107 protein-coding genes, 2 tRNA genes, 1 other RNA gene and 1 pseudogene (2 of these 111 only partly in view) are annotated in these 113,600 nt (G+C 60.9%); 60 read left to right on the top strand and 51 right to left on the bottom strand.

All coding sequences use genetic code 11. From position 1 onward, the window contains the following. Window positions 1–1,484 carry the 5' end (the start) of a DUF2339 domain-containing protein gene (locus AACY25_RS14265; protein ID WP_339525369.1) on the bottom strand. The gene continues 2,125 nt to the left of window position 1, outside the view, so only the first 1,484 of its 3,609 coding nucleotides appear in the window; its start codon is at window positions 1,482–1,484; the stop codon falls past the left edge of the window. Window positions 1,485–1,807: 323 nt separating this feature from the next. Between AACY25_RS14265 and AACY25_RS14260 the strand changes: the two genes are divergently transcribed. Next, window positions 1,808–2,203, top strand: coding sequence for a YkgJ family cysteine cluster protein (locus tag AACY25_RS14260; protein ID WP_296129555.1), 396 nt, complete (start codon window positions 1,808–1,810; stop codon window positions 2,201–2,203). A 61-nt stretch (window positions 2,204–2,264) separates the two neighbouring features. Continuing rightward, window positions 2,265–3,671 (top strand): NAD(P)/FAD-dependent oxidoreductase, encoded by a 1,407-nt coding sequence (locus AACY25_RS14255; protein WP_339525367.1) that lies wholly within the window; start codon window positions 2,265–2,267, stop codon window positions 3,669–3,671. Window positions 3,672–3,771: 100 nt separating this feature from the next. On the opposite strand, the gene AACY25_RS14250 is transcribed toward AACY25_RS14255, so the two are convergent. Continuing rightward, on the bottom strand, window positions 3,772–5,031 hold the full coding sequence (locus AACY25_RS14250) for a M23 family metallopeptidase (RefSeq protein ID WP_339525365.1): 1,260 nt from the start codon (window positions 5,029–5,031) through the stop codon (window positions 3,772–3,774). 564 nt (window positions 5,032–5,595) lie between these two features. Between AACY25_RS14250 and AACY25_RS14245 the strand changes: the two genes are divergently transcribed. Beyond that, window positions 5,596–6,660: an AI-2E family transporter gene (locus AACY25_RS14245; protein WP_339525363.1), complete on the top strand. Its 1,065-nt coding sequence runs from the start codon at window positions 5,596–5,598 to the stop codon at window positions 6,658–6,660. 309 nt (window positions 6,661–6,969) lie between these two features. Here the strand turns inward: AACY25_RS14245 and typA are convergent, their stop codons facing one another. Continuing rightward, complete coding sequence (typA, locus tag AACY25_RS14240; RefSeq protein WP_339525361.1) at window positions 6,970–8,790, bottom strand: translational GTPase TypA; 1,821 nt, start codon at window positions 8,788–8,790, stop codon at window positions 6,970–6,972. 156 nt (window positions 8,791–8,946) lie between these two features. Next, window positions 8,947–10,401, bottom strand: coding sequence for a tRNA uracil 4-sulfurtransferase ThiI (thiI, locus tag AACY25_RS14235; RefSeq protein WP_339525360.1), 1,455 nt, complete (start codon window positions 10,399–10,401; stop codon window positions 8,947–8,949). A 326-nt stretch (window positions 10,402–10,727) separates the two neighbouring features. Here thiI and glnA point away from each other — a divergent pair, with 326 nt between their 5' ends. The 5 genes from glnA to ntrC all read left to right on the top strand — a co-directional run bounded on the left by glnA (window position 10,728) and on the right by ntrC (window position 16,213). Next, a complete protein-coding gene (gene glnA, locus AACY25_RS14230) occupies window positions 10,728–12,134 on the top strand; it encodes a glutamate--ammonia ligase (protein WP_339525359.1) in 1,407 nt (468 codons plus the stop codon). Between the two features lie 174 nt (window positions 12,135–12,308). Further along, complete coding sequence (locus AACY25_RS14225) at window positions 12,309–12,869, top strand: DUF4124 domain-containing protein (protein WP_339525357.1); 561 nt, start codon at window positions 12,309–12,311, stop codon at window positions 12,867–12,869. 3 nt (window positions 12,870–12,872) lie between these two features. Then, window positions 12,873–13,490 carry a DUF4124 domain-containing protein gene (locus AACY25_RS14220; RefSeq protein ID WP_339525356.1) on the top strand — a complete coding sequence of 206 codons (618 nt, stop codon included), beginning with the start codon at window positions 12,873–12,875 and terminating at the stop codon, window positions 13,488–13,490. A 207-nt stretch (window positions 13,491–13,697) separates the two neighbouring features. Beyond that, window positions 13,698–14,783 (top strand): nitrogen regulation protein NR(II), encoded by a 1,086-nt coding sequence (gene glnL, locus AACY25_RS14215; RefSeq protein ID WP_445262154.1) that lies wholly within the window; start codon window positions 13,698–13,700, stop codon window positions 14,781–14,783. Further along, window positions 14,780–16,213 carry a nitrogen regulation protein NR(I) gene (gene ntrC, locus AACY25_RS14210; RefSeq protein ID WP_339525355.1) on the top strand — a complete coding sequence of 478 codons (1,434 nt, stop codon included), beginning with the start codon at window positions 14,780–14,782 and terminating at the stop codon, window positions 16,211–16,213. The genes glnL and ntrC overlap by 4 nt, the downstream gene beginning before the upstream one ends. Before the next feature lie 288 nt (window positions 16,214–16,501). On the opposite strand, the gene AACY25_RS14205 is transcribed toward ntrC, so the two are convergent. Then, a complete protein-coding gene (locus tag AACY25_RS14205; protein WP_339525354.1) occupies window positions 16,502–16,933 on the bottom strand; it encodes a hypothetical protein in 432 nt (143 codons plus the stop codon). On the opposite strand from AACY25_RS14205, the gene trmL reads away from it, so the two are divergent. Further along, window positions 16,932–17,393, top strand: coding sequence for a tRNA (uridine(34)/cytosine(34)/5-carboxymethylaminomethyluridine(34)-2'-O)-methyltransferase TrmL (gene trmL, locus AACY25_RS14200; RefSeq protein WP_339411658.1), 462 nt, complete (start codon window positions 16,932–16,934; stop codon window positions 17,391–17,393). The two genes, AACY25_RS14205 and trmL, sit on opposite strands and share 2 nt — an antisense overlap. 184 nt (window positions 17,394–17,577) lie before the next feature. On the opposite strand, the gene secB is transcribed toward trmL, so the two are convergent. From secB to AACY25_RS14185, 3 genes are read right to left on the bottom strand one after another with little or no spacing between them, the layout of a single operon-like run. After that, a complete protein-coding gene (gene secB, locus AACY25_RS14195; protein ID WP_275962187.1) occupies window positions 17,578–18,063 on the bottom strand; it encodes a protein-export chaperone SecB in 486 nt (161 codons plus the stop codon). Between the two features lie 41 nt (window positions 18,064–18,104). After that, on the bottom strand, window positions 18,105–18,359 hold the full coding sequence (gene grxC, locus AACY25_RS14190; RefSeq protein WP_339525353.1) for a glutaredoxin 3: 255 nt from the start codon (window positions 18,357–18,359) through the stop codon (window positions 18,105–18,107). Window position 18,360: 1 nt separating this feature from the next. Continuing rightward, on the bottom strand, window positions 18,361–18,774 hold the full coding sequence (locus AACY25_RS14185) for a rhodanese-like domain-containing protein (RefSeq protein WP_339525351.1): 414 nt from the start codon (window positions 18,772–18,774) through the stop codon (window positions 18,361–18,363). Window positions 18,775–18,919: 145 nt separating this feature from the next. Between AACY25_RS14185 and gpmI the strand changes: the two genes are divergently transcribed. The 3 genes from gpmI (at window position 18,920) to AACY25_RS14170 (ending at window position 23,191) form a co-directional block, all read left to right on the top strand. Then, window positions 18,920–20,455, top strand: a complete 1,536-nt coding sequence (gpmI, locus tag AACY25_RS14180) for a 2,3-bisphosphoglycerate-independent phosphoglycerate mutase (protein WP_339525349.1) — start codon at window positions 18,920–18,922, stop codon at window positions 20,453–20,455. Between the two features lie 160 nt (window positions 20,456–20,615). After that, a complete protein-coding gene (locus AACY25_RS14175; RefSeq protein WP_339525347.1) occupies window positions 20,616–21,857 on the top strand; it encodes a murein hydrolase activator EnvC family protein in 1,242 nt (413 codons plus the stop codon). Between the two features lie 38 nt (window positions 21,858–21,895). Then, window positions 21,896–23,191: a S41 family peptidase gene (locus AACY25_RS14170; RefSeq protein WP_339525346.1), complete on the top strand. Its 1,296-nt coding sequence runs from the start codon at window positions 21,896–21,898 to the stop codon at window positions 23,189–23,191. A gap of 125 nt (window positions 23,192–23,316) precedes the next feature. Here the strand turns inward: AACY25_RS14170 and AACY25_RS14165 are convergent, their stop codons facing one another. The 8 genes from AACY25_RS14165 to hisB form a co-directional block, all read right to left on the bottom strand. Further along, a complete protein-coding gene (locus tag AACY25_RS14165) occupies window positions 23,317–24,072 on the bottom strand; it encodes a substrate-binding periplasmic protein (protein ID WP_339525345.1) in 756 nt (251 codons plus the stop codon). Window positions 24,073–24,209: 137 nt separating this feature from the next. After that, on the bottom strand, window positions 24,210–24,965 hold the full coding sequence (locus tag AACY25_RS14160) for a substrate-binding periplasmic protein (protein ID WP_339525344.1): 756 nt from the start codon (window positions 24,963–24,965) through the stop codon (window positions 24,210–24,212). 97 nt (window positions 24,966–25,062) lie between these two features. Next, the gene (locus AACY25_RS14155) at window positions 25,063–25,800 is read right to left on the bottom strand and encodes a substrate-binding periplasmic protein (RefSeq protein WP_339525343.1); all 738 of its coding nucleotides are present in this window, start codon (window positions 25,798–25,800) and stop codon (window positions 25,063–25,065) included. A 408-nt stretch (window positions 25,801–26,208) separates the two neighbouring features. Then, entirely contained in the window at window positions 26,209–26,979 is a 771-nt protein-coding gene (hisF, locus tag AACY25_RS14150) for an imidazole glycerol phosphate synthase subunit HisF (protein ID WP_305593146.1), read from the bottom strand. A gap of 92 nt (window positions 26,980–27,071) precedes the next feature. After that, window positions 27,072–27,815 (bottom strand): 1-(5-phosphoribosyl)-5-[(5-phosphoribosylamino)methylideneamino]imidazole-4-carboxamide isomerase, encoded by a 744-nt coding sequence (hisA, locus tag AACY25_RS14145; protein ID WP_339525342.1) that lies wholly within the window; start codon window positions 27,813–27,815, stop codon window positions 27,072–27,074. A 36-nt stretch (window positions 27,816–27,851) separates the two neighbouring features. Then, the gene (locus AACY25_RS14140) at window positions 27,852–28,112 is read right to left on the bottom strand and encodes a DUF2164 domain-containing protein (protein ID WP_339525341.1); all 261 of its coding nucleotides are present in this window, start codon (window positions 28,110–28,112) and stop codon (window positions 27,852–27,854) included. Continuing rightward, window positions 28,112–28,750 (bottom strand): imidazole glycerol phosphate synthase subunit HisH, encoded by a 639-nt coding sequence (gene hisH / locus AACY25_RS14135; RefSeq protein WP_339525339.1) that lies wholly within the window; start codon window positions 28,748–28,750, stop codon window positions 28,112–28,114. The genes AACY25_RS14140 and hisH overlap by 1 nt, the downstream gene beginning before the upstream one ends. Beyond that, window positions 28,750–29,343 carry an imidazoleglycerol-phosphate dehydratase HisB gene (gene hisB / locus AACY25_RS14130; protein ID WP_339411645.1) on the bottom strand — a complete coding sequence of 198 codons (594 nt, stop codon included), beginning with the start codon at window positions 29,341–29,343 and terminating at the stop codon, window positions 28,750–28,752. Before hisB ends, hisH begins: the two co-directional genes overlap by 1 nt. 152 nt (window positions 29,344–29,495) lie before the next feature. On the opposite strand from hisB, the gene AACY25_RS14125 reads away from it, so the two are divergent. The 22 genes from AACY25_RS14125 (at window position 29,496) to rfbD (ending at window position 53,688) form a co-directional block, all read left to right on the top strand. After that, complete coding sequence (locus tag AACY25_RS14125) at window positions 29,496–30,596, top strand: NAD(P)/FAD-dependent oxidoreductase (RefSeq protein WP_339525337.1); 1,101 nt, start codon at window positions 29,496–29,498, stop codon at window positions 30,594–30,596. A gap of 288 nt (window positions 30,597–30,884) precedes the next feature. Continuing rightward, the gene (locus tag AACY25_RS14120; protein WP_339525335.1) at window positions 30,885–33,119 is read left to right on the top strand and encodes an AsmA family protein; all 2,235 of its coding nucleotides are present in this window, start codon (window positions 30,885–30,887) and stop codon (window positions 33,117–33,119) included. Further along, window positions 33,116–34,189 (top strand): A/G-specific adenine glycosylase, encoded by a 1,074-nt coding sequence (mutY, locus tag AACY25_RS14115; RefSeq protein ID WP_339525333.1) that lies wholly within the window; start codon window positions 33,116–33,118, stop codon window positions 34,187–34,189. Before AACY25_RS14120 ends, mutY begins: the two co-directional genes overlap by 4 nt. Further along, window positions 34,186–34,458 carry an oxidative damage protection protein gene (locus tag AACY25_RS14110; protein ID WP_339525332.1) on the top strand — a complete coding sequence of 91 codons (273 nt, stop codon included), beginning with the start codon at window positions 34,186–34,188 and terminating at the stop codon, window positions 34,456–34,458. Before mutY ends, AACY25_RS14110 begins: the two co-directional genes overlap by 4 nt. A gap of 289 nt (window positions 34,459–34,747) precedes the next feature. Further along, window positions 34,748–34,823: transfer RNA gene (locus tag AACY25_RS14105), tRNA-Phe, on the top strand. A gap of 23 nt (window positions 34,824–34,846) precedes the next feature. Beyond that, on the top strand, window positions 34,847–35,173 hold the full coding sequence (locus AACY25_RS14100) for a hypothetical protein (protein ID WP_339525331.1): 327 nt from the start codon (window positions 34,847–34,849) through the stop codon (window positions 35,171–35,173). Between the two features lie 19 nt (window positions 35,174–35,192). Beyond that, window positions 35,193–36,707 carry a type I restriction-modification system subunit M gene (locus tag AACY25_RS14095; RefSeq protein WP_339525330.1) on the top strand — a complete coding sequence of 505 codons (1,515 nt, stop codon included), beginning with the start codon at window positions 35,193–35,195 and terminating at the stop codon, window positions 36,705–36,707. After that, window positions 36,697–37,911 (top strand): restriction endonuclease subunit S, encoded by a 1,215-nt coding sequence (locus AACY25_RS14090; protein ID WP_339525329.1) that lies wholly within the window; start codon window positions 36,697–36,699, stop codon window positions 37,909–37,911. Before AACY25_RS14095 ends, AACY25_RS14090 begins: the two co-directional genes overlap by 11 nt. Before the next feature lie 525 nt (window positions 37,912–38,436). Next, complete coding sequence (locus AACY25_RS14085; protein WP_339525328.1) at window positions 38,437–39,102, top strand: YecA/YgfB family protein; 666 nt, start codon at window positions 38,437–38,439, stop codon at window positions 39,100–39,102. Window positions 39,103–39,423: 321 nt separating this feature from the next. After that, window positions 39,424–41,349 (top strand): ATP-binding protein, encoded by a 1,926-nt coding sequence (locus tag AACY25_RS14080; RefSeq protein WP_339525327.1) that lies wholly within the window; start codon window positions 39,424–39,426, stop codon window positions 41,347–41,349. Next, window positions 41,346–44,621: a type I restriction endonuclease subunit R gene (locus AACY25_RS14075; RefSeq protein ID WP_339525326.1), complete on the top strand. Its 3,276-nt coding sequence runs from the start codon at window positions 41,346–41,348 to the stop codon at window positions 44,619–44,621. Before AACY25_RS14080 ends, AACY25_RS14075 begins: the two co-directional genes overlap by 4 nt. Further along, the gene (locus tag AACY25_RS14070) at window positions 44,621–45,349 is read left to right on the top strand and encodes a M48 family metallopeptidase (protein ID WP_339525325.1); all 729 of its coding nucleotides are present in this window, start codon (window positions 44,621–44,623) and stop codon (window positions 45,347–45,349) included. Before AACY25_RS14075 ends, AACY25_RS14070 begins: the two co-directional genes overlap by 1 nt. A 174-nt stretch (window positions 45,350–45,523) precedes the next feature. After that, a complete protein-coding gene (locus AACY25_RS14065) occupies window positions 45,524–46,297 on the top strand; it encodes an ABC transporter ATP-binding protein (protein ID WP_090378366.1) in 774 nt (257 codons plus the stop codon). A gap of 18 nt (window positions 46,298–46,315) precedes the next feature. Beyond that, window positions 46,316–47,068: an ABC transporter substrate-binding protein gene (locus AACY25_RS14060; protein ID WP_339411631.1), complete on the top strand. Its 753-nt coding sequence runs from the start codon at window positions 46,316–46,318 to the stop codon at window positions 47,066–47,068. Between the two features lie 50 nt (window positions 47,069–47,118). Then, complete coding sequence (locus AACY25_RS14055) at window positions 47,119–47,814, top strand: ABC transporter permease (RefSeq protein WP_339525322.1); 696 nt, start codon at window positions 47,119–47,121, stop codon at window positions 47,812–47,814. After that, on the top strand, window positions 47,811–48,581 hold the full coding sequence (locus tag AACY25_RS14050; protein WP_339525320.1) for an ABC transporter permease: 771 nt from the start codon (window positions 47,811–47,813) through the stop codon (window positions 48,579–48,581). Before AACY25_RS14055 ends, AACY25_RS14050 begins: the two co-directional genes overlap by 4 nt. A gap of 35 nt (window positions 48,582–48,616) precedes the next feature. Beyond that, window positions 48,617–49,846 (top strand): methyltransferase, encoded by a 1,230-nt coding sequence (locus tag AACY25_RS14045; RefSeq protein ID WP_339525318.1) that lies wholly within the window; start codon window positions 48,617–48,619, stop codon window positions 49,844–49,846. 293 nt (window positions 49,847–50,139) lie between these two features. Beyond that, a tRNA-Thr gene (locus AACY25_RS14040) sits at window positions 50,140–50,215 on the top strand. 134 nt (window positions 50,216–50,349) lie between these two features. After that, window positions 50,350–51,417: a dTDP-glucose 4,6-dehydratase gene (gene rfbB / locus AACY25_RS14035; RefSeq protein WP_339525317.1), complete on the top strand. Its 1,068-nt coding sequence runs from the start codon at window positions 50,350–50,352 to the stop codon at window positions 51,415–51,417. After that, window positions 51,414–52,280 carry a glucose-1-phosphate thymidylyltransferase RfbA gene (gene rfbA / locus AACY25_RS14030; protein WP_339525315.1) on the top strand — a complete coding sequence of 289 codons (867 nt, stop codon included), beginning with the start codon at window positions 51,414–51,416 and terminating at the stop codon, window positions 52,278–52,280. The genes rfbB and rfbA overlap by 4 nt, the downstream gene beginning before the upstream one ends. Window positions 52,281–52,282: 2 nt before the next feature. Next, window positions 52,283–52,828 carry a dTDP-4-dehydrorhamnose 3,5-epimerase gene (gene rfbC, locus AACY25_RS14025; protein WP_339525313.1) on the top strand — a complete coding sequence of 182 codons (546 nt, stop codon included), beginning with the start codon at window positions 52,283–52,285 and terminating at the stop codon, window positions 52,826–52,828. Further along, a complete protein-coding gene (rfbD, locus tag AACY25_RS14020) occupies window positions 52,825–53,688 on the top strand; it encodes a dTDP-4-dehydrorhamnose reductase (protein ID WP_339525311.1) in 864 nt (287 codons plus the stop codon). Before rfbC ends, rfbD begins: the two co-directional genes overlap by 4 nt. On the opposite strand, the gene AACY25_RS14015 is transcribed toward rfbD, so the two are convergent. Further along, the gene (locus tag AACY25_RS14015) at window positions 53,685–55,310 is read right to left on the bottom strand and encodes a methyl-accepting chemotaxis protein (RefSeq protein WP_339525309.1); all 1,626 of its coding nucleotides are present in this window, start codon (window positions 55,308–55,310) and stop codon (window positions 53,685–53,687) included. The genes rfbD and AACY25_RS14015 overlap by 4 nt on opposite strands. Before the next feature lie 167 nt (window positions 55,311–55,477). On the opposite strand from AACY25_RS14015, the gene AACY25_RS14010 reads away from it, so the two are divergent. The 5 genes from AACY25_RS14010 to dctM all read left to right on the top strand — a co-directional run bounded on the left by AACY25_RS14010 (window position 55,478) and on the right by dctM (window position 62,006). Next, a complete protein-coding gene (locus tag AACY25_RS14010; RefSeq protein WP_339525307.1) occupies window positions 55,478–57,292 on the top strand; it encodes a sensor histidine kinase in 1,815 nt (604 codons plus the stop codon). Beyond that, complete coding sequence (locus AACY25_RS14005) at window positions 57,289–58,683, top strand: sigma-54-dependent transcriptional regulator (RefSeq protein WP_339525306.1); 1,395 nt, start codon at window positions 57,289–57,291, stop codon at window positions 58,681–58,683. The genes AACY25_RS14010 and AACY25_RS14005 overlap by 4 nt, the downstream gene beginning before the upstream one ends. 295 nt (window positions 58,684–58,978) lie before the next feature. Continuing rightward, on the top strand, window positions 58,979–59,968 hold the full coding sequence (gene dctP / locus AACY25_RS14000; RefSeq protein WP_339525304.1) for a C4-dicarboxylate TRAP substrate-binding protein DctP: 990 nt from the start codon (window positions 58,979–58,981) through the stop codon (window positions 59,966–59,968). A 125-nt stretch (window positions 59,969–60,093) separates the two neighbouring features. Beyond that, window positions 60,094–60,726 carry a TRAP transporter small permease gene (locus AACY25_RS13995; protein ID WP_339411596.1) on the top strand — a complete coding sequence of 211 codons (633 nt, stop codon included), beginning with the start codon at window positions 60,094–60,096 and terminating at the stop codon, window positions 60,724–60,726. Beyond that, entirely contained in the window at window positions 60,723–62,006 is a 1,284-nt protein-coding gene (gene dctM, locus AACY25_RS13990; protein WP_339525303.1) for a C4-dicarboxylate TRAP transporter large permease protein DctM, read from the top strand. Before AACY25_RS13995 ends, dctM begins: the two co-directional genes overlap by 4 nt. A 185-nt stretch (window positions 62,007–62,191) precedes the next feature. Here the strand turns inward: dctM and AACY25_RS13985 are convergent, their stop codons facing one another. The 5 genes from AACY25_RS13985 to AACY25_RS13965 all read right to left on the bottom strand — a co-directional run bounded on the left by AACY25_RS13985 (window position 62,192) and on the right by AACY25_RS13965 (window position 67,299). Next, window positions 62,192–63,409 carry a 2-octaprenyl-3-methyl-6-methoxy-1,4-benzoquinol hydroxylase gene (locus tag AACY25_RS13985; protein WP_339525302.1) on the bottom strand — a complete coding sequence of 406 codons (1,218 nt, stop codon included), beginning with the start codon at window positions 63,407–63,409 and terminating at the stop codon, window positions 62,192–62,194. Window positions 63,410–63,683: 274 nt separating this feature from the next. After that, window positions 63,684–64,166 (bottom strand): DUF4442 domain-containing protein, encoded by a 483-nt coding sequence (locus tag AACY25_RS13980; protein WP_339525301.1) that lies wholly within the window; start codon window positions 64,164–64,166, stop codon window positions 63,684–63,686. A 3-nt stretch (window positions 64,167–64,169) separates the two neighbouring features. Further along, window positions 64,170–65,357, bottom strand: a complete 1,188-nt coding sequence (gene ubiH, locus AACY25_RS13975) for a 2-octaprenyl-6-methoxyphenyl hydroxylase (protein ID WP_339525300.1) — start codon at window positions 65,355–65,357, stop codon at window positions 64,170–64,172. 3 nt (window positions 65,358–65,360) lie between these two features. After that, window positions 65,361–66,695, bottom strand: coding sequence for a Xaa-Pro aminopeptidase (pepP, locus tag AACY25_RS13970; RefSeq protein ID WP_339525298.1), 1,335 nt, complete (start codon window positions 66,693–66,695; stop codon window positions 65,361–65,363). 49 nt (window positions 66,696–66,744) lie between these two features. Beyond that, window positions 66,745–67,299, bottom strand: coding sequence for a YecA/YgfB family protein (locus AACY25_RS13965; RefSeq protein ID WP_339525296.1), 555 nt, complete (start codon window positions 67,297–67,299; stop codon window positions 66,745–66,747). A 277-nt stretch (window positions 67,300–67,576) separates the two neighbouring features. Between AACY25_RS13965 and AACY25_RS13960 the strand changes: the two genes are divergently transcribed. From AACY25_RS13960 to AACY25_RS13945, 4 genes are all read left to right on the top strand, one after another. Continuing rightward, the gene (locus tag AACY25_RS13960; RefSeq protein WP_090254694.1) at window positions 67,577–67,783 is read left to right on the top strand and encodes a TIGR02449 family protein; all 207 of its coding nucleotides are present in this window, start codon (window positions 67,577–67,579) and stop codon (window positions 67,781–67,783) included. Beyond that, window positions 67,783–68,097, top strand: coding sequence for a cell division protein ZapA (locus tag AACY25_RS13955; RefSeq protein ID WP_090254691.1), 315 nt, complete (start codon window positions 67,783–67,785; stop codon window positions 68,095–68,097). The genes AACY25_RS13960 and AACY25_RS13955 overlap by 1 nt, the downstream gene beginning before the upstream one ends. A 33-nt stretch (window positions 68,098–68,130) precedes the next feature. Beyond that, window positions 68,131–68,309, top strand: a non-coding RNA gene (ssrS, locus tag AACY25_RS13950) — 6S RNA. 49 nt (window positions 68,310–68,358) lie between these two features. Then, the gene (locus AACY25_RS13945; RefSeq protein WP_339411583.1) at window positions 68,359–68,955 is read left to right on the top strand and encodes a 5-formyltetrahydrofolate cyclo-ligase; all 597 of its coding nucleotides are present in this window, start codon (window positions 68,359–68,361) and stop codon (window positions 68,953–68,955) included. Between the two features lie 50 nt (window positions 68,956–69,005). On the opposite strand, the gene AACY25_RS13940 is transcribed toward AACY25_RS13945, so the two are convergent. Continuing rightward, window positions 69,006–69,140 carry a hypothetical protein gene (locus tag AACY25_RS13940; protein ID WP_339411581.1) on the bottom strand — a complete coding sequence of 45 codons (135 nt, stop codon included), beginning with the start codon at window positions 69,138–69,140 and terminating at the stop codon, window positions 69,006–69,008. A gap of 163 nt (window positions 69,141–69,303) precedes the next feature. Between AACY25_RS13940 and AACY25_RS13935 the strand changes: the two genes are divergently transcribed. Continuing rightward, window positions 69,304–69,753: an EVE domain-containing protein gene (locus AACY25_RS13935; RefSeq protein WP_339525294.1), complete on the top strand. Its 450-nt coding sequence runs from the start codon at window positions 69,304–69,306 to the stop codon at window positions 69,751–69,753. A 28-nt stretch (window positions 69,754–69,781) separates the two neighbouring features. Here AACY25_RS13935 and AACY25_RS13930 read toward each other — a convergent pair whose 3' ends face one another. Continuing rightward, window positions 69,782–70,192 (bottom strand): flagellar basal body-associated protein FliL, encoded by a 411-nt coding sequence (locus AACY25_RS13930; RefSeq protein ID WP_339525293.1) that lies wholly within the window; start codon window positions 70,190–70,192, stop codon window positions 69,782–69,784. A 158-nt stretch (window positions 70,193–70,350) separates the two neighbouring features. Here AACY25_RS13930 and AACY25_RS13925 point away from each other — a divergent pair, with 158 nt between their 5' ends. After that, window positions 70,351–71,328: an NADPH:quinone oxidoreductase family protein gene (locus tag AACY25_RS13925; RefSeq protein ID WP_339525291.1), complete on the top strand. Its 978-nt coding sequence runs from the start codon at window positions 70,351–70,353 to the stop codon at window positions 71,326–71,328. Window positions 71,329–71,382: 54 nt separating this feature from the next. Here AACY25_RS13925 and AACY25_RS13920 read toward each other — a convergent pair whose 3' ends face one another. The 4 genes from AACY25_RS13920 to trxA form a co-directional block, all read right to left on the bottom strand. Next, a complete protein-coding gene (locus tag AACY25_RS13920; RefSeq protein ID WP_339525289.1) occupies window positions 71,383–72,351 on the bottom strand; it encodes a CDP-6-deoxy-delta-3,4-glucoseen reductase in 969 nt (322 codons plus the stop codon). Beyond that, entirely contained in the window at window positions 72,351–73,817 is a 1,467-nt protein-coding gene (ubiD, locus tag AACY25_RS13915) for a 4-hydroxy-3-polyprenylbenzoate decarboxylase (protein WP_339525287.1), read from the bottom strand. Before ubiD ends, AACY25_RS13920 begins: the two co-directional genes overlap by 1 nt. Window positions 73,818–73,952: 135 nt before the next feature. Beyond that, window positions 73,953–75,212 (bottom strand): transcription termination factor Rho, encoded by a 1,260-nt coding sequence (gene rho / locus AACY25_RS13910; RefSeq protein ID WP_298185004.1) that lies wholly within the window; start codon window positions 75,210–75,212, stop codon window positions 73,953–73,955. A 256-nt stretch (window positions 75,213–75,468) separates the two neighbouring features. After that, a complete protein-coding gene (gene trxA, locus AACY25_RS13905) occupies window positions 75,469–75,795 on the bottom strand; it encodes a thioredoxin TrxA (RefSeq protein ID WP_090241426.1) in 327 nt (108 codons plus the stop codon). Window positions 75,796–76,061: 266 nt separating this feature from the next. Here trxA and ppx point away from each other — a divergent pair, with 266 nt between their 5' ends. Further along, the gene (ppx, locus tag AACY25_RS13900) at window positions 76,062–77,564 is read left to right on the top strand and encodes an exopolyphosphatase (protein ID WP_339525286.1); all 1,503 of its coding nucleotides are present in this window, start codon (window positions 76,062–76,064) and stop codon (window positions 77,562–77,564) included. Window positions 77,565–77,588: 24 nt separating this feature from the next. Here ppx and ppk1 read toward each other — a convergent pair whose 3' ends face one another. The 3 genes from ppk1 to AACY25_RS13885 form a co-directional block, all read right to left on the bottom strand. Continuing rightward, window positions 77,589–79,793 carry a polyphosphate kinase 1 gene (gene ppk1, locus AACY25_RS13895; protein ID WP_339525284.1) on the bottom strand — a complete coding sequence of 735 codons (2,205 nt, stop codon included), beginning with the start codon at window positions 79,791–79,793 and terminating at the stop codon, window positions 77,589–77,591. Between the two features lie 18 nt (window positions 79,794–79,811). Continuing rightward, window positions 79,812–80,825 (bottom strand): porphobilinogen synthase, encoded by a 1,014-nt coding sequence (gene hemB / locus AACY25_RS13890; protein ID WP_339525282.1) that lies wholly within the window; start codon window positions 80,823–80,825, stop codon window positions 79,812–79,814. 246 nt (window positions 80,826–81,071) lie between these two features. Then, complete coding sequence (locus AACY25_RS13885) at window positions 81,072–82,307, bottom strand: sterol desaturase family protein (RefSeq protein ID WP_339411568.1); 1,236 nt, start codon at window positions 82,305–82,307, stop codon at window positions 81,072–81,074. Window positions 82,308–82,501: 194 nt separating this feature from the next. Between AACY25_RS13885 and elbB the strand changes: the two genes are divergently transcribed. From elbB to AACY25_RS13870, 3 genes are all read left to right on the top strand, one after another. Further along, window positions 82,502–83,164: an isoprenoid biosynthesis glyoxalase ElbB gene (elbB, locus tag AACY25_RS13880; protein WP_339411567.1), complete on the top strand. Its 663-nt coding sequence runs from the start codon at window positions 82,502–82,504 to the stop codon at window positions 83,162–83,164. 110 nt (window positions 83,165–83,274) lie between these two features. After that, the gene (locus AACY25_RS13875; protein WP_445262157.1) at window positions 83,275–83,772 is read left to right on the top strand and encodes a thioesterase family protein; all 498 of its coding nucleotides are present in this window, start codon (window positions 83,275–83,277) and stop codon (window positions 83,770–83,772) included. A 91-nt stretch (window positions 83,773–83,863) separates the two neighbouring features. Further along, window positions 83,864–85,987, top strand: a complete 2,124-nt coding sequence (locus tag AACY25_RS13870) for a putative bifunctional diguanylate cyclase/phosphodiesterase (RefSeq protein ID WP_339525279.1) — start codon at window positions 83,864–83,866, stop codon at window positions 85,985–85,987. On the opposite strand, the gene AACY25_RS13865 is transcribed toward AACY25_RS13870, so the two are convergent. Beyond that, the gene (locus AACY25_RS13865) at window positions 85,972–86,433 is read right to left on the bottom strand and encodes a YaiI/YqxD family protein (protein WP_339525278.1); all 462 of its coding nucleotides are present in this window, start codon (window positions 86,431–86,433) and stop codon (window positions 85,972–85,974) included. The two genes, AACY25_RS13870 and AACY25_RS13865, sit on opposite strands and share 16 nt — an antisense overlap. Before the next feature lie 63 nt (window positions 86,434–86,496). Further along, on the bottom strand, window positions 86,497–88,389 hold the full coding sequence (locus tag AACY25_RS13860; RefSeq protein ID WP_339525276.1) for a cytochrome c/FTR1 family iron permease: 1,893 nt from the start codon (window positions 88,387–88,389) through the stop codon (window positions 86,497–86,499). Between the two features lie 121 nt (window positions 88,390–88,510). Between AACY25_RS13860 and AACY25_RS13855 the strand changes: the two genes are divergently transcribed. After that, window positions 88,511–89,284, top strand: a complete 774-nt coding sequence (locus AACY25_RS13855) for an SDR family NAD(P)-dependent oxidoreductase (protein WP_339525275.1) — start codon at window positions 88,511–88,513, stop codon at window positions 89,282–89,284. 15 nt (window positions 89,285–89,299) lie between these two features. Here the strand turns inward: AACY25_RS13855 and rhtB are convergent, their stop codons facing one another. The 4 genes from rhtB to AACY25_RS13835 all read right to left on the bottom strand — a co-directional run bounded on the left by rhtB (window position 89,300) and on the right by AACY25_RS13835 (window position 93,282). Next, window positions 89,300–89,929, bottom strand: coding sequence for a homoserine/homoserine lactone efflux protein (gene rhtB, locus AACY25_RS13850; protein WP_339525273.1), 630 nt, complete (start codon window positions 89,927–89,929; stop codon window positions 89,300–89,302). A gap of 84 nt (window positions 89,930–90,013) precedes the next feature. Further along, on the bottom strand, window positions 90,014–90,781 hold the full coding sequence (locus AACY25_RS13845) for a TerC family protein (protein WP_339525272.1): 768 nt from the start codon (window positions 90,779–90,781) through the stop codon (window positions 90,014–90,016). Between the two features lie 6 nt (window positions 90,782–90,787). Continuing rightward, the gene (locus AACY25_RS13840; protein WP_445262156.1) at window positions 90,788–91,342 is read right to left on the bottom strand and encodes a mechanosensitive ion channel domain-containing protein; all 555 of its coding nucleotides are present in this window, start codon (window positions 91,340–91,342) and stop codon (window positions 90,788–90,790) included. A gap of 29 nt (window positions 91,343–91,371) precedes the next feature. Beyond that, complete coding sequence (locus tag AACY25_RS13835; RefSeq protein ID WP_339525270.1) at window positions 91,372–93,282, bottom strand: ATP-binding cassette domain-containing protein; 1,911 nt, start codon at window positions 93,280–93,282, stop codon at window positions 91,372–91,374. 50 nt (window positions 93,283–93,332) lie between these two features. Here AACY25_RS13835 and AACY25_RS13830 point away from each other — a divergent pair, with 50 nt between their 5' ends. Further along, complete coding sequence (locus AACY25_RS13830; protein WP_339525268.1) at window positions 93,333–93,797, top strand: TIGR02444 family protein; 465 nt, start codon at window positions 93,333–93,335, stop codon at window positions 93,795–93,797. Here AACY25_RS13830 and AACY25_RS13825 read toward each other — a convergent pair. Then, window positions 93,794–94,726: an AlgP family protein gene (locus AACY25_RS13825; protein WP_339525266.1), complete on the bottom strand. Its 933-nt coding sequence runs from the start codon at window positions 94,724–94,726 to the stop codon at window positions 93,794–93,796. The genes AACY25_RS13830 and AACY25_RS13825 overlap by 4 nt on opposite strands. A 112-nt stretch (window positions 94,727–94,838) precedes the next feature. Here AACY25_RS13825 and AACY25_RS13820 point away from each other — a divergent pair, with 112 nt between their 5' ends. Beyond that, complete coding sequence (locus AACY25_RS13820) at window positions 94,839–95,483, top strand: FKBP-type peptidyl-prolyl cis-trans isomerase (RefSeq protein ID WP_339525265.1); 645 nt, start codon at window positions 94,839–94,841, stop codon at window positions 95,481–95,483. Window positions 95,484–95,495: 12 nt separating this feature from the next. Here the strand turns inward: AACY25_RS13820 and rsd are convergent, their stop codons facing one another. From rsd to AACY25_RS13780, 8 genes and pseudogenes are all read right to left on the bottom strand, one after another. Beyond that, window positions 95,496–95,969: a sigma D regulator gene (gene rsd, locus AACY25_RS13815; RefSeq protein ID WP_339525264.1), complete on the bottom strand. Its 474-nt coding sequence runs from the start codon at window positions 95,967–95,969 to the stop codon at window positions 95,496–95,498. Between the two features lie 196 nt (window positions 95,970–96,165). Further along, on the bottom strand, window positions 96,166–96,729 hold the full coding sequence (locus tag AACY25_RS13810) for a DUF3833 domain-containing protein (protein WP_339525263.1): 564 nt from the start codon (window positions 96,727–96,729) through the stop codon (window positions 96,166–96,168). 14 nt (window positions 96,730–96,743) lie between these two features. Then, a complete protein-coding gene (locus AACY25_RS13805; RefSeq protein ID WP_339525262.1) occupies window positions 96,744–97,994 on the bottom strand; it encodes a heme biosynthesis HemY N-terminal domain-containing protein in 1,251 nt (416 codons plus the stop codon). Beyond that, on the bottom strand, window positions 97,991–99,196 hold the full coding sequence (locus AACY25_RS13800) for a uroporphyrinogen-III C-methyltransferase (RefSeq protein ID WP_339525706.1): 1,206 nt from the start codon (window positions 99,194–99,196) through the stop codon (window positions 97,991–97,993). Before AACY25_RS13800 ends, AACY25_RS13805 begins: the two co-directional genes overlap by 4 nt. Before the next feature lie 33 nt (window positions 99,197–99,229). Continuing rightward, a pseudogene (locus AACY25_RS13795) lies at window positions 99,230–99,970 on the bottom strand (uroporphyrinogen-III synthase); the annotation flags it as partial. 11 nt (window positions 99,971–99,981) lie between these two features. Beyond that, entirely contained in the window at window positions 99,982–100,920 is a 939-nt protein-coding gene (gene hemC / locus AACY25_RS13790; RefSeq protein WP_339525261.1) for a hydroxymethylbilane synthase, read from the bottom strand. Window positions 100,921–101,010: 90 nt separating this feature from the next. Continuing rightward, window positions 101,011–101,757, bottom strand: coding sequence for a LytR/AlgR family response regulator transcription factor (locus AACY25_RS13785; RefSeq protein ID WP_339411541.1), 747 nt, complete (start codon window positions 101,755–101,757; stop codon window positions 101,011–101,013). Next, window positions 101,754–102,836: a sensor histidine kinase gene (locus tag AACY25_RS13780; RefSeq protein WP_339525260.1), complete on the bottom strand. Its 1,083-nt coding sequence runs from the start codon at window positions 102,834–102,836 to the stop codon at window positions 101,754–101,756. The genes AACY25_RS13785 and AACY25_RS13780 overlap by 4 nt, the downstream gene beginning before the upstream one ends. 254 nt (window positions 102,837–103,090) lie before the next feature. On the opposite strand from AACY25_RS13780, the gene argH reads away from it, so the two are divergent. The 6 genes from argH (at window position 103,091) to AACY25_RS13750 (ending at window position 109,052) form a co-directional block, all read left to right on the top strand. After that, a complete protein-coding gene (gene argH, locus AACY25_RS13775; protein WP_339525259.1) occupies window positions 103,091–104,485 on the top strand; it encodes an argininosuccinate lyase in 1,395 nt (464 codons plus the stop codon). Between the two features lie 31 nt (window positions 104,486–104,516). Beyond that, window positions 104,517–104,759 carry a hypothetical protein gene (locus tag AACY25_RS13770; RefSeq protein WP_339525258.1) on the top strand — a complete coding sequence of 81 codons (243 nt, stop codon included), beginning with the start codon at window positions 104,517–104,519 and terminating at the stop codon, window positions 104,757–104,759. 6 nt (window positions 104,760–104,765) lie between these two features. Continuing rightward, the gene (locus AACY25_RS13765) at window positions 104,766–105,245 is read left to right on the top strand and encodes a GNAT family N-acetyltransferase (RefSeq protein WP_339525257.1); all 480 of its coding nucleotides are present in this window, start codon (window positions 104,766–104,768) and stop codon (window positions 105,243–105,245) included. Between the two features lie 81 nt (window positions 105,246–105,326). Next, window positions 105,327–105,596 (top strand): hypothetical protein, encoded by a 270-nt coding sequence (locus tag AACY25_RS13760; RefSeq protein WP_339525256.1) that lies wholly within the window; start codon window positions 105,327–105,329, stop codon window positions 105,594–105,596. A 177-nt stretch (window positions 105,597–105,773) separates the two neighbouring features. Next, window positions 105,774–106,019: a TIGR02647 family protein gene (locus AACY25_RS13755; protein ID WP_339411531.1), complete on the top strand. Its 246-nt coding sequence runs from the start codon at window positions 105,774–105,776 to the stop codon at window positions 106,017–106,019. Between the two features lie 177 nt (window positions 106,020–106,196). Further along, on the top strand, window positions 106,197–109,052 hold the full coding sequence (locus AACY25_RS13750; protein WP_339525255.1) for a class I adenylate cyclase: 2,856 nt from the start codon (window positions 106,197–106,199) through the stop codon (window positions 109,050–109,052). On the opposite strand, the gene AACY25_RS13745 is transcribed toward AACY25_RS13750, so the two are convergent. From AACY25_RS13745 to AACY25_RS13725, 5 genes are all read right to left on the bottom strand, one after another. Next, the gene (locus AACY25_RS13745) at window positions 109,053–109,853 is read right to left on the bottom strand and encodes a lipase family protein (protein ID WP_339525254.1); all 801 of its coding nucleotides are present in this window, start codon (window positions 109,851–109,853) and stop codon (window positions 109,053–109,055) included. A gap of 39 nt (window positions 109,854–109,892) precedes the next feature. Next, a complete protein-coding gene (rnk, locus tag AACY25_RS13740) occupies window positions 109,893–110,303 on the bottom strand; it encodes a nucleoside diphosphate kinase regulator (RefSeq protein WP_339525253.1) in 411 nt (136 codons plus the stop codon). Window positions 110,304–110,421: 118 nt separating this feature from the next. Continuing rightward, window positions 110,422–110,628 carry a DUF1289 domain-containing protein gene (locus tag AACY25_RS13735; protein ID WP_339525251.1) on the bottom strand — a complete coding sequence of 69 codons (207 nt, stop codon included), beginning with the start codon at window positions 110,626–110,628 and terminating at the stop codon, window positions 110,422–110,424. After that, on the bottom strand, window positions 110,609–110,941 hold the full coding sequence (gene cyaY, locus AACY25_RS13730) for an iron donor protein CyaY (protein ID WP_339525249.1): 333 nt from the start codon (window positions 110,939–110,941) through the stop codon (window positions 110,609–110,611). Before cyaY ends, AACY25_RS13735 begins: the two co-directional genes overlap by 20 nt. 52 nt (window positions 110,942–110,993) lie before the next feature. After that, a complete protein-coding gene (locus AACY25_RS13725) occupies window positions 110,994–112,034 on the bottom strand; it encodes an AraC family transcriptional regulator (RefSeq protein WP_339525247.1) in 1,041 nt (346 codons plus the stop codon). Window positions 112,035–112,180: 146 nt separating this feature from the next. Between AACY25_RS13725 and lptM the strand changes: the two genes are divergently transcribed. Both lptM and lysA read left to right on the top strand, forming a co-directional pair. After that, window positions 112,181–112,345 (top strand): LPS translocon maturation chaperone LptM, encoded by a 165-nt coding sequence (gene lptM, locus AACY25_RS13720; protein WP_339525245.1) that lies wholly within the window; start codon window positions 112,181–112,183, stop codon window positions 112,343–112,345. Window positions 112,346–112,354: 9 nt separating this feature from the next. Then, window positions 112,355–113,600 carry the 5' portion of a diaminopimelate decarboxylase gene (lysA, locus tag AACY25_RS13715; RefSeq protein ID WP_339525244.1) on the top strand. 8 nt of this gene lie beyond the right edge of the window, so the window shows 1,246 of its 1,254 coding nt (coding positions 1–1,246); its start codon is at window positions 112,355–112,357; the stop codon falls past the right edge of the window.

The following is a 113,600-nucleotide window of genomic DNA, read 5'->3' as shown; positions in this document are numbered from 1 at the left end:
CGCGCATCCAGACCCAACGGAATCGCCAGACTGCCGAATACCACACCGAGTGCCAGGCAGGTTTCCACCAGCAGCACAGCACGATCACCCGTGCGGCCGACCAGTAGCCGCGCCAGCAGCAGATAGAACAGCCCCAGCGCCAACGCACTGAACGCGGCGGCAAACTCGATATGCTGCACCAGCGCAAACTGCAGACCAAAACCTACCAGCGGCGGGCCGAACAGCACGGTGGCATCGATATAGTCGCCCTTGCGCGCCGCCCAGCGCAGCAGCGCATCACGATCCCCGGGCGCATCCAGCGCCTCGCGCAGCTTGCGCCGGGCAAACAGCAAGCCGATGGCCACATACATCAGGAAGAACAGAATCAGGAACGGCTCGGTGCTCCACAGCAGTTCCCGCGTATAGGAGCGGATGCCCCAGGCGAAACCGATGCCGAAAGTGCCAACAAAGCCAATCAGATTGAGCAGACGCCAGGCCTTGAACCAGGCGATGGCGAAGATTCCGGCATTGAGCAGAGCGAAATAACTGAACAGCGCGACATGATTGCCGCTACCGGTCGAGGTCAGAATCGGCGCCGCAAAACCGCCCAGGGCCGCGGCAGCCGCAAGGCCTAGGGCATTCTGCTTCACCGCCAGGATCGCCGAAAACAGCGTGACCAGCACCAGCAGGCCCAGCGCCACGCCAGAGTCCAATAAAGGATGCAGGCGCATGGCAGCGAACACCGTCAGGTACAACACGGCGATCCCGGTGCCTTGCAGCATCAGTGCGTAATTAGGATTGCGCAGGCGCAGCCACCAGCCCAGAGCCAGCAGCGCCACGGCACTGGCGGCGACACTGGCGTAACGCATCTCAACCGGCACTACCACTCCTTCAGTGGCGTAACGCAGCAGGAAGGCCAGACCGAGAAACAGCAGCACAACGCCAACACGCAGCACCGTGTTGCCACCCAGCAGCCAATCCTTCGCCGCGGTAAAGCCCCGTTCAAGCAAAGTTGGCTGACGCGGCTCGGCCGGTTTCCACGGCGTTGCAGGCGGCTGCTTGATCGGCTCGGCTGCGGGTCCAGCCGCAGCCTGCGCAGCCTGCATAGGGGCGACCGGTTCAGGCGCAGGTTCGGGCAGGACAAAATCCAGGGTCCAGTCCAGCTCGGGCTCGGCAGCCTGGGCAGCCTGGGCAGCGACAATGGGCTCAGGTTCGGGCTCGGCAACGGAACTGAGCGGCTCCGCCACGGGTGGCGCGTCAGGGGCCGGCGCTGCGCCCTGCTCCAGCTTGAGCAAGCGCTCATACAGCGCCGCTGTGCCCTGCTCGAAGCGCTGAGAAAAAGCCTTGAGCTGTGCCGCTAACGCAGCATTCTCGCGCTCCAGTCCATGCAGCTTGAGCGCCTGACCAAGGCCCAACCCCACCAAGGCACCTAACAGCGAGGCCGTCAGCGTCTCATCCGCCAACGCCCCGAGCACCAGCCCCACCAGCATGAAAATCCATTGCATGCAGCGCCTTCCTATTCAGCTAAACCCGAACATCCTGTTGCCCAGCACCCGGCGCAAACTGCGCAAACTGCGCAGCAGTATAGGAGCCTGGCGGGTGCATACCCAGAGAGACGAATGCCGCACGCATCACAGCACAGTCATAAATTGTCGGGAGCTATTTATAACGTTGTGTCGCGGAGAACCAAACAGGCTCTGCCATGGGTGGCAGCCATAAAAAATTAGCTCGAACATAACCGCACAAATTATGACCAGCCGGCAGATAGTCATTCACAAACGCCGCAAGGTCGCTATCATCGCGCGCCGCACACCTGACGCCAGCCCCGATGAAAAACAACCTGATTGCCGCCGCCGAACTCGACCGCCTTGAAACCTGGGCCAAATATACCGCCGACATGTGCCACAGCTGCATGTCCAGCTGCTGCACGCTGCCAGTTGAAGCGCGGTTGAATGACCTGATTCGTATTGGCGTGGTCGACGAATTCGAACGCAGCGAGCCGTTGAAGAACATCGCCAAGCGCCTGCAGAAAGACGGCATCGTCGAGCGCTTCCATCAGAAGTCGGGCATCTTCACCCTGACCCGCATGAGCAACAACGACTGCTACTACCTCGACCGCAAAACCCGCCTGTGCACCATTTACGACAAGCGCCCGGATACCTGCCGCAATCACCCGAAAATCGGCCCGCGCCCGGGTTATTGCGCATACAAGCCCAAAGCCTGAGCTATCCCCTCGCCACACTGGTTTATCCTAGGCGCCTCCCTTGCGAACTAGGTCAACCTAAATGTTCCCATGGCACACCCTCAGCCTGTGGATGGATCAGCTGGACAAACCGCTGACCGCCCGCCCCGCGCTGACCGAAGATCTGCATGCCGATGTGGCCATCATCGGCGCCGGCTACACCGGCCTGTGGACCGCCTATTACCTCAAGCGCCAGGCACCGCAGCTGCGCATCGTTATCCTCGAAGGCGAGATTGCCGGCTTCGGCGCTTCCGGGCGTAATGGCGGCTGGCTGATGGGCAACCTGCTCGGCCAAGGCAGCCTGCTCGCCGACCAGCCCAGTGCCGCACGCCAAAGTGCCTATAAGCTGCTGCATGGCATACCCGATGAAGTCGCCAGCGTACTGCAGCGCGAGCAGATCGCCTGCGATTACCGCAAAGCCGGCGTGCTGTATTGCGCCGCGCGCTACCCCGAGCAACTGACCAGTCTGCGCCAGTATCTGGCCGAACTGCGCGCCTTGGGCATGGATGAAAATGACTACCGCTGGCTGACGCCCTTCGATCTGGGCAAACAGCTGCAACTGGCCAATGCCTACGGCGCGATTTATACGCCGCACTGCGCGACCATTCAGCCGGCCAAGCTGGTCCGCGGCCTGGCTCGCTGCGTAGCGGCCATGGGCGTTGAGCTGTATGAACAGAGCCGCGTGACCGACTGGCAAACAGGCATGGTACGCACCGCCAGCGGCAGCGTGCGCGCTGACTGGATTGTCCCTGCCGTGGAAGGCTATGCCGCCAGCCTGCCGCCGCTGGGCAAGCATCAACTCCCAGTGCAGAGCCTGCTGGTGGCCACCGAGCCGCTGCCCAAGGAAGTCTGGGCCGATATCGGCCTGGAGCGCGGTCAGGCCTTCAGTGAGAACAGCCGCCAGGTCACCTACGGTCAGCGCAGCGCCGACGACCGCCTGGTGTTTGGCGCACGTGGCGGCTATCGCTTTGGCGGCCAACTGCGCCACGATTTCAACCTCAGTGAGGATGAGCGCGACCTGCGCCGCTACCTGTTCGGCGAACTCTTCCCGCAGCTAAAGCAGGTACGCATCACCCATGCCTGGGGCGGAAACCTGGGCATGGCGCGGCGCTTTCGCCCGCACATGCTGGTGGACCGCAGCAACGGCATCGCCCTGTCCGGCGGTTACGGTGGAGAAGGCGTGGGCGCCAGCAACCTCGGCGGACGCACCCTGGCGGACCTGATTCTCAACCAGCAAAGCGAGCTGACCTGCCAGCCCTGGGTGCTGGGCGACCAGCCGATCAACCGCCTGCCGCGCTGGGAGCCGGAGCCGCTGCGCTGGCTCGGCTACAACGCGATCATCCAGAGCTTTGTGCATGAGGACCGTGTGCTGGCCAACCCAGACACCGCGCCCTGGCGGCGCAAGTTGGCCAGCAGCCTGGCCGGCACCATGGAAAAATTTATGCACTAACGGAGCCGTTCACAAAAGGCACCCTGGCGGATATCAGCCCAAGACCAAGCAACTAGCATCTGGGTTAGTTGCAGCGATAACAGCAGATCACCTCACAGGGCTAATTCAACGGCCCCGCGTTATACAGCGCACTCCAAGCGCACTGGTAGCGCCGCGTGTTCACATTGTAGAAGTTGAAGCGATTGCATTGATTGTCGTAATTGTAAGAACCCACCGAAATGCGGAAGGCACCTAGATTAACGCCCTGCAATGAAACATAACGCCCATTGTATAAAATTGAAAAATGCAAGTGCGGCCCAGTTGAACTTCCTCCCTCGCACAGCGCGGTATTCCGGTTACTCGCATAGTTTCCCAATTTAGTATTAACCGTGATGATCTCCCCATTACTTACCCGAATATTGTCCATGTGGTAATAGTTGGTTGCCCAACCATTGGCGTGGGTGACGCGCACCTGGCAGCGCGACATAACCGTGACACGGCCATCATGCGCAGCCGCCACACTGTATGTGGCCGCTCCCCAACCCGGCCAGTCATAGGACACATCAATGGAGGAGTACGGCGAACCCGATCCCGTGTGGGAGTGAGCGCCATTTGATTGCCAGGAATACCCCTGATACCAGGGCAGCTGGAGCATATTAGTCGGGGGGAGAGCACTCGCCGCCAACACCACTTTGCCGCTCGACTCTACGGGGTTCACTTGCTCAGAAGGCGTATTAAATAGCTGAGTAAACTGTTGAGTAAAACCTTGCAGCGACGGCTTCTTCATAAGCACCACAGGTTCACTGTTCGCTTCATAAAGAAGCCCTAATAACGCGGCGCTGGCAGCATTCAGCGCCTTCACATCCTGACCTGAGCGCTGAGCGCCGGTGCGCGCCTGCCTGAGCTGATAAGCCTCAAAACCGTAAAAACGTTGCGATAGCTGCTGCAAAACATCACGCAATTGCCCGGCAAAATCACTCGCCTTGGACAACCCCGCGAAAGGGGTGCGCAACTTCTCCTGGCTGGGCGCAGACATCAACCCGCTCTTAAGCTCCATAAGCGCCAGAACCACCTTGGGATTAATACTGTAATAGCCGCTCCAGTGGGCTATCAGTTCCTGCTTGTCACGTAGCAGCGGCGCATGCACCGCTAGATAACCGGCAAGGTCAAACGCCTCTGCATCGCGTCCATATAGAAACAGCGCATTGCTAAAAAGCAGCTCATCGCCTACTGACTGCAGGCGTTTTAACTCATGTGCCGAGTAGTTATAAGCAGGATGATTTATTTCGTTGGCAATAGCGGAGGTAGTTAACACCGTAATTTCCAGCCACGAAAAAATCAAAACACCGGATACCAAACCAATATATGTGCGTCCATTCATTATGTTATCCATCCATGACATTTAATCGAAATTTTTCAGAACAACTATTAGACCCCGCCATGGACTGCATACACACGACCGTGCATTTGCCTTTTCATAGCTCAGGCAACCAGAGGCTAGCCAACAAGAAATAATTAGCAAGAAACAAAACCCGGAGAAATTAAAACAATTAGAACTAAGTAATAGATTGAAAAAGTTGTAAAGAAAACGTGCCTAAGCAACTAAATAGGCCAGCATGCAGCAACAAATTAAAGGGGCGCATCACGCTTCTGGGCGGCCCGAGTGGTTTGCCCGGCTCACGCTTGGCGTGGCATATGAAAATTTCTTATCCGTCCGCCGCCAGCCTAGGGGTCAAGATAACCGTGGCCTGCCCCTCGCTTATCCGCCGACCTCAGACCTGCTGACCCAACCTTCGTCACGCATCGCGGCTCACCTCTGCAGCCTGGATAAATGATGCCAACCCGCGCTCAGTCGAACCACCCCTCAACGGCGGGGCTTAGCGAATTAAGCAACTTTGCTCAGCGTGGGGGGGACTAACAGACATAACTCTCCAGTGAAGCGGCTATGCAGATTCCCAACGTCGAACAGAAAGCCTTCATCCTCCTCCTCGTCCTGGTGACGGTAGCCTTCTTCTGGATACTGTTGCCGTTCTATGGTGCGGTCTTCTGGGCCATGGTGCTGGCGGTGGTATTTACCCCTTTGCAGCGGCGCATGGCGCGGCGCATTGGCGGCCGGGGCAATCTTTCAGCCCTGCTGACGTTGATCGTGTGTTTGCTGGTGGCCATTCTCCCGGTGATATTTATCACCTCGGCGGTCGTTGCCGAAGGTGCCAGCCTTTATAAGAAACTGGAGTCGGGCGAGCTGGATATCGGGACCTACGTCACCAGCACTATCCGGATGCTGCCGCCGTCGATGCAAGAGCAGCTCAACCGCATCGGCGTTTCCGACCTCGACGGCCTGCGCGAACAGATTTCAACCGTGGCCATGGCCGGCAGTCAGTTTCTCGCCACCAAGGTGTTCGCCATCGGCCAGGGCACGTTTGCATTCTTCGTCAGCTTCTTCGTCATGCTCTATCTGCTGTTCTTTCTGCTGCGTGATGGCCTGGAATTGGCGCGCTCAATACGCGAAACCATTCCGCTGGGTGAAGCCACCAAACGCCGCCTGCAGATCAAATTCACCCGCGTGGTGCGCGCCACGGTAAAGGGCAATGTCGTAGTCGCCGCAGTACAGGGTGCGCTGGGCGGGCTCATATTCTGGGCGCTTGGCATCTACAGCCCGCTACTGTGGGGCGTGCTGATGGCATTTCTATCGCTGCTGCCCGCCGTCGGGGCCGGCATTATCTGGGTGCCCGTCGCGGTATACCTGATAACCAGCGGCAGCCTCTGGCAGGGAGTGACCCTCACCGTCTTCGGCGTGCTGGTGATCGGCCTGGTGGATAACATCCTGCGCCCCATCCTGGTGGGCAAGGACACCCGCATGCCCGACTACCTGATCCTGGTTTCCACCCTCGGCGGCCTGGCCCTGCTGGGCCTCAACGGTTTCGTGATCGGTCCACTGGTGGCGGCACTGTTCCTTTCCAGCTGGAACCTGTTTGAAGGAGGGAAGAGGACAGTCAAATTGCCGGACTAGCCAAGCTTCAGGCGTGATTAGCGGACTAAGGGGACAGAACAGCTGTACGGCACAGGAAGCATGGTAATACGTAGGGTGGCCTAGCCGATAACCGGGATCAGGTGAACACCATTGGCTTGAACCCGTCATGGAGGCCACCCGCAATCCGCGATGGTGGGTCACGCGGCGCCGAATCGCTTGGTGCCACCCATAACCAGTCCAGCGCCGCCCACGCTAAAGAAGCGACGTGCAAACGCCCTGATACATAGCCAAGAAAAAGCCCCCGCAGGCTCGCGCCGGCGGGGGCTTTTTAGTTAGCTAGAACTGTTATCAGTTCTTGGCTTTCTTGGCAGCGCGGGTGCGCTCGCCTTCGTCGAGGATCTTCTTGCGCAGACGGATCGACTTCGGCGTCACTTCGCACAGCTCGTCGTCCTGGATGAATTCCAGGGCCTGTTCCAAGGTGAAGCGGACAGGTGGAACCAGGGCGATGGTTTCGTCCTTACCGGAAGCACGCATGTTGTCGAGCTTCTTGCCTTTGGTTGGGTTTACGCCCATGTCGTTGTCACGGCTGTTCAGGCCAACGATCTGACCGTTGTAGATTTCCTGGCCGTGCTCGACGAACAGCTTGCCGCGCGCCTGCAGGGTTTCCAGGGAGTAGGTCAGCGCCTTGCCGGTTTCTACCGATACCAGAACACCGTTCTGACGGCCGGACATGTCGCCGGACTTCATGGTGTCGTAGCGATCGAAGATCGAGGTCAGGATGCCAGCACCGTTGGTCAGGGTCAGGAACTGGTTACGGAAACCGATCAGACCGCGAGCAGGGATGTTGTATTCCAGACGTACACGGCCTTTGCCATCCGGCACCATGTTGGTCAGGTCGCCCTTACGCAGACCCATCTCTTCCATGACCTTGCCCTGGGATTCTTCCGGGGTGTCGATGGTGACGTTTTCGAACGGTTCTTGCTTCACGCCGTCGACGGTACGGATGATTACTTCCGGACGACCAACACCCATTTCGAAGCCTTCGCGACGCATGGTTTCGATCAGTACCGAGAGGTGCAGCTCACCACGGCCGGAGACCTTGAACTTGTCAGCGCTGTCGCCTTCCTCAACACGCAGGGCCACGTTGTACAGCAGCTCTTTGTCCAGACGCTCTTTGATGTTGCGGCTGGTAACGAACTTGCCTTCTTTACCGCAGAACGGCGAATCGTTGACCTGGAAGGTCATGGATACGGTCGGCTCGTCGACGGTCAGCGGGGTCATCGCCTCGACATGGTTGATGTCGCACAGGGTGTCGGAGATGAACAGCGAGTCCATGCCGCTGACGCAGACGATGTCACCGGCGGTGGCTTCTTCAACGTCGATGCGGTGCAGGCCGTGGTGACCCATCAGCTTGAGGATACGACCGTTACGCTTCTTACCGTCGGCGTCGATAGCGATCACCGGGGTGTTCGGCTTGACGCGGCCACGGGCGATACGGCCAACGCCGATAATGCCGAGGAAGCTGTTGTAGTCCAGTGCGGAGATTTGCATCTGGAACGGACCGTCGATATCAACCTGCGGGGACGGCACGTTGTCGACGATGGACTGATACAGCGGGGTCATGTCTTCAGCCATGTCGGTGTGATCCAGACCGGCAATGCCGTTCAGGGCCGAGGCGTAGACGACTTTGAAGTCCAGCTGCTCTTCGGTAGCACCGAGGTTGTCGAACAGGTCGAAGATCTGGTCCAGAACCCAGTCCGGACGCGCGCCTGGACGGTCAACTTTGTTGATTACTACGATTGGACGCAGGCCGGCTTCGAAGGCCTTCTTGGTCACGAAACGGGTTTGTGGCATCGGGCCGTCTTGGGCGTCGACCAGCAGCAGCACGGAGTCAACCATCGACATCACGCGCTCAACTTCACCGCCGAAGTCGGCGTGGCCGGGGGTGTCTACGATGTTGATGTGGTAGCCGTTCCAGTTAATCGCGGTGTTCTTCGCGAGAATGGTAATGCCGCGCTCTTTTTCCTGGTCGTTGCTGTCCATCACGCGCTCGTCGTTGAGCTCGTTGCGCTCAAGGGTGCCGGACTGACGCAGGAGTTTGTCTACCAGGGTGGTTTTACCGTGGTCAACGTGGGCAATGATGGCGATGTTGCGTAGATTTTCGATCACGTGTGTATCTCGATCAGAGGATTCGGTGTGCCGCTTATTCTAGGCGGCGAGTATTAACTAATTGCGTTTTCTGCCAGGCGGCGTGAGCGTGTTAATCACGCCGCCTGCATGTCGGGAGGGCGATGGCGGATACTGCCGCCATTCAACCCGGGCGTTTTATGCCGGACGATAAACGCGCACATTGGCATGCCCCTCACTCAGTAAATGGTGGGCGTGCAAACGACTCATCACACCTTTATCGCAATACAACAGGTACTGGCGCGCCTCATCCAGCTCCTTGAACTTGCTGTTCAGGGCATAGAACGGCAGGGCCATGACCTCGACGCCAGACAGGGCGAGCGGCTCGTCCTCGGCGGCATCGGGGTGACGAATATCAATAATCACCTGGCCGGCCAGCGCTTCGCTGACTTCCTCGACCTGCACATCCTTGCCCAGCTCGTCGATTACCTTGTCGATCGGCAGCAGGGTGGCGCGCTCCAGTGCACGCTCAAGCAAGGCCATATCAAACTGGTTTTCTTCGTGCTCGACGCGCAGCCTCTTCGCCTTGGTGGTCGGGTTGACCGAAATCACCCCGCAATACTCAGGCATGTGCTTGGCGAATTCGGCAGTACCGATCTGGGTGGCCGTGTCGATGATGTCTTGCTTGTGGCTGGCCAGCAGCGGACGCAGCACCAGCATATCGGTGGCCGAATCGATTACCGCGAGGTTCGGCAGGGTCTGGCTCGACACCTGGGAAATCGCCTCACCGGTCACCAGCGCATCAATCTGCAGGCGTTCGGCCATACGCGTGGACGCGCGCAGCATCATGCGTTTGAGGATAACGCCCATGTGGCTGTTGTCGACCTTGCCGAGAATCTCACCCAGTACTTCCTCAAACGGCACGCTGATAAACAGTACGCGCTGCGAGCTGCCGTACTTCTGCCAGAGGTAATGCGCCACTTCCATCACCCCCAGCTCATGGGCACGGCCGCCGAGATTAAAGAAGCAGAAGTGAGTGATCAGGCCGCGACGCATCATTTGATAGGCGGCGACGGTGGAATCGAAACCGCCACTCATCAGCACCAGGGTTTGTTCCAGCGAGCCCAGCGGGTAACCGCCTAGGCCTTCGTGCTGATGGTGAATAACGAACAGGCGCTGGTCGCGGATTTCCATGCGCACAACAACGTCCGGATCTTTCAGCGAGATGCCGGCCGCGCCGCACTGCTGCCGTAGCTGACTACCGACATAGCGCTCGACATCCATAGAGCTGAATGCGTGCTTACCGGCGCGCTTGCAGCGTACGGCGAAGATTTTACCCGGCAGCTGATCGGCGAAGTGCAACTTGCACTTTTCCAGCACGTCGTCGAAATCACCCAGCGGGTATTCATCAACCTGCAGGAAATGGGTGATGCCTGGCGTGCAGCTCAGGCGCTCGATCATCGCCTGCAGGGTTTTCGGCTCACTGATCTGGGTTTCGACTTCCAGGTTGTCCCACACACCGCTGACCTGCAGCTGCGGGTCGAATTCACGCAAAACCGAGCGAATATTCTTCGCCAGCTGCCGGATAAAGTGCTTACGCACTGGCCGACTCTTAATAGTGATTTCCGGGAAGACTTTAACGATCAGTTTCATGAAAACAGGGGGTGCCGAGGCCGCGAAAAAACAGGGGCGCGGATTATAGCGGAAATTGCTCACGCTTTGATCAAAAATCCTCAAACGCCTAAAACGCGCACCATTAAAGAGCGCGCCGCAAATATGGCGACCCATAACGGTGCAAATATTTATCGGGCAGCGCCATGCAGCCCCCGCCAACCCTGAGTTTCAGCGCTTACACCCATTCCTGTGCACTGGCATGCAAATTGCTCCCTTGTGAGGCAGGATGCCCTGGCAGAGTATGCCGCGGCCTTACCGTACTATTGCGGGCTCACGATTTGAGCCTTATCCACCTGGAGGACAGCATGTCGAAGTCGATTCAACTTATTAAAGAACACGACGTGAAGTGGGTTGACCTGCGCTTCACCGACACCAAGGGCAAACAGCACCACGTGACCATGCCGGCCCGTGACGCCCTGGACGACGAATTCTTCGAGCACGGCAAAATGTTCGACGGCTCCTCCATCCATGGCTGGAAAGGCATCGAAGCCTCCGACATGATCCTGATGCCGGTTGACGAAACCGCCGTCCTGGACCCGTTCACCGAAGAGCCGACGCTGATCCTGGTTTGCGACATCGTTGAGCCAAGCACCATGCAGGGCTATGACCGCGACCCGCGCTCGATCGCTAAGCGCGCTGAAGAATTCCTGAAAACCACCGGTATCGGTGACACCGTATTCGTCGGTCCAGAGCCTGAATTCTTTATCTTCGACGAAGTGAAGTTCAAGTCCGACATCTCCGGTTCCATGTTCAAGATCTACTCCGAACAAGGCTCCTGGATGACCGACCAGGACGTCGAAGGCGGCAACAAGGGCCATCGCCCAGCCGTTAAAGGTGGTTACTTCCCAGTTCCGCCGTGCGACCACGACCACGAAATCCGTACCGCCATGTGTAATGCCATGGAAGAAATGGGCCTGGTCATCGAAGTTCACCACCACGAAGTGGCGACTGCCGGCCAAAACGAAATCGGCGTGAAGTTCAACACCCTGGTCGCCAAGGCTGACGAAGTTCAGACCCTGAAGTACTGCGTACACAACGTGGCTGATGCCTACGGCAAAACCGCGACCTTTATGCCGAAGCCGCTGTACGGCGACAACGGTTCGGGTATGCACGTGCACTTGTCCATCGCCAAAGATGGCAAGAACACCTTCGCTGGCGAAGGCTATGCCGGCCTGTCCGACACCGCCCTGTACTTCATCGGCGGCATCATCAAGCACGGTAAAGCGCTGAACGGCTTCACCAACCCGTCGACCAACTCCTACAAGCGTCTGGTCCCAGGTTTCGAAGCTCCAGTAATGCTGGCCTACTCGGCGCGTAACCGTTCGGCTTCGATCCGTATTCCTTACGTATCCAGCCCGAAAGCCCGCCGTATCGAAGCACGCTTCCCGGATCCGGCTGCCAACCCATACCTGGCCTTCGCTGCTCTGCTGATGGCCGGCCTGGACGGTATCCAGAACAAGATCCACCCTGGCGATGCTGCCGACAAGAACCTCTACGACCTGCCGCCAGAAGAAGGCAAGCTGATCCCGCAGGTTTGTGGCAGCCTGAAAGAAGCCCTGGAAGAGCTGGACAAGGGTCGTGCATTCCTGACCAAAGGCGGCGTGTTCTCCGACGACTTTATCGATGCCTACATCGAGCTGAAGTCCGAAGAAGAAATCAAAGTACGCACCTTCGTACACCCGCTGGAATACGACCTGTACTACAGCGTCTAATTCGGCACGCAGTACAAGAGGCCACCTTCGGGTGGCCTTTTTGCGTTTAGCCGCCCGGTGCCGCTGCCGTTTAACCCGGCATTTTCTGCGCTGGTATACGCCCAGCTATCAATGAGCTTGCCAGAGCGCCTTACCAGTGCAAGGCTTAGGGCACACCACTAGGGAGAGTCAGGCATGCGCCCTCTATTCATCTGCCTGTTATTGAGCCTGGCATTACCGGCCAGCGCGCAGATCTACAAATACACCGACGCCAATGGCAACACGGTATTCACCGACCAGCCGCCGGAAGGCCAAGCGACGCAGAATGTTGAGCTGCCGAAAACCAATAGTGTATCGATGCCGGTACCCAGCCTGCCCGCAGCGACCACACCCGACCCCGTCGACAATGCCGCGCCGTACAGCACCCTGCAACTGACTGGTATACCCGACGATGAAGCACTGCGCGCCAATAACGGCACCTTCAGCGTTGGCGTGGATATCCAGCCACGCCTGGCCAACAACCACCGCCTGCGCCTGCTGCTCGACGGCAAACCGCATGGCCAACCAAGCAATGTGCCGCGCCTGCAAATAAGCAATGCGGACCGTGGCGAGCACAGCCTGGCTGTGGAAGTGCTCAGCGGCGAGCAATCGATCCAGCAGAGCGCCACGGCCACCTTTACCGTACAGCGGGTTAACACCAGCAGCCCTGCGCTGCGTCCGCCACCACCAAAGCCCACCCCTAAACCGGCCCCTTGATCCATGCGCAATCTGCTGTTTTGCGGCCTGATGCTGCTTGCTCTACCTGCCTTCGCGCAGGTCTATACCTATATAGATGCTGAAGGGAATCGCGTCTTCACCGACAAACCTCGCTCCGGTGATGCCGAGCGCGTCGAGCTGGCGCCCAGCAACTCGATGCCAACCATTCAGACGCAAACCGCGCCGGTGATTGCAGCGCCACCCGAGCCCAGCCAGCGCTACAGCCTGCTGCGCATTCTGGTGCCGCAACCCGATGCGACCGTCCGCGACAGCGCCGGCAACCTGATTGTCAGCGTCAACAGCGAACCGAAACTTTTCCCCCAGCACAGCTACCGCCTGCTAATGGACGGCGTACAGGTGGGCGAAGCGGGCACTAGCCCGGTGTTCCCGCTGGAGAATATCGACCGCGGCACGCACCAGTTGGCAGTGGAAGTCATCGACCAGCAGGGCCGCATTATCGAGCGCACACCGCCTCAGCCGTTCCATATGCTGCGCATCTCCCTGGCGCAGAAGCGCATGGTCAATCCGTGCAAGAAAGCCGAATACGGCGTGCGCCCAGAGTGCCCGCTGAAGGATAAACCGCCGGAAAAGAAAGACATTCCCTTCGTGCCATTTATCTAAAACAGCTCGACGCACCAAAGCAGTGCGCTTATTGCCCAGCATTTCTATACTCTCCCTGTTTTGGGTCGCCACGCGCGACCCGGCTGCGCTGTTAGGCAGCTAATTCCCGGCATCCCACGGCCAAACACGCTTCTTTTCGGGGCTTTGGTTTGCTTCTTGCATTTTCCAGCTGCATTGCCGGAACCCAAGGGTCTGCTGACATCCCATATGATCATCAATGACGCACTGCACCGCCTGCTGCTGGACAACCTGACCACTGCCACGCTGCTGCTCAACGACGATCTGCGTCTTGAGTACATGAACCCGGCAGCGGAGATGCTCCTGGCCGTCAGCGGCCAGCGCAGTCACGGGCAATTCATCAGCGAGCTGTTTACCGAATCCAGCGAAGCGCTGAGCGCCTTGCGCCAGGCCGTTCAGCACGCTCACCCCTTCAACAAGCGCGAAGCGGTGCTGACCTCGGTCAGCGGCCAAACCCTAACCGTCGACTACGCGGTAACCCCGGTGCTTAACCGCGGTGAAACCCTGTTGCTGTTGGAAGTGCACCCGCGCGATCGCCTGCTGCGCATCACCAAAGAAGAGGCGCAGCTGTCCAAGCAGGAAACCACCAAACTGCTGGTGCGCGGCCTGGCCCACGAGATCAAGAATCCGCTCGGCGGCATCCGCGGCGCCGCGCAGCTGCTGGCTCGCGAGCTGCCCGAGGAAAGCCTCAAGGATTACACCAACGTCATCATCGAAGAGGCCGACCGCCTGCGGAATCTGGTCGACCGTATGCTCGGCTCGAACAAGCTGCCGTCCCTGGCGCTGACCAACGTGCACGAAGTGCTGGAGCGAGTCGGTAGCCTGGTAGAAGCGGAAAGCCAGGGCAGCATCATTCTGGTGCGCGACTACGACCCAAGCATTCCGGATGTACTGATCGACCGCGAACAGATGATTCAGGCCGTGCTGAATATCGTGCGCAATGCCATGCAGGCGCTGTCCGGGCAGAGCGACCTGCGCCTGGGTCGCATCACCCTGCGCACCCGCACCCTGCGCCAGTTCACCATCGGCCATACGCGCCACCGCCTGGTGACCAAGATCGAAATCATCGACAACGGCCCGGGCATCCCACCCGAGCTGCAGGAAACCATCTTCTACCCCATGGTCAGCGGGCGTGCCGACGGCACTGGCCTAGGCCTGGCCATTACCCAGAACATCATCAGTCAGCACCAAGGTCTGATCGAGTGCGAGAGCCATCCTGGCCACACCGTGTTCTCGATCTTCCTGCCGCTGGAACAAGGAGTAACTCCGTCATGAGTCGCAGTGAAACCGTCTGGATTGTCGATGACGACCGCTCCATCCGCTGGGTCCTGGAAAAAGCCCTGCAACAGGAAGGTATGACCACCCAGAGCTTCGACAGCGCTGACGGTGTACTTAGCCGCCTGAGCCGCCAACAACCTGATGTGATCATCTCCGATATTCGTATGCCGGGCGCCAGCGGCCTCGATCTGCTAGCACGCATTCGCGAGCTGTACCCGCGCCTGCCGGTGATCATCATGACCGCCCATTCCGACCTGGACAGCGCGGTAGCGTCCTACCAAGGCGGTGCGTTCGAGTACCTGCCCAAGCCGTTCGATGTCGACGAAGCCGTTTCTTTGGTCAAGCGTGCCAACATGCATGCCCAGGAGCAGCAGAGCCTGGCCGCGCCGGTCGAGCAGCCACGCACGCCGGAGATCATCGGCGAAGCGCCGGCCATGCAGGAGGTGTTTCGCGCTATCGGTCGCCTGTCACACTCCAATATCACCGTGCTGATCAACGGCGAATCCGGCACCGGTAAGGAGCTGGTGGCCCACGCTCTGCACCGTCACAGCCCGCGCGCGGCCTCGCCGTTTATCGCACTGAATATGGCGGCGATCCCCAAGGATCTGATGGAATCCGAGCTGTTCGGCCATGAAAAAGGCGCCTTTACCGGCGCAGCCAACCAGCGGCGCGGACGCTTCGAGCAGGCCGACGGCGGCACGCTGTTTCTCGATGAAATCGGCGATATGCCCGCCGACACCCAGACCCGGCTGCTACGCGTGCTGGCCGACGGCGAGTTTTACCGGGTCGGTGGCCACACCCCGGTCAAAGTCGATGTGCGCATCATCGCTGCCACCCACCAGAATCTGGAAAGCCTGGTACAGGCCGGCAAGTTCCGTGAAGACCTGTTCCACCGTCTTAACGTGATCCGCATCCATATTCCGCGCCTGTCGGATCGTCGCGAAGACATTCCGACCCTGGCCCGGCATTTCCTCAGCCGCGCCGCGCTGGAATTGGCCGTCGAGCCCAAACTGCTGAAAAGCGAAACCGAGGAATACCTGCGCAACCTGCCTTGGCCGGGCAACGTGCGCCAGCTGGAAAACACCTGCCGCTGGATCACCGTCATGGCTTCCGGCCGTGAGGTACATGTCGACGACTTGCCTCCAGAGCTGCTCAGCCAGCCGCAGGAAAGCGCGCCGGCAAGTAACTGGGAGCAGGCGCTGCGCCAGTGGGCCGACCAGGCCCTGGGCCGTGGTCAGTCCAGCCTGCTGGATACCGCCGTGCCGGCGTTCGAGCGGATCATGATCGAAACCGCGCTCAAGCACACCGCCGGCCGCCGCCGCGACGCCGCCGTGCTGCTGGGCTGGGGCCGCAACACCCTGACGCGCAAGATCAAGGAACTGGGGATGAACGTCGAAAGCGCCGATGACGAGGATAGCGACGACTAACCCGCTGACGCTGTGCTGCATGCAAAACGGGCCCATTTGGGCCCGTTTTTATTTCCGCCGACAAACAACTGAAAATGCGCCAGAGCAATGCACCGGCATCAACCCAGTGCACAGCGGCGGTTCACACCCCAGCGCTTACCGAACCACCGCAAAATCCGCGAGAAGCCCTGAAACCCAGTATTTACAAGGCCCGCAGCCAACGTAATAAAACTGGCACACAGCCTGCATAGACTCAAGTAATCCCAGTTTTGGGGACCTTGGTACAGGCAGGCCGGGGATTCCCCTCTTTTATTGCTCGACCAGGCTGACGACCAGCCGCCAGCGCCCGTCCACCTCCTCAGCGCGCCACTCACCGCGCAATGGACGGGCCGCCACCACTCTCAGTAGCAAATCCCTTCCCTCCCGTTGCAAACGCCAATTGGCCGTCTTTCCTTGCACCTGCAACTGGCCGTGCTGCTGGCGGCCAAAGCTCTGCAAACGCAGGATAAACACGCCGTTGGCGTGCTCCTCGCGCGGTACCGGCTCGACGTTAAACCACAGTTCAAGTCCCTGCTCGCGCACCTCCACACGCTCAAGCCAGAGCGGATCAGGCTGGAGCAGCCGACCAATCATTAAACCAATCAGAAAACCAAACACCGCCAATGAAGCAATAACCCGCACCCACGGACGGGGGCGCGGGTCTGTAGAATGCTGCTCGTCTTCAAGCTCGGAGCCGCGCATGTTTCACGTCATCCTTTTTCAACCGGAAATTCCGCCCAATACCGGCAACATTATCAGGCTCTGCGCCAACAGCGGCTGCCACCTGCACCTGATCGAGCCGCTGGGCTTCGAGCTGGATGACAAACGCCTGCGCCGCGCCGGCCTGGATTACCACGAATACGCCACCCTGCAGCGCCACGCCGACCTCGACAGCTGCCTGACCAGCATCGGCCGGCCGCGCGTATTTGCCTTTACCACCAAGGGCTCGCAAGCGTTTCACCAGGTCAGCTACCAGCCCGGCGACGCCTTTTTGTTCGGCCCGGAAAGCCGCGGCCTGCCGCAGGAAATTCGCGACAACCTGCCACCCGAACAACGTCTGCGCCTGCCGATGCGCGAAGGCTGCCGCAGCCTGAACCTGTCCAACACCGTTGCCGTAGCGGTCTATGAGGCCTGGCGTCAGCAGGGTTTTGCCGGCGCGTAGGGTGGGTTAGGCGCAAAGCCACGGATTATCTGCTGCCACATAAATCCGTCGCGCCGTAACCCTCCAACGAGACAGACTGGCTATCCCTCCAAATGATGCAACGACGGCCCGCAGGGTGGCCGCCAGGGATGGCAGGCCATAAAAAAACGCCCCGCAGGGCGTTTTTTTGTTCCAGCCGCAAACCTTAGTGTGCGGTTGCAACTTCGCCAGCCTGCTGCATACGCTGCAGTTCCTGGGCGTAGAGGGCGTCGAAGTTCACCGGAGCCAGCATCAGCGCCGGGAACGAGCCGCGTACGACCAGGCTGTCCAGGGTTTCGCGAGCGTAAGGGAAGAGGATATTCGGGCAGAACGCACCCAGGGTGTGGCTCATGGAGGCAGCGTCCAGGCCCTTGATCAGGAAGATACCGGCCTGCTGCACTTCAGCGATAAAGGCGGTTTCTTCGCCCGTTTTCACGGTCACCGAGAGGGTCAGCACCACTTCGTGGAAGTCGCCATCCAGCGCCTTCTGGCGGGTATTGAGGTCCATTGCGACGCTCGGCGCCCACTCCTGACGGAAGATTTCTGGGCTCTTCGGCGCTTCGAAGGACAGGTCACGTACGTAGATACGCTGCAGGGAGAATTGCGGGTTTTGTTCGCCCTGAGCGGCGCCGTTGCTAGCTTGTTCTGTCATGGCAAAAGCCTTCTTGTCGTTAGGTACGGATAAACAGGGAGTTAAGACTTGAGCAGCGCGTCAAGCTTGCCGGCGCGCTCCAAGGCGTAAAGGTCATCGCAACCACCCACATGGGTGTCACCGATCCAGATCTGCGGCACCGAGGTCTGCCGCGCCTTGCGGGTCATCTCAGCACGCACGTCAGGCTTGCCATCAACTCTGATTTCGTTGAAGGCCACACCTTTCTGAGTCAGCAATTGCTTGGCGCGGATGCAGTACGGGCACCAATCGCTGGAATAGATGACGACAGGCTGCATCTCACTTCACCAGCGGCAAATTGTCACCACGCCAGCTGGCGACACCGCCAGACAGCTTGGCGGCAGTGAAACCTGCCTTTTTCAGATCGCGGCACACAGCGCCGGCGTGCTGGCCCATGGCATCGACCACGATGATGGTCTTGGCCTTGTGCTTGTCCAGCTCAACCATACGGCCAGCGAGTTTTTCGAAGGGAATATTCAGCGCACCGACGATATGCCCAGCAGCAAAGTCCTTTTGCCCGCGAATATCCAGCACCACGCCCTGCTCGCTGTTAACCAGTGCGGTCAGCTCACGGCTGCTCAGGCTCTGTCCACCCTTGCGTGCTTCGGTGAAGACCAGCAGTGCGAGCAGGGTCACGAACAAGCCGCTCAGGACATAGTGGGTCGTGGCAAATTCAATCAAGTTGGCAAGCATTGTGCGTTTCCGGGGCGGTAAAATGTCGGCCAGTATACACAGCCACACAAGTCGGCCAAACCCCGCCCGGCGGTGACGTTTGTGCCACTTGGCCGTAAAATGCCTGCTTTGTTTCCCGCCCATCGACCCAGAGCGAACCAGTTATATGAGCGCCACGCCCAAACCCCTGGTACTGATCATCCTCGATGGCTTCGGCCACAGTGACAGCCCCGAATCCAACGCCATCATGGCGGCCAACACGCCAGTCTACGACCATCTGCGCGCCACCCAGCCCCATGGCCTGATCTCAGGCTCAGGCATGGACGTAGGTCTGCCAGACGGCCAGATGGGCAATTCCGAGGTCGGCCATATGAACCTCGGAGCCGGCCGTGTGGTGTACCAGGACTTCACCCGAGTGACCAAGGCCATTCGCGATGGCGAGTTCTTCGATAACGCCGAGATCATTGGCGCGGTGGATAAAGCGGTCAAGGCTGGCAAGGCCGTGCATATCCTCGGCCTGCTCTCCGACGGAGGCGTGCACAGCCATCAGGACCACCTGGTGGCCATGGCCGAACTGGCCGCCCAGCGCGGGGCAGAGAACATTTACCTGCACGCCTTCCTCGACGGCCGCGACACCCCGCCGAAAAGCGCCCAGCCCTCCATCGAACTGCTTGACACCACCTTCGCCAAACTCGGCAAGGGCCGCATCGCCAGCCTCAGCGGCCGCTACTTCGCCATGGACCGCGACAACCGCTGGGACCGTGTCGAGCAGGCCTACGGGTTGCTGGTCGACGGTAACGGCCAATTCACCGCCGCCACCGCCCTGGAAGGCCTGAATGCCGCTTACGAGCGCGGCGAAAGCGATGAGTTCGTCAAGGCAACCAGCATTGGCGAGCCAGTGCGCATGGAAGACGGCGATGCCGTGGTGTTTATGAACTTCCGCGCCGACCGCGCCCGCGAGCTGACCCGCGCCTTTGTCGAGCCAGGCTTCAAGGAATTCGAGCGCAAGCGCGTGCCGCAACTGGCCGGTTTCATCATGCTCACCCAGTACGCCGCGAGCATCCCGACGCCCAGCGCCTACAAGCCGGAGGCACTGACCAACGTGCTCGGCGAATATCTGGCAAACAACGGCAAGACCCAGCTGCGCATCGCCGAAACCGAGAAGTACGCCCACGTCACCTTCTTCTTCTCCGGTGGCCGCGAAGAGCCCTTCGCTGGCGAAGAGCGCATCCTGATCCCCTCTCCGAACGTCGCCACTTATGACTTGCAGCCGCAGATGAGCGCGCCGGAAGTCACCGACAAGATCGTCGATGCCATCGAGAATCAGCGCTATGACGTAATCATTGTCAACTACGCCAACGGCGACATGGTCGGCCACACGGGTGTGTTCTCCGCCGCCGTGGCCGCCGTGGAATGCCTGGACGGTTGTGTCGGCCGCATCGTCGCCGCGCTGGACAAAGTCGGCGGCGAAGCGCTGATTACCGCCGACCACGGCAACGTCGAGCAGATGGCCGATGAAAGCACCGGCCAAGCGCACACCGCGCACACCTGCGAGCCGGTGCCGTTTATCTATGTCGGCAAGCGCCCCGCGACTATCCGTGCTGGCGGCGTACTGGCTGACGTAGCCCCGACCCTGCTGACCCTGATGGGCTTGCCGGTACCGGCGGAAATGACCGGCACCAGCATCGTCGAGCTAAGCTAAGCCGCGACCCGTGAGCCAGGCGCAATGCCTGGCTTGCGGGCAAACTGCCGGCTGCTTCACGCTACCAATTTACCCTCATGTGCAACACGGATGACTTGCAGCTTGCCGCCGGTTTTTTAGGCATACTAGGCGCGTCCATGCCCTAGGTACTGCCAGCCCCATGCTTCGTGCCCTCGCCCTTGTTTTCCTGACCCTCCTGCTGACGCCTGCCATTGCCGACGAGAAGAGCGATGCGCAGAAGCAACTGGACGCCGCCCGCGCCGATGTCGCCGAGCTGAAACAACTGCTGGAGAAGCTGCAGCAGGAAAAATCCGGCGTACAGAAAGACCTGAAAAAAACCGAAAGCGAAATGGGTCAGCTGGAGAAGCAGGTCAAAGGCCTGCAGCAGGACCTGAAAAACAGCGAAGAGGAAATCCAACGCCTCGATAAAGAGAAAAAAAAACTTGAGGGTGCGCGCCTTGAACAGCAGCGCCTGATCGGCATCCAGGCCCGCGCAGCCTATCAGAGCGGCCGCCAGGAGTACGTCAAGCTGCTGCTCAACCAGCAAAATCCGGAAAAATTCTCGCGCACCCTGACCTACTACGACTACCTCAGCGAAGCGCGCATGGAACAACTCGCTGCCTTCAATGAAACCCTGCGCCAGCTAGCCAATGTCGAGCAGGACATCGCCAACCAGCAACGCCAGCTGCTTGAGCAGAAAAGTGCGCTGGACGGCCGCCGCGAACAGCTCGCCAGCGTGCGCAAGGAGCGTCAGCTGGCCCTGGCCAAGCTGAACAAGGAATTCTCCGCCCGCGACCAGAAGCTCAAGGCCCGCCAGCAGGAGCAAGCCAATCTGGCGCGCGTGCTGAAAACCATCGAGGAAACCCTCGCCCGCCAGGCCCGCGAAGCTGAAGCCGCGCGCCAACAAGCCCTGCTCGCCGAACGCGAACAACCGCACAGCAGCACTAATTTCGCGCCGACGGGTCCATTGGTGAGCTCCGGTGCCAGCTTTGGCGGTCCATTCGCCAAAGCCCGCGGCCAATTGCCCTGGCCAGTCAACGGTCGCCTGGTGGCGCGCTACGGCACACCACGCGGTGGCGATGCCCGCACTAAGTGGGATGGCGTGCTGATCGGCGCTTCAGCCGGTAGCCAGGTGCACGCGGTGCATGGAGGGCGCGTGGTGTTTGCCGACTGGTTGCGCGGCGCCGGGCTTCTGGTCATTCTCGATCATGGCAACGGCTACCTGAGCCTCTATGGGCATAACCAGAGTCTGCTCAAAGATGCCGGCGACGTGGTCAAAGCTGGCGAGGCCATCGCCACCGTTGGCAACAGCGGCGGCCAGGAAACCCCAGCATTGTATTTCGCAATTCGCCAGCAGGGCCGCCCGATTGACCCCGCTCAATGGTGCCGCGCGCAAGGATAAGCGCTGCCTTTACCGATTCAGGAAGGAGTAAGTTCGATATGCCGCATTTGTTCCGTCTCAGCGCTTTCGCCCTGGCTTTCAGCCTGCTGGCTGGCGCCTCCCAGGCCTTTGCCGCAGTACCGGCCACAGCCAACGACAGCGCGCCACTGCCGCTGGACGACCTGCGTACCTTTGCCGAGGTGATGGACCGTATCAAGTCAGCCTATGTCGAGCCGGTCAGCGACAAGACCCTGCTGGAAAACGCGATCAAGGGCATGCTCAGCAACCTTGATCCGCACTCGGCCTACCTGGAGCCGGAAGCCTTCCGCGACCTGCAGGAAAGCACCAGTGGCGAATTTGGCGGCCTGGGTATTGAGCTCGGTACGGAAGACGGCTTTCTCAAGGTTATATCGCCAATTGATGACACCCCAGCGTCCGCCGCCGGCATCCAGCCAGGCGACCTGATCGTGAAGATCGACGGCCAGCCCACCAAGGGCCTGTCGCTGATGCAAGCAGTCGAGAAGATGCGTGGCAAAGCCGGCAGCGATATCGAGCTGACCCTTGTACGTGAAGGCGGCAGACCCTTCGATGTCGAACTGACGCGCGCGGTGATCAAGGTCAAGAGCGTAAAAAGCCAGCTGCTTGACGATGGCTATGGCTATATCCGCATCACCCAGTTCCAGGTCAACAGTGGCGAGGACGTCGGTAAGGCCCTGGCCAAGCTGCGCAAGGACAACGGCAAGAAGCTCCGCGGCCTGATACTTGACTTGCGCAACAACCCCGGCGGGGTGCTACAGGCGGCAGTGGAAGTCACCGACCATTTCCTTAAGAAAGGTTTGATCGTTTACACCGAGGGTCGTATCGCTAACTCAGAGCTGCGCTTCAATGCCGATCCAACCGACGCCAGTGAAGGCGTGCCACTGGTGGTGCTGATCAACGGCGGCAGCGCCTCCGCCTCGGAAATCGTCGCTGGCGCCCTACAGGACCACAAGCGCGGTGTGCTGATGGGTACTGACAGCTTCGGCAAAGGCTCGGTGCAGACCGTGCTACCGCTGAACAACGACCGCGCCCTGAAGCTTACTACCGCGCTGTACTTCACCCCCAATGGCCGCTCGATTCAAGCTCAGGGCATCGTCCCGGACATCGAGGTGGCACGCGCCAAGCTGACCCGCGAGCAGGACGAAAGCAGCATCAAGGAAGCCGATCTACAAGGCCATCTGGGCAACGGCAACGGCGGTGCCGACAAGCCAAGCAAGGGCAAAACCAGCACCCCGGCGCGCCCACAGGATGACGATTACCAGTTGAGCCAGGCACTCAACCTGCTCAAAGGGCTGAGCGTTACCCGCGGCGAGTAGGCACGAGCGTAGGTGCGGGCCATGCCCGCGAACCCGCAATCGCGGCCATGGGTCGCTCCTACAGATATCCAAGAAAAAGCCCGACCTTGATCACTCAAGGTCGGGCTTTTTAATAACGCCTGAGACTACAGGTAGTTATTGGTCATCTCGTCGATAAAGCCTTCGGCGCGCAGTTCGTCCAAAGCCTTCTGCAGACGCTGTACCACCTCATCCGGGGTGTCCTTATTCAGGGCCAGGTACAACTCGGCTTCGTTAAAGCGCAGCGCAGTATTCAACCCACTTACACCTTCCTGCTTGGCCAGGTAGCGGCCGACCGGGTCAGTGGTGGCCCAGAGGTCGATCTTGCCGCTGAGCAGTTTCTTGATGTTCTCCTGATCACGCAGCGCATTGATCGGACTCAGGCCCTGACTTTCCAGGTGCTGGCTGACCGCATCGTTTTTGTAGGCGCCGATCTGATACTGCCCGGCATCCTTGAGGCTGGCGACGCTGAGGTTATTACCCGGCGCAGCCAACAGTACCCAACCGGTTTTCGCCAACGGCCCCACCCACTTGAACAGTGGCTGACGCTCTGGCGTAAAGGTCGTGGAGAACAGACCGTAGTTGGGTTTATCCAGGGTCAGGCGATACAAGCGATCCCAAGGAAAACGCAGGGTCAGGGTGTAGTTGATGCCGGCACGCTTGAACATCGCTCGAACGATCTCGGCACTGATACCGTCAATACCGTCATCACGGGCGAAGTTCTTGTCGTCCACCGCCATGTTGAACGGCGGGAAGTTCTCAGTCAGCAACACCACTTTGTAATCGGCTGGAAGCTCTGCATGGGCTGCACAGGCACTCAGGACAAGCCCGAACAACAGGCTGCTTTTTAGGATTTTCAACATAGGTCATTCCGCTCGCATGAATTGTGATTATGGCTAGCGGCATCCCTGCTCGGGCGACCGCCCGGCGACGTATGGTGCTTGGCGTCAACCATCCATGGCCGCGAGCCGGTTTGTGACCGGCCCGCTGGTGTTACGTGTTACAGGTAGTTGTTCAGAATATCGTCGACAAAACCTTCGCTGCGCATCTTGTCCAGCTCGGCTTGCAGCTTTTGTACAACCTCGTCCGGCACCTCTTTGTTCAGGGCCAGATACAACTCTGCGCTATCGAAACGCAGAATGGTTTTCAGGCCGGAAACACCTTCCTGCTTGGCCAGGTAGCGACCGGCAGGATCACCGGTGGCCCACAGGTCAATCTGACCGGCCATCAGCTTCTTTGCGTTTTGCGTATCGCGCAGGGCGGTAATCGGCTCCAGGCCTTTTTCCACTAGGTGCTCGGCGATCGCGTCCCCCTTGTAGGCGCCGACCTTGTATTGCTTGGCCTCTTCCAGGCTGCTCAGGGTAATGCTGCTATCGGCTTTGCCGAGCAGTACCCAGTCATCCGGACCAATCGGGCCAACCCACTTGAACAACGCCTCACGCTCCGGCAGACGTGCAGTCACGAATACGCCATAACCGGGCTTTTCCAGCGCCAGTTTGTAGATGCGGTCCCAAGGGAAACGTAGGGTCATGTTGTATTGGATGCCGGCGCGCTTGAACATCTCGCGGATGATATCCACGGCAATGCCGTCGATATTGTCTTCCTGGGCGAAGTTCTTGCCGTTGATCGCCATGTTGTACGGCGGGAAATTCTCGGTCAGCAGGACCATACGGTAGTTCGGGTCAATTTCGGCCCGAGCACTGCCCGCGAGCACCATAACTGTGCCAGCGAGGGCGACTAGTAGTTGTTTTAACATGATGTCTCACATCGATAGTTGGGCTGAGCATGCAAGCATACCCAGCACTGCCGACTTAGCCCAGCCCAGGTTTTGCGCAGGCATGATCACAAGACGCTTACAGATAGCTGTCTTTGATCTTACCCAGCTCGCCCTGAGCGCGCATGTCGTCCAAGGCTTTCTGCAACTTCTGCACCACTTCATCGGGCGTCTCAATATTCAGCGCCAGGTAGAGATCGGCGCTATTGAAGCGATGCACCACCTTGAGCGCGCCCAGCGGCGACTGCTTGGCCATGTAGCGCCCGCCGACCTCATCAGTGGCCCACAGGTCAATCAGGTCCTTCTCCAGCTTGTTGAGATTTTCCTTGTCCTGCAGACTGGTTTGCACCGTCACGCCGCGGTCGATCAGGAACTGCGAAATCGCATCATTGCGATAACCACCAATCCGGTATGCCCCGGCCTGATCCAGGCTGTTCAGCGAAACGTTGCTATCGGCCTTGGCCAGCAGCACCCAATCGCTCACGGCAATTGGCCCGACCCACTTGAACAGCGACTCACGGTCCGGCGTGCGGATCGTGGAGAACAACCCGTAGCCTTTATTTTCGAGCGCCTGTTTGTACTGCCGATCCCAGGGGAAACGCAGAATCATCTGGCACTCCAACTGCGCCTTGCTGCACAACGCACGCACCGTATCGCTGCTGATGCCCTGCACATCAGCATCTTTGGCAAAGTTGCCACCGCTGGCCGCCATGCTGAACGGCGGCAGGTTTTCGGTAAGCAGAACCAGAGGCTCTGCGCGAGCCAGGCTGACGGCACACAACAGCCAAACTGCGGTGAATAGCCGGATAGCGGACATAAGAACTCCGTGTAAGGAAATAACCATTTATTGAAAGAGGAGCGCTCACGGGGATGGCAAAGCATCGACCCGAACGCAAACATTCTGATTTTAGCGGGCCAGTCGACATTTTGCTGTCGACTCGCCCGCAGCAGTGGCCGGCAGGGCTGCCGGCCAGCGAGCGAGGTGTAAGAGCCTGATTCGGATACGGCGAGCTAGAGCGAGACAAGGCGCTACGTAGTAACAGCCGAAGGCTGGTCAAAGCGCCGAGGAAGCGGACTGGGCTCGCATGCGAGTTTACGACTGTAAATGAGCATTACTCGTTGCACTCGCCCTTCGGGTCACGCTAAAGCGTGTTAGCCGCAAGCGGCTTGCCGAGGCTGTTTTTAATGCAGGCGTCGCCGACGCGCAGCAAATCAGAGACAGGCTCTAGCGCACTACGATGCCGCGCGCGGCCATATACGCCTTGGCTTCAGGCACGGTGTATTCACCGAAGTGGAAAATGCTCGCCGCTAGCACCGCTGCGGCCTTGCCTTCGATAATGCCATCAGCCAGGTGCTGCAGATTGCCGACGCCGCCGGAGGCGATCACAGGGATGCCGACCATTTCACTAATGGCACGGGTTACGCCGAGGTCGTAGCCGCTCTTTACGCCGTCCTGATCCATGCTGGTCAGAAGGATTTCGCCGGCGCCGAGATCTTCCATCTTTTTCGCCCAGAGCACCGCGTCCAGGCCGGTGGGTTTGCGCCCGCCGTGGGTGAAGATTTCCCAGCGCGGGGTTTCGCCTGGCTTGGAGACCTTCTTCGCGTCGATGGCGACGACAATGCACTGCGAGCCAAAGCGTGAAGCGGCTTCGCCGACGAATTCCGGAGTAAACACCGCGGCAGTGTTGATCGAGACCTTGTCCGCGCCGGCATTTAGCAGATTGCGAATGTCCTGCACGGTACGCACGCCGCCACCTACGGTCAGCGGGATAAACACCTGGCTGGCCATACGCTCCACGGTGTGCAACGTGGTATCGCGACCGTCACTGCTGGCGGTGATGTCGAGAAATGTAATCTCGTCGGCGCCCTGCTCGTCGTAGCGACGGGCGATTTCCACCGGATCACCGGCGTCGCGGATGTTCTCGAACTGCACGCCCTTGACCACGCGGCCGTTGTCGACGTCGAGGCAGGGGATAATGCGTTTGGCCAATGCCATGTGAAGCTCCGTAGGGTGGGGCAACCCACCAATAAAGATTGCGTCAGTCCGGCGGGATGACCCGCCCTACAGCCTTGGCGCTTACGGCGCGTTTATTCGTCTTTGTATTTCAGGTCGCAAAGCGCCTGAGCTTCGGCCACATCCAGGGTGCCTTCGTAGATGGCCCGACCGGTGATGGCGCCGATGATGCCCGGCGTGTTGGTGTCCAGCAGCGCCTGGATATCGCCAATATTGTGAATGCCGCCGGAGGCGATCACCGGGATGCGCGTGGCGTTGGCCAGGGCCACGGTGTAAGGAATATTGCAGCCCTGCATCATGCCGTCTTTGGCGATGTCGGTATAAACGATGGCGGACACGCCGTCGGCCTCGAACTGCTTGGCCAGGTCGATCACCTGCACGGTGCTGATTTCAGCCCAGCCGTCGGTGGCGACAAAACCGTCCTTGGCGTCCAGACCGACGATGACCTTGCCCGGAAACGCCTTGCACGCTTCGGCGACGAAGGCAGGATCTTTCACCGCTTTGGTACCGATGATCACGTAGCTGACCCCGGCTTTGACGTAATGCTCAATGGTTTCCAGCGAGCGGATACCACCGCCGATCTGGATCGGCAGGTGCGGGTAGCGCTTGGCGATGGCTGTGACCACTTCGCCGTTGACCGGCTGACCTTCGAAAGCGCCGTTGAGGTCGACCAGATGCAGACGGCGGCAGCCGCCCTCGACCCACTTGGCGGCCATGCTCACCGGGTCATCGGAGAACACCGTGGAATCGTCCATGCGGCCCTGGCGCAGACGCACGCAAGCGCCGTCCTTCAGATCGATAGCGGGGATAATCAGCATCGGTTGAACCTGCTCAAGTCGTGTGAATTCGGTGGGTCAGCTCTTTTCCAGCGCCCAGAGGTCGCTTTCGATGCTCTCGAACCGTTCTTTCAGGTGAGTCTGCACATCGAAAATCGCCCGGTTGTAGTAGTGCGGTGCAATCTCGCGGGCAAACAGCTCCAGCACTTCGGCAGCCTCGAAACTGCCTAGCTCAAGCTCGAAGCGCTCGGCCATAAAGCGCTTGAGGACGCTGGTCGCCTCACGCTCCTGCTCAGCAGTGAGGGTGAGAATCGGCGGTTTCTGCTTGGCCCGGCTCATTACCAGCGGCCATCCCAGGCGGCGAAGTTCTGCAGCAGCTGCAGGCCATGGGTGTGGCTCTTTTCCGGATGGAACTGCACGGCGAAACGCGAACCGTCGGCCAGCGCCGCGGCGAAATCCTTGCCGTAGTGACCACGACCGACCACCTGCTTGGGATTGCCGGCCTCGATGTAATAGCTGTGCACAAAGTAGAAGCGCGCCAGGTCCGGAATGTTGTGCCACAGCGGGTGTTTGACCGACTGCGCCACTTCATTCCAACCCATATGCGGCACCTTCAGCGGCTCGCCGCCTTCGACCATGTCCTTGCCGAAGAAGCGCACTTTACCGGGGAACAGACCGATGCAATCAACGCCATCGTTCTCTTCGCTGTGCTCCAGCAGCGCCTGCATACCTACGCAGATGCCGAGAAACGGTCGGTCAGTGCTGACTTCACGCACCAGGCTGTCGAAGCCCAGGCGCTTGATCTCGGCCATGCAATCGCGAATCGCGCCAACGCCGGGAAATACCACCCGGTCCGCTTCGCGAATCACCTGGGCATCGCTGGTCACCAGCACCTTACCGGCACCCACATGCTCAAGGGCCTTGGCCACCGAGTGCAGGTTGCCCATGCCGTAATCGATTACTGCAACCGTTTGCATCAAAGCACGCCTTTAGTCGACGGCATCTGCCCGGCCATGCGCGGGTCCAGCTCGACAGCCATGCGCAGGGCGCGGCCGAAGGCCTTGAACACCGTTTCGATCTGGTGGTGGGTGTTGGTGCCACGCAGGTTATCGATATGCAGGCTGACCAAGGCGTGATTGACGAAGCCCTGGAAGAATTCCTGGAACAGATCCACATCAAAGCCGCCAACCACCGCGCGGGTGAACGGCACATGCATCTGCAGGCCCGGACGGCCGGAGAAGTCGATCACCACGCGCGACAGCGCTTCATCCAGCGGCACGTAGGAATGGCCGTAACGGGTCATGCCTTTCTTGTCGCCGATGGCCTTGGTGAACGCCTGGCCGAGGGTGATACCGACATCTTCCACGGTGTGGTGGTCGTCGATATGCAGGTCGCCCTTGCACTCGATATCGAGGTCGATCAAGCCATGGCGGGCGATCTGGTCGAGCATGTGCTCGAGGAATGGCACGCCAATATCGAACTTGGCTTTGCCAGTTCCATCCAGGTTGATCGAGACCTTGATCTGGGTCTCCAGGGTATTGCGCTCGACGGATGCCGTACGTTCGGCCATCACCAGCTCCAGAAATTGCCCACGGAAAAAGGCTGGCATTATAGGCGGGCATCCGCCTGGGCGGCTACCGGCGGCGATCAGAGGTACTGACTATCGTTTGCATAGGCGTTGGCAGCGCCCCTGCGGCCCGCGCACTAAACAGTGGGATAACCATGGACAGTATCGACACCCTGATTATCGGTGCAGGCGCCCTCGGCCTGGCCTGCGCCGCGCGCTTGAGCAGTCCGGGACAGAGCTGCCTGATAGTCGAGGCGGAAAGCCTGATCGGCAGCCACACCTCCAGCCGCAACTCCGAGGTGATCCACGCCGGCCTGTATTACGAACCCGGCTCGCTCAAGGCCGAACTGTGCCTGGAAGGCCGTGAGCGCCTGTATGCCTGGTGCCGCACCCATCAGGTAGCGCACCGACAGCTCGGCAAGCTGCTAGTGGCGGTGGAAAGCACAGAAATCGCCAAGCTCGAACAGCTGCAACGCAATGCCGAGGCCTGCGGTGTGCATGACTTGCAGCCTATTGATCGAGCTCAGCTGAATAGCCTGGAACCCACAGTACGCGGAGTTGCCGCCCTGCTTTCGCCCAGCACCGGAATTATCGACAGCCACGCCTACCTGCAATCGCTGTTGGCGGTGGCGGAAAATCGTGGCGCACAGCTGGTACTGCACAGCCGCGTCGAACGACTCGAAGCAAGCGGCGACGGCTGGATAGCCTCAGGCCACAGCGGCGGCGAACCGTTCCAGCTGAAAACCCAGCGGGTGATCAATGCCGGCGGTCTATTCGCCCAGCAGTTGGCCAGGCAAACCCAAGGTTTGCACCAGGTTCCGCCGCTGCACTTATGTCAGGGTCGCTACTTCAGCTATAGCGGTCACTCGCCCTTCCAGCATCTGATCTACCCGATGCCAGAAGCAAATACAGCTGGACTAGGCATCCACGCCACCCTGGATCTCGGCGGCCAGCTGCGTTTCGGTCCGGACACCCGCTACCTCACGCAGATCGACTACCGGGTCGACGAAAACCTGCGCGAGCCGTTCGCCGATGCCATCCGCCGCTATTTCCCTACCATCGACAGCGCGCGCCTGGTGCCGGGCTACAGCGGCATCCGACCGAAACTCGCAGGCAGCGGGGAACCGGCCGCCGACTTCATTATCCAAACGCCCAAGGAGCACGGCCTGCCAGGCCTGGTTAACCTGTTCGGCATCGAGTCGCCAGGGCTTACCGCCAGCCTGGCTATCGCCGAGCGCGTGGCGCAAGCACTGTAAGAGCCGACCTGCTGCGCGTCGGCCCTGCGGCGTTAAAAACAGACTCGGAAGCTCATGTACAAAAGTACACTCCGCTTCCTCGCCTGTTTTGACCAGCCGGAGGCTGTTACTAACGTAGCGCCTTGCATGGCTCTAGCTCGCGAGTTCGTAATAAACAGGCTCTAAAAGCCGCTTGCAAAATCACCGCGTAAACGGGACTGTCGGCGGTCCAGGTAAAAACGCTGGCGCTATACTCGCCGGCTTGAATTGCTGCTCTTCACCATCCAGTTTCGAAACAAGGATTCGCACATGAAAGCGCTCGGCAAAATTCTCGGCCTGTTTTTTCTCGGGCTATTGCTGATCATCGTGGCGCTGGGCTTTGCCCTCACCCACCTGTTCGATCCCAACGATTACAAAGACGAAATCCGCCAGCTTGCCCGCGACAAGGCCAACCTGGAGCTGACCCTCAACGGTGATATTGGCTGGAGCCTGTTCCCCTGGCTCGGCCTGGAGCTGACTGAAGCCACGCTCGCCAGCCCCAGCACCCCAGACAAGCCTTTCGCCGACCTGCGCCTGCTCGGCCTGTCGGTGCGCGTGCTGCCGCTGCTGCGCAAAGAAGTGCAGATGAGCGATATCCGTATCGACGGCCTCAACCTCAACCTGCAGCGCGACGAAAAAGGCCGCAGCAACTGGGAAGATGTCGGCAAACCGGCTAACACCACCACCGCAACAGACGAAGCCCCAGCAGCCAACCGCGACAGCCCGCAGGCCGAAAACCCAGCTGCTGAGCCTGCTGAAAGCAGCCAGCCGCTGAAACTGGATATCGACAGCCTGATCGTTAACAGCGCGCGCATCGACTACCACGATGTGCAAAAAGGCCAGCAATTCAGCGCCGAAAGTATCCAGCTGACCACCGGAGCAATCCGCGAAGGCGCAGGCATTCCAATCAAACTCAGCGCCTTCTTTGGCCTCAACAAGCCAGTGCTACGCGCCCGCAGCGAACTGCAGGGCGAGCTGCGCTTTGATCGCGTGCTCAAGCGCTATCAACTGGAAGACGCCAAGCTCTCAGGCGAAGTATCTGGCGAGCCCTTCGACGGCCAGACCCTGACCTACTCGGCCCAGGGCCAACTGCTGGTCGACCTGGCCGCTCAGGTCGCTGAATGGAATGGTCTGAAGTTCTCCGGCAACCAGTTGCGCGCACTTGGCGAACTGAAAGTACGTGATCTCGACAAGCAGCCAAAACTCAGCGGGGGGCTATCCATCGCGCCACTCAACTTGCGTGAATTCCTCACCACCATCGGCCAGAAACTGCCGCCGATGACCGATGAAAAAACCCTCAGCCAGTTCGAACTGGTAACCCGCTTGAGCGGCACCGACAACAGCCTGACCTTCGAAGAACTCAAGCTAACCCTGGACGACAGCCACTTCAGCGGTCAGCTGGCGATTGCCGATTTCGCCAAACAGGCCCTGCGCGTACAGCTTAAGGGCGACCAACTGAACCTCGACCGCTACCTGCCCGCACCGTCCCAGGACGCCAAAGATGCCGGCGCCGCGCGCCAGGCCGAAGTTAAGGCCAGCGTTGCCAGTGCTGGGCAGAGCGGCAGCACACCACTACCCGATGCACCGACCCAGCACGCCTGGAGCAACAGTGAAGTGCTGCCGATCGAGACGCTGCGTAAGCTCGACGTACAGCTCGACCTTGGCCTGGACCAGCTCACCGCACAGCAGCAGGTGATCAGTAATTTCAGCGCTAAGGCGCAGGGCAAAGGCGGCCTGCTGACCCTGCAGGATGTGCGCGGTACTATCGGCAACGGCAGCTTCAACGCCAAGGCCAGCATCGACGTACGCCCGTCCGTGCCACTACTGAGCGTGCAGAAGAACCTCAGCAACATCCCGGTTGAGCCGTTCCTGAAAAAGCCCGACCAGCCTTCGCCGGTCAAGGGCCTGCTGGATTTCAAAGCCAACTTGACCACCAGCGGCAACAGCCAGCGCGCGTGGGTCGATGGGCTGACAGGCGACGCCAGCTTTATGCTGAATGACGGCGTGCTGGTCGACGCCAACTTGGAACAACAGCTGTGCCGCGGCATCGCCACCCTCAACCGCAAATCCCTGAGCAGCGATCCACGCGGCAAGGACACGCCCTTCGAAACCCTGCAAGGCAGCCTGACCCTGCGCAACGGCGTCGCCCACAACCCCGACCTCAAGGCCGTGATTCCAGGCCTGGCAGTCAAAGGCAATGGCGATCTGGACCTGCGCATCCTTGGCCTCGACTACCGCGTCGGCATCACCATTATTGGCGACCAACGCGAAATGCCCGACCCGGCTTGCCAGGTCAACGAGCGCTATGTCGGCATCGAATGGCCCGTGCGCTGCCGTGGCCCGCTGGAAATGGGCGGCAAAGCCTGTCGCCTGGATCAGGACGGCCTGGGTAAAGTCGCCGCGAAACTGGCCGGCAACAAGCTCAACGAGAAGATCGAAGAAAAACTCGGCGACAAGGTCAGCCCCGAGCTGAAAGACGCGCTCAAGGGCCTGTTCAACCGATGAGCCCCGAGCAGTTTTCTGACGCGGTACTGAACTGGTACGACAGCCACGGGCGCAAGGACCTGCCCTGGCAACAGGGCATCACGCCGTACCGCGTGTGGGTCTCGGAGATCATGCTGCAGCAAACCCAGGTCAGCACCGTGCTCGGCTATTTCGACCGCTTTATGGCCGCATTGCCGACGGTAAATGACCTGGCAGCAGCGCCGGAAGATGAAGTGCTGCACCTGTGGACGGGCCTCGGTTACTACACCCGCGCACGCAACCTGCAGAAAACCGCGCAGATCGTTGTGCGCGAATATGCCGGTGAATTCCCCCGAGATGTCGACCAACTCACCGAACTACCCGGCATTGGCCGCTCCACTGCCGGCGCCATCGCCAGCCTAAGCATGGGCCTGCGCGCGCCGATTCTCGACGGCAACGTCAAACGCGTACTCGCGCGCTACGTCGCCCAGGAAGGTTATCCGGGCGAGCCAAAAGTGGCCAAACAGCTATGGGATGTGGCCGAGCGCTTTACCCCGCACGCCCGGGCCAACCACTACACCCAGGCGATGATGGACCTGGGCGCCACGCTCTGTACCCGTAGCAAACCCAGCTGCCTACTTTGCCCACTGAAGAGCGGCTGCCAGGCGCACCTGCTCGGCCTGGAAATTCGCTACCCGATCCCCAAGCCGCGCAAGGCGCTGCCACAGAAACGCACGCTGATGCCGATATTCGCCAACCGCAACGGCGAGGTGCTGCTCTATCGCCGCCCGTCCAGCGGCCTCTGGGGCGGTTTGTGGAGCCTGCCGGAGCTGGACGAAGCAACGGCCATCGCCACACTGGCCAGCCGCCACACCCTGCAGCTCGGCGCACAACGCGAGCTGAGCGGCCTGACCCACACCTTCAGCCACTTCCAACTGGCCATCGAACCCTGGCTGATCCAGGTTGACGCCGCACCAACCGCCGTGGCCGAGGCTGACTGGCTCTGGTATAACCTCGCCACCCCGCCGCGCCTGGGTCTCGCCGCCCCGGTGAAGAAATTGCTGAAGCGCGCGGCCGATGCACTCGCAGCAAATACTGGAGAAACGCCATGACCCGCACCGTACAGTGCCGCAAACACAAGCAGGAACTCCCCGGCCTGGACCGCCCACCATATCCAGGCGCCAAAGGTGAGGACATCTTCAACAACGTCTCCAAGCAAGCCTGGGACGAATGGCAGAAGCACCAGACCCTGCTGATCAACGAGCGTCGCCTGAACATGATGAACGCCGAAGACCGTAAATTCCTCCAGGTCGAGATGGACAAATTCCTCTCCGGCGAGGAATACGCCCAAGCCGACGGTTACGTGCCGCCCAGCGAGTAACAGCCGCGTCGCACCTGTAGGAGCGAGCCATGGGCCGCTCCGACGAATCGCTCCACGGACTGCATCCAGACCGTAGGGTGGATGACGCCTTATCCATCCACCACACCACGATGGTGGATAAGCAAAGCGTTATCCACCCTACACGGCTAATCCCTCCCCCGATGCATCCGGGGGCCCAACGCCACCGGCCTTTTCCCAGCACCCGAACCTAACCGCCCGTATTAATTAAATATTTTTCAAACCCACGCTTGACACCTACCCTTCAAATCCGTCTAATAGCGCCCCGTTAGCCCGGGTAGCTCAGTCGGTAGAGCAGGGGATTGAAAATCCCCGTGTCGGCGGTTCGATTCCGTCCCCGGGCACCAAATACAGAGAAAGGCTCACAGCGATGTGGGCCTTTTCTTTATCTACAGAAAGCTATCTGCAGAAAAAGCTGGCGACCTCGCTCGCCCTGCGCCATGTTCAGCACCGTCAGCCAACAGGGACGCCCGCTGCCATGCATGATCTGATTCGCGACACCTTCAGTAACGGCCATGCAGCGCTGCAACTGCGCCAGCGCCTGGACTCGTCGGCACCCGCCAAGCGGTTTATCAGCCAACCTATCCGTAACACGCCCGATCAAGATGCAACGAGCCCGGCAACTATCAAGCAAACCTTGACAGTTCACTCCGGCTGCCTGATTAACCCTGCTCCGCTTACCGTCCGTAATCCCTGATTCAGCCAAGAAGAAGCCCATGAGCCATAGCCCCATCAGCCAGGACGAAATCAACGCCATTATCTGGAAGTCCTGCGACACCTTCCGTGGCAGCGTGGATGCCAGCGACTACAAGAACTACGTGCTGACCATGTTGTTCTTGAAGTACCTGAGCGACGTCTGGCAGGACCACTACGAGGGATATGTGGCCAAGTACGGCAACGAGCCGGCGCTGATCGCCGCCATGATGAAGACCGAGCGCTTTGTGCTGCCCGAGTCCGCCAACTTCTACAGCCTGCATGACAAACGCCATCTGCCCGGCAACGGCGAGCGTATCGACGAAGCCCTGCACGCCATCGAAGACGCCAATAGCGCCAAGCTGCGCGGCGTATTCCAGGACATCAGCTTTAACGCCAACAAGCTCGGCGAAGAAAAAAGCAAAAACAACCTGCTGCGCCACCTGCTTGAAGACTTCGCCCAGGCAGATATGAACTTGCGCCCCTCGCGCATCGGCAGCCAGGACATTATCGGCAACGCCTACGAGTTTCTGATTTCGCGCTTTGCCGCCGGTGCCGGCAAAACCGCCGGCGAGTTCTATACCCCGGCCCAGGTCAGCGACCTGCTGGCCGAATTGCTCGACCCGCAACCTGGCGAGCAGATTTGCGATCCGGCATGCGGGTCTGCATCCCTCTTGATGAAATGCGGGCGCAAGGTGCTGGAGAAAACCGGCTCGCGCAATTACGCCCTGTTCGGCCAGGAATCCATCGGCGCCACCTGGGCCCTGGCCAAGATGAACCTGTTTCTGCACGGCGAAGAAAACCACGACCTGCGCTGGGGCGACAGCATCCGCCACCCGCAACTGCTCGACGCCAGCGGCGGCCTGATGCACTTCGACGTAGTTACCGCCAACCCGCCCTTCTCCCTGGAGAAATGGGGCATCGAACAGGCCGAGAACGACAAGTACGGTCGCTTCCAGCGCGGCATCCCGCCGAAAACCAAGGGCGACTACGCCTTTATCCTGCATATGATCGAAACCCTGAAGCCGGACACAGGCCGTATGGGCGTGGTAGTGCCCCACGGCGTGCTGTTCCGTGGCGGCAGCGAAGGCAAAATCCGCCAGGCGCTGATCGAAGAAAACCTGCTGGATGCGGTGATCGGCCTGCCGGAAAAACTGTTCTTCGGCACCGGCATCCCGGCGGCAATTCTGCTGTTCCGCAAAACCAAGAGCAGCGAGGACGTGATCTTTATCGACGCCTCCCGCGACTTTATGGCCGGCAAAAACCAGAACCAACTCGGCCCGCAGCAACTTGAGCGCATCGTTGCCGCCTACCGCGCCCGCCAGCACCAGAGCCGCTATGCCGAATGCGTCAGCCTGCAAGCCATCCGCGATAACGACTACAACCTGAATATCCCGCGCTATGTGGATACCTTTGAGGCTGAAGACGAGATTGATCTGCTGGCGATTAAGGCCGAGCGCGAGGGGTTAGAGCGGGAGTTGGTGGAGTTAAAGCGGGGGATGGATGGGTATTTGAAGGAGCTGGGTTATGGTGCCTGAAGGGTGGACTGTTAATTATCTTTCCGACTTATCCTTAAAAATTAGCGATGGAATTCACACCACTCCAAAATATGTAGACCAATCAGACATCTACTTTATAAACGGAAACAACTTAAAAAGCGGCACTATAGAAATAGGAAACACAACAAAAAACGTCTCCCTTGATGAGCTCGAAAAGCACCGAAAGGACCTTTCCGACAGAACCATATTGATGTCCATAAATGGCACGATAGGAAATCTTGCCTACTACAAAGGCGAAAAAGTAGTTCTAGGCAAGAGCGCCGCATATATCAATATCAATAATGAAACCAACAAAAATTTTATCTACCACGCCCTATCCAGCGAAGAGATTCAGAACTACTTCATTTCAGAACTCACTGGATCAACGATTAGAAACCTCTCATTAAAGTCAATAAAGTCAACTCGCATTAAGACTCCGCCTCTGCCGGAGCAAACCAAGATCGCCCAAATCCTTTCCACCTGGGACAAAGCCATCGCCACCACCGAGCGCCTGCTTGCCAATAGCCAGCAACAAAAGCAGGCACTGTTGGGGCCGTTGCTATCCGGGCAAAAGCGCTTTGCGGGTTACCCCGAGTGGGTCAGCACCCCCATTGCAAAGCTACTGACCGAGAGCCGCTTGCCCGGCAGTAATGGCGAAGTTGCCAAAAAGATCACCGTTAAGCTGTATGGCAACGGCGTGTTCGCCAAGGATGAAAAGCGCATCGGCAGCGAATCCACCAAATACTTCACCCGCAAGGCTGGCCAGTTTATTTACAGCAAACTGGACTTTCTCAACGGTGCATTCGGCATCATCCCCGAGCATTTGGACGGCTACGAAAGCACACTCGACTTGCCGGCATTCGACTTCACCGAATATGTCGAGCCCGCTTGGCTTGTGCAGTACATATCCCGCGAAGAGTTCTACAGCGCACAACTGGGCCTGGCCAATGGCGGGCGCAAGGCAAGGCGCGTCAATCCCGCAGATTTACTGCGCATTGAAATCCCCCTGCCCTCACTCCCCGAACAACAAAAAATCGCCCAAGTACTCTCCACCGCCGACGCCGAAATCAGCAATCTGCAAGCCCAGCTGGCCAAGCTCAAGTTGGAGAAAAAAGCCCTGATGCAACAACTGCTCACCGGCCAGCGCCGGGTGCGGCTGGACGACGAACTGGAAGAGGAGCCGCAGATTCGTAGGGCGGGTTAGGCCGCCCCCCGGCGGGCTTGCGGCATTCACCCCATCCATGGGGATTGCGCCTATCACGGTCGCAAAGGCTACGGCCAAGCCCGACTGCGCCGCGTAACCCACCATCGCGGCCTACCGGTAAACCGCAATGCTGGGTTACGCGGCGCACGACCTGCGTGGCGCGGCCTACAACTACGACCCGCGCCGCTAACCCACCCTACAATCTGGCCAGCGTGTAGGGTGGATAACGCTGTTTTTATCCACCTTAAAATCGCCACGGTGGATGGGTGAAGCGTCATCCACCCTACGAAAAGCCGGATGCCACAACGGCTCACCGGCCAACGCCGAGTACGGCTGGACGAAGAGGTGGAGACCTTATCGGTGTGGGAGGGGCCGGGCGGCGCTCCGCTTTCGCCACGATTTGCGGCATCGCGGCTAAAGCCCCTCCCACAGAGCGACCGCGCCGCTACCCCACCCTACGTCGCGCCGCTGACTACCTAGCCTCGGCTAAACACCACCGCTATCACCCGAACCACGGAGCTGCATATGAAAACCGCCCCACTCAGCGACGCCGAACTGGATTTTGTCGAAAGCATCCTGCTCAAGTACGGCAACGATGACTCGATTTTGGACGCCTGCGAACTGGACGGTTTTTTCACCGCGCTGGTCTCCGGCCCCGAGGTAATACCGCCCAGCCGCTGGCTGCCGGCACTGTGGGGCGGCGTAACGCCCAAGTTCGCCAAGGATGCCGAACTGCAGCGCTTTATGAGCCTGCTGATTCAGCACATCAACAACTGCGTATTGATGCTGATGGAATACCCGGCGGAGTTCGCGGCGCTGTTCAGCACCCGCGAGTACCAAGGCGAAACCCTGACCATCGTTGAGGAATGGTGCTTCGGTTATATGCGCGGGGTAAGCCTGGGCCAATGGCCGGCGCTGCCGGAAGGCGAGGCCACGCACCTGGCGGCCATCGAGCTGCATGGCAGCGAAGCCAACTTCGCGCAGTTGGAGCACATGAGCCAGGCTGAGCACCAGCAGTCGGTCACTGCCATCGAACCCGCGGTGCGTGCCCTGCATGCGTATTGGCTGGCACAACGCAGCCAAACGGCCAGCCCGGCACAAACCCCGCTGCAGGCAGCGCCAAAAGCCGGGCGCAACGACCCCTGCCCGTGCGGCAGCGGCAAAAAATTCAAACAGTGCTGCCTGCACTAAGCGCAACGCAATCTGTAGGAGGGGCCGGCGGCGCTCCGCTTTAGCCGCGAGGGTTTACTGCCATGTGAGCAGTCGCGGCTAAATCCCCACAAAAGCCTCAGCAGCCCCGTAGCCTGGATGCAATCCGGGGCCGCCCGCATGAAACACCCCGGATTGCATCCGGGCTACCCGCGGCAGTAGCCGCAACGCTGCCAGACTCGGCGCTGGCTGGCGGCTCTGGTATCGTCTGCCAATCGCCCCGCAAGGAAGCCCCATGCAGCTCGCCAGCGTTCCGCCAACACACAGTGCTCGCGCCCGCACACCAGGCGATGGGGGCATCCCATGTTGATGCAATCCATTGAATCCTCGCTGACCGAGTTACATGCCCTCGACGAGCACCCGCGCATTGAGGCCAAGCGCGCCTCACAGGTTGGCAGTTCGCTGATGCAAAGCATCTGCGCCTTCGCCAACGAGCCGGGGCTGGGCGGCGGCTACCTACTGCTGGGGGTGTGCGAGCCGGACGAGCGGCATGCGGAGTTCTGGCCGGAAGGCGTGGCCGATGTCGACAAGTTGCTGAACGAGATTCAGGGCAATTGCCGCGAGCAATTCGAAACAGCTATCCCGGTACACAGCCAAACGGCGCTGGTCGAAGGCCAACGGCTGGTGGCGCTGTATGTGCCGGAACTGGATGCCGCGGCTAAGCCCTGCGTGTTCAGGGGTAGATTCGACAGCAAGAACAAGCGCAAGACCGGGGTCTGGCGGCGCGGGCTGAATGGTGATTACGAATGCTCGCAATATGAGCTAGAGCCGCTGTTGCTGGCCAAATCCGGCATGAGCTTCGAGCAGGTGATTTTGCCAGATGTCGAGTGGGATGACCTCGACAGCGGTGCCATCGCCCTTTATCGGCAGTTGCGCGGCCGCGTTCGCCCTCAGGCCGAGGAGTTGCAGGCCAGCGACGAGGAAATGCTGCGCGCACTTAACCTGGTCAAACAGATCGACGGGCGCTGGCGGCCGAATGTGGCGGGTTTGTTGTTACTGGGCAAGCCGCTGGCGCTGCGTCGACTACTGCCGGCCGTGCGGGTGGACTATGTGCGTATCCAGGGTACGCAGTGGGTCGAAAACCCCGAGCAGCGCTTCGCCACCACCCAGGATTTTCGCGAGCCGCTGCTGCGCCTGATCGTCCGTCTGGAGGCGACCATTCTGGACGATATGCCGCGCCACTTCCGTTTGCGCGAAGGCGAAACCCAGCGCTCCGACCAACCTCTGCTGCCGCAGAAGGTGATCCGCGAGGCGGTGGTCAATGCGCTGATGCACCGCGACTATCAGGTCAACCAGCCAACCCTGGTGGTGCGTTACAGCAATCGCCTAGAAATCCGCAATGCCGGCTATTCGCTCAAGCCCACCGCCCTGCTCGGCGAAATGGATTCGCAGTTGCGCAATCCGCTCATCGCCGCCGTGCTGTATGACCTGGACTTTGCCGAAACCAAAGGCACCGGCATTCGCACCATGCGCCGCCTGCTGCAAGAGCTGGGGCTGACCGCGCCGGTATTCGCCAGCCATCAGTTGGAGAACCAGTTCACCGCCGTGTACCTGCTGCATCAACTGCTGGGTGAAGAACAACTGCGCTGGCTGCAGCAGTTCAGCCATCTGCAGCTGACCGCCGATGAGGCCAAGGCGCTGATACTGGCGGCCGAAACCGGCGCAGTGGACAACGCCGCGCTGCGCGCCATCAGCGACCTGGATACCCTGGCCGCCAGCCAGACCCTGAGCCGTCTGCACCATCAACGCGGCTTGCTGGTAAAAGGCGGCGCGGGGCCGGCGACCTACTACCAGTTGGCGGAGCTGCCGGGCCTGCCGCTGTTCCCGACAGAAGGCCGGGCTGGCAATGACCTTGGGGCAAATACGAGTGACCTCGGCGCAAATACGAGTGACCTCAACCCAAATACGAGTGACCTCGGCGTAAATACGAGTGACCTGCCCGAGCCATTGCGCAAGGCGCTAGCGGCGCTTTCGCCCAAGGCGCGCAAGCATACACTCTGGCCGCTGATCCTCTGGCTGTGCGCCCTGCGCCCGCACAATGCGGAGCAACTGGCAAGGCAATTGAATCGCCAGGTGGTAGCGCTGAAGACCGGCCATTTGAATCCGCTGCGCGAGCAACAAGGCCTGCTGCAATACCGGTACCCCGAAGTGATCAACCATCCGCAACAAGCCTATGTGACCAGCGCTGCCGGTCGCCTATGGTTGGCCGAACAAGGAATAGTGCTGTGAGCATCACACCCGCCTTTGCCCACCCCAAGTTCGAAGAAGAGTTCAGCGCCAAGATCCCCGCCCTGGCGCTGCTGGCCAATCTGGGTTTTACCTATCTAAGCCCCAGCCAGGCGCTGCAACTGCGCGGCAGCAAGGAGCGCGTAGTGCTGGCCCCGGTGCTGCGCGCCGAGCTGGCCAAGCGGCGCTTTTTCAGCAATGGCGTGGAGCATGGTCTGAGCGAGGCGGCGTTGACCAAGCTGGTCAGCGAGATCAGCCACCCACCGCTGAACGAGGGTTTACAGGCGGCCAACCAGCGTCTGTCCGACCAATTGCTGTACGGGGTAAGCGTTGGCGACTTTGTCGTCGGCAGCAAGGTTAACCCGACCATCGCGCTGATCGACTGGGGCGACCTGAGCAATAACAGCTTTCACCTGACCGAGGAGCTGGGCGTGGGCTGCACCAGCGGTATCGGCCAGCGCCTCCCGGATATCGTGCTCTATGTAAACGGTCTGCCACTGGTGGTAATCGAGGCCAAGCGCCCAGATGCCAATAACGGCAAGGACCTGATTCAGCAGGGTATCTCGCAGATGCTGCGCAACCAGCGCGCCGATGAAATCCCCCAGCTGTTCGCCTTTAGCCAGTTGCTGCTGGTGGTCGATGGCAGTGGCGGGCGCTACGGCACCGTGGGTACCACCGAGAAGTTCTGGGCGGCCTGGCGCGAGGAGGAAATCGGCGAGGTGGCTTTCGCCGAGTTGAAGAACCGCCCGCTGAATACAGAACAGGAGCGGGCGATATTCGCCCAGCGCTCCGCCGCCAGCCTTGCCTGGTATCGCAGCTGGCTGGCCGGCGGGTTGCTGGCCAGCCAGCAGGACAAACTGTTGGCCAGCCTGTGCCGGCCGGATCGCCTGCTGGAGCTGGTGCGTTTTTACACCTACAGCGACAACAAGCACGGCAAGATAGTCGCGCGTTACCAGCAGGTGTTCGGCATCCGCGCGTTGCTTGCGCGCATTCAGCAGCGCGATGTGCGCGGCGCACGCCAGGGTGGGGTGATCTGGCATACCACCGGCTCGGGCAAATCGATCACCATGCTGTTGCTGGCCAAGGCGCTGATCTTCCACCCTCAGCTGCAGAACTGCCGGGTGCTGGTGATCACCGACCGCACCGATCTGGAAGCCCAGCTGAGCAAAACCTTCGCCAGCGCCGGGGTACTCACCGAACGTGATCAACAGGAAGCGCTGAGCCAATCCGGCCGACACCTGGCCCAGCAGATCGGCAAGGGCTCGGCGCGGGTGATGTTCAGCCTGATCCAGAAATTCAATTCGGCGGCCAAGCTGCCCGAGTGCCACAACGACAGCAGCGACTTTATCGTGCTGGTAGACGAAGGCCATCGCTCCCAGGGCGGCGAGAACCATGTGCAGATGCGCCTGGCATTGCCCAATGCGGCCTTTGTTGCTTTTACCGGCACGCCGCTGCTGCTGAAGGAAAAAACCCAAAGCAAGTTCGGCCCCATCGTGCATGCCTACACCATGCAGCGCGCCGTGGAAGACGGCACGGTGACCCCGCTGCTATACGAGGAGCGGCGCCTGGAGCTTGATGTGAACGACCGCGCCATCGACAGCTGGTTCGAGCGCAGCACCCGAGGCCTGAGCGAGGCGCAGCAGGCCGACCTGAAGAAGAAGTTTGCCAAGAAGGGCGAGCTGTACAAAGCGTTGGGCCGGTTGGAGCTGATCGCCCATGACATCAGCGAACACTTCAGCAGCTCGGTGCTGGACGGCCTGAAAGGCCAGGTGGCGTGTGACAGCCGGGTGTCGGCGATTCGCCTGAAGGGTTTTCTCGACGAGATTGGCCTGGTCAGCTCGGCGCTGGTGATGTCCGCCCCGGATAGCCGCGAGGGCAATAGCGACAGCGACGAAGACAGCAAGTCGGTGGTGCAGGCCTGGTGGGACAAGCATGTCGGCAAGGAAGACGGCACCGTCTACAAGCAACGGATGATCGACGCCTTTGCTCAGGACGATGGCCCCGACTTGCTGATTGTCATCGACCAGTTGCTCACCGGCTTCGACGAGCCGCGCAACGCGGTGTTGTACATCGACAAGAACCTCAAGCAGCACAACCTGATCCAGGCCATTGCGCGGGTCAATCGCCTGCACCCGCTGAAAAAGCATGGCTTGCTGATCGACTATCGCGGCATCCTCGGCGAGCTGGATATCACCATCGCCCAGTATCAGGACCTGGCCACGCGCACCCAGGGCGGTTACAGCATCGAAGATCTGGATGGCCTGTACAGCCCGATGAGCACCGAATACAAGAAGCTGCCGGGCCTGTACCAGCAGCTATGGGCGATGTTCGCTGAGGTGAAGAACACCCAGGACATTGAGCAGATGCTGGCGGTGCTGTTGCCACGCCTGCAGGAGGTGGATGGCGCGCAGGTGGATACGCGGCAGAAAACTCGTGATGACTTCTATGCGCTGCTCAGCGAGTTCGCCGCCTGCCTGGCGATTGCCTTGCAGTCGCAGGCGTTCTTTCAGGACAAAAGCGTCAGCGAGCAGAACCGCCGCCAGTACAAGGAGACAGTCAAGCAGCTGTCCAACCTGCGCCAGCGCCTCAAGCAGGCCACCGGCGATACCGTGGATTACGACGAGTACGCGGTGCAGGTGAAAAAGCTGATGGACAAGCATGTACTTGGCATCGGCGTGCGCGAATCCAAGGGCGCTTATGTGGTGGGCGATATGGGCGTGCACAAACCGGAGGCCTGGAGCGAGGAGAAGACCCGCAACGAGAAGGACATCATCCAGACCCGGCTGACCAAGGAAATCGACCAGTTGCTGGACGATCCTTATGCGCAGAAACGTTTCTCCGAGCTGCTACGCCAGGTGATCGCCGAGGCCGATGCGCTGTTCGATAACCCGCTCAAGGAGTACCTGCTGTTCAAGTCGTTCGACGAGCAGCTGCAGCAGCGCCAGCTCGACGAACTACCCGATGCGGTACGCGGCAACCCCCATGTGCAGGCGTATTTCGGCGCCTTCAAGCTGCTGCTGGATGAGCAGCGTGTGGCCGCCGAGGCCATCGACACGCCGCACTGGGTTCTACTGGCCGAGCAGACCGACGCCATCGTCAGCCAGGCGGTACGGGAGTTTTCCATCAACCCACTGAATATCGAGGCGGCGGTGCGTCAGCAACTGCTGCCGCTGTACTTTATGGCGCTAAAAACTCTGGGCCTGGGTATGGATCAGGTACAAGCGCTGGTGGAGCAAGTGGTGCAGATTGTCCGCGCCGGGACGCGCAAAGTCTGATGGCCAGCCTGCATTACGGCGGCGAGACGATTGCCTATCAGGTGCAGCACGTACCACGCCCGGCGCGCAAACTGACCATCAAGGTGCAGCCCGATGGCCAGGTACTGGTAATGGCGCCGGCCGAGGCCAGCGCAGAGCAGATCACTGCAGGGGTCAACAAGCGCGCTCGCTGGATCTGGGAGCAACTGCAGCCGATCCGCGAACGCCTGCTGCATGTGCGCCCACGCCAGTACATCAGTGGCGAAACCTATTTCTACCTAGGTAAGCGCCACCCGCTGAAAGTCCAGGAAGACGCCCGCGCACCGCAACAGGTCAAGCTGCTGCGCGGCATGCTGTGCATCACGGTGCGGCAGAACCGCCCGGAGAAAGTTCGCGAGTTGTTATTCGCCTGGTACAAAGCCCGCGCCCGCGAGCAGTTCAATCAGCGTCTGGAGCGTCTGACACCACAGGCCCGCTGGCTCACACAAAAGCCGGCCCTGCGCTTGCTGACCATGCAGACGCAGTGGGGTAGTTGCTCGCATTCCGGCACCCTGACGCTCAACCCACATCTGGTCAAAGCCCCATCCGAATGCATCGACTATGTGCTGTTGCACGAGCTTTGCCATCTGGCCGAGCACAATCACTCGGAAGCCTTCTGGCGCTTGCTCGATCAGTTGATGCCGGACTGGCAGTCGATCAAGGCGCGCTTGGATGAGATGGTGGAGTTGTATTTGAATGATGTGCGTTGAGACGACTTTTTGCGTCTGCGCGACAGCCAACTGTAACCAGGCGACACCGTGACCGGCCAAGCCCGGCGCGGCCGGTAAACGGCTTGGCGGTCAGCGAAACGCTATGCTAGCTTGACGCCTCGCCAGGAAGGCCACGCATCGCCTGAGCGCATTCGAAGAATAAGAGGACACTCCATGGCCGAGGCCACGCCCGCGCTGGAAATACGCGACCTGCATAAACGCTACGGCGACCTTGAGGTGCTCAAGGGCATCTCCCTCACCGCTCGCGACGGCGATGTGATTTCCATCCTCGGCTCTTCCGGCTCCGGCAAGTCGACCTTTCTGCGCTGTATCAACCTGCTGGAAAACCCGCACAAAGGGCAGATCATCCTCTCGGGCGAAGAGCTCAAGCTCAAAGCCGCGAAGAATGGCGATCTGGTCGCCGCCGACAGCCGCCAGATCAATCGCCTGCGCAGCGAGATCGGCTTCGTCTTCCAGAATTTCAATCTGTGGCCACACATGAGCGTGCTCGACAACATCATCGAGGCGCCGCGCCGCGTGTTGGGGCAGAGCAAGGCCGAGGCCATCGAAGTGGCCGAGGCGCTGCTGGCCAAGGTCGGTATCGCCGACAAGCGCCACGTTTATCCGAATCAGCTTTCCGGCGGCCAGCAACAGCGCGCAGCGATTGCCCGCACCCTGGCCATGCAGCCGAAAGTCATCCTGTTCGATGAGCCCACTTCGGCCCTCGACCCGGAGATGGTACAAGAAGTGCTTAATGTGATCCGCGCACTCGCCGAGGAAGGCCGCACCATGTTGCTGGTTACCCACGAGATGGGCTTTGCCCGTCAGGTGTCCAGCGAGGTGGTATTCCTGCATCAGGGCCTGGTTGAAGAGCAGGGCTCCCCGGAGCAGGTATTCGACAACCCGAACTCGGCGCGCTGCAAACAATTCATGTCCAGCAATCACTAAAACACGGAGCAACTACGCATGCAGAACTACAAGAATATCCTGCTGGCCGCTGTCGCCACCCTGGCCTTCGGCACCAGCGCCGTCGCGGCGGACAAGCTGAAACTGGGTACCGAAGGCGCTTACCCACCGTTCAACCTGATTGACGCCAGCGGCCAGGTTGGCGGCTTTGACGTGGAAATCGGTCAGGCCCTGTGCGCCAAGATGAAAGCCGAGTGCGAAGTGGTCACCTCCGACTGGGACGGCATCATCCCAGCCCTGAACGCGAAGAAATTCGACTTCCTGATCGCCTCCATGTCGATCACTGAAGAGCGCAAGGCCGCAGTTGATTTCACCGAGCCCTACTACACCAACAAGCTGCAGTTCATCGCGCCAAAAGGCGGCGATTTCAAGACCGATAAAGCCAGCCTCAAAGGCAAAGTGATCGGTGCCCAGCGCGCCACCATCGCCGGCACCTGGCTGGAAGACAACCTGGACGGCGTGGTTGATATCAAGCTGTACGACACCCAGGAAAATGCCTACCTCGACCTGGCCTCGGGCCGCCTTGATGGCGTGTTGGCTGACACCTTCGTCAACTGGGAATGGCTGAAGAGCGACGCCGGCAAAAGCTTCGAATTCAAGGGCGACCCGGTATTCGACAACGACAAGATCGGTATCGCCGTACGCAAGGGCGATGCCCTGCGCGAGAAGCTGAACGCCGCACTGGCCGAGATCGTCGCTGACGGCACCTACAAGAAGATCAACGACAAGTACTTCCCGTTCAGCATCTACTAAGCTGCCGGCACTGCGCCGCCCGCCCGGGCGGCGCAGGCTTCTGAGCCCCTATGAATTTCGACCTCTACGGATTCGGCCCGGCCCTGGCTGCTGGCACCCTGATGACCATCAAGCTGGCGCTCAGCGCGCTGTGCCTAGGTCTGGTGCTCGGCTTGCTCGGCGCCCTCGCCAAGACTTCCCCGTACAAGCCGCTGCAATGGCTTGGCGGTACTTACTCGACCATCGTGCGCGGGATCCCCGAGCTGCTCTGGGTGTTGCTGATCTATTTCGGCACCGTGCAGCTGATGCGCAACCTGGCGGACCTGCTCGGCATCGAAAGCCTTGAGCTGAACGCCTTCGCCGCCGGCACCATTGCCCTCGGCATCTGCTTCGGCGCGTACGCCACCGAGGTGTTTCGCGGCGCAATCCTGGCCATCCCCAAGGGTCACCGCGAAGCCGGCCAAGCCTTAGGCATGTCCAAACCACGAATCTTCTGGCGACTGATCCTGCCGCAGATGTGGCGCATCGCCCTGCCCGGGCTGGGCAACCTGTTTATGATCCTGATGAAGGACACCGCACTGGTGTCGGTGATCGGCCTGGAAGAAATCATGCGCCGCTCGCAAATCGCCGTAACGTCCAGCAAAGAGCCTTTCACCTTTTTTCTGGTGGCGGCCTTTATCTACCTCGGCCTGACCGTCCTCGCGATGATTGGCATGCACTTCCTTGAAAAACGCTCCAGCCGTGGCTTTGTCAGGAGCGCATCATGAGAAAAATCTCTGAAATAGCTGCCTGGTCAGTTGCCGTTGCGCTGATCGCCTATGCGCTCTGGGGCGGCCTTACCGCCCTCAACTGGGACGTGATCATCAAGTGGCTGCCGCGCCTGTCTGAAGGCGCCCTGCTGACCCTGGAGCTGGTGGCCATCGCGGTTCTCGCCGGGCTGATTCTCGCACTGCCGATGGGTATCGCCCGCGCCTCGCGGCACTGGTATGTGCGCGCCCTGCCCTACGGCTACATCTTCTTTTTCCGTGGCACGCCGCTGCTGGTGCAGTTGTTCCTGGTCTATTACGGCCTGGCACAGTTCGATGCAGTGCGCGAAGGCCCGCTTTGGCCCTATCTGCGCTCCCCGTACTGGTGCGCGGTGCTGACCATGACCATGCACACCGCCGCCTATATCGCCGAGATTTTACGTGGCGCGATTCAAGCCGTGCCGCCGGGCGAGATCGAAGCCGCGCGCGCACTGGGAATGTCGCGGGCCAAGACCATGTTCTATATCGTCCTGCCACGCGCGGCGCGGATTGGTTTGCCGGCCTACAGCAACGAAGTGATCCTGATGCTCAAGGCCAGTGCCCTGGCCAGCACCGTGACTCTGCTGGAGCTGACCGGCATGGCCCGCACCATCATCGCCCGCACCTACCTGCCGGTGGAGATCTTCTTTGCCGCTGGGATGTTCTACCTGCTGATCGCCTTCCTGCTGGTGCGCGGCTTCAAGCTGTTGGAACGCTGGCTGCGCGTCGACGCCTGCCAGGGCCGCTGATTGCCTGAGGGCTCGCCCCCTCAGGCACTGCCATCATGCCAACCACCACTCCCGCCCCAATCCTGCAAGACACTGCCCTGTTGCAGCGCTTCAACGCGCTCGACAGTTTTCTCACCGAACACCAGGCGCTGTGGCGACCACGGCCCTTTGTGCATTACCCGGCATTGCCCTGGGAAGCCAACCACCCACAGCTGGCAGCCTGGCTCCGAGCACAAAGCCTGGAGCATGCCGAAGCAGCGCATAACCAGCCACATCTGCTGCAAGCGCCAGCACCCTTCCCGCAACTGGCCGCTCAGGCTTACACGCTAAGCCAGATCGGTGAACTGCCACAGCTACCCGCGACGGTATTGCCTGCGCGCTTTAGCGCAGATGTGCCGGGCCGCAAGTGGCAGCAGATCGACGCCTTCGCCCGCAGCCTGAGCTTTAGCCATACACCGCAGCACTGGCTGGACTGGTGCGCCGGCAAAGGCCACCTCGGCCGCATGCTCGCACATGGCGGCGGCAGCCTGACCTGCCTGGAATACGACCCCCAGCTGGTCAGCAGCGGTCAACAACTCAGCCATAAACTCGGCATCGCCGCACAGCATATCGAGCAGGACGTGCTGGCTGACAACGCTGGGGCGCAACTGCAGCCACAGCACACACCCGTGGCGCTGCATGCCTGCGGCGAGCTGCATACACGCTTGCTGCAACTGGCCAGCCAGGTCGGCTGCCAACAAATGGCCGTCGCGCCCTGCTGCTACAACCGCATTAGCACAGCTACCTATCAGCCGCTGTCAGCAAGCGCCCAGGCATCAACACTGCGACTGTCCATCGACGATCTCGGCGTACCCCTAAGCGAAACCGTCACCGCCGGCGCGCGGGTACGCCGCCAGCGCGACCAATCCATGGCACGTCGCCTGGCCTTTGACCTGCTGCAACGCCAGTTGCGCGGCAGCGATGAATACCTCCCTACCCCATCCCTGCCAGCGGCCTGGCTGGACAAGCCCTTTGCCGACTACTGCAAAGACCTCGCGACACTCAAACAACTGCCCACACCCGCGCCCCAGGATTGGCAACAACTGGAGCAACAAGGCTGGCAACGCCTGGCCGAGGTACGCAATCTGGAACTGCTGCGCAACCTGTTCCGCCGGCCACTGGAACTCTGGCTACTGCTCGACCGCGCGCTGTTCCTGCAAGAACAAGGCTACAACGTGCGCCTTGGCACGTTTTGCAGCCGCCAACAGAGCCCGCGCAACCTGCTGCTGCTGGCCGAGCGCCGGTAGCAGTTGCCCACCATATCTGTGGATAACTCTGTTGACAGAATCTGAGCAAATCACGCAAACGCCCGCCCCAGCTGCATATCGTCACTCTGCGCATTTTTTGACCTTGATATATCTCTTGTAAAAACATGTACTTAGCTCATACCGCGAACCAGCGCACAATGTCCGCGCACGCTCGTGCCAAATGCCCTGCATATGTGCATAAGCCTTTTGCTGCTGATAACAATGCCTGCACAGAACTATGCTCAGACGGCTTTACTCAGCCAAACGAATGGATATAATGGCGACCCTCAATGGCCGGTATAGCTCAGCTGGTAGAGCAACTGACTTGTAATCAGTAGGTCCCGGGTTCGATTCCTGGTGCCGGCACCATATAAAGAAAGCCCCGCAGCGATGCGGGGTTTTTTTATGCATTTTAAAAGTGCGATGGCTTGCCCGCCCAGACTCCACTTGCAACACTGCCCTGCAATGTTCACCGATCACCTGACCGAAGAAGGTGTAGGCCCGTGCATATCCTTATCACCGGCGGTGCCGGCTTTATCGGTTCGGCGCTGATTCGTCATCTGCTGAATAATACCGAACACCAAGTACTCAACCTCGATAAGCTGACCTACGCCGGCAATCTCGAGTCGCTGGCCAGTGTTGCGGACCACCCCAGCTATAGCTTTGTGCACGCCGATATTGCCGATAGTGCGACCGTCAGCCAGGCACTGACCGAGTTTCAGCCGGATGCGATCATGCACCTGGCCGCCGAATCGCATGTCGACCGCTCCATCGATGGGCCGGCGGCATTTATCCAGACAAATATTGTTGGCACTTATGCGTTGCTCGAAGCCACTCGCAGTTACTGGTCGCAGCTTGATCCCGCGCGCAAGGCAGCGTTTCGCTTTCACCATATTTCCACCGATGAGGTGTATGGCGACCTGCACGGCGTAGACGATCTGTTCACCGAGACCACGCCCTATGCACCCAGCTCACCCTACTCGGCGAGCAAGGCCGCTTCGGATCACCTGGTGCGCGCCTGGCAACGCACCTATGGCTTGCCGGTGCTGATCAGCAACTGCTCGAACAATTACGGCCCCTATCACTTCCCAGAAAAGCTGATTCCACTGGTGATCCTCAATGCCCTAGATGGCAAGCCGCTACCGGTCTACGGCAATGGCCAGCAGATACGTGACTGGCTGTACGTCGAAGACCATGCCCGCGCGCTGTCAAAGGTGGTGACGGAAGGCAAGGTCGGTGAAACCTACAATATCGGCGGGCACAACGAACAGAAGAACCTGCATGTAGTCGAAAGCATCTGCGCGTTATTGGACGAATTGGCCCCGCGCCAAAGCGGCTCATATAAAGAGCAGATCAGCTTCGTCAGCGACCGCCCCGGCCATGACCTGCGTTATGCCATTGATGCCAGCAAGATCGAACGCGAACTGGGCTGGACACCTACCGAGACTTTCGCCAGCGGCCTGCGCAAAACCGTGCAATGGTATCTGGATAACCTCCACTGGTGCCGCCGCGTGCAGGATGGCAGCTACCAACGCGAACGCCTCGGCGCACTTCAAGGAGCGGCACGATGAAAGGCATCATTCTCGCCGGCGGTTCCGGCAGCCGCTTACACCCCATCACCCTGGGTGTATCCAAGCAGCTGTTGCCGATCTATGACAAGCCGATGATCTACTACCCGATCTCGGTACTGATGCTGGCTGGCGTGCGCGAGATTCTGATCATCTCGACCCCGCAGGACCTGCCGAACTTTCGCAAGATGCTCGGCGATGGTAGCCAGTTTGGTGTGCGTTTCGAGTACATCGAACAGCCCTCGCCAGACGGCCTGGCCCAGGCCTTTATTCTGGGCGAAGCGTTTATCGGCAGGGACTCGGTGTGCCTGATCCTCGGTGACAATATCTTTCACGGCCAGCACTTCACCGAACAACTGCTGCGCGTCGCAGCCCAGCCCTCTGGTGCCACTGTCTTCGGCTATTGGGTCAGTGATCCGCAACGCTATGGCGTTATCGAGTTTGATGAGCAGGGCAAGGCCATCTCCATCGAGGAGAAGCCCGCCGTGCCAAAGTCCAGCTACGCTGTAACCGGTCTGTATTTCTACGACAACGACGTGATCGAGATCGCCAAGGCAGTCAAGCCATCGCCACGCGGCGAGCTGGAAATCACCGACGTAAACAACGCCTACCTGCAGCGCGGCGACTTGCGCGTCGAACGCTTTGGTCGTGGCTTTGCCTGGCTCGATACCGGCACCCACGACAGCCTGCTGGAAGCCTCGCAATACGTGCAGACCATCGAGCACCGCCAGGGCCTGAAAGTCGCCTGCCTGGAAGAAATCGCCTACCAGCAAGGCTGGATCGATCGTCAGCAACTGCTGGCACAAGCCGCGGCCTTCGGCAAAATCGGCTATGGCCAGTACTTGTTCAAGCTGGCCGAGGAGTGAGCATGCAGGCTGTTAGCACCGACCTGCCCGGCGTGATCATCCTCGAACCCAAAGTGTTCGGCGATCAGCGCGGTTTTTTCTTCGAGAGCTTCAATGCCCGCAGCTTCGCCGAGGCCACCGGCCTGCAGCGTGAGTTTGTTCAGGACAACCATTCGCGCTCGCAACGCGGCGTGTTGCGCGGCCTGCATTACCAGGTGCAGCAAGCGCAGGGCAAACTGGTACGGGTCACCGCCGGCGAAGTCTATGACGTAGCTGTGGATCTGCGTCGCAGTTCGCCTACCGTCGGCCGCTGGGTCGGCGTGCACCTGTCCGCCGAGAACAAGCGGCAACTGTGGATACCGGAAGGCTTTGCCCATGGTTTTGTAGTACTCAGCGAGTTCGCCGAGTTTCTCTACAAAACCACTGACTACTACGCACCAGAGCATGAGCGCTGCATCCGCTGGGATGACTCGACGCTGGCCATCGACTGGCCGTTGGATGGCGCACCGCAGCTATCAGCCAAAGACCAGGCCGGCCTCAGCTTCGCTGATGCCCAGGTTTTTCCATGAAGATTCTCCTGCTAGGCCAACACGGCCAGGTCAGCCAGGAACTGCAGCGAGCTCTGCGCGGCACAGGTGAATTGACGGTACTGGGCCGCGATCAGCTGGATCTGGCTCAACCCGAGCTGATTCGCCAGCAGGTTCAGCGTCTGCGCCCCGAGCTGATCATCAACGCCGCCGCGCACACTGCAGTCGATCAGGCCGAGAGCGAGCCGGAGCTGGCTTTTGCGATCAACGCCACCGCGCCCGGCATTCTCGCTGAAGTCGCCGCTGAAATGGGCGCACCACTGATCCACTACTCCACCGATTACGTGTTCGATGGCAGCCAGGTCGAGCCTTACCGCGAAAGCGATAGCACCAACCCGCTGAGCGTCTATGGACGTAGCAAGCGGGCGGGCGAGCAGGCGATTCAGGCCGTGGGCGGCATGCACCTGATTCTGCGCACCAGCTGGGTCTATTCGCAGCACGGCAAGAATTTTCTGCTGACCATGCAACGTCTGCTGCAGGAACGCGAAAACCTTTCAGTGGTGGACGACCAGATCGGCGCGCCGACTTGGGCCAGCACTATTGCGCAGGCCACGGCGCAACTGATTGAGCAATGGCGAAGAGGCCAGGACGGCCCATGGGGCGTGTATCACCTGACCGCGCAGGGCGAAACCAGCTGGTGCGGTTTCGCCGGCGCGATTGCCGCGTACCTGCGCAGCCAGGGCAAAAACGTGGCAACGCTGCAACCCATCCCCAGCAGCGCCTACCCAACCCCGGCGCAGCGCCCGCTTAATTCGCGCCTGGATTGCAGCCGCCTGCAGCAGGACTGGCAAGTTCAGCTGCCGGATTGGCAAGCCGCGCTGGAGCAGTGCCTGCGCAGCTAAGCCCGGAAACGCTGAATCTGCTGCTGCAAACCGGTGGCCAGTTGCGCCAGGTCGCGACTGGCAATCGAGCTCTGTTCAGCACCATTGACCACCTCGCCAATGCTGTCGTTGAGGCTGCTGATGTTCTGGCTGATCTCATTGGCTACTGCCGTCTGCTCCTCGGTGGCGGCAGAAATCTGCACATTGCCATCGGCGATACCCTCGATGGCATGGGCAATATGATTAAGCACTTCACCGGCCTCACGGGCATGGCTGACGCTGTTCTGCGCCTGCTCGCGCGATAGCTGCATGGCGCTTACCGCACTGCGCGCACCGCCTTGCAGGGCATCGATCATGCCGCGAATCGACTCGGTGGCTTTCTGTGTATTGCTGGCCAGGCTGCGCACCTCATCGGCCACCACTGCAAAGCCGCGACCCGCTTCCCCAGCGCGCGCTGCCTCGATGGCGGCGTTCAGCGCCAACAAGTTGGTTTGCTCGGCAATACTTTGAATAACCCCGAGCACCTTACTGATCTCATCACTCTGGCTGTGCAGGGTATCAATGACCTCGCCGGCCTTTTCCACCGACGTCGACAGGCCCTGGATCGCTTTGAGGTTGGACTGCACCAGCTCGCTGCCCTGACGCGCCTCCTTGTTTGCGTCCGCCGCATTACTGGCGGTGGACTGCGCATTGCGCGCCACTTCCTGCACCGCCACGCTCATCTGGTGCACGGCGGTGGCAACCATGCTGGTCTGATCACCCTGGGCGGTGGCAGCCTGGCTGACCTGAGCACTGATTGCGCTCATTTCCTCGGATGCCGCCGCCAGTTGGGTGGCCGTGTCGGTCAGATGGCGTATCAACGCCTGCTGGTGCTCAAGCATGGTATTGAAGGCCCGTGCGGTATCGGACACCTCATCGCGGCCGCTGGCGTCGGCACGCAGGGTCAAATTGGAAGACTCCTGCACTTCACTGATCAGGCTGCGCAGCCCTGCCAGCGGACGAATGATCGACAGGCTGATCATTAACGCGGCCACCAGCACCAGTACCAGCGCCACCGCGCCAATCAGCACGAATGTGTTGCGGATCGACTGGTACTGCGCCGTCGTCTGGACGTTAAGCCGCTCGCCCTCACTCAGTTGCAAGCTGATCAAGCCTTCCAGCTCACCCCCCAGCGGATCGAAGGTGTCATACAGGGTGCGATTAAATGGGCCTGCCTCGGCTGCCAATAACTGGCCACTGCCTAGCTGCCCCAGGTACTGATCAGCCAATTGCTGCACCCGCAGCAGATGCGGCTTAGTACGCTCGACCCGGTTGCTTTCGTCTGTGGTCAGACGGGTGGCGATGTACTCGGCCCAGGCCTTGTCACCGCGGCTACGGGCATCGCTGAACGCCTTGCGCAACGCGGACTCATCGAATACCCCGGCACGGTATTTATGCAGCGCATCGACCATCGCCACCGCGTAGGCATCGGACACCACCTTGAGCTGGCTGATCGGCCGCATGCGGTCAGTAAACAATTCATCAAAGCTGTCATTGAGCTTGCTGGCGTTGGACAACGCCATACCGATCACCACAATCAGCACCAGCAGCGGCACCACCGCTAACAGCAGCAGCCTCGCTCTTACAGTCAATTGAGCCAACATGGAGTTCTCCAGGGACAAAAGCGCAGCCGTCCATGCAGGGCGCAACCGGGGCGGCATCACTACTCCAGGGAGACGCCGAACAATCTGAGTATTGACTCATATCGACGAGCTTGCCCACTTATTGCATAACCGCCACTCTGAACTGATAACCCTGCCCGAGTAAGCGCATGCCCACCGCCCATCCTCACCCGCATCGTCCGCGTTGGCGCAGCCTGGCCGCCCTCGCTCTGCTGCTGATGCCCCTGCTCTGGCCGCTGCAACAGCTGGCAGAACGTTACTACAGCGGCGTGCTGGTCGAGCAGAACCGCCAGACCCTTGATCTCTATGTCGCCAACCTGCTCGGTACGTTGCGCCGCTATGAGGTCCTGCCGCCGATTCTTGGCGACCTTCCGGCCCTGCGCCTGGCCCTGCAGAACCCCACCGAGGGGCCTTTACTGGAGAACGCCAACCGCCTGCTTGATCAGGTGCGCGGGCAGACCGGGGCTGACGTGATCTACCTGATGGACCCCAACGGCAAGACCCTCGCGGCCTCCAACTGGGCGCAGGCCGACTCCTTCGTCGATCGCAACTTCGCCTTCCGTCCGTACTTCCGCGAAGCGATCGCCGGCCGCCCTGGGCGCTTCTTCGGCCTCGGCACCACCTCGGGCAAGCGCGGTTACTACTTTGCCGCAGCCGTACGCGATGGCGAGCGCAGCCTCGGCGCGCTGGTGGTCAAGGTTGACCTCGACCACACCGAAACCCTCTGGGGCAACACCCCGGAACAGCTGCTGGTTACCGATGCCAATGGCGTGGTGATCCTCACCTCCAACAGCCAGTGGCGCTTTACCGCCAGCCGCCCGCTGGACGCCGCCGAACGCGCCGCAATTGCCGCCAACCTGCCCTACCCGACCCAGGCGCCACCGCCGATCAAACTGGATGCGCAGAACTGGATTCGCCAAGACCGCGAACTCAAGGAAACCGGCTGGACCGTCAGTATTCTCGCCCCGCGCAGCCTGCTCGACCGCCCCGTACGCACCGCCCTGGTGGCCGGCGGCGGCATGCTGCTGTTGCTGATGCTACTGCTCGGCCTGCTAATGCAGCGCCGCCGCCACTACCTCGAGCGCATCGCCCTCGACAGTCAGGCCCGTCAGCAGCTGGAGCAGCGCGTGCTGGAGCGCACCCTCGATCTGGAGCGGCTCAACAGCCGGCTAAAACAGGAAGTACTGGAGCGCGAGCAGGCCCAGCAGGAGCTGGTTCAGGCCCAGGATGAACTGGTGCAAGCCAGCAAACTCTCGGCCCTGGGCACCATGAGCGCGAGCATCAGCCATGAACTCAATCAGCCGCTGGCGGCCATTCGCAGCTACGCCGACAACGCCGGAGTGCTGCTCGATCACCAGCGCGGCGACGATGCCCGCGCCAACCTCAAGCTGATCAGCCAGCTCACCGAGCGCATGGCCTCGATCATCGCCCACCTACGCGCCTTCGCCCGACGCGACCGCCACGCCCCGGAAAGCGTGGCCCTGCAGCCAGCCATTGACGACGCACTGGCCCTGCTGGCCAAGCGCCGCCAGGCCATGCAGGTCGAACTGATTCGCGATTTGCCGAACGCCACCCTGTGGGTGCAAGCCGGGGAAACCCGCCTACGCCAAGTACTCGGCAATCTGCTGGCCAACTCCCTCGATGCGTTGAGCGAAGTGCCGCAGCCGCGCCGCCTTTGGTTAAGTGCCGAACTCAACGCCGAGGGCGTCGATCTACACCTGCGTGACAATGGCCCCGGCTTTAGCCCGGAAGCGCTGCAACGCGCCCGCGAACCTTTTTTCACCACCAAGACCAGCGCTCAGGGCCTCGGCCTCGGCCTGGCCATTTGCGATACCCTGATGCGCGCCCTGGACGGCGAACTGTTGCTGGCCAACCACCCCAACGGCGGCGCCCAGCTGACCCTGCGTCTGCGCGCTGCGGATCAAGGCATCAAAACCCAGTCGCCAGAGGACTTTGTTGTATGAGCATGATCGACTCCCGCACCCAGGTGCTGCTGATCGACGATGACCCGCACCTGCGCCAGGCACTGAGCCAGACCCTCGACCTGGCCGGGCTCAAAGTCAGCAGCCTTGCCGATGCCCATGGCGTTGCCGCGCGCATCGAGCGCGACTGGCCGGGGGTGGTGGTCAGCGATATCCGCATGCCCGGCATCGATGGCCTGCAACTGCTGCAACAACTGCAGGAACAGGACCCGGAACTGCCGGTGCTGCTGATTACCGGCCACGGTGATGTACCGCTGGCCGTGCAAGCCATGCGCATCGGTGCCTACGACTTTTTAGAGAAACCCTTCGCCAGCGACGACCTGCTCGACAGCGTGCGCCGCGCCCTGGCGTTGCGCCGCCTGGTGCTGGATAACCGCAGCCTGCGTATGGCTCTGGCTGATCGCCACACCCTGTCGGCACGCTTGGTCGGCCAATCGCCCGCCATGCTGCGCCTACGCGAGCAAATCGGCGCACTGGCCGGGATCAACAGCGACGTGCTGATCCTCGGCGAAACTGGTGCTGGCAAGGAAGTGGTGGCGCGCGCCCTGCACGACCTGTCAAACCGCCGCGCCGGGCCGTTTGTGGCGATCAACGCTGGCGCCCTGGCCGAATCGGTGGTTGAGAGTGAGCTGTTCGGCCATGAGCAGGGCGCCTTTACCGGCGCGCAGAAGCGCCGCATCGGCAAGTTCGAATTCGCCAATGGCGGCACGCTGTTCCTCGATGAAATCGAAAGCATGAGCCTGGAAGTCCAGGTCAAACTGCTGCGCCTGCTGCAGGAGCGGGTGGTCGAACGCCTCGGCGGCAACCAGCTGATTCCCCTGGATATCCGGGTGATCGCAGCGACCAAGGAAGACCTGCGCCAAGCCGCCGATCAGGGCCGCTTCCGCGCCGATCTGTATTACCGCCTGAACGTTGCACCGCTACGCATCCCGGCACTGCGTGAGCGCGGCGAAGATGCTCTGCTGCTGTTCCAGCACTTTGCCGAAGCCGCCAGCAGCCGCCACGGCCTGGCCGAACGCAGCCTGCAGCCGGGCCAACGCGCGGCACTGCTGCGTCACCCCTGGCCGGGCAATGTGCGTGAACTGCAAAACGCTGCCGAACGCTTCGCCCTGGGTCTGGAGCTGGACCTCGACCTGCAAACCCAGGCCGCTGCGCCCATACCCGATGAAGACGCTAACAGTGGCGGCTTGAATGCCCAGGTTGAAGCCTTCGAACGCAGCCTGATCAGTGCCGAACTGAGCCGCTCGCACAGCTCATTGCGCAGCCTGGCCGAAGCCTTAGGGGTGCCGCGCAAAACCCTGCACGACAAGCTGCGCAAACACGGCCTGAGCTTCGCCGACGCTGGCGGAAGCTCGCCAGACAGCCTCGACTAGCCGGCGGATTTCCGCCAAAAGCCACGTAACCGGCATGCCCAGCCCCGCGCGAAATCTTCTGCAACAACCCGACAGGCCTTGTCGCTGCTGCATTTCACAACGTTCGCAGCGGCCACTTCAGCGCCTGGCATGACGGTTGCTCTAGCCTCTTGTAGGCGACTCACAGACGCACAGCTCTAGGCAATCGCGGCCAAACGCCCGTCATTTTCTGACAGGCCGCCTAGACTTGAGCCTGTTCGCCCGACTTGTAGCGCTACGGCGCATCACGCTATACAAAAACAAGAGGAAAGACTCCATGTTCAAACTGACTGCCAAGGCGCTCGCATGCGCCCTGTCGCTGAGCATCGCCGGCATGGCCCAAGCGGCCGACCCGATCGTGATCAAGTTCTCCCATGTGGTCGCCGACCACACCCCTAAAGGCCAGGGCGCCGCGCTGTTCAAGAAGCTCGCCGAAGAGCGTCTGGGCGACAAGGTCAAGGTCGAGGTTTACCCGAACTCCTCGCTGTTCGGTGACGGCAAGGAAATGGAAGCGCTGTTGCTCGGTGACGTGCAGCTGATCGCCCCATCGCTGGCTAAATTCGAGCAGTACACCAAGCAGATCCAGGTATTCGACCTGCCGTTCCTGTTCAAGGACATGGCAGCCGTCGACCGCTTCCAGCAGAGCCCGGAAGGTCAGGCACTGCTGAAATCCATGGAAGAGAAAAACATCACCGGCCTGGGTTACTGGCACAACGGCCTCAAACAGCTGTCCGCCAACAAGGCGCTGCGTGAGCCGAAAGATGCCCGTGGCCTGAAATTCCGCGTACAGGCTTCTGCCGTACTGGAAGAGCAGTTCAAGGCCGTTAAAGCCAACCCGCGCAAAATGAGCTTCGCCGAGGTTTACCAGGGCCTGCAGACTGGCGTGGTAAACGGTGCCGAGAACCCCTACTCGAACATCTACAGCCAGAAGATGCATGAAGTGCAGAAGTTCATCACCGAATCCAACCACGGTGTACTGGACTACATGCTGATCACCAACACCAAGTTCTGGAACAGCCTGCCGGATGACGTACGCAGCGAGCTGGACAAGATCATTGTGGAAGTGACCGCCGAAGTGAACAAGCAGGCAGGTGCGCTGAACGATGGCGACAAGCAGCGCATCCTCGACGCGAAAACCACCGAAATCATTACCCTGACCCCTGAGCAGCGTAATGCATGGCGCGATGCCATGAAGCCGGTGTGGGGCAAGTTCGAAGCGGAAATCGGTGCTGACCTGATCAAGGCTGCCGACGCAGCCAACCAGTAAGGCGGAGCAGGCTAACGCCTGCGCCAAACCACAGCGCAGCCTTGCTGCTGCGCGATTGGCCGAATACCCAGGCAACCCTCACGGCTGCCTGGGTACGCCGCCCTTAACCACTGGAGACTCTATCGATGAACGCCTTGCGGCGCGTCTGGGACCACTTCGAGGAAGGCTTTATCGCGTTCCTGCTGGCCGCCATGACGCTGGTGACCTTCGTCTACGTGATCCTCAACAACCTCTACACACTGTTCTACAACCTGGCGGATCGCTGGGAAGGCAGCAGTGAGTTTTTCTTCGCCATTGGCGACAGCATTCTCGGCATGGCCCAGTCGATGACCTGGAGCATTGCCCTGACCAAGGCGTTATTCGCCTGGTTGATTTTCTTCGGCCTGGCCTACGGTGTGCGCACCGCCGGGCATATCGGCGTTGATGCGTTGGTAAAACTGGCCAGCAAACCCGTGCAGCGGGTTATCGGCCTGATCGCCTGCCTGGCCTGCCTGGGCTACGCCGGGCTGATCACCGTGGCCAGCTTCGACTGGGTGAAAACCCTGTTCACCGCGGGCATCGGTGCTGAAGACCTCGGTCACTACGGCATCATGCAATGGCATATCACCCTGATCGTGCCATTCGGCTATGCCATGGTTTTTATCCGTTTTTTTGAAATTTTCGTGCGCATCCTGCGTAACCAGCAGACCGGTCTCGGCCTGGCCGATGAAGCGGCCGAAGCGATGAAGTTGACCGAGCATGAGGAGCACAAGCAATGACCATTCTGTTCCTCTTCCTGCTGCTGTTTCTGCTGATGTTTATCGGCGTGCCGATTGCCGCATCCCTGGGTCTGGCCGGCTCGGTGACTATCATGCTGTTCAGCCCGGACTCGGTGCGTTCGCTGGCGATCAAGCTGTTTGAAACCTCCGAGCATTACACCCTGCTGGCGATTCCGTTCTTCTTGCTGTCCGGTGCGTTTATGACCACCGGCGGCGTGGCCCAGCGCCTGATCGATTTCGCCAACGCCTGCGTCGGCCACATCCGTGGCGGCCTGGCGATCTCGGCGGTGATGGCGTGCATGCTGTTCGCGGCGCTGTCTGGCTCAAGCCCGGCCACTGTCGCGGCAGTGGGCTCGATTGCCATCGCCGGTATGGTGCGCTCCGGTTATCCGCAGGCGTTCGGCGCCGGCATCGTGTGTAACGCCGGCACCCTGGGCATCCTGATTCCACCGTCGATCGTCATGGTGGTGTATGCCGCCGCGACCGAGCAATCGGTGGGCAAGCTGTTTATGGCCGGTGTCATACCAGGCCTGCTGCTGGGCGTGGCATTGATGGTGGCGATCTATATCGTCGCGCGGAAGATGAACCTGCCGGCCATGCCACGCGCCAGCCTGCGTCAGCTGCTGAGCACTGCACGCAAGGCGATCTGGGGCCTGCTGTTGATGGTGATCATCCTCGGCGGCATCTACTCCGGCATGTTCACGCCGACCGAAGCAGCTGCTGTGGCGGCGGTCTACGCCGGCTTCGTGGCGCTGTTCGTGTACAAGGACATGACCATCCGCGAGTGCCCGAAGGTGCTGCTGGAGTCTGGCAAGCTGACCATCATGCTGATGTTCATCATCGCCAACGCCATGCTCTTCGCCCACGTGCTGACCACCGAGCAGATCCCGCAGACCATCACCGCCTGGGTGATCGAGATGGGTCTGCAGCCATGGCAGTTCCTGCTGGTGGTGAACATCGTGTTGTTGGTGGCGGGCGCCTTTATGGAGCCGTCAGCAATTATCCTGATTCTGGCGCCGATCCTGTTCCCGATTGCGGTACAGCTGGGCATCGATCCGATCCACCTAGGCATCATCATGGTGGTGAACATGGAAATCGGACTGATCACACCACCCGTGGGGCTGAACCTATTCGTCACTTCGGCAGTGACCGGCATGCCGCTGACATCGGTGATCAAAGCCGCCTGGCCGTGGCTGATGCTGCTGCTCAGCTTCCTGATGATCATCACCTATGTGCCTGCCGTCTCCATGGCATTGCCGAACTGGCTGGGTATGACCTGACAGCAACTCCGTGTGTACTTCCCTACACACTTTCAGCCCGGCCATAGTGCCGGGCTTTTTTTTGCCTGTCGCTTTTGTAGGGTGGGTCGGGCCGCGCAGGTTAGTCGCATGCAGCAGCGTCTAGGTACGCCACGAAACGCGGCGTAACCCGCCATCGGCGTAACGCACGTCACTGAGTTAGATAGTTAAACCCGCGCCAATTCCGGCAAATCACCGGACAATCCCAGCGCCTGGCGCACAAACAGCGCCTTGGCTTCCGGCAGGTCGTCCACCCAGTTGAGGCCACTGTTGCGCAGCCAGCGCACGGGCAGAGGATCGGCCTGGAACAGCCGCTCGAAACCTTCCATCGCCGCCATCATCGCCAGGTTATGCGGCATGCGCCGACGCTCGTAACGGCTGAGCACCTTCACATCACCCAAACGTTCGCCACGCTGCGCGGCATGCAACAGCACCTCGGCCAGCACCGCGACATCGAGAAAGCCCAGGTTGACGCCCTGCCCGGCCAGCGGGTGAATGCTATGCGCGGCATCGCCTATCAGTGCCAGACCGTCTTCGACATAACGCTTGGCGTGGCGTTGGCGCAGCGGAATGCAGACCCGCGGATCGGCCTGGAGGATATCGCCCAGGCGATGCTCGAAGGCAAAACCCAGCGCCCGACGGAAACCGGCATCATCCAGCGCCATCAATCGCTCGGCTTCAGTTGGCGTAACCGACCAGACAATCGAACACCAGTGCTCGCCCGCCGGGCCTGCCAGCGGCAGAAAGGCCAGCGGGCCGTCATCAGTAAAGCGCTGCCAGGCGGTCGACTGGTGCGGCTTGCTGCAGCGCACGCTGGTGACGATGGCGTGGTGCAGGTAATCCCATTCACGGGTGGCGCAGCCGGCCAGGCGACGCACCGCCGAGTTGGCGCCGTCAGCGGCAATCAGCAGCGGCGCACGCAGTTCGCGGCCATCACTCAAACTGAGCAACCAGCCATCACCGGAGCGGCGCAGCTGCTCGAGGCGAGCACCCGGCAACAGACCAATCGGGCTGTCGTGCAGACGCTCAAGCAGGGCATCCTGCACCACACGGTTTTCGACGATATGACCGAGCGATTCGGCATGCACACTGGCTGCGCTGAAATGGATCTGTCCGGTGCCGGAGCCATCCCACACCTGCATCTCGGCATAGGGGCAGGCGCGCCGCGCGACGATGCCATCCCACACACCGAGACGGTCGAGGATGCGCTGGCTGGCCACCGACAGCGCGCTGACCCGCGGCTCGAAGGCACCCTGGGGATCAAAAGGTTTGACGCTCAGCGGGCCGCCATCGACCAGCAGAATTTCCAGCCCCTGATCCTGCAGGGCCAGCGCCAGGGCGCTGCCCACCATGCCTGCGCCTACTATGATCAGATCCGCTTGCATTGTATTTCCTTCTTACTTAGAGCCTGTTCAAAGGCTCGCGAGCTAGAGCCATGCAAGGCGCTACGTTAGTAACAGCCTCCGGCTGGTCAATACGGCGAGGAAGCGGACTGGGCTCGCACGCGAGTGTACTGTTGTACATGAGCATTACTCGTTTCACTCGCCCCTTCGGGGCCGCGCTGAAGCGCGTTAGCCGCAAGCGGCTTCCGACCGGGCTGGCGCTCCAGCCTGTTTTAAACGCCGCAGGGCCGACGCGCAGCAGACTTTGAACAGGTTCTCAGGCTACCTGCCGAACGCGCGGCTTAAGCCGCACGTAGAGAGTTTTATGCACCCGCGCCACCAGGCTGCCGCTGCCATCGCGCACTTCTACATGCAGCTCGGGCAGGTACTTGTCACCGTCTGCGGTGTGCTGGCGAATATCGTCGAGCAGTTGTTCGTCGATGCTGAAGTCTGCGTACACCGGGCCTTTGCCAGGCGCGATAAAGTCGATGCGCGCGGCCTTGTCCCAGACGATAAAGTCACGCCCGAGGTTTTCCATGATCATCAACATGAAAAATGGGTCGGTCATCGAATACAGACTGCCGCCGAACTGGGTACCGACATAGTTGCGGTTATACCAGCCCAGGCCCATCTTCACCTGCACCTGACGGAAGTCCGCGCTGATCTGCCGCACCCGCACGCCGGCGCCCAGATAGGGCGGATATAGATTCATCGCCCAGCGCAGCAGCCGCGCCTTGCGCGCCAGTTTGTTAACCGGCATGGCTCAGGGCTCCGAGCGGGTGCCGAGGCCCATGGCCTGGCGGGCAAACCAGCGTTTCGCCGGAGGTAATAGATCGAGGCCGAGCAAACCGAGATTGCGCCCGGCCGCCAGCAGCGGCTGGCCGGTACTGAACAGGCGGGTGACCTGGTCGGAGAAACCGACGGTCAGTTGCTGGTCCACCTGCTGGCTGCTCAGATAACGCTGCAGAGTGGCCAGATCGCCCAAAGGCGCGGAGCTTGTCAGTAGGGTTTCGGCCAGAACCAGGGTGTCGCGCAGCGACAGGTTGTAGCCCTGTCCGGCAATCGGATGCAGGCTGTGCGCGGCGTTGCCGAGCACCACCAGATGCTGGCGCACCTGCTCCTTGGCAGCGCTCAGGGCCAGCGGGTAAAGGTGCCGCGTGCCGACCTGACGCAAGTTGCCCAGGCGATAACCGAAGGCCTGCTGCAGCTCAGCGAGAAAGGCCACATCGTCTAACCCTGACAGCCGCTCGGCTTCCAGGGTGGCGCGGGTCCAGACCAGTGCACAGCGATTATCCGCCAACGGCAACAGGGCCATCGGCCCCTCTTCGGTAAAGCGCTCAAAGGCCAGGCCGTTATGCGGTTCCTGCGGGCTGACGTTGGCGATCAGTGCGCTCTGCCCGTAAGGCGTGTTGCTGACGGCAATGCCCAGCTGCTCACGCAAACCGGAGCGACCGCCCTCGGCGAGAATCGCCAGGTTGCACTCAAGCTCGCTGCCATCGTCCAAAGTCAGGCGGTAACCATCAGCCAACGCCTGCATGCGGGTAACCTGCGCCGGGCTGCGCCAGCTCACCACCTGCTGATCCAGCGCCTGCCACAGGCATTCGCCGAGCCAGGCGTTTTCCACCACATAGCCCAGCGCCGGCACGCCTTCTTCCTCGGCGCTCAGGCGCGCGGCGGCAAAGCGGCCACGGTCGGAGACATGAATCTGCTTGATCGGCTCGGCGCGCTGGCTGATCTGCTGCCACAGGCCGAGACGCTGATAGATCTGCTGCGAGCCGAATGACAGCGCAGTGGAACGTGCGTCATAGCTCGGCTGATAACCGTTGCCAGGGGTGAACGGCTCGATCAGACAAATACTCCAGCCACGCAGCTTGGCTTCGGTTTGTAGGGCAACAGCCAGGCTGGCGCCAACCAGACCACCGCCGATAATCGCGATATCCACCCGCGGCATGCTCTAGGCCGCCACACTGCGTGCGGCGGCCATCAGCGCTTCGATCTCGGCAACGGTTTTTGGTACACCGTTGGTAAGAATCTCGCAGCCAGTCTTGGTCACCACCACGTCGTCCTCGATGCGCACGCCAATGCCGCGCCACTTCTTCGCCACGTCCTGATTGTCCACGGCGATATAGATGCCCGGCTCAACGGTCATGGCCATACCGACTTCCAGCTCACGCCATTCGCCGCCGACCTTGTACTCGCCGACATCGTGCACATCCATGCCCAGCCAATGGCCGGCGCGGTGCATATAGAAGGGTTTGTAGGCCTCAGTGGCGATCAGCTCGGCGACATCGCCCTGCAACAGGCCGAGGTCCACCAGCCCGGCAGTGATTACTTGCACCGTGGCTTCGTGGGCCTGGTTCCAGTGCTTACCTGGGCCGATTTCCTTGAACGCGGCTTCCTGAGAAGCCAACACCAGCTCGTAGATGGCTTTCTGCTCGGGGGAGAATTTGCCGCTGACCGGGAAGGTACGGGTGATATCGCTGGCGTAGCAGTCGATTTCACAACCGGCGTCGATCAGCACCAGATCGCCGTCTTTCAACTGCGCGTCGTTCTCGCGGTAATGCAGAATGCAGGCGTTCTTGCCCGCCGCGACGATGGAGCCATAGGCCGGCATCTTCGCCCCGCCCTTGCGGAACTCGTAATCCAGCTCGGCTTCCAGGTGGTATTCGAACAACCCGGCGCGGCTGGCCTGCATGGCGCGTACGTGGGCGCGGCAGGAGATATCCGCCGCTTCCTTCATGACTTTGACTTCGGCCGCCGACTTGTACAGGCGCAAGTCGTGCAGCAGGTGTTCGAGAGTGACGAATTCGTTGGGCGGCGTGGCCCCCTGACGGGCCTTGGAACGGATCACGTTGATCCACTCCATCAGTTGGCGGTCGAACTCATGATTGGTGCCCATGGAGGAATAGACCCGATCACGGCCTTCGATCAGTCCCGGCAGGATGTCGTCGATATCACCAATCGGGAACGCGTCATCCGCGCCGTACTGGCTGATCGCACCATCCTGCCCGGCACGCAGGCCGTCCCACAGCTCACGCAACGGATCGCGCTCGCGGCAGAACAGTACATACTCGCCATGCTCACGCCCGGGAATCAGCGCAATCACCGCCTCCGGCTCAGGAAAGCCGGAGAGGTACTGGAAGTCGCTGTCCTGACGGTAGATATGCTCGACATCGCGGTTGCGGATATACACCGGCGCTGCCGGCAGAATCGCGATGCTGTTAGGTTCCATCTGCGCCATCAGCGCCTTGCGCCGACGGGCGTATTCCGACTTGGGGATGCTGATCATGGGCAGATTGAGTCCACTTCTGGTTACCTGAAAACAGCTGACATGCAAATCAATGCAGAGAGGGCTTCGCCGCGGCGGCCGCAGGCTTGGCGCACTCGCTAAACAGCAGCAGCGGCGCCACGCGCAGATACTCCATCACTTCCATGTAATCGCTCTCACCGTCCTCGGACTCATCCAGGGCGTTCTGCACCTGGGAAATCGCCGAGAGGTCCTGCAACACTTCCATGGCTTCGGCGCTCAGGGCGCTGTCACGGGCAGTCAGACCGAAACCGCCGAGGAAGCCCTGGCACCATTGTCCCAGAGCCACGGCACGCTCGCTAAGCGGCGCATCGTCGCTGGGCACCAGCAGTACCACGGTGACGTCGTTGCTAGTCAGTTCGCCCTTGACCATTTCCTGCAGGCCGATCAGCGCCTGACGCACGTTGTCTTCCGGCGCAGCGCCAAGCAGCTCGGCGGCATCCACCAGCCAGGAGTCGATTTCAAAGCCCGCGCCGGCGCAGCTACGGCCAAGCAGCAGGCCATGCAACTCGGCGGGGGAAACAGTGTGGCCGCTGCTGGCAAGCAAGGCGGCAAAAGCGGAATACGGCGAATTTGAAGTTGGCATAGATAACTAGGCGCAAAGCTGCGCGATCACTAGAATGGAGGCCTTGTATCCTAGCACCGGCAGGCGTGCCAAGACTATGCAGGCGGCTCGGCGGAGCCCGCCAAACCGCCACGAAATTGCCGCGCCGTATTCCACGGGTGAAATGCATCAACCTCTGGCATGGCAATCTGCCCCACACTGACAAACCAGCGCCGCGCTCCGCCCAGTACTGTCGAAGACGCCGCAAAGACGCTATTTTTCACCTGCCAGCCCACTCACCTAGTACGAGTAGAGAACCATGGAAGACGTCGACCTGCAGGCTCTTACGACCAAGCTGGACTTGCTGATCCAGCGTGTCGAACAGCTCAAGGCGCAAAACCGACAGCTTCTGACGAGCGAAAAGGCCTGGCGCGAAGAACGTGCCCATCTAATCGAAAAGAACGAAATGGCCCGGCATAAGGTCGAATCCATGATTTCGCGCCTCAAAGCCCTGGAGCAGGATTAATGACCCAGTCGAACACCTTGACCGTCCAGATTCTGGACAAAGAATATTGCATCGCCTGTCCGAGCGATGAACGCAGCAATCTGGAAAGCGCCGCGCGCTACCTGGATGGCAAAATGCGGGAGATCCGCTCAAGCGGCAAAGTAATCGGTGCCGACCGCGTCGCGGTAATGGCTGCACTCAACATTACCCACGACCTATTACACAAACAGCAACACCTTGATCAACAGGCCGGCGCCAACCGCGATCAGGTGCGTAGCCTGCTTAACCGGGTCGACAGCGCTCTGGCTCGAGACGCCGATGAGCAAGGCAGCTGATTGCGTGCCGACGCTTTCGGGTATACTGGCCCCCGCTCCCTGGAGTGTGCGCCAGTTGGTGATGTCCCTGAGCCGATACGCACAAACCCGGGGGTTGCATGTTGAGGCCGGTGTGCATGTCCGCCCGACGGAAAGCCTTAACGCCTCCTGCAACCTCCACCTTGAACTTTCGGGTTCAAGGGCTAAGCCGACAGCGGCACGTCGGGGAGTCACTTTTTCCAGCCGATCGCCCCTCTGCGGTGATCGCCATCGCAATAGCCCATGCTCGATACCTCTGCACTAAATCGCGCGCAACTGCGCCGCCACCTGCGCGTACAGCGTCGCGCACTCAGCAGCCATGCCCAGCGACAAGCCGCCCAAGGCCTGTATAAACAGCTGGCGCAGCACCCACTGTTTCGTCGCGCACGGCAGATTGCCTTGTACCTGCCCAATGATGGCGAGATCGACCCACGCCCGCTGTTACGTGCTGCGCAGCTGCGGGGCAAGATGACCTATTTGCCAGTACTCAGCCCCTGGCCGAGCAGCAAAATGGTGTTTCAACGCGTTCGCGCTGGCGAGCCGCTGCGAAAGAATCGCTTCGGCATTTACGAACCACAGCGCAACCGCAAGCGGCAACGCAAGGTCTGGGCACTGGATTTGGTATTGCTGCCGCTGGTCGGCTTCGACCGCCACGGCGGTCGCCTGGGGATGGGCGGTGGCTTTTATGATCGCAGCCTGGCGTATCGCGCAGTGCGCAAAAATTGGCACAAACCGACATTACTGGGCTTGGCGCATGAGTGTCAGCAGGTGGATCGCCTGGCCATGGCCAGCTGGGACGTGCCCATGCAAGGCACCGTGACGGATAAGGCTTGGTATTAAGTCAGACCGTTTAAACTGCTGTACCGCGCTCCCTGCGGTACGTACCAGGTTCAACCCGCCGCTTGCGACTGAGTGACCGGCGTATCAACCTGGCGATCCCACAAACTCTGGGTATAACCGGTAGTAACCACGCCCAGGCTGAACAGTATTACCAAAATCAACAACACATCGGGTTTACGTTTCATCGAATGCCTCCCCCTTAAAGGCATAGCGCACGCTGTATTCGCGGCGATTATTTTTATAGGTCCGACAGCGGCTGCCATCTACACGCACCAGCTGTAAAAAGCCGGGCACAACAAAGTGATCAGCACCTGCCCGCTAACGGACTGAACCACAGGAGCAAAGTTCATGCCTTATTGGCTGATGAAGTCAGAACCCGACGAACTCTCGATCCACGACCTGCAGCGCCTGGAGCAGGCACCCTGGGATGGCGTACGCAATTACCAGGCGCGCAACTTCGTGCGCAGCATGCAGCCAGGTGATCTGTTCTTCTTCTATCACTCCAGTTGCCCGCTGCCGGGCATTGCCGGGATCGGCCGCATCGCTTCGGCGCATTATCCCGACCCCACGGCGCTGGAGCCGGACAGCCACTACTTCGATGCGAAGGCCTGCGCCGCCAAGAATCCCTGGAGCGCCGTCGATGTGGCTTTTGTCGAGGCCTTCAAGCGGGTTATCCCGCTGGCACAGCTGAAAACGCAGAGTGCGCTGCTGGAATTGCCACTGGTGCAGAAGGGCAGCCGCCTCTCGGTGATGCCAGTCAGCACCGAGGAATGGGCAGCAGTACTGGCACTGCGCTGACATAGCGCAGTGCCTGCACCATGCCGGCTTATTGAATAATCAGGTTATTGAATAGCAGGTCTTCCACCAGGGGCTTGCCCTCTTCCTGAGTGAGCACTTCCTGCACCTGCTTTAGCGCTTCGGCACGCAGGGTTTCACGAGCGCCCGGGGCCGACATGGCCTCTTCAGTCTGCTGAGAGAACAACATGACCAGTTGATTGCGGATCAGCGGATCGTGGTGTTTGACCTTGGCTTCGACATCCGCACCCGTCACCCGCAGGGAAATATCGGCCTTGAAGAACTTGAGCTTCGGCCCATCACCAAAATTCCCCACCAGCGCGGGGAACAGCGAGACATAGGCCACGGCGGGCACTGCTGCCTCCTTGTCCTCTTTATCTTCCGAGGCGTGCGCCGCCAAGGGCAGGGACAGAGCCAAAAACAATGCGATCCAGGCTTTCACGGGCGGTATTCCTCGATAATTTGTTTACTAGCATAGCCACAGTCAGGCGGCGGCCCAAGCCCCAAGCTTATGCATAGCTATCAGGCACAGGCATGCTCGTTGACCGGACATCGCCCGCACCTACACTGCATGGCCACCACCCGCAGAGGAAAAGCCCGATGAAAGCCGTGCTGTGCAAAGCCTTCGGCCCCGCCGAAACCCTGGTACTGGAAGAAATCGCCAGCCCCGAAGCGAAGAAGAATGAAGTGCTGCTGCAGGTGCATGCGGCCGGGGTCAACTTCCCCGACACCCTGATCATCGAGGGTAAATACCAGTTTAAACCGCCCTTCCCCTTCTCTCCAGGTGGCGAAGCGGCCGGCGTGGTCACTGCTGTCGGTGAGAAAGTCAGCCACCTTAAAGTCGGCGACCGGGTGATGGCCCTGACCGGCTGGGGCAGCTTCGCCGAAGAAGTGGCGGTGCCTGGCTACAACGTGATGCCCATCCCGGCGAGCATGGATTTCTCCAGCGCCGCCGCTTTTGGTATGACCTATGGCACCTCGATGCACGCCCTCAAGCAGCGCGCCAATCTGCAACCAGGGGAAACCCTGCTGGTGCTCGGCGCCTCCGGCGGTGTCGGCCTGGCTGCCGTGGAAATCGGCAAGGCCATGGGCGCCAAGGTAATTGCCGCAGCAAGCAGCGCAGAAAAACTCGAAGTGGCCAAGGCCGCCGGCGCTGATGAGCTGATCAACTACAGCGAAAGCAACCTCAAGGATGAAGTGAAGCGCCTGACCGGCGGCCAGGGCGCAGACGTGATTTACGATCCAGTCGGCGGCGATCTGTTCGATGCAGCCATTCGCAGCATTGCCTGGAATGGCCGCCTGCTGGTGGTGGGCTTCGCCAGCGGGCGCATTCCTGAGCTACCGGTCAACCTGACCCTGCTCAAGGGCGCGGCCGTGGTCGGGGTTTTCTGGGGCTCGTTTGCTCAGCGCCAGCCACAGGACAACGCCGCCAACTTCCAGCAGCTGTTTGCCTGGCACGCCGAAGGTAAACTTAAGCCGCTGGTCTCGCAGACCTTCCCGCTGGAACAGGCAGCAGAGGCGATCAACACCCTCGGGCAGCGCAAGGCCGTGGGTAAAGTCGTAGTCGCTGTGCGTTAAGCCCTAAGCGCAACAAAAGGCCGCCCATCAGGCGGCCTTTTTTATGCACGAGATTTAGCCGCGCGGCGCGTAGGCGAATACGTCGGCGCGCATCTGATGGGCATCCATGCCAGCCTCGACCAGCGCATCCAGGGTGGCGTAGACCATAGCTGGCGAGCCGCTGGCGTAAAGATGCAGCGCTTTGAGATTGGGAAAATCTTCACGCACCGCTTCATGCAGCAGTCCGCAGCGGCCCTGCCAACCACAGGGGTCGCTGACCACCTGATGCAGAAACAGGTTGGGCACCTGCTGCCACTGCGCCCAGTGCTCCAGCTGGTAGAAGTCTTCTGGGCGGCGCGCGCCCCAGTACAGGTGCACCGGATGGGCGAAACCGGCGGCGCGGCTATGTTCGATCAGGCTGTGCATCTGCGCCATGCCGGTGCCGGCGGCGATCAGCACCAGCGGCCCATCCGGCAACTCGGCCAGATGGGTATCGCCAAACGGCAGCTTCACCCGCACCAGGCCGCTGCGGCGCAGCTGGGCGATCAGCGCAATTGTGACCTCATCGCGGGCCAGCACATGCAGCTCCAGCTCACGGCCGCGGTGCGGTGCCGAGGCCAGGGAGAAGGCTGCGTAATCATCGCCGTCGCGCTGCAGCAGCAGATATTGCCCGGCGTGGTAACGTGGCGCCTTGCCAGCCGGCGCCTGCAGGCGCAGACGAAAGACATCACCGCCCACGTCATCACACGCGACTACCTGGCAGGCCAACTCACGCACTGGCAGCTCCCCAGGCGCCAGCACGCCATCCCAATGCAGCACGCAGTCTTGCAGCGGCTCGGCCAGGCAGGTGAACAGCTCGCCCTGGCTCAGCTCAACCCCACCCTGCTGCACGCGGCCTTCAACCAGCAGCGCTGCGCAGATATGGCAATTGCCATTGCGGCAGGCTTGCGGGCAGTCGTAACCCAGCCGCCGCGCGGCATCGAGAATGCGCTCGCGGGGTTGCACGTCAAGTACTGCACCTGAAGGATTCAGGGTGACTTTCATCAATCAATTCCCAGCTCAGACCACAGCGCATCGACGCGCTGCTTGACCGCTTCATCCTGAACGATAGCTCGGCCCCACTCGCGGTTGGTTTCCCCAGGCCATTTATGGGTGGCGTCCAGGCCCATCTTCGAGCCGAGACCGGAGATCGGCGAGGCGAAGTCGAGGTAATCGATCGGTGTGTTGTCGATCATCACCGTGTCGCGCTTGGGGTCCATGCGTGTGGTAATCGCCCAGATCACGTCGTTCCAGTCCCGTGCGTTGATATCGTCGTCGGTGACGATAACGAACTTGGTGTACATGAACTGTCGCAGGAACGACCACACACCGAGCATTACGCGCTTGGCGTGGCCGGGATACTGCTTCTTGATGGTCACCACCGCCATGCGGTACGAGCAACCTTCCGGCGGCAGGTAGAAGTCGATGATCTCGGGAAACTGCTTCTGCAGAATCGGCACAAACACTTCGTTCAGCGCCACACCGAGAATCGCCGGTTCATCCGGCGGACGACCGGTGTAGGTGCTGTGATAGATCGGCTTTTGCCGACGGGTAATGCGCTCGACGGTAAACACCGGGAAGGTATCGACCTCGTTGTAGTAACCGGTGTGGTCGCCATACGGCCCTTCAGGAGCGGTCTCGCCCGGATGAATCACGCCCTCCAGGACGATTTCGGCGCTGGCCGGCACCTGCAGATCACTGCCACGGGCCTTGATCAGCTCAGTGCGGTGACCGCGCAACAGACCGGCAAAAGCATATTCAGACAGGGTATCGGGGACCGGCGTGACCGCGCCGAGAATGGTTGCCGGATCGGCGCCGAGGGCGACGCACACTGGGTAGGGGCGATCCGGGTACTTCTGGCACCACTCACGGTAGTCCAGGGCGCCACCACGGTGGCTGAGCCAGCGCATGATCACCTTGTTACGGCCGATCACCTGCTGGCGATAGATGCCGAGGTTTTGCCGTTCCTTGTTCGGACCTTTGGTGATGGTCAGGCCCCAGGTAATCAGCGGACCGACATCGCCTGGCCAGCAGGTTTGCACGGGTAGCCTGCCGAGGTCGACATCGTCGCCCTCTTCGATCACTTCCTGGCACGGCGCATCCTTCAGCACCTTGGGCGCCATGCTCAGCACCTTCTTGTAGATCGGCAGCTTGTTCCAGGCGTCCTTGAGGCCTTTCGGCGGCTCGGGCTCTTTGAGAAAAGCTAACAGCTTGCCGATCTCGCGCAGCTCGCTGACTTCTTCCGCACCCATGCCCAGCGCCACGCGCTTGGGTGTGCCGAATAGATTGCCGAGCACCGGCACATCAAAACCCGTGGGATTTTCGAACAGCAACGCCGGCCCGCCTTTACGCAGGGTGCGGTCGCAGATTTCGGTCATTTCCAGCACAGGGGAAACCGGCGTTTGGATGCGCTTGAGTTCGCCGCGTGTCTCCAGACCGCGGATAAAGTCGCGCAGGTCACGATACTGCATGCAGATGCCTCGTTTCGGGCCGAGCAATAGGGGCGCAAAGTTTAGCGCCGAACTGGGTCTTTCAGAAGGGAAAGCCAATACCCAGGAACACAAAAGCCGGGCTTACCCGGCTTTTGTTGTAGGGCGAAGAACGCCTTACTTACGCTTCATCGACTGGAAGAACTCGTCGTTGGTCTTGGTCGCTTTCAGCTTGTCGGTGAGGAACTCGATGGCGGCAATCTCATCCATCGGGTGCAGCAGCTTACGCAGAATCCACATGCGCTGCAGTTCGTCATCGGCAGTCAGCAATTCTTCACGACGGGTACCGGCGCGATTGATGTTGATCGCGGGGAACACACGCTTCTCGGCGATGCGACGGTCCAGCGGCAGCTCCATGTTGCCGGTGCCTTTGAACTCTTCGTAGATCACTTCATCCATCTTCGAGCCGGTTTCCACCAGCGCGGTGGCGATAATGGTCAGCGAACCGCCTTCCTCGATGTTACGCGCAGCGCCGAAGAAGCGTTTCGGCTTCTCCAGAGCGTGGGCGTCGACACCACCGGTGAGGACCTTGCCGGAACTCGGGATCACGGTGTTGTAGGCACGTGCCAGACGGGTGATGGAGTCGAGCAGGATAACCACATCCTTCTTGTGCTCGACCAGGCGCTTGGCCTTCTCGATGACCATTTCGGCAACCTGCACGTGGCGGGTTGGCGGCTCGTCGAAGGTCGAGGCAACCACTTCGCCGCGCACGGTGCGCTGCATCTCGGTCACTTCTTCAGGGCGCTCGTCGATCAGCAGCACGATCAGGTGGCACTCGGGGTTGTTACGCGCGATGTTCGCCGCGATGTTCTGCAGCATGATGGTCTTACCGGCTTTCGGCGGTGCGACGATCAGGCCGCGCTGGCCTTTGCCGATCGGGGCGCAGAGGTCGATCACCCGGCCGGTGATGTCCTCGGTGGAGCCGTTACCGGCCTCCATGACCAGACGCTTGGTGGGGAACAGCGGCGTCAGGTTTTCAAACAGAATCTTGTTCTTGGCGTTTTCCGGGCGGTCGTAGTTGATCGTGTCAACTTTGAGCAGCGCGAAGTAACGCTCGCCTTCTTTCGGCGGGCGAATCTTACCGACGATGGTATCGCCAGTACGCAAGTTGAAGCGGCGAATCTGGCTCGGCGAGACGTAGATGTCATCGGGGCCAGCGAGGTACGAGGCATCCGCAGAGCGGAGAAAGCCGAAACCGTCCTGGAGAATCTCCAGCACGCCATCACCGGAGATTTCCTCACCGCTTTTAGCGTGTTTTTTCAACAGGGAGAAAATCACGTCCTGCTTGCGCGAACGGGCCATGTTTTCCAGGCCTTGTTGTTCAGCGAGTTCCAGCAGTTCGGTAATCGGCTTTTGCTTGAGTTCGGTCAGATTCATAGGAATGACGTAATCATGAAGGAGGGGAAATAAGCTATTCAGCTTGGGAGGCCGCGCCGCTAAAAGGCGATTGGATCGCCAGCGTGTATCGAAGGTATTCGCGTAGGAATGCGTCGGCGACGGCTTGCAGGGGGCTACATAGGAAATGCAGCGAGGACGAATGTAACACCGGTTTTATTCATACGTCCAGCGCCTAGATAGAAAAAAGCCCCGCAATGTGCGGGGCTTCTAGGGCGTGTTGCCGTCTCAGCGCAACTTAGATGTTGCTGTCGAGGAAGGCTGCCAATTGCGACTTCGACAGTGCGCCCACTTTGGTGGCTTCAACATTGCCGTTCTTGAACAGCATCAGCGTAGGGATGCCACGCACGCCGAACTTCGGCGGGGTGTCCTGGTTTTCATCGATGTTCAGCTTGCAGACTTTCAGTTTGCCCTGATAGGTCTGAGCGATCTCATCGAGCACCGGCGCGATCATTTTGCACGGGCCGCACCACTCAGCCCAGTAGTCGACCAGCACCGGCCCTTCGGCCTGCAGGACGTCTTGGTCGAAGCTGGCATCGCTGACATTGGTGATGAATTCGCTCATGGAAAGTCTCCGTGTTCGGAAGCAAAAGATGGGCGACATCATAGCCCGGCTTTTCCCACACAGGAAGGCGGCGGCAATTGAGCTTCTCTATGGCGTAGTCATAAGCCAGCCACGCGGCCACCTGCGTCACAAACTATTCAGACAGCCGGCAAGCCGCACGAGCCCTAGCGCAGCGGCCCCGGCCTGTACCTGCGACATCAGTATGCGTTGGCGGGGCCAGGCTATCGTGGCACGATGGCGCGGTTACGCATTGAGATGGTTCTGCCATGCCGCATACCCCTGCCGAGTCTTTTCCTTTGATTGCAGCTATCGACCTGGGCTCCAACAGCTTCCATATGGTGCTGGCCAAAGCCGATCACGGCGAAATCCGCATCCTCGAACGCCTCGGCGACAAGGTCCAGCTGGCCGCCGGCATTGATGAGCAACGCCTGCTCAGCGAAGAAGCCATGCAGCGTGGGCTCGACTGCCTGCGCCGCTTTGCCCAGCTGACCGCCAGTCTGCCGGAAGGCGCAGTGCGCGTGGTGGGCACCAATGCCCTGCGTGAGGCACGTAACCGTGGCGAATTTATCCGCCGCGCCGAGGAAATTCTCGGCCACCCGGTTGAAGTCATCTCCGGACGTGAAGAAGCGCGACTGATATACCTCGGCGTGTCGCACAGCATCGCCGACACGCCAGGCCGCCGCCTGGTCGCCGACATTGGCGGCGGCAGCACCGAATTTATCATCGGCCAACGCTTCGAGCCGCTGCTGCGTGAAAGCCTGCAGATGGGCTGCGTAAGCTACACCCAGCGCTTCTTCAAGGACGGCAAGATCACCCCGGCGCGCTACGCCCAGGCCTACACCGCCGCGCGCCTGGAGATCATGGGCATCGAGCACGCCCTGCGGCGCCTGGGCTGGGAAGATGCTGTTGGCGCCTCCGGCACGATCAAAGCCATCGGCCTGACCATTCAGGCTGCCGGCCTCGGCTCAGGCGAGGTCAATCCACAGGGTCTGGCCTGGTTGAAGCGCAAAGTATTCAAGATCGGCGAGGCCGAGAAACTCGACCTCGACGGCATCAAACCCGATCGCCGGGGGATTTTCCCGGCGGGCCTGGCGATTCTCGAAGCGATCTTCGACGCCTGTGATATCCAACGCATGAGCCATTCCGAAGGCGCATTACGCGAAGGCGTGCTCTATGACCTGCTCGGCCGCCATCAGCATGAGGACGTGCGTGAACGCACCCTGAGCTCATTGATGGAGCGCTATCACGTCGATCTGGACCAGGCCGCGCGGGTCGAAAGCAAAGCGCTCTCGGCGCTGGAGAAGGTTGCCCAAGATTGGCAGCTGCAAGACGACTGGCACCGCGAACTGCTCAGCTGGGCGGCCAAGGTGCATGAAGTTGGCCTGGACATCGCCCACTACCAGTACCATAAGCACGGCGCCTACCTGGTTGAGCACTCCGACCTATCCGGCTTCTCGCGCCAGGACCAACAGATGCTTGCGCTCTTGGTGCGCGGCCATCGGCGCAATATCCCCAAAGACAAGTTCGCCGACTTCGGCGCCGAAGGCGTCAAGCTGATCCGCCTGTGCGTGCTACTGCGCTTCGCCATCCTGTTCCACCACATCCGCGGCACCCAGGAAATGCCCAACGTGCAGCTGCAGGCCGCCGGGCAGCGCCTGGAGATTCAGTTCCCCAATGGCTGGCTGGAGCACAACCCGCTCACCCAGGCAGATTTCACTCAGGAAGCGGAATGGCTCAAACGGATCGGAATCGAACTGAGCGTGAGCTGACACTCACGCCCCATTGCGCCTTGTTTATCGTGCGCTGATCAGCGGCGCAGTCAGCTTCTCTAGCAGGCCAGCCTGCGCGCTGCGCGGGTTCTGGTTGCCACTTGGGCTGGTGCGCAGGTAACGCCCGTCCGGCTGCAGCACCCAGGCCTGGGTATTGTCGGCCAGGTAACTTTCCAGTTCTTTCTTCACCCGCAGAATCAGCTTCTTGCCTTCCACCGGGAAGCAGGTCTCGACGCGCTTGTCGAGATTGCGCTCCATCCAGTCGGCGCTGGAGAGGTAGATCTTCTCCTCGCCGCCATTGGAGAAATAGAACACCCGCGTATGCTCGAGGAAGCGGCCGATGATCGAGCGCACCTGAATATTGTGCGAGACCCCGACAATCCCCGGACGCAGACAGCACATGCCGCGCACCACCAGATCGATCTTCACCCCGGTCTGACTGGCCTTGTACAGCGCGCGGATGATCTTCGGGTCGGTCAGCGAGTTGAACTTGGCGATGATATGCGCCGGCTTGCCTTCGGCCGCCAGGGCGGTTTCGCGGGCGATCATGTCGAGCAGGGTCTTTTTCAGGGTAAACGGCGCGTGCAGTAGCTTCTTCATGCGCAGGGTCTTGCCCATGCCGATCAGTTGGCTGAACAGCTTGGACACATCCTCACACAGCGCCACGTCGGCAGTGAGCAAGCTGTAGTCGGTGTACAGCTTGGCGTTGCCGGCGTGGTAGTTACCGGTACCCAAGTGCGCGTAACGAACGATATCGCCCGCCTCGCGGCGCAGAATCAGCATCATTTTGGCGTGAGTCTTGAAACCCACCACGCCGTAGATCACCACCGCACCTGCAGCCTGCAGACGGCTGGCCAGCTGCAGGTTGGATTCTTCGTCGAAACGCGCACGCAGCTCGATTACCGCCGTAACTTCCTTACCGTTACGCGCTGCCTCGACCAACGCGTCGACGATCTCCGAGTTAGCCCCGGAGCGGTACAGGGTCTGCTTGATGGCCAGCACGTGCGGGTCTTTCGCCGCCTGGCGCAGCAGGTCGACCACCGGGGTGAACGACTCGAAGGGGTGCAGCAGGAGGATGTCCTGCTTGCTGACCACGCTGAAAATATTCTCGGCGTTCTGCAACAGCTTGGGGATCACCGGGGTAAACGGCGTGTATTGCAGCTCCGGGTGACTTTCCAGGCCAGTGATGCTGAACAGGCGGGTCAGGTTGACCGGACCATTGACCCGATACAACTCGGCCTCGGTCAGGCTGAACTGCTTGAGCAGGTAATCCAGTAGCGGCTGCGGGCAGGTGTCGACCACTTCCAGGCGCACCGCATCGCCGTAACGACGGCTGAACAGCTCGCCACGCAGGGCACGGGCCAGGTCTTCGACGTCCTCGGTGTCCACCGACAGGTCGGCGTTACGGGTCAGGCGGAACTGATAACAGCCCTTGACCTTCATGCCTTGGAACAGGTCATCGGCATGGGCATGGATCATCGAAGAAAGGAACACGAAATTGTCGCCAGCGCCGCCAACCTCTTCCGGCACCTTGATGATGCGCGGCAGCAGTCGCGGCGCTGGGATGATCGCCAGACCGGAGTCGCGGCCGAAGGCGTCGATGCCTTCCAGCTCGACGATAAAGTTCAGGCTCTTGTTCACCAGCAACGGGAACGGGTGCGTCGGGTCGAGGCCGATCGGGGTGATGATTGGTGCGATCTCGTCGCGGAAATAACGGCGCACCCAGGCCTTGTGCTTGGCCGTCCAGAAGCGCCGGCGGATAAAATTGACGTTGTGCTTGGCCAGCGCCGGGAACAGGGTGTCGTTGAGGATGGCGTACTGCCGGTCCACCTGCTCGTGCACCAGCTCGGCAATCCGCGCCAGCGCCTGATGCGGTTGCAGGCCATCGGCCCCAGCCTGTTCGCGGGCGAAGTTGATCTGCTTCTTCAGGCCGGCAACACGAATCTCGAAGAACTCATCCAGGTTGCTGGAGAAAATCAGCAGGAACTTCAGCCGCTCCAACAACGGATAGGACTCATCCAGCGCCTGCTCCAGCACGCGGATATTGAACTGCAGCTGCGACAGCTCGCGGTGGATATACAGGCTGCTGTCATCCAGGTTATGGATCACCACAGGCGCAGGTACAACCGGCGCTGGGGCCTCGATGACAGGGGTTTCCACGGCTACAACCTCATCGACGACCGGCTGGGCGTCTTGCAATTCAGGGGTACTGAGTCCTTCGGTGTTCATTACAAAGTCCTGGCGGGGCTATTGCCCCTGCTTCAGCAGTTCTGCCGCGCGCACGGCGAAATAAGTCAGGATGCCATCGGCACCCGCACGTTTGAAGGCGGTCAGTGATTCGAGAATCACCGCCTCGCCCAACCAACCATTCTGAATAGCCGCCATATGCATGGCGTACTCACCGCTGACCTGATAGACAAAGGTCGGCACCTTGAATTCCGCTTTGACCCGCCAGAGGATGTCCAGGTAGGGCATGCCCGGCTTGACCATGACCATATCGGCGCCTTCGGCCAGATCGGCGGCCACTTCATGCAGCGCTTCGTCGCCATTGGCCGGGTCCATCTGATAGCTGGCCTTGTTGGCCTTGCCCAGATTCGCCGCCGAACCCACCGCATCGCGGAACGGCCCGTAGTAGGCACTGGCGTACTTGGCCGAGTAGGCCATGATGCGCACATTGCTGTGATCGGCCAGCTCCAGCGCCTCGCGGATCGCCTGCACACGGCCATCCATCATGTCCGAGGGCGCCACCACCTGAGCACCAGCAGCGGCATGTGACAGCGCCTGCTTGACCAGGGCATCGACCGTGACATCGTTCTGCACATAACCGTCGGCATCGAGAATGCCGTCCTGGCCATGGGTGGTGAACGGGTCCAGCGCCACATCGCTGATCACCCCCAGTTCCGGGAATTTCGCGCGCAGGGCACGGATCGCGCGCTGGGCGATGCCCTCCGGGTTCCAGGCTTCTTCAGCGAGCAGGGATTTCTTCTCCAGCGGCGTTACCGGGAACAGCGCCAGCGCCGGAATGCCCAGGGCGACCCAGTGCTCGGCCTCCTTGAGCAGCAGGTCGATAGACAGACGCTCGACACCCGGCATCGAGGCAATCGCTTCGCGGCGGTTTTCGCCATCAAGGACGAACACCGGCAGAATCAGGTCATCGACACTCAGGCGGTTTTCCCGCACCAAACGCCGGGAAAAGTCATCACGGCGGTTGCGACGCAGGCGAGTGGCGGGAAACAGGCGATTGGCAGGGGTAAAGCTCACGGCAGGCTCCGAAGCCCGTAGCGACGGGCGAGTGTGACAGTTATAAGCCGTCATTATGACCAAAGTATGACAACTCACGACAGCGCTGCGACCGCTTGCCGCAAGGCCAACCAGCATAGCGCCGCAACTATGTCGAAGATATGTTGCACACACATAAGCCCAGCCGGGTTTTCGCGGCGCGGAAAGCACAACGGTGGAGCAGGCCTGCGCCTGTCCACCGTTGTGGGGTCCAACCATGAATAACGCTTAGGCGGGAACGGCATTCTGCCCGCGCGGGGTCCAGAACAGTGCACCCAGGCTGAGCAGGCTGTAACCCAACAACAATCCCCAAATCAGCGGTTGGGCCGGTAGCAGGCCCAGCTGCAACGCCAGCCAGGCCAGCGGTAGGTTGAGCAGCAGACGCAGCATTTCCAGACGTTTGGCGTTAGGTCGGTTTTCCAGCCAGCTGCCGATGATGTACAAGCCCACCGCCATCCAGGCCACGCCAAGCAGCGTTTGCGCCAGGCTTAGCTCGCCGGCCATACCCAGCAGCAGCGTGCCGCCTGCCACATAAAGGCTGAACTGCACACCGGCATAAAGTTTCTGCGCCAGGCTCAGCGGCACATCGAATTTGACGAACTGGCTGAGGTCCGGCTTGCTCTGTGGATACTTGGCTGCAACGTCAGCCGGGCGCCAGCCCGTGCGCATAAACCATATGCGCAACTTGTCCCACCACGATTCGGTACGTACCGCATCACGCCACAGTGCGACATAGAACTGCGCATTGGCCCACAGCGGGTTCCAGCTGGCCAGCGGCGTGGTTACGCCAAAGATCACCGGCTCTTCATCCAGCTCTTCCTGAAAGGTGCCGAACAGACGATCCCAGAGAATGAACACACCGCCATAATTGCGATCCATATAAACAAGATTCTGCGCATGGTGCACACGGTGGTTGGACGGGGTTATAAACGCCCACTCGAACCAGCCCAGTTTTGGGATATGCCGGGTATGCACCCAGAACTGGTAGAGCAGGTTCAGCGCCGCCACGGTCAGAAATACCAGCGGCGGCACACCGGCCACAGCCATCGGCAGGTAAAAGATCCAGCCGAAGATAAACCCGGTACTGGTCTGCCGTAGCGCAGTAGAGAGGTTGTAGTCCTCGCTCTGATGGTGCACCGAGTGCGCGGCCCACAACACATTGCGCTCATGACCCAAGCGGTGGTTCCAGTAGTAACAGAAGTCGTAGAAGACGAAAGCGAACACCCAGACCCACAGGCTGCTGGCCGACAGTTCGAACAGCGCCAACTGTTGCCAGGCAAAGGTGTAGGTGAGCAGGCCGACGACCTTGGTCAGCAAGCCCACCGTAGTCGACAACACCCCAGCGCTGAGGCTGTTAACGGCATCGGAAAAGCGGTAGGTGCTGACCCCGCGCCAGCGGTCGAGCAACAGCTCTAAAGCGATCAAGGCAAAGAAGAACGGTACGGCATAAAGGATGTAATTCATGGTTTCACCGGTTGCATAGAATCGCCATATCGCTGCACGAGGCTAACGGCTAGGATTGCTCAATAATCCTAGCCCAGCGCTACATCCGCCTCGCGGCGCACCATGCCAACCTAGGTGGCATATGGCGACATTACGGCTCAGGCGACGACAGAACACGACTCAATCCGATACGGCTGGCAATTCAGGAGAACTTGATGAACAAGAAAGTTGCGGTGATTCTTTCCGGCTGTGGCGTCTATGACGGCGCGGAAATCCATGAAAGCGTGATCACCCTACTGCGCCTCGATCAGCGCGGCGCGCAGGTGCAGTGCTTTGCCCCCAACGTGGCGCAACTGCATGTGGTCGATCACTACAGCGGCGACGAGACGGACGAAACGCGCAACGTACTGGTGGAGTCGGCGCGCATCGCCCGCGGCCAAATCAAGGACGTCAAGGAACTGCATGTCGGCGACTTCGATGCGCTGATTATGCCCGGCGGTTTTGGCGTAGCGAAGAACCTCTCCGACTTCGCCATCAGCGGTGCCAACTGCACGGTGCAGCCGGACGTATTGAGCGCCGCCCAGGCCTTCGTCAAGGCCGGAAAGCCGGTCGGCCTGATCTGTATCTCCCCAGCGCTGGCGGCGAAGATCTTCGGCACAGGCGTAATCTGCACCATCGGCAAGGACCATGAAACCGCCGCTGCCCTGGTGCAGATGGGCGCGGAGCACCATGAATGCGAAGTCAGCGAGATCGTCGAAGACGCCGAGCGCAAGCTGGTGACCACCCCAGCCTATATGCTCGCCCAGTCGATCAGCGAAGCCGCCTCGGGAATCAACAAGCTGGTGGATCGGATACTCGAACTTAGCCACCCAGCCTGAGTCTACGGCCTGATCAGCCACCGGAGCAGGCCGATAGCAAGCCAATCACGCCAATGCGCGCGGTACTCCGGCCGCGCCACTGGTCACAGCGGCCCCAGTGCGGCAGGTTGATCGTCCATCCGCCCAGGCACGACTCCCATGAGCAACCCACCTTCGAGCTCACCGCCGAGCTGCAGCAAGCGGTTAGCAGTTTCTTTCAGCGCATTCCCTTCAACCAGATGCTCGGCATCGAGCTGGATGAACTGAGCGCTCAGCGCGTGACCATGCACCTGCCGATGAAGCCCGAGCTGATCGGCAACTTCGTTCACGGCATTCTGCATGGCGGAGTGATTTCCTCCCTGCTAGATGTAGCTGGTGGTGCCATGGCGCTGATCGGTGCGTTCGACAAGCACCAGCACCTGACAAGCGCAGAGCGCATGGCGCGGCTGTCCAAACTTGGCACCATCGACCTGCGTATCGATTACCTGCGCCCCGGTCGGGGCCAGCGTTTTACCGCCAGCGCGGTACTGCTGCGCACCGGCAACAAGGTGGCGGTGGTGCGCAGTGAATTGCACAGCGATGACGGAACCCTGGTGGCCGTCGGCACCGGAACTTATCTGTGCGGCTAGGCGCAGGCACAAGTGGGCTTTGCGCCCGCGCAGGCTTACACTGTTTGGCAAATCCAATGGCTGCATGACCGGCCTGTAGTTGGAGCCATGCATGTTTTCACTGCCTCTATTCAGCCCGCCCGCGGCGGACCAGATGGTCCTTCTCGACTGCAGCCATGACCCTCTGCTGGTGTTGCTGTCCTACCTGATTGCCTGTGCCGCCGGTTTTACCGCGCTAAATATGGCCGAGCGCGTCAGCCGTGAGCAGAGCCGAGAACTGTGGCGCTGGGTCGGGGCCTGGGCCTTGGGTGGCGGAATCTGGTCGATGCACTTCGTCGCCATGCTGGCCTTTTCCGCACCACTGCCATTCAGATACGACCTCGGCATCACCCTGTTTTCCCTACTGATCGCCATTGCCGTGTCCTATGTAGTGATGCGCGTGATGGGCCACGAGCGGCTGCGTCTCTGGCAAACGGTGGCAGCCGCCATCGTCGCCGGCTGTGGCATCGCCAGCATGCACTACACCGGCATGGCGGCGATTCGCTCGGCGGCCAGCCAGCACTACGATCCCGGTCTGTTCCTGCTGTCGATTCTGATCGCCATCGCCGCATCGCTCGCGGCCTTGCTGCTGGCCGGTTATTTTCGCGGGCAAAGCGGCCGCCGCGCCAACTGGCTGCGACTGCTAGCCAGCCTGATCATGGGTGGTGCGATTGCCTCCATGCACTTCACCGGCATGGCCGCATTAACCCTTAGCGTGCCGCTGGATGTCACGCTACAACCAGCCGCCAGCCAAGAAGGCCATCAACTGCTCGGCACGGCGATTGCCCTGATTGCCCTACTGATCATCCTGATTGGCGCACTGGCCGGCTGGGCCGATCAGCGTCTGCGTCAGGAGCGGCGTCAGCTACACCAGCTGGCCCAGCAACTCGACACCCTGGCCCACTACGACGGCCTGACCGGTCTACTCAACGGCCAGGCCTTCAGCCAGATGCTCGACACCACCCTGGCCACTGCGCCGCCGCACGGCGCCACGCTGCTGTTTATCGACCTGGACAACTTCAAGCGGATCAACGACAGCCTCGGCCATGGTCGCGGTGATGAATTGCTCAAACAGGTGGGCGCGCGCATCCGCAGCGCACTGGGTCGCGAAGACCTATTGGCGCGCTTTTCCGGCGACGAATTCTGCGCCTTTGCCCTTAACGTGCCGTTGCAGCAAGGCAGCCAACTGGCCGAGCGCATCCTCACGCAGATCCGCCAACCCTTCAGCCTGGAAAGCGGCCAACTCAGCCTGACCGCCAGCATCGGCATCAGCCGCTACCCGCAGGATGCCAATGATGCAGGCCAGTTGCTCAAGCAGGCCGGCATTGCCCTCGGCCACTGCAAGCGCCAGGGGCGCAATCACTGCGTGGGCTTCAGTACCCAGCTGGAGCACGACGCCCAGCAGGAGCTGAGCCTGGAACAGGAGCTGCGCCTGGCACTAAACCGCGACACGCTGCAGGTGTATTACCAACCCATACTGTCGACCCGCGGTGATCAGGTAGTGGCCCTGGAAGCCCTGGTGCGCTGGCAGCACAGCGAACTGGGGGTCATCAGCCCAGAGCGCTTTGTACGGATTGCCGAGCAGCACGGCTTTATCCATGAACTGGATATCTGGGTGCTCAAGCGCGCCTGCCGTGACCTCAAATGGCTGCACAACAATGGCTACCGACAAATGCACCTGGGGGTCAACTGTTCGGCCCTGAGCCTACTGCAGCCGCACCTGGTCAAGGCCATGGAAATCGAACTGCAACGCGCCGACCTGCCGCTCAGCTCGCTAACCCTGGAAGTTACGGAAAACGCCCTGATGCACGACCTGAGCGCCGCGCAGACGCAACTCGACAAGATCCGCGCCTTGGGCATGACCATCAGCATTGATGACTTCGGCACCGGCTACTCATCCCTGCAATACCTCAGCCGCCTGCCGGTGGACAGCCTCAAGGTCGACCGCAGCTTTATCCGCGAAATCCCCGGCTCCAGCAGCGGCATGGCGATTACTGCCGCGATCATCGCCATGGCCCACAAACTCAAACTGCGGGTGGTTGCCGAAGGCGTGGAGAACGTCGAGCAGATGATATTTCTGCAGGAGCAGCAGTGCGACTTGCTGCAGGGCTACCTGTTCAGCAAGCCACTGCCACTGGGGGAACTGCATACCTGGCTGAATGGTGGGCACTACCGCCAGCGTTATGCGCCGGTCTGACGCTGCAAACGGGTCAGGATGCGGTCCAGTGAGTTGGCGAACGCCTGCTTGTCGCGCTCGCCATACGGTGGCTGACCGCCGCCAACCTGACCTTGCTCACGCAACTCGGTAAACAGATTACGCACCGCCAGCTTGTCGCCCATATTGCGCTCATCAAACTCGCGGCCGCGCGGATCGAGGGCGGCGACGCCCTTTTTCACCAGCCGGTCGGCCAGCGGCACGTCGCTGCAGATCACCAGCTCACCCGGCAGGGCGTGTTCCACCAGGTAATCATCAGCCGCATCCGGGCCGCTGGGTACCACGATCAATCGCACGCAGCTGTACGCCGGCTTGATTTGCGCCTGACCCGCCACCAGCAGCACCTCGAAGCGCCGCTTCAAGGCGAACTTCACCACCTGATCCTTGGCCGCCTTGGGGCAGGCATCGGCATCAATCCAGACTCGCATCACCCAACATTCTCCAGAGGCAGCAAAGCCGGCATGTTAAGCCATGCCGGCAGCAGCTGCGCTTCAAGCCTGAGACAGGCGGCGACGCTCGCCCAGCCAGCTGCGCCCGTAGAGCAGCGTAATGGCCGCCAGCGCCGTGGCCTGGGCCGCGAGGCTGTAAGCATCGTCGTGTATACCCAGCCAATCGAACTCGAAGAATGCCACCGGTCGCGTACCGAGCACTCCGGCTTCCTGCAGTGCCGCGACGCCATGCCCGGCAAACACCACCGAGAGTACGCAGAGCAGCACGGCATTGACGCCGAAGAAGGTCGCCAGCGGCAGTTTGCGCGAGCCGCGCAGAATCACCCAGGCCAAGCCCAACAGCAGCACCAGCGCCGCCGCCGCGCCGGCCAGGACCATGCCATGGCCTTGCGGACCGGCCTGCAGCCAGAGGGTTTCGTAGAACAGGATGACTTCGAACAACTCGCGGTACACCGAGAAGAACGCCAGCACGGCAAAACCGAAACGCCCGCCACCGCCGACCAGGCTGCTCTTGATGTAATCCTGCCAGGCAGCCGCATGCCGGCGGTCATGCATCCACACCCCGAGCCAGAGCACCATCACGCTGGCAAACAGCGCAGTCACGCCTTCCAGTAGCTCACGCTGCGCGCCGCTGACATCGATCAGATACGCAGCCAGCGCCCAGGTGCCAGCGCCGGCCAGCAGCGCCAGACCCCAGCCGATATGCACACTGCGCAGCGCCTGTTGCTGACCGGTGTTACGCAGGAAGGCGAGGATCGCCGCCAGCACCAGAATCGCCTCCAGCCCTTCACGCAGCAGAATCAGCAGGCTGGAAAAGAAACTCAGCGAATCCGAGAGGCCATCGCTGTCGAGTAAGGCGGCAGAAGTCGCCAGTTCGGCCTTGGCTTGCTCCAAACGCTGCGCCGCCTGGGGCACCGACAGACCATCCTGCAGCGCCTGGCGGTAGGCCATCAGCGCCCGCTCGGTGGTTTTGCGCTGCACCGAGTCGAGGTTATCCAGAGCGCTTTCGACCAGCTCGAAGCCTTCCAGATAAGCCCCGACGGAGAGGTCATAAGCCTGCTCGTGATCACCGGCGCGGTAGGCGACCAGGCTCTGCTCCAGGGTCGCGCGGGTATGCTCGATCAACTGCTGCGGACCACGCTGCTGCACCGGCGGCTGCGCACGCTGGGCGCGGAAGCGTGCAGCCGCCTCATCACCCTGCGCTGCTGCCACTTCATCCGGGGTTGTGCCGGCCAGCGCCGCCAGGCTGAACGGCTCGCCTGCGGCAACCGGCTCGGCGCTGAAGCCGGCGATATAGCTGGCCAGATCCCAGCGCTGGCGCTCATCCAGCTGATCGGCAAAGGCCGCCATATCGGTGCCATCGATGCCCAGGCCGATGCTGTTGAACAGGTCATACAGGCTCAACCGGTTGAGCCGCGCCAGATCGCGCAGGTTGGCCGGTGGCGGCTCCAGGCCGATGCCCGCCGGCCCGTCACCCGCACCGCTGTCGCCATGGCACACGCTACAGTGCTGGGCGAACAGCGGCGCGCCACGGCTGGGGTCGGGGGTGATGGCCGGAGTCTGGCTGACGCCATAGGCCGTGGCCAGGGTGGCGGACAACTGCCGCGCCTGCTGAGCGACCTGGCTGCCCTCGACACGCTGCTCGATGCCCTGGCGCAGGCTGGCCACGCCTTGCTCCAGCTCGGTCTGTTCGTTACGCGCTGGCAGCGCAACGATCAGACCTTGCAGTACAGTAAGAAACTCCAGCTGCTCGCGGTATTCACCGGAGTCGATCACCTGACCATTGGCCACGGTAGCCGGGTAGTCAGCGCCCAGGTAACCGAGCAGATGCAAAGCTTGCGCCGCGCCCTCGATGGGCTCAGCCATAACAGTCAGGCTGCAGAGTGCCAACAGGGGCACCAGCAACCAACTGCAGAAACGCAATACGGAAGTCATATAGGAGTTGATCCCAAATACGAATGGATGACATTAGATTGTTACCTTCCTAACGACTTTCCTCAACCACTGATCGACCATGGCCCGCGACGGATCGTCGCAACGGCGCAGGAGTGATGCGATGAGTTTTTGGCAACGCCTGGAAGAACCAGCGCATGTCGTGGTCTGTGGCGCCAGCCGGGGGATTGGTCTGGCGCTGACCACCCAACTGCTTGCCCGCGATGATGTCGCCGGGGTCTGGGCCATCGCCCGCCAGGCCAGTCAGGCGCCCGGTCTGATGGAGATGACAGCGCAATATGGCCAACGCCTGCACTGCCTGGATGTCGATGTATGCGATGAACAGGCGCTGAGCGAACTGGCCGCGCACTTGCGCGCCGCCATACCGCGTCTGCATTTGCTGCTGTGTACGGTAGGCGTGCTACAGAACGGCGCGGCGAAAGCCGAGAAAGGTTTGGCGCAGATCAATCTTGAAGGGCTGCTGGCGACCTTTCAGCGCAATAGCTTTGCACCGATTCTGCTGCTCAAGCATCTGCTGCCGCTGCTACGCGGTCAGCATGCCTGCACGGTGGCGGCGCTGTCGGCGCGGGTCGGCTCGATTGGCGACAACCGCCTCGGCGGTTGGTACAGCTACCGCGCCAGCAAAGCCGCGCTGAACCAGTTGCTACACACCGCGAGCATCGAGTTGAGCCGCCTTAACCCCAACAGCTGCGTGCTCAGCCTGCACCCCGGCACCACCGACACAGAGCTGTCGAAACCCTTTCAGGCCAATGTGCCGGCAGACAAGCTGTTTACCCCGAGCTACTCCGCCGAGTGCCTGCTGGCGCAGATCGAACAGCACGGCCCGGCGCAGACTGGCACGTTCTGGGGCTGGGACGGCCAGCCGATTCCCTGGTAGCTATACCGGCGAAGATCAGACCGGCGCGCGGCGCACGCTGGCCAGCAGTGCCGCCGCACCGACAAACAGCGCGCCGAAGGTACGGTTCATCAGGCGCTGCTGACGTGGCGAGCGCAATGCGCCCAGCACCCGTGCGGCCAGGCCGGTGTAACCGGCCATCACGATCAGATCGACGCAGATCATGGTCACACCCATAACCAGGTACTGCATCAGCAGCGGCGCCTGTGGATTGAGGAACTGCGGCAACACCGCGAGCATAAAGACGATCGCCTTGGGATTGCTGAAGTTGACCAGGAAACCGCGCAACACCAGCGTCAGCGGGCGGCCGATGGGTCGCTCGGTCTGCGCCGTCATATCACTGGGCAGCGCCTGCCATTGGCGATAGCCGAGGTACACCAGATAGACCACGCCAAACCACTTGATCAGGCTGAAGGCCAATTCCGACGCTGCCAGAATCGCCCCAACACCGGCGGCCACAATGGCAATCTGCAAGGCCAGACCCAGCTGCAGGCCCAGGGCATTCCAGTAGCCGCGCACAAAGCCGTACTGCAAGCCGGCGGACATCGAGGCAATCGCCCCGGCGCCCGGCGACAGGCTGATGACCCAACAGGCCACAAAGAACGCAAGCCAGGTTTCCAGTGCCATGGCACTTCTCCATCAACAAGCAGGAATAAAAAAGGGGTAGGCCGCTAGCCTACCCCTTGTTGGGTTAGTCGCCCAGCCGCTGAATCAGTCCGGCGAACCTTTACGCAACTGCACCGGTTCCAACTCTTCTTCCTTGCGCGCGCGAGCGCGGGCCGTACGCATGCGGATGTTGACGGCTTCCACCGCGAGCGAGAAGGCCATGGCGAAGTACACATACCCCTTCGGCACATGCACTTCGAAGGCTTCGGCGACCAGCACGGTACCGACCACGATAAGGAACGACAGTGCGAGGATTTTCAGGCTCGGGTGCTTGTCGATGAAATCGCTGATGGTGCCGGCCGACAGCATCATCACGAATACAGAAATCACAATGGCCGCGACCATCACCGGCACGTTATCGACCAGGCCGACCGCAGTGATCACCGAATCCAGGGAGAACACGATGTCGATAATCGCGATCTGCACGATGATCCCCATAAAGCCATAGGTCTTGCCGCCAACGGCTTGAGCTTCTTCTTCGCCTTCCAGGCTGTGGAAGATTTCCGCAGTGCTCTTCCACAACAGGAACAGACCACCGAAGAACAGGATCAGGTCACGGCCGGAGAAGCCCTGATCGAACACATGAAACAGGTCGGCGGTCAGGCGCATCACCCAGCTGATCGACAGCAGCAGCAGAATTCGCGTGCCCATCGCTAGCGCCAGGCCGAAGAAACGCGCCTTGGGTTGCTGATGCTTGGGCAGGCGGCTGACCAGGATCGAGATAAAAATGATGTTGTCGATACCCAGGACAATTTCCAGGGCAGTCAGGGTCAGAAACGCGACCCAGAGTTCAGGGCTGGCCAGCCATTCCATAATTGCTTAAACCTCGGTATTACGCAGTGTAGGGAGTTCGCCATTGCGCCAGCGACGCACGGCTTTCTGGAAAAACAGGCTATTAGGGATCTGCACCCAGGCGCCAGGCGCATCACCGCTGAGATCTTCCAAGGTGGTATAGAACAGGTTGATCGCAATCACCCGTCCGCGCACACCGGGTTTGTCGGCACTTTCCAGCACTTCGACGCACTCGCCGATACGAAAGGGCCCCATGGCGAAAATCAGCAGCGCGCAGAACATGTTGGACAACACGCTCCAGATCGCGAAGAAGGCCACCGCAGCGACGGCGGCAAAGCCGGTTAGCGCGGCCCACAGCACCTGCGCCGAAACGCCCAGGCGCTCTAGCACCAACATGAACGCACTCCCGAGAATCAGCCAACGCAGCAGACCGCGCAGCGGCATCAACAATTCGGCCGGCAACTGCGGGTAGCGATTACCAAGACGGGTAATGCCACGGGTGAGAATGCGCTGAAACAGCCAGGCCAGCAGCACAATCAGGATCACCTGACCGGTGCGCAGCAAGGGCTCTTGCCAGGTCATCAGCCATTCCAAGGGTGGCAGGCTGATGTTCAAATGGCGGCCTCCAGCTCGGCTTGCAGGGCTTCGAGAGTTTCCAGGGCGAGCATCCAGCGCTCCTCCAGGTCGGCTTCGCGGCTCTTTAGCTTAGCCTGCTCGGCCAGGGCGTCACGCAGTTCGTCCTTGCGTGCGGCTTCGTAGATGTCGCTATCACCTAGGCGCGCTTCGACAGAAGCGAGTTTCTCGTGCAGCTGGCCCAGCTCTTTTTCCAGCTTGTCGGCTTCGCGCTTATGCGGTGCCAGCTGCTGACGCAAAGCGGCGGCGGCCTGGCGCTGCACACGCTTGTCGGATTTATCCGGGTTGCTTTCGCCACTGCTCGTCGGCGCCTGACGGCTGCGGTAATCCACCAGCCAGCGGGCGTAGTCCTCCAGATCACCATCAAACGGCTGCACCTGGCCATCGGCCACCAGCAAAAACTCATCGGTGGTGCTTTTTAGTAGATGACGGTCGTGGGACACCACCACCACTGCGCCGGAAAATTCCTGCAGTGCCATGGTCAGCGCCAGGCGCATTTCCAGGTCGAGGTGGTTGGTCGGTTCATCGAGCAACAGCAGGTTGGGCTTGCCCCAGGCAATCAACGCCAGGGCCAGGCGGGCTTTCTCACCGCCGGAGAAGTTCAGCACCGGCTCATCGCAACGTGGGCCGCGGAAGTCGAAGCCGCCGAGGAAGTCGCGCAGGGTCTGCTCGCGTTCGGTCGGTGCCAGGCGCTGGAAGTGCAGCAGCGGGCTGGCCTTGTCGTCCAGGGCATCGAGCTGATGCTGGGCGAAGTAGCCGACCACCAGATTCTCGCCGCGCTGCAGATGGCCGCTGATGGGCTGCAGTTCGTTCGACAGGTTCTTGATCAGGGTCGACTTACCCGCGCCGTTCGGCCCGAGCAAACCAATACGGGCGCCGGGCGCCAGGTTCAGCTTGACCTTCTCCAGCACCACCTTGTCGCCATAACCGAGGCGGCCTTCGCTCAGATCCAGCAGGGGGCTGGAAATCTTGTCGGCTTCCCGGAAACTGAAGTCGAAGGGCGAATCGACATGCGCGGCCGACAACTCTTCCATTCGCTCAAGCGCTTTGATACGGCTTTGCGCCTGACGCGCCTTTGTAGCCTGGGCCTTGAAGCGGGCGATGTACTTTTCCATGTGCGCGCGCTGCACCTGCTGCTTCTCGTACGCCTGTTGCTGCTGCGCCAGACGTTCGGCACGGGTGCGCTCGAAGGCTGAGTAACCACCGCGATACAGGGTCAGCTTCTGCTGATCGAGGTGAGCCACATGGTCCACTACGGCATCCAGGAAATCGCGGTCATGGGAGATCAGCAGCAAGGTACCGGGGTAACTTTTCAGCCAGCCTTCCAGCCAGAGGATCGCGTCGAGATCGAGGTGGTTGGTCGGTTCATCGAGCAGCAGCAGGTCGGACGGGCACATCAGTGCCTGCGCCAGGTTCAAGCGCATACGCCAACCGCCGGAGAAATCGCCAACCCGGCGATCCATCTGCGCGCTGTCGAAGCCCAAGCCAGCGAGCAGCCTGCGCGCGCGCGCATCGGCACTGTAGCCGTCGAGGGTGTCGAGTTCGGTGTGCAAGCGCGCCACGGCGGCGCCGTCATGCGCCGCTTCGGCCACAGCCAGATCGGCCTGCACCTTGCGCAGTTGCAGGTCGCCATCGAGCACATAGTCGACTGCCTGGCGCTCGACCGCATCGATCTCCTGGCGCATGTGAGCCACGCGCCAATCGGCAGGAATCAGGCAGTCGCCCGCGTCCGCACTCAGCTCGCCGCGAAATAGGGCAAACAGGCTGGATTTGCCGGCGCCATTGGCGCCGATCAAGCCGGCTTTGTGGCCGGGGTGCAAGGTCATCTCGGCATCTTCTAGCAGACGCTGAGGGCCACGCTGTAAAGTCAGGTTCTGGAGTCGGATCATAATGGCGGCGGAGTCTACCAGAGTCCCTTTAGAGAAGCCCGGAAAGCACCATGCCTACTGACCTGTGGCGATTCGCCGAAGCACTGTATCAACGCCCTGGCGTCGAGGCCGCGTGCCTGCTGCTGCAAACGCAAGGGGCAGACGTGTGCCTGCTGCTCTGCGCCGCCTGGCTGGAATGCCGACAAGTTGCCTGCACCGACGAGCGTAACGAGGCGTTGCTCGCTTTAGCGCATCCCTGGCAACAGCAGGTGGTGGTGCCGCTACGCCAATTGCGCCAGAGCTGGCGTGAGCAGGCGCAGAGCGATAGAACGCTGGCGGCGTTACGCGAACAGATCAAGCAGCTGGAGCTGGCCGCAGAACGCGAGCAGCTGGAGCGCCTAGCGGTGTGCACTCAGGACTGGTCAAGCCAACCGGCGAACGCGTCGCTGAATTGGCTGGAAAGCCTGGCTCCCCAGCCTGGCAACCGCGATGCGCTGCAAACGCTGCGCATCGCGGCGGCACATCTCAGCGCTTAAACAGCGCTTGGCGGGGTGCTGCCATTGCTGCCAGCAGGTGCGGCAGGCGCTACGGCAGCTGGCGCTTTAGCAACGACGGGCTTGGCGGCAACCGGTTTCGCGGCAGTCTTGGCGGCGGGCTTTTTCGCAACAGGTTTCGCCGCGGGTTTCGCAGCAGGTTTTACGGCCGGTTTGGCTGTAGTCGTACTGACGGGTTTAGCCGCAGGCGCTTTCTTAACTGCAGGTTTAGCAGCTGCCTTGGCAGGCTGCGCCACCGGCTTGCTCGCTGCAGGCTTGGCTGCGCTGGCTGCTGGCTTATTCGCCGCTGGTTTGGCAGGTGCCTTAGCTGCAGGTTTTGCCGCAGCCAGAGTTTTGCTGGGGGCTTTGGCTGGCGCTTTCGCAGCCGGTTTGGCGGGTGCTTTAGCCGGGGCTTTGGCAGCTGGCGCAGCAGCCTTAGTGGCAGGCTTCGCCGCTGGCTTGGCCGGGGCTTTAGTGGCAGCCGGCTTGGCAGCAGAATTCGCTGCAGCGGCCTTGGCCGAACGGTTGTCCAACGCTTTGCTTGCAGCTTCTTTAACCTTGCCCACGCCCTGGGCCAATTTCAGGCTTTCCTGAGCATCACGCTTGAGGCTGGCGATATAGGTACGGGTTTCGCTTTGACGGTCTTTCAGGGTATCGAGCAGTTGCTCTAGTTCGGCCACGGCTTCTTTACCTTTGGCCTGCGCCTTGGCTTTGCCGGCTACCGCCGCATCCTGCATTTTGCTACGGGCTTTATGCAGTTTTTCCTGGGCCTTGCCGCGTTGCTTTTCCAGCTTGGCGAGCAGTTTCTCGGCATCAACCAAGGCACGGGTGCACGCCTCTTCAAGATGCTCAAGTAGGCTACTGGAAAGTTGCTGCAACAGGTGCAACGGGGTACTCACTGACTTCTTCTTTGCATTCTTTGTTGCCGACATGACACGCCTCCTGGCGGATGAAGATGGCGTCATACTAGTCCTCCTCTTGTCCGCCTTGCCACCTTGCCGCAACTGGCTGGCATAATCGGCGCATCTTCGCCGGAGAACACCCATGCCACGTTTCGCCCTGCTACTGCTCTGCCTGCTCGCGCCCTTGTCTCAAGCAGACGAGCACGCCCATGACCTGGCCTATAGCCTGGGGGTAAAACTTGGCGAGCGGCTGCGTGACGAGGTACCGGATTTGGAGCTGCAAGCGCTGCTCGACGGTTTACGCCAGGCTTACCGCAATGAGCCGCTGGCAGTGGATGCCAAACGCATCGAAAGCCTGCTGGACGAACATGAAGCGCATCTGGCCAGCGCCCCGGAACGCATCGAAAAAGCCAGGACTGCCGAGCAGCGTTTTCTCGCCGCGGAGAAAGCCAAGGCTGGCGTGCGTGTATTGCAAGATGGCGTACTGATGCAAGAGCTGCGCGCAGGCAGTGGCCGCAAACCCGGCCCGAAGGACCGCATACAAGTGCGCTATATAGGGTTTCTGGCGGATGGCAGTCAGTTTGACGAAAGTCAGACCGCGCAATGGTTTCGCCTGGACAGCGTGATCGCCGGATGGCGCAGTGCGCTGCAAAAGATGCCGGTGGGCGCCCAATGGCGCTTGGTGATTCCATCGGCTCAAGCGTATGGCGAAGAAGGTGCCGGGGATTTGATTCCGCCCTACTCGCCCCTGGTGTTCGAACTGGAGTTGCTCGACACCAAGGAGTAACGAGTCAGTACATCAGAGGGCAGGTGCAGCCTGCTCCTGATGGGCGTTATGCAGGACTTCGATCAGGCAGTCCTCCAACTCAAAACGCTCGTGCAGCAATTGGCCCAGGCGTTTCAGCTCATCCAACAGGGAGGCCGAATCGCTGCAATCACCGTTGTCACAGCGATCATTGAAGGCCAGCGCCACCTCAGTAATCACTTCGATACGCGGATAGATCTGTTTGGCCAGTTCGAGGCCACGCTGATCACCAAAGGCCTTGGCTTCGCTGGTCAGCTGTTCGTAGACCTCGAAGTGCCCAGCGGATACGTAATCAACGAGGATTTCGCAGAAGCGTTGCAAGGCTTCGGCATTGGCGCTCGGCGCTTGCGGCGAATCGTTGATGGCGGCATAGGCATGCACCAGCTCTTTGCGCTCTTGCAGCCAGCGGTCGATCAGCAGGTGAACCCCACCCCAACGTTCCTGGGCGTTCTGACAACTCTCGAGCATGATGACCTCTACTTCCCTATTGCTATTAGTGTTGTACGCCCGCATCGAGACAGATTTTTGTCAGTCCGTGCAAGGTCTGGGAAGACAACCGTGAAACGGCAACTTTCCGGCGGTATCTGTGAGCCAGATTATTCCCGCAGGCTTAGGCCTTCAAGGTAGCGCTGGAGAAAATTTCATACAAGCGTTTAACCGGCGGCTACTCAGACTTCTCAGCCGCTGCGGGCTTGTAAAAGCTCAAAGTGACCTGACCAAGATCAATGCCCCACTTCGACATGCGCGCTCGATTGAGCATCACCTGACCATCCATCAGGAACATCCAGTCATCAAAATCAACCACATAGGTTGAGTCATCAACCACATAGGTTGAGTCATCAACCTTCAGCCGCAGCTTGTATCGCCAATGCAATGCATTACCGGCGACCTGCCCAACCGCTTCACCCTGCACATCGTCGGCCGTACCGCGCCAACTGCCGTCTGCCTGTTTTTTAAGCGTCCAGACGCGCCGCTCTGTGCTGCCATCGCTGTAGGTAAAGCGCTCGTCGAGCACGCCCACATCGCCACTCCAGGTGCCCGTCATGGCCACGTGGAAACGTTTGACCACCTTCCCGGAGCGGTTCTGGAACATGCCCCAAGCCTGCAAGTCGCCATTGAAGTAATCGCTCAGCTCCAGGCGCGGCTGCTCGCTGGCGTAGTCATTGACTTGCGGGCCGGCGCAGCCCACCAGCAGCACCACGAGACAACAGATCAGCAGCGTCCGCATACACACCTCGTAAATCAAGTCGCGGCAGGCAAAACCGCCGTGCACAAACGTGCATCAAGCAAACGCAAACCTTCCTGATACAGGCTGTTGCTGCGCTCCAGCTCTCCCAATTGCGCCAGCAAGCGTGCCAGCTCGGCGCACGTTTCCGGGTGACGCTGAAACGCCAGGCTGCTCTCCAGGTAATCCTTAGCTTTGCCCCACAACTGACTGTGCATACACAGACGCCCCAAGGTCAGTAGCAGGCCTGCGTCCTGCGGATGCTGCTTCAACCAGCCCTCGGCCGCTTGCAGCTGCTTGCCAGGATCACGTCCATGCAGCAAACCATAGAGGCGCACCAGGGCGGTGTCGTAATGCTGTTTCAAGAAACCGCGCAACAGCTCTTCAGCCTCTGCTTCGCCGCCCAACTGGCGCAGCTGCTCGACATATACAGTCAGCAACTCGGGCTCCTGATGCAGCGCCGTCGACATGGCGTGCCAGGCGTGTTGCAAGGCTTGCAGCGCTGCCTGAGCGTCGCCGTCAACCGGCCTGGCGGCCTGCAGCAAACGGCCACGCCAGGCTTGACGCTCAAGCTCGCTCAATTCGGCATTGCCCAGGGCTTTCTCCTTGCGCAGGTCGGGCAGCAAGTCGAGCAGCGCCGACCAACCGCCCGACTGCAGGTAGAGCTGCTGCAGCTGACGCAACACCAGATGGTGGTGCGGATGACGCGAGCGCATGGCCTGCAACGTCTCCAATGCGGCATCGGTCTGGCCACGCGCCAACTGCAGCTCGGCATGTTGCAGGGCAATCGCCAATTCTGCCTGCGGTTGACGATTGAGCGCCTGCTCCAGCAGAGCATCACTGTCGTTGTGGTGACCCAATTGATGCGCGGCGCGCGCCGCACCCAGGTAATAACTCAACGGCTGCGGCGAACTGCTTGCTGCTTGCTTCAAATGCCGCAGGGCACGCGCCCAGCGCCCTTCAGCCAGATCGAGAAAGCCTTGCTCGGACGCCAGACGCACGCGGCGGCGGCTGTGCAAGCGTGACCAGGGATTGAGCAAACCGCCGGACGTTACCAGCAGCCGTACGCTCAGCCGCAGCAGATAAATCAGCAGCCAAACTACCAACACCAGCGCGACAAAAGCCCACAGGCTGGACTCATAGCGAAAGCCCTGGAAGGCAATCAGCACATAGCCCTTGTGTTCGGCCAGCGGCAGGCCGAACAGCACCAGGCTGGCAACGCCGGCAACGACCGCCAGAATCAGCAGCAACCAGTAGATGCGCTTCATTGCAGCGCCTCCTGCAATGAAGCCTCGACATCATCGGTGGCCTCTGCGGCGGGTTCAGACTCGACCTTCTGCTGGCTGCGCGCGGTCTGCTTGGCCTGGATATAGGCCTGTACGGCATTCAGCGTCGGGCTGAGGTCAGGCGGCGTAACGGCAATCGGCTGCTCGGCCAGCTCATCAAGGCGGGCACGCAGGGCACGGCTGTTGGGGTTGTCCACATCGAAGTGCGCACCCAGCACTTCACGCGCCTGCTGCAAGGCCTGGCGATAGACCTCGCTCTGCCCATGCAACGCGCCCCACTGCGCCTGCTCCAGCGCCAGGCTGAGGGCCAGGCGCACCTGGGTCAGGCTCTGCCCGGCAAGCATTGGGCGGATATTGCGGTCAGCGTTGAAGTCGATGCGGAAGTATTCCGACAGGGCCTGCAGGCCACGCTGCCACCATTGCTGCTCAACCACCCCTGCGTCGGCCAGCTCGCTGAGTACGCCACCTTCACCGTTGAAGCTAGGCGCCTGGGCATTGAGCTGCGCCACCTGCTCACGCAAGGCGCCGAGCTGCAAAAATAGCCCAGTACGGTCCGGGTTGGCAGTCGAACGCAGCGCTTGCAGGCTTTTGGCCAATTGCTCGCGTGCGGCAAATGCGGCAGGGTCGTCCTGCTCATGGAGGATTTCATCGGCGGCCTGCACCAGCGCAGTGGCGCTGTTGATGTCCTGCAAAGCAGACAGACGCAAACTGGCCAGACGCAGCAAATGCTCGGCCTCGGCCAGACGCCAATCCTGGCGGCTGGCGCCCAGCACGGTTTCCAGGCGCTGGTTGAGCAGTTGCTGATCGCCCTGCAGCTGGGTCAGCAGGCGGCGACGGGTTTCTAGCTCCTCAACACTCGGTAGCTGGTCCAGCCGTTGCTCCAATGTCTCACCAGTGCGCGCCAGGCTTTGCGCTTCGCTGCGCGCCTCCTGCAGCTGGCCTTGCTGTTGTTGCTCGCGAGCGTCCAGTGCCTGCAACTGCCAGAGCCCCCAACCAGCTACACCGGCACCAGCAGCAGCAACCAACAAGGCCAGCAGCGCCAAACCATTGCCGCGCGACGCCGGTTTACTTACTGCAGGTGGATTAACCGGCATAGCCGCGGCGCCATCCACCGATGCCTGTTCGGGTTGTTTTATGGCGTGCTCGTTCGGGGTTTGCTCTTTCGGCGTAGTTGCTTCGCTCACGTATCCATCCTTTGCGTCAGAGATCGGGACAGGTTGCGCCTGCAACGCTGTCAGCAACGCCGCGGCGCTCGCGCCACGGCAGTCCACAACAAATTGCGCACCCGCTGCACGGGCCATCTCGGCAACTCGCGGGCTGGGTACAAACAAGGGTAGTCGAGCCAGATCGGCCCAGGCGTCAGCGGCCAGCTCGCGCATGTGCGTGAAGCCCTGCCCACTGCTGACCACCAGAGCATTCAGGCGTTCAGCCTGGATTCGCTCAACCAGCGCTGCCGGCGGGTAATCCGGCAGTACCCGGCGATACAGTGGCAGATAGTCCACCTGCACGCCTTGGCCGCGCAAGCGCTCGGCCAGTAACTCTCGGCCACCCTCGCCGCGCAAGATCAATACTCGCGGGTTGCTGGTGGCCGCCAGCGCCTGCTGCAACTGCGGCAGGGCCAGCAGCGCCTCACTGTCATCAGCCTGCTCGGGGTAATGCACCTGCAGGCCATGCTCACGGAGAATCTGCGCAGTGGCGGCACCAACGCTAAACCAGGGTTGCTCGGCAGGCGTTGGCGATTGAGCACGATCCAGCAGATCAAGCCCCAACCGCGCGGCCGGCTTGCTCACCACGATCACCGCGCTGTAGCGCTGCAGATCGGCAAGTAGGGCGCGTTGCTCGGTACTTTCGCTCAGAGCTTCGATGGCCAGCAGCGGCAAGCTGCTGCTGTAGATGCCCTGTTCAGCCAAGGTTGCCGCCAGCGCGGCCGACTCCTGAGCCGGCCGGGTCAGCAGCACACGCCAACCCGTCACTCGGCAGCAGCCTCGCCGTAAACGGCTTGCAGTATGGCCGCGGCGCCCTGGGACAGCAGGGCTTCGGCCACCTGCATACCCAGCTGCTCAGCCTGTTCCACCGGAGCACGGTTTTCCGCCCGCAGCAGCAAACCACCATCCGGCTGACCAACCAGGCCACGCAACCACAGCTGCTCGCCTTCCAGCACCGCGTAGCAGGCGATTGGCACCTGGCAACCCCCATTCAGATGTTTGTTCAGCGCGCGCTCGGCGGTTACCCGCACGGCGGTATCGCGATGATGCAAAGGCGCCAGCAGGGCATGGATCTCACTGTCGGCAGTGCGACATTCGATGCCCACCGCGCCCTGACCACCCGCAGGCAGGCTGTCTTCCGCGCTGATCGAGGAGCGGATGCGCTCTTCGAAACCCAGGCGAATCAGGCCGGCGGCGGCAAGGATAATGGCGTCGTAGTCACCGGCATCCAGCTTAGCCAGGCGAGTGTTGACGTTGCCGCGCAGGAACTGGATTTTCAGATCCGGACGGCGCGCCAGCAGCTGGGCCTGACGGCGCAGACTGGAAGTGCCGACCACGCTACCGGCGGGCAATGCATCGAGGCTGGCATAGGTATTGGAAACGAAGGCATCGCGCGGGTCTTCCCGCTCGCAGATGCAGTACAGGCCCAGGCCTTCGGGGAAGTCCATCGGCACATCCTTCATCGAATGCACGGCGATGTCGGCCTGATTCTCCAGCATCGCGGTTTCCAGCTCTTTGACAAACAGACCCTTGCCGCCAATCTTCGCCAGCGGCGCGTCGAGCAGCTTGTCGCCACGGCTGACCATGGGCACCAGGCTGACCTTGAGGCCAGGGTGCGCCTGCTCCAAACGGGCTTTGACGTGTTCGGCCTGCCACAGGGCCAAGGCACTTTTACGGGTGGCGATGCGGATTTCGCGAGACATGGGCAATTCCAGAAAACGAACTGCCGGGGATAATAACAGGCTAGCCCGCATCAGGCCTGCGACCCGGAGTCATCCGGGCTGGCCGATACGTCAGAGGTTATGCATTAACTTGCGCACCCCGGCAACATGCCGGCGGCTGACAATCAGCGCTTCCTCGTTCATGCCCTTGAGGAACAGCTGAAAATGCCCGAGCGGCGTGCGTTGCAGGCGCTCGATACGTTCACGCGCAACCAGGGCATTGCGGTGGATACGTACAAAGCGATCACCGAACTCGTCTTCCAATGCTTTCAGCGGCTCGTCCAACAGCACTTCGCCGCCTGCATGACGCAGGGTTACGTATTTGTGGTCGGCGATAAAGTAGATCACCTGATCCAGCGGAATCAGCTCGATACCTTTGCGAGTGCGCGCACTGATATGGCTGCGCGGGCCGCCACCACTGTCCACTGCCGGGCGGGTCAAGGCGGCCAACTGTACGCGGTTGGGCCGTTCGGCTTTTTTCAGTGCCTCGCTGAGGCTTTCCGCACGCACCGGCTTGACCAGATAACCCACGGCGCTGACCTGAAAGGCTTCCAAGGCAAACTCATCATGGGCAGTACAAAAAATCACCGCTGGCGGCGCTTCGCGCTCACATAGCTTGGCCGCTACCTGCAGGCCATCCAGGCCAGGCATGCGGATATCCAGTAACACCACATCCGGCTTAAGGCTGTCGATCAGGCTCAGGGCCTCCTCGCCGTTGCTGGCTGCGGGTTCAAGTACACGATAGCCATCGAGTTCGCCCACCATGCGGCTCAGGCGCTCTCGGGCCAGGGGTTCATCATCGACAATCAGGACATTCATAGTGCACGGGCTTCCTGCTTGGGTCTCGCACAAGGATAGCGTAGACAAGTGAAGTGGCGTCCGTCACGGCGCTCTACGCTGAGACTGGCCCGCGGCCCGAAAAGTGCCACTAGCCGTGCATCGATATTGGTCAGCGCCTGATGCGTGCCGCGAGACGGCGGCTCCTCGCCTAGTTGTTCGTATGGATTGCTCACGCACAGCTGAAATACCCCCTCGTGATAACTCGCCTCGACCCGCACCAGACCACCCTCAATGCGCGGCTGAATGCCATAAATCAAGGCGTTTTCCAGTAAGGGCTGCAGAGTCAGTTGTGGAATCGGCAGGTCGTCCGGCACATCGACAATCTCCCACTGCAACTGTAGACGCTCGCCGAGCCGATAGCGCTCAATCGACAAATATCGTTGTGCCAGCTCCAACTCTTCCCGCCAGGGCACCAGGCTCCCGGGTTTGGCCAAGCTCGCGCGGAACAGATCGGACAGATCCAGCACCGCCTGCTCGGCCTTGTACGGATCGATCACCACCAGGCTGGCGATGCTGTTTAGGCTGTTGAACAGAAAGTGTGGACGGATACGCGCCTGCAATGACTCGATGCGTGCACGCAGTTCCGCCTGCTCCTGCTTACGCCACTGGCTTTGCAGGTAGAAATAACGCAGCAGCAGCGCCGACATGATCAGGCTGATCAAGGCATGGCGCAGGTACAGATTGACCTCACCGGTACGCGGCAGCGGCCCGCCCAGCTCGTAATAATCCGCCACGGAGGTACAGATCAGGCTCAGGGCGACCACAATTGCACAGCACAAGGCGCCAGCCGTGGCCGCCGGCATACGCGCCATCAGCGGACGCAGGCGGCACAGCACGGCGGCTGAAAGCAGCACGATCCACTGCACAAACAACGATGTCAGCGCCAGACGCACCCAATCGAAGCCCGGCAGCATGGGTTCCGACAACACCAGCACCAGCACCAGCAACTCGGCCAGCAACACCATGCTCAGCAGGGCCTCTGGCTGGCAAAGTTCGGGGACGAAGAAGTCATCGACCAGTGGTGGTTGTTTTTCTGATAAAGCGCTTTTTATTTTCATCGCCGCAGTTTCCGCGTGCGCCGCGTCAGCAGCAAGATAGACAGCTGCGACCGGGCAAAATAAAGCACCGAAATGCGCCTACCACGACAAAACTGTGAACGGCGCAACATTGCTCTACTGCAGCCTAGCTGCGGTCACCGACAACGTGACGCGGCGAATTTGCCGGCCAGCCTGTTATTATCGGCGCACTTTTCCGTCTTGCCGGCCGCCCCAGCGCGGCCAGCCCGTTTTAGCGCACCAGCCGAGCGAAGCCCATGAGCACTGAAAAAACCAACCAATCCTGGGGCGGCCGCTTCAGCGAGCCAGTCGATGCCTTTGTTGCCCGCTTTACCGCCTCCGTCGAATTCGACAAGCGCCTGTACCGCCACGACATTATGGGCTCCATCGCCCATGCCACCATGCTGGCCAAGGTCGGCGTGCTGAGCGATGCCGAGCGCGACAGCATCATCGCCGGCCTGACGCAGATTCAGGGCGAGATCGAAGCCGGCCAGTTCGACTGGCGCATCGATCTGGAAGACGTGCACATGAACATCGAAGCGCGCCTGACCGACCGCATCGGCGTCACCGGCAAGAAGCTGCACACCGGGCGTAGCCGCAACGACCAGGTCGCTACCGATATCCGCCTGTGGCTGCGCGACGAGATCGACCTGATCCTCGCCGAGATCACCCGCCTGCAGCAGGGTTTGCTGGAGCAGGCCGAGCGTGAAGCCGAGACCATCATGCCCGGCTTCACCCACCTGCAAACCGCGCAGCCGGTGACCTTCGGCCACCACCTGTTGGCCTGGTTCGAAATGCTCAGCCGCGATTACGAGCGTCTGGTCGATTGCCGCAAGCGCACCAACCGCATGCCACTGGGCTCGGCGGCGCTGGCCGGCACCACCTACCCGATTCAACGCGAAGTCACCGCACAACTGCTCGGTTTCGACGCAGTGGGCGGCAACTCGCTGGACGGCGTATCGGATCGCGACTTCGCCATCGAGTTCTGCGCTGCAGCTTCGATTGCCATGATGCACCTGTCGCGCTTCTCCGAAGAGCTGGTGCTCTGGACCAGCGCACAATTCCAGTTCATCGACCTGCCCGATCGCTTCTGCACCGGCAGCTCGATCATGCCGCAAAAGAAAAACCCCGACGTACCCGAGCTGGTACGCGGCAAGACCGGCCGCGTGTTTGGCGCCCTGACCGGCCTGCTGACCCTGATGAAAGGCCAACCACTGGCCTACAACAAGGACAACCAGGAAGACAAAGAACCGCTGTTCGACGCCGCCGACACCCTGCGCGACAGCCTGCGCGCCTTTGCCGACATGATCCCGGCGATCAAGCCCAAGCACGCGATCATGCGTGAAGCGGCGCTGCGCGGCTTCTCCACCGCCACCGATCTGGCCGACTACCTGGTGCGCAAAGGCCTGCCGTTCCGTGACTGCCACGAAATCGTTGGCCATGCGGTGAAATACGGCGTGGACAGCGGCAAGGATCTGGCCGAGATGAGCCTGGAAGAACTGCGCCAGTTCAGCGAGCAGATCGAGCAGGACGTGTTTGCCGTACTGACCCTGGAAGGCTCGGTGAATGCCCGCAACCATATCGGCGGCACCGCACCGAATCAGGTGCGTGCGGCTGTTGTGCGTGGCAAGGAACTGCTGGCGACGCGCTGATCGTCAACTCACCAAGGGAAAGGGACGTCCCATGTTCGAGCTGTTGCTACGCGGCCTGTTTGTCCTGGCGGAGGTCGTACTGGAGCTGGTTTTCAGCTACCTCTTCTATGCCAGCGGCTGGCTGGTTCTGCGTCTACTGACGCTGGGCCACTATCCGCGCCTGCCATTACGCGTGGCCGATCCGCTGGACCCACGCAGCAGCTGGGTCAGCGCCTTCGGTATTTTCTGTGTGGTCGGCCTGCCGCTGGCTTTTCTGGTTTTTTCCTACGGATAAGTACCCATGCCCCTGCATATCCGCACCGCTACTGCCGAAGACGCAGCCCTGATTCTGCGCTTTATCACCGATCTGGCGATCTACGATAACGCCGAGCATGAGGTAAAAACCGATGTGGCCGGCATCCAGGCAAGCCTGTTCGGCCCGGACAGTAATGCTCATGCGCTGATTTGCGAGCATGAGGGCCAGCCCATCGGCTATGCGGTGTATTTTTTCAACTACTCGACCTGGCTGGGCAAACACGGGCTGTACCTTGAAGACCTCTACGTAAGCCCGAAAAAACGCGGTGTGGGCGCGGGCAAAGCCCTGCTGCGGCATCTGGCGCAACTGGCCGTGGCCAAGGACTGTGGCCGTTTCGAGTGGATCGTGCTGGACTGGAATCAGCCAGCCATTGAGTTCTACCAGTCGTTCGGCGCCCGCCCGCAGGACGAATCGACCATCTACCGCCTTACCGGCCAAGCCCTGCTGGATTTTGCCCAAGGCTAACAACCTGCTTACGATCTTCTGCGCGTCGGCCCTGCGGCGTTCAAAACAGACTCTGAGACCAGCAACCTTTTGGAGCAGCATATGAGTGAACAAGACGACGAAGATTTCGCCCAGGACACCCTGGTCCAGGCCATCGAAAACCAGCTGGAAGCCGGCGAACCGGCCTTTGTCCAGGCGGTGCTGAACAAGTTGAGCCTGGTCGGCTACGAGCGCGAAGAGATTATCGAATTGATGGCGCTGGTGCTGGCCGATGAGATCGACGTCATGCTGCGTGACGACCGCCCCTTTGATCTCGCCCGCTATGAGCAAGGCCTGCGCGCTCTGCCCGAGCTGCCCGAACAGGCGCCGTAAACGGCTCGGAAAAATTTACCCCACAACACGCCAACTTCTGGCAGCATCAGGTCACAGCAGACTGCCTGGGGCTTCACTACACTGCCTTCGCAGGCTGCCTGTTGTTTCAGCCGATTTACCGCAGCGGGTGCTGCCGCCGCCGGCCGCAGCTCACTAAAACAAGAAGCTGGAGTACTTATGGCCTTTACCTCTGAACTGATTGCCGAACTGGAAATCCTCGCGCTGTTCAACCTGGGTACCACTCAGGAAGGAATCAAGGTTCACCACACCGCCACCCCCTCGGCGATTGCCGCCGCTCAACGCCTGCACGATAAAGGCCTGATCAACCAGCCAGACGGCGGTTATCTGACCAGCCTGGGCCTCGACGCCGCCGAACACGCGCAAACTCTGCTGACCATTCTCAATGTGACTGAAGCGGCCTAAGAAGCACCCGCAAATCTCGTCAACTAGAGCGCGATCAATACCGCTTCTGAGCCAACCTAGCCTGCGTTGCAACGGCTTCCTCAAGCTGCCCGCAACGCAGGCGATAACCCAGTATTCACCGCAGCCCGCCAGCCATCTGGCAAGGCATGATCACGCACCGCCCTGCAGAGCCTGAGCATGAGTCGTACCGAGGAAATTCGCCCAGACATTGAAGACGGTATCGACCGCAAGGTACTGACTCAGCTGCGTGCGCGCTTCCTCAAGCTCAACCAGGGCCGTTTACAACGCGCCATGCAGGCGCTGTCGACGCGCCAGCAGCTGGTGCTCAAGCTGTTGCCACTGCTGTTCCACGTTAATCACCCGCTGCTGCCGGGCTATGTTTCCGGGCTGACTCCGGCCGGCCTCAGTGGCTTCGAGCCGGATGACGAACTGCTCTCCGAAGTGCAGCGGCTGACCCGCTCATTCGCCTACAAGCCGTATCGCGGCAAACAGGCGCTGCCGATCCACGGCCTGTTTCTGATGGGCAGCCTCGGCACCGTGGCCCAGGCCGAACAGAGCGACATGGATTTCTGGGTCTGCCACGCCAGCGACCTAAGCCAGCAGCAGCTGCATGAACTGAACAAGAAGTGCGCGCTGCTGGAAAGCTGGGCGGCCACCTTCGGCGCCGAAGCGCATTTCTTTCTGATCGACCCGGCCCGTTTCACCCAGGGCGAACGCGAAGCGCAACTGACCTCGGACGACTGCGGCACCACCCAGCACTACCTGCTACTAGACGAGTTCTACCGCACCGCCATCTGGCTGGGCGGGCGCACGCCGCTGTGGTGGTTGGTGCCGGTGTATGAAGAGCAGCGCTACCAGCACTACACCGGCACCTTGCTGGCCAAGCGTTTTATCCGCGCTGAGGACGTGCTCGACCTCGGCCACCTGGCACGTATTCCACCGGAAGAGTTTATCGGCGCCGGCATGTGGCAACTGTTTAAGGGCATCGAGTCGCCGTACAAGTCGGTGCTCAAGTTGCTGCTTACCGAGGTCTACGCCAGCGAACACCCCAAGGTCGAATGCCTGTCGCTGCGTTTCAAGCAGGCGGTGTTCGCCAATCGCCTGGACGTCGATGAGCTCGACCCCTATATCGTGGTCTACCGGCGCCTGGAGGAATACCTCAAGGCCCGTGGCGAGCATGAGCGCCTGGAGCTGATCCGCCGCTGCCTATATCTCAAGGTCGACAAGAAGCTCAGCCGCCCGCCGCGCAACAACCGCAAAAGCTGGCAGCGCCTGCTGCTGGAGCGCCTGACCCGTGACTGGAACTGGGACAGCCGCCAGCTGGCGATGCTCGACAGCCGCAGCCAGTGGAAGGTGCGCCAGGTCAGCGCCGAACGGCGCATGCTGGTCAACGAGCTGACCTACAGCTACCGCTTTCTCTCGGAATTTTCCCGCAGCGAACATGCCGGCAGCTCGCTCAACAGCCGCGACCTGGGCATCCTCGGCCGCCGCCTGTACGCTGCCTTCGAGCGCAAGGCCGGCAAGATCGAATTTATCAACCCGGGCATCGCCCCGGACCTCGCCGAAGACACCCTGACCCTGGCGCAGAGCCCCAGCCCGGACGAGCCCAATGAAACGCTATGGGCGCTCTACAGCGGCAGCGTCAACGCTCAGGACCTGGAAGACTTCTCGCCGCTCAAGCGCTCGCGCGAGCTGATCGAACTGCTCGCCTGGTGCCAGCGCAATGGCGTGATCGACAACAGCACGCGGCTGTCACTGCACCCAGGCTCCAGCGACCTGACCGAATACGAACTGTCCAACCTGCTCAGCAGCCTGCAGCAAGTAGTGCCGCTGCCTTTGCCGGCGGTGGATGAAGCCGCCCTGCTCAGCGCCAGCGTGCCCGGTGAAGTGCTGCTGTTGGTCAACGTCGGCATCGACCCGCTCAAGCAGTTCAGCCAGATGAACATGCACATGACCACCGAGCGCACCGATGCGCTGGGCTACTCCGGGGTGCGCGAGAACCTGATTCTGACCATCGAACAGGTCACCCTGAACAGCTGGAACGAGCTGCTGGTAACCCGCTATGACGGCCCGCATGCACTGCTCGACTGCCTGCGAGACTTCCTCAACGCTCTGCCCGCCAGCGGCCGCAAACCCAATCTGCGGGTGCGCTGCTTCTGCCGCAACCGCGCCACGGCGATTGCCGAACGGGTCGAAGAGCTGTTCCGCGAAACCCTCGGCAGCTTCAGCAGCGAACAGGCCAACCGCTACCTGCTGCAGATCAAGCAGCGCTACCACGTACTCGAACTGAAGCCCGGCCACGTCAACCACACCAGCCTGAAAGACCTGCCCACACTGATCGAACACTTGGGCGAGGAGCTGCCCGGCTACAGCGAACTGCATCTGGATCGCAGCGCTCTGGAAGGTGAAGACCTGGCGCTGATCCTTCCGCTCGGCCGACCGCAGTGCATTCAGGTGTTCTACCGGCTGAACGAAGGCAGCGCCACGGCCGAACTCAGCGTGCTCGACGAGCACAACGCGCTGTGGCGCCAGCAGATGCCGTTCCGTGATGAACAAAGCCTGCTGACGCCGTTGCAACGCTTTCTGCAATCGGTGCTGTACCGGCGCAACGCCCTGCTGCCACTGGATAACCTGCCGGCGCATCAGCCGCTGGAGGTGTTGTATTACCAGGTACTGCCGGATGCGCCGCTGCGCGCCCAACGCCTGGAACGCCGACCGCCGCCGCTATCGCCGATCAGCCATCCGTTCTATGACGTGCAGGCCATCGTCGAGCCGGCGGACCACAAGCGCTCGCACGTCACCCTGTACTGTAATCACCGCGAATTTTCCGAGCTGGAATACGCCGGCGACCTGTTCGCCGCGGTCGCCCAGCACATCCTCGCGCAACGCCGCGATGGCGCGCGCTACCCCTGCTATATCACCGACCTCGACCTGTCGGCGGTACTCGGCGAAGGGCATATGCAGAGCGTGCATTACCTGCGCTACAAGAGCCGCCTGGAAGCGGCGCTGAATCAGGCACTGCAGAAGGCCTGATCAGCCGCGCATCGGCGCCTGTGGGTTCTGCAAGGCGTACAGGTAACAACCGGCCAGGCTGTGATTGTCGCCCACCGAGGCGTAGCTGGCGCTGAAGGTCACCGCCAGCCCCAGGTGCTGATACAACCATCTACCGGTAACCCCGGGCGGTACCTCAGGGACCAGATCACTGTCATTCACCACGCGGAAGGTCGGCACCTGCAGCCCGTTGTAGTAGACGGCAAAATCCGCAGCGGCCAAGCGCGGGCTGGCAAAGCTGTAGTGCTGTAAAGGCAAGTCAGGCCAACGCTCGCGCATATCCAGCACTGCCAGGCTGGAGAGCGCACCACCCAGGCTGTGTGCACACACCCACAGCGGGCCGTTGGGCTGCTGAGTATCGACAGCCTGCAAGGCCTGGTCGCGCAGTGAGGTGTAGAGCTTGAGAAAGCCGTCATGCACATTGCCCAGGCCCGCTTGCCAGGGGTAAGCGCGCTGATCGGCGTCCAGATCATCCAGCCAGTCCTGCGCCGTGTCTGTGCCGCGAAACACCAGATAGACCTCGCCCTGCGGATCACGCGCGGCGAAGCCGAAGGGCTCCGACTCGTTGAGAAAGTGCAGCTCGCTGAGCACACTCCAGATTGGCGCGGAAAAGCCCCAGCCGGGCAACGCAGGCGGCTGCCAGGTGAAATCCTGGGGCCGCCGCGGGCGCTGCTGAGCTTGCCACTGGCTGTATTGGTCGTAGGCGAAACTGACCAACTGCGCGCATTGCAGCGCCCGGGAAAGGTCAAATCCTTGCGGGAAGTACAGGGGTAGACTGGACATACGGCCTCCGTGCCGAGATTGGCGTAGCTCTACTCTAGACTAGGCGCGGCTGTATTCACCGGCCGCTTCCGGCTGATATTCCACCGCCAGCAGGGTCAATTTGAGCACTTTGCCGCCGGGCGCGGCCCAGTCGATATGCTGGCCCACAGACAGCCCCAGCAGCGCCGTGCCGACCGGTGCCAGCACCGACACACAGCCTTCGCCGCCGGCGTCCTGCGGGTAAACCAGGGTCAGGTGGTAATCCTTGCCGCTGCTTTCTTCACGGCAATGCACCCGCGAATTCATGGTCACCACCCCGGCTGGCACCTCGTCATGGCCAACCACGTCGGCACGGTCCAGTTCGGCCTGCAAGGCGGCGGCACTGGGACCGAAGTCGTCCAGGCTGTCGAGCAGATGCTCCAGGCGCTGCAGGTCGAGACGGGTGATAGTGAGCGAAGGTGTGCTGGTCATGGTGCGGGTATGTCCCCTTTACGGATCGTGAAAAAAGCAAAACCCCATCATGAAGACGGGGTTTTGCAGGGCTTGGGCTGACCGTACCACAGCTACTTAAATAAACAAGACCGCTCGGTCAGAGTGCGGCGTTACGCTGTTGCAAGCGTGCTTCGGCAGCCGCACAGATGCTGCGTTTGCCCGCCATGTCAGCCTTGCTCCAATCAAGAATCTCCTGCAGCGTGCGGCCACAGCCCAGGCAGATATCATGATCATCCAGACAGCACTGGCGACGGCAGGGCGAGGCGACCTCCTGGCCCGCGCTGTCAGAGTTCTTCGAACTCAAGGTCGGCACCGGATTGTTCCAGGGTGATACGCGCCAGCATTTCGCCCAACAGCTCGTCGCTGCTGTCGCAGATCCAACGCTCGCTGGCCTGGTCGTAATCGAAGTGGAAGCCGCCCGAACGCGCCGCCAGCCACAGCTGGCGCAGCGGCTCCTGACGGCTGAAGATCAGCTGAGTGCCGTTTTCAAAACGCACAGTCAGCACCCCAGCGGAGTTTTCCAGATCTAGATCCAGGTCGCTGTCATCGAAAATATCTTCCACCGCCTGCTGGGTGGCATCGACCAGATCGTGAAAGCGGGCTTCGGTCAAACTCATTACGACTTACCTCAAAAAATTCAGCGACTGCAAAAGTCTTGGGCTGCGGTGATTAATGATCTTTCAGTTGGCGGCGATATTCGCCTGGGCTTTGCCCCGTCCAGCGGCGAAACGCGCGGGCCAGTGAGCCGGGCTCGCTAAAGCCGACCAGGAAGGCGATTTCTGCCAGTTCCAGCGCCGGGTCGCGCAGGTAATGCAACACCAGCTGCTGGCGGGTTTCATCCACCAACTGATTGAAGGATAACCCGGCTTCGCGCAAACGCCGCTGCAGGGTACGCGGACTGAGCGCCAAACGCGCAGCGATTTGCTGCAGATCGGCACCCACTTCCGGCAGCTGGCGGGACAATTCCAGGCGCGCGCGGTCGAGCACGCTATGGCCCTGCTGAATCTCACCGAGCAGACGATCAGCATAGGCATCGAGCATCAGCCGCACCTGGGCATCAGCCTGGCCGAGTGGCGTGGCGAGCAGGCGCTTGGGGAATACCAGGGCATTATCGGCCTGATCGAACAGCACCGGGCAGCGGAAAATTCGCTGATATTCCGAGGTATCCGCCGGCGCCGCATGCTGGAAGCGCACCTCGGTCGGCGGAATATCCAGGCCGCTGATCCAGTGGCCAAAGGTTACCCAGCCGGCCAGAGTTTCTTCGCTGAGCTGACGTTTCTGTTGCGGCAATAGCGGCTGCCAGCTGTGTGCCACCTGCGGCTCCAGTCCTGGGCGCGGTGGCTCATCGGCAAGATCAACCTGGCCCAGGTTACCGACCAGCGCGGCGTAGCGCGCCTGACGATGCAGAGCATCGGCGAGGGTCGCGCAGCTCATGATCAGGTAACCGAGCACGCCGTAATAACCGGGGCGCACCGCCTCGCCCAGGTGCAATCCCAACTGCTCATCACCGGTCAGCCGTACGCCATGGCCGAGCAGCTCCAGGTAGGTGCTGGCGGCGATGCGCTGATCTCGCTGAGCAAGAGTCTGCGGGCCGAGCTGCACCCGCTCCAGCAGCTCAGCGCTGTCGACGCCCTGGCGCGCTAGGTAATCGAGCAAACCTTGCAGGTAGGCAACGGAAACCGAGCTGCTCACGGGTACAGGGTTGTCCATCCAGTCTCCTGATCGCTGGCGATGGATGCAAAGGCTTCACCAAAGATACAGGCAAAGCCCCGCCCGACGGGAGCCCGGCGCATAGGCAAGCTGCCGGGGGGCCGGTATACTCCGGCGCATCTATGCTTTATTACAGGGATTTCACCATGAAGCGGCTATTTACTGCCCTTTTCACTGTGGTTGCACTGAGCACACTGCTCGCTGGCTGTGGCCAGAAAGGCCCGCTGTTTCTGCCGGAAGAAAGCGCTCCCGTGCCCGTAGAGGCCGAGCCTGCGGCTGAACCAGCAGCCGAAGCTGCACAGACCGAATAAGGACAGCTTATGAACGCCTTCAACTACCGCGACGGTGCGCTGTTCGCGGAAGGCGTGGCGTTGTCCGCCATCGCCCAACGCTTCGGTACGCCGACCTACGTCTACTCGCGTGCGCACATCGAAGCGCAGTACCGCGCCTATGCCGATGCCCTGCAGGGCATGCCGCATCTGGTGTGTTTTGCGGTGAAAGCCAACTCCAATATCGGCGTGCTGAATGTCCTGGCACGCCTCGGCGCTGGCTTCGACATCGTCTCCCGCGGCGAGCTGGAGCGCGTACTCAGCGCCGGTGGCGAGCCGAGCAAAATCGTCTTCTCCGGGGTTGGCAAAAGCCGTGACGACATGCGCCGCGCCCTGGAAGTAGGCGTGCACTGCTTCAATGTCGAATCCACCGACGAGCTGGAGCGCCTGCAAATCGTCGCCGCCGAGCTGGGCAAGACTGCGGCGATCTCGCTGCGGGTCAACCCGGACGTCGATGCCGGCACCCACCCGTACATTTCCACCGGTCTGAAAGAAAACAAGTTCGGCATCGACATCGAGCAGGCCCCAGCTGTTTATGCCCGCGCTGCTGCGCTGCCAAACCTGCAGGTAGTGGGTGTTGATTGCCATATCGGCTCACAGCTGACCACATTGCCGCCGTTTCTCGATGCCCTCGACCGCCTGCTCGCGCTGATTGATCAGCTCGCCGCCGACGGCATCCGCATCAAGCACCTGGATCTGGGTGGCGGCCTCGGCGTGCAGTACCGCGATGAGCAGCCGCCATTGGCCGGCGATTACATCAAGGCCGTGCGTGAACGCATTGCTGGCCGCGACCTGGCCCTGGTGTTCGAGCCGGGCCGTTCGATTGTCGCCAACGCGGGCGTATTGCTGACCCAGGTCGAGTACCTCAAGCACACCGAGCACAAGGACTTCGCCATCGTCGACGCGGCGATGAACGACCTGATCCGCCCGGCCCTGTACCAGGCCTGGATGGAAGTGGTGGCCGTGCAGCCGCGCGACGGTGCGACGCGCAACTACGACATCGTCGGACCGATCTGCGAAACCGGCGACTTCCTCGCCAAGGATCGCCAATTGGCCCTGGCCGAAGGCGACCTGCTAGCGGTGCGTTCGGCCGGCGCTTACGGATTTGTCATGAGCTCCAACTACAACACCCGCGGCCGCGCCGCCGAGGTGATGGTGGATGGTGAACAGGCCTTCGAAGTGCGTCGCCGTGAGACGCTCAGCGAACTCTTTGCAGGCGAAAGCTGCCTGCCGCCCG

Source organism: Pseudomonas sp. EA_35y_Pfl2_R111 (assembly GCF_963970955.1).
Lineage (GTDB): Bacteria > Pseudomonadota > Gammaproteobacteria > Pseudomonadales > Pseudomonadaceae > Aquipseudomonas.
Note: the sequence above shows the minus strand (reverse complement) of the source record. Positions and strands in the feature narration are given on the sequence as shown.

Bases quoted from the DNA above. Each gene is read 5' to 3' on its own strand.
- dctP (WP_339525304.1), top strand. From the start codon at position 58,979: ATGTTCAAACTGACTGCCAAGGCGCTCGCATGCGCCCTGTCGCTGAGC.
- AACY25_RS14095 (WP_339525330.1), top strand. From the start codon at position 35,193: ATGAGCCATAGCCCCATCAGCCAGGACGAAATCAACGCCATTATCTGG.
- ubiD (WP_339525287.1), bottom strand. From the start codon at position 73,817: ATGCAGTATCGTGACCTGCGCGACTTTATCCGCGGTCTGGAGACACGC.
- AACY25_RS14050 (WP_339525320.1), top strand. From the start codon at position 47,811: ATGAGAAAAATCTCTGAAATAGCTGCCTGGTCAGTTGCCGTTGCGCTG.
- ubiH (WP_339525300.1), bottom strand. From the start codon at position 65,357: ATGCCGCGGGTGGATATCGCGATTATCGGCGGTGGTCTGGTTGGCGCC.
- rhtB (WP_339525273.1), bottom strand. From the start codon at position 89,929: ATGGCACTGGAAACCTGGCTTGCGTTCTTTGTGGCCTGTTGGGTCATC.
- AACY25_RS13765 (WP_339525257.1), top strand. From the start codon at position 104,766: ATGCCCCTGCATATCCGCACCGCTACTGCCGAAGACGCAGCCCTGATT.
- AACY25_RS13785 (WP_339411541.1), bottom strand. From the start codon at position 101,757: ATGAATGTCCTGATTGTCGATGATGAACCCCTGGCCCGAGAGCGCCTG.
- glnA (WP_339525359.1), top strand. From the start codon at position 10,728: ATGTCGAAGTCGATTCAACTTATTAAAGAACACGACGTGAAGTGGGTT.
- lptM (WP_339525245.1), top strand. From the start codon at position 112,181: ATGAAGCGGCTATTTACTGCCCTTTTCACTGTGGTTGCACTGAGCACA.
- AACY25_RS14155 (WP_339525343.1), bottom strand. From the start codon at position 25,800: ATGTCCGCTATCCGGCTATTCACCGCAGTTTGGCTGTTGTGTGCCGTC.
- rnk (WP_339525253.1), bottom strand. From the start codon at position 110,303: ATGACCAGCACACCTTCGCTCACTATCACCCGTCTCGACCTGCAGCGC.
- gpmI (WP_339525349.1), top strand. From the start codon at position 18,920: ATGAGCGCCACGCCCAAACCCCTGGTACTGATCATCCTCGATGGCTTC.
- AACY25_RS14110 (WP_339525332.1), top strand. From the start codon at position 34,186: ATGACCCGCACCGTACAGTGCCGCAAACACAAGCAGGAACTCCCCGGC.
- ppk1 (WP_339525284.1), bottom strand. From the start codon at position 79,793: ATGAACACCGAAGGACTCAGTACCCCTGAATTGCAAGACGCCCAGCCG.
- elbB (WP_339411567.1), top strand. From the start codon at position 82,502: ATGAACAAGAAAGTTGCGGTGATTCTTTCCGGCTGTGGCGTCTATGAC.
- AACY25_RS14250 (WP_339525365.1), bottom strand. From the start codon at position 5,031: ATGAATGGACGCACATATATTGGTTTGGTATCCGGTGTTTTGATTTTT.
- AACY25_RS13985 (WP_339525302.1), bottom strand. From the start codon at position 63,409: ATGCAAGCGGATCTGATCATAGTAGGCGCAGGCATGGTGGGCAGCGCC.
- hisB (WP_339411645.1), bottom strand. From the start codon at position 29,343: ATGGCCGAACGTACGGCATCCGTCGAGCGCAATACCCTGGAGACCCAG.
- pepP (WP_339525298.1), bottom strand. From the start codon at position 66,695: ATGATCAGCATCCCCAAGTCGGAATACGCCCGTCGGCGCAAGGCGCTG.
- AACY25_RS13845 (WP_339525272.1), bottom strand. From the start codon at position 90,781: ATGGAATGGCTGGCCAGCCCTGAACTCTGGGTCGCGTTTCTGACCCTG.
- trmL (WP_339411658.1), top strand. From the start codon at position 16,932: ATGTTTCACGTCATCCTTTTTCAACCGGAAATTCCGCCCAATACCGGC.
- AACY25_RS14175 (WP_339525347.1), top strand. From the start codon at position 20,616: ATGCTTCGTGCCCTCGCCCTTGTTTTCCTGACCCTCCTGCTGACGCCT.
- trxA (WP_090241426.1), bottom strand. From the start codon at position 75,795: ATGAGCGAATTCATCACCAATGTCAGCGATGCCAGCTTCGACCAAGAC.
- AACY25_RS13770 (WP_339525258.1), top strand. From the start codon at position 104,517: ATGTTCGAGCTGTTGCTACGCGGCCTGTTTGTCCTGGCGGAGGTCGTA.
- AACY25_RS13940 (WP_339411581.1), bottom strand. From the start codon at position 69,140: ATGAAACGTAAACCCGATGTGTTGTTGATTTTGGTAATACTGTTCAGC.
- AACY25_RS14070 (WP_339525325.1), top strand. From the start codon at position 44,621: ATGGCCAGCCTGCATTACGGCGGCGAGACGATTGCCTATCAGGTGCAG.
- rfbC (WP_339525313.1), top strand. From the start codon at position 52,283: ATGCAGGCTGTTAGCACCGACCTGCCCGGCGTGATCATCCTCGAACCC.
- AACY25_RS13865 (WP_339525278.1), bottom strand. From the start codon at position 86,433: ATGCGAGTCTGGATTGATGCCGATGCCTGCCCCAAGGCGGCCAAGGAT.
- AACY25_RS13945 (WP_339411583.1), top strand. From the start codon at position 68,359: ATGCTCGATACCTCTGCACTAAATCGCGCGCAACTGCGCCGCCACCTG.
- AACY25_RS14010 (WP_339525307.1), top strand. From the start codon at position 55,478: ATGCCCACCGCCCATCCTCACCCGCATCGTCCGCGTTGGCGCAGCCTG.
- AACY25_RS14140 (WP_339525341.1), bottom strand. From the start codon at position 28,112: ATGAGCCGGGCCAAGCAGAAACCGCCGATTCTCACCCTCACTGCTGAG.
- dctM (WP_339525303.1), top strand. From the start codon at position 60,723: ATGACCATTCTGTTCCTCTTCCTGCTGCTGTTTCTGCTGATGTTTATC.
- AACY25_RS13820 (WP_339525265.1), top strand. From the start codon at position 94,839: ATGCCACGTTTCGCCCTGCTACTGCTCTGCCTGCTCGCGCCCTTGTCT.
- secB (WP_275962187.1), bottom strand. From the start codon at position 18,063: ATGACAGAACAAGCTAGCAACGGCGCCGCTCAGGGCGAACAAAACCCG.
- AACY25_RS13960 (WP_090254694.1), top strand. From the start codon at position 67,577: ATGGAAGACGTCGACCTGCAGGCTCTTACGACCAAGCTGGACTTGCTG.
- rho (WP_298185004.1), bottom strand. From the start codon at position 75,212: ATGAATCTGACCGAACTCAAGCAAAAGCCGATTACCGAACTGCTGGAA.
- AACY25_RS13920 (WP_339525289.1), bottom strand. From the start codon at position 72,351: ATGAAAGTCACCCTGAATCCTTCAGGTGCAGTACTTGACGTGCAACCC.
- AACY25_RS14045 (WP_339525318.1), top strand. From the start codon at position 48,617: ATGCCAACCACCACTCCCGCCCCAATCCTGCAAGACACTGCCCTGTTG.
- AACY25_RS13750 (WP_339525255.1), top strand. From the start codon at position 106,197: ATGAGTCGTACCGAGGAAATTCGCCCAGACATTGAAGACGGTATCGAC.
- AACY25_RS14205 (WP_339525354.1), bottom strand. From the start codon at position 16,933: ATGCGCGGCTCCGAGCTTGAAGACGAGCAGCATTCTACAGACCCGCGC.
- AACY25_RS13955 (WP_090254691.1), top strand. From the start codon at position 67,783: ATGACCCAGTCGAACACCTTGACCGTCCAGATTCTGGACAAAGAATAT.
- AACY25_RS14085 (WP_339525328.1), top strand. From the start codon at position 38,437: ATGAAAACCGCCCCACTCAGCGACGCCGAACTGGATTTTGTCGAAAGC.
- hisF (WP_305593146.1), bottom strand. From the start codon at position 26,979: ATGGCATTGGCCAAACGCATTATCCCCTGCCTCGACGTCGACAACGGC.
- AACY25_RS13885 (WP_339411568.1), bottom strand. From the start codon at position 82,307: ATGAATTACATCCTTTATGCCGTACCGTTCTTCTTTGCCTTGATCGCT.
- AACY25_RS13825 (WP_339525266.1), bottom strand. From the start codon at position 94,726: ATGTCGGCAACAAAGAATGCAAAGAAGAAGTCAGTGAGTACCCCGTTG.
- ppx (WP_339525286.1), top strand. From the start codon at position 76,062: ATGCCGCATACCCCTGCCGAGTCTTTTCCTTTGATTGCAGCTATCGAC.
- AACY25_RS13965 (WP_339525296.1), bottom strand. From the start codon at position 67,299: ATGCCAACTTCAAATTCGCCGTATTCCGCTTTTGCCGCCTTGCTTGCC.
- hisA (WP_339525342.1), bottom strand. From the start codon at position 27,815: ATGCTGATTATCCCCGCTATCGATCTGAAGGACGGCGCTTGCGTGCGT.
- AACY25_RS14080 (WP_339525327.1), top strand. From the start codon at position 39,424: ATGTTGATGCAATCCATTGAATCCTCGCTGACCGAGTTACATGCCCTC.
- AACY25_RS13780 (WP_339525260.1), bottom strand. From the start codon at position 102,836: ATGAAAATAAAAAGCGCTTTATCAGAAAAACAACCACCACTGGTCGAT.
- AACY25_RS14060 (WP_339411631.1), top strand. From the start codon at position 46,316: ATGCAGAACTACAAGAATATCCTGCTGGCCGCTGTCGCCACCCTGGCC.
- AACY25_RS14260 (WP_296129555.1), top strand. From the start codon at position 1,808: ATGAAAAACAACCTGATTGCCGCCGCCGAACTCGACCGCCTTGAAACC.
- AACY25_RS13835 (WP_339525270.1), bottom strand. From the start codon at position 93,282: ATGATCCGACTCCAGAACCTGACTTTACAGCGTGGCCCTCAGCGTCTG.
- hemC (WP_339525261.1), bottom strand. From the start codon at position 100,920: ATGTCTCGCGAAATCCGCATCGCCACCCGTAAAAGTGCCTTGGCCCTG.
- AACY25_RS14220 (WP_339525356.1), top strand. From the start codon at position 12,873: ATGCGCAATCTGCTGTTTTGCGGCCTGATGCTGCTTGCTCTACCTGCC.
- AACY25_RS13925 (WP_339525291.1), top strand. From the start codon at position 70,351: ATGAAAGCCGTGCTGTGCAAAGCCTTCGGCCCCGCCGAAACCCTGGTA.
- AACY25_RS14005 (WP_339525306.1), top strand. From the start codon at position 57,289: ATGAGCATGATCGACTCCCGCACCCAGGTGCTGCTGATCGACGATGAC.
- ntrC (WP_339525355.1), top strand. From the start codon at position 14,780: ATGAGTCGCAGTGAAACCGTCTGGATTGTCGATGACGACCGCTCCATC.
- rfbA (WP_339525315.1), top strand. From the start codon at position 51,414: ATGAAAGGCATCATTCTCGCCGGCGGTTCCGGCAGCCGCTTACACCCC.
- AACY25_RS14245 (WP_339525363.1), top strand. From the start codon at position 5,596: ATGCAGATTCCCAACGTCGAACAGAAAGCCTTCATCCTCCTCCTCGTC.
- AACY25_RS13870 (WP_339525279.1), top strand. From the start codon at position 83,864: ATGTTTTCACTGCCTCTATTCAGCCCGCCCGCGGCGGACCAGATGGTC.
- AACY25_RS14255 (WP_339525367.1), top strand. From the start codon at position 2,265: ATGTTCCCATGGCACACCCTCAGCCTGTGGATGGATCAGCTGGACAAA.
- AACY25_RS13760 (WP_339525256.1), top strand. From the start codon at position 105,327: ATGAGTGAACAAGACGACGAAGATTTCGCCCAGGACACCCTGGTCCAG.
- AACY25_RS13830 (WP_339525268.1), top strand. From the start codon at position 93,333: ATGCCTACTGACCTGTGGCGATTCGCCGAAGCACTGTATCAACGCCCT.
- grxC (WP_339525353.1), bottom strand. From the start codon at position 18,359: ATGCAGCCTGTCGTCATCTATTCCAGCGATTGGTGCCCGTACTGCATC.
- mutY (WP_339525333.1), top strand. From the start codon at position 33,116: ATGAGCCCCGAGCAGTTTTCTGACGCGGTACTGAACTGGTACGACAGC.
- AACY25_RS13995 (WP_339411596.1), top strand. From the start codon at position 60,094: ATGAACGCCTTGCGGCGCGTCTGGGACCACTTCGAGGAAGGCTTTATC.
- AACY25_RS14120 (WP_339525335.1), top strand. From the start codon at position 30,885: ATGAAAGCGCTCGGCAAAATTCTCGGCCTGTTTTTTCTCGGGCTATTG.
- AACY25_RS14090 (WP_339525329.1), top strand. From the start codon at position 36,697: ATGGTGCCTGAAGGGTGGACTGTTAATTATCTTTCCGACTTATCCTTA.
- AACY25_RS13745 (WP_339525254.1), bottom strand. From the start codon at position 109,853: ATGTCCAGTCTACCCCTGTACTTCCCGCAAGGATTTGACCTTTCCCGG.
- AACY25_RS14055 (WP_339525322.1), top strand. From the start codon at position 47,119: ATGAATTTCGACCTCTACGGATTCGGCCCGGCCCTGGCTGCTGGCACC.
- AACY25_RS14100 (WP_339525331.1), top strand. From the start codon at position 34,847: ATGTGGGCCTTTTCTTTATCTACAGAAAGCTATCTGCAGAAAAAGCTG.
- AACY25_RS13935 (WP_339525294.1), top strand. From the start codon at position 69,304: ATGCCTTATTGGCTGATGAAGTCAGAACCCGACGAACTCTCGATCCAC.
- hisH (WP_339525339.1), bottom strand. From the start codon at position 28,750: ATGCAAACGGTTGCAGTAATCGATTACGGCATGGGCAACCTGCACTCG.
- AACY25_RS13755 (WP_339411531.1), top strand. From the start codon at position 105,774: ATGGCCTTTACCTCTGAACTGATTGCCGAACTGGAAATCCTCGCGCTG.
- cyaY (WP_339525249.1), bottom strand. From the start codon at position 110,941: ATGAGTTTGACCGAAGCCCGCTTTCACGATCTGGTCGATGCCACCCAG.
- AACY25_RS13725 (WP_339525247.1), bottom strand. From the start codon at position 112,034: ATGGACAACCCTGTACCCGTGAGCAGCTCGGTTTCCGTTGCCTACCTG.
- AACY25_RS13980 (WP_339525301.1), bottom strand. From the start codon at position 64,166: ATGCCGGTTAACAAACTGGCGCGCAAGGCGCGGCTGCTGCGCTGGGCG.
- AACY25_RS13855 (WP_339525275.1), top strand. From the start codon at position 88,511: ATGAGTTTTTGGCAACGCCTGGAAGAACCAGCGCATGTCGTGGTCTGT.
- thiI (WP_339525360.1), bottom strand. From the start codon at position 10,401: ATGAAACTGATCGTTAAAGTCTTCCCGGAAATCACTATTAAGAGTCGG.
- AACY25_RS14015 (WP_339525309.1), bottom strand. From the start codon at position 55,310: ATGTTGGCTCAATTGACTGTAAGAGCGAGGCTGCTGCTGTTAGCGGTG.
- AACY25_RS14225 (WP_339525357.1), top strand. From the start codon at position 12,309: ATGCGCCCTCTATTCATCTGCCTGTTATTGAGCCTGGCATTACCGGCC.
- AACY25_RS14185 (WP_339525351.1), bottom strand. From the start codon at position 18,774: ATGCTTGCCAACTTGATTGAATTTGCCACGACCCACTATGTCCTGAGC.
- argH (WP_339525259.1), top strand. From the start codon at position 103,091: ATGAGCACTGAAAAAACCAACCAATCCTGGGGCGGCCGCTTCAGCGAG.
- AACY25_RS14165 (WP_339525345.1), bottom strand. From the start codon at position 24,072: ATGTTGAAAATCCTAAAAAGCAGCCTGTTGTTCGGGCTTGTCCTGAGT.
- rfbD (WP_339525311.1), top strand. From the start codon at position 52,825: ATGAAGATTCTCCTGCTAGGCCAACACGGCCAGGTCAGCCAGGAACTG.
- AACY25_RS13860 (WP_339525276.1), bottom strand. From the start codon at position 88,389: ATGACTTCCGTATTGCGTTTCTGCAGTTGGTTGCTGGTGCCCCTGTTG.
- rsd (WP_339525264.1), bottom strand. From the start codon at position 95,969: ATGCTCGAGAGTTGTCAGAACGCCCAGGAACGTTGGGGTGGGGTTCAC.
- AACY25_RS13810 (WP_339525263.1), bottom strand. From the start codon at position 96,729: ATGCGGACGCTGCTGATCTGTTGTCTCGTGGTGCTGCTGGTGGGCTGC.
- glnL (WP_445262154.1), top strand. From the start codon at position 13,698: ATGATCATCAATGACGCACTGCACCGCCTGCTGCTGGACAACCTGACC.
- AACY25_RS13840 (WP_445262156.1), bottom strand. From the start codon at position 91,342: ATGACCTGGCAAGAGCCCTTGCTGCGCACCGGTCAGGTGATCCTGATT.
- AACY25_RS13805 (WP_339525262.1), bottom strand. From the start codon at position 97,994: ATGAAGCGCATCTACTGGTTGCTGCTGATTCTGGCGGTCGTTGCCGGC.
- AACY25_RS14170 (WP_339525346.1), top strand. From the start codon at position 21,896: ATGCCGCATTTGTTCCGTCTCAGCGCTTTCGCCCTGGCTTTCAGCCTG.
- AACY25_RS14125 (WP_339525337.1), top strand. From the start codon at position 29,496: ATGGACAGTATCGACACCCTGATTATCGGTGCAGGCGCCCTCGGCCTG.
- AACY25_RS14160 (WP_339525344.1), bottom strand. From the start codon at position 24,965: ATGTTAAAACAACTACTAGTCGCCCTCGCTGGCACAGTTATGGTGCTC.
- AACY25_RS14065 (WP_090378366.1), top strand. From the start codon at position 45,524: ATGGCCGAGGCCACGCCCGCGCTGGAAATACGCGACCTGCATAAACGC.